The organism is Microbacterium sp., assembly GCF_048259935.1.
In the GTDB taxonomy this organism is placed as follows: domain Bacteria; phylum Actinomycetota; class Actinomycetes; order Actinomycetales; family Microbacteriaceae; genus Microbacterium.
The window spans coordinates 1-113,206 of record NZ_JBLXHF010000008.1; the positions used below are offsets into that span (position 1 = coordinate 1).

Genomic DNA, 113,206 nt, shown 5'->3' on the forward strand with positions numbered 1-113,206 from the left:
CATCCAGCATCCCCGACTCGATCAGACGCTGCGCGCCCTCCGCCTGAGACTTCCGCCGCACTTCACGCGACGCCTTGTCGATAGCCACCAGTGTGTTTCCTTTCGTAAGGAGACCTCACCCCTTACACACACCATTTGACACGCTCCGGTATCGGACTCGCATGGTGGGCGCTCAAGACCTCCGAGAGGCTTGCCCGGCGTCAGGAGAAGCTGGAAAAGAAGCTCGCGCAACGACAAGAAGAACTGGCACGGCAACAGACAGCACTCGATGAGGAGTCATATCTCAACTCACGAATGCAGGAACTGATCCAGCACGCCCGCACGACGTTAGCGGAGGCACAGAACGTCCAAACCTTGACAAGCCCGCGAATTTACGAGCTCCTCTCCATCGATCCTGGCACGCAGGTTCAGGTCGCCGAGCGTCAGCAAGCCTCACTTGAGTCCCTCTCCCGCCTCCGAGTCGAAGTTGACCTTCTCCGCGTTTACGCGGTCACGATGCCAATGGCTGGAAGCACCGACCGAACTCGCAGCAAGTCGCTCATGCGATTGATGGACGAAGGGGCATGGCTCTACAGCGAGGCGCTGCACTGCGCGATCATTGCGTTTGATCAGGACAACAACCAGGATGTCGTTCTGACAGATGATCAAAATGTTGTCGATGCCCTGATGAATGGTGCCTTCGTGAATCTCAACACCAGGCTCTTGTCCGATTGCATTGGTCTCGACGCCGACAAGATTCCCTACTATTCCGAGCCCGGATCACCGTGGCCAGAGGTGTACCGACGCCGCGAGCAGATGCTCCTCGAGTCGATCCTGGCCCGCAAATCTTGGACTCCCGACTCTCTCGCCGAAGCCGCGACCTGGGCGCTTGCCCATACCGTCGACCGCTTCCAAGATGCACTGATGGCTGTTCTGACGGACTGGAACGCGAGCCGTCAGTACTCGGGCACTTCAACAGATCGCTGAGCGCACTCTGCTCGCAGGATGAGCGGTCGGGCTATCCTTTGCGCTGGCACCGCGGGCAGAAGTGCGACGAGCGGTTCATGAAGGCGTCCCGGCGGATCTCGCTCCCGCAGCGCGGACAGGCTTGTCCGCCTCGTCCATAAGCGTTCAGTGAGTGCGCGAAGTACCCCGCCTCGCCGTTGACGTTCACGTACTGGGCATCGAAGCTCGTTCCGCCCTCGGCGAGAGCCTTCTCAAGCACCAGCCGTACTTCAGCAAGAAGGCGGCCGACTGCAGCACCCGTCAATGTGCGCCCGTGTGACTCAGGGTGGATCCGCGCAGCCCAGAGCGATTCGTCAGCGTAGATGTTTCCGATTCCGCTGACGACGGTCTGGTCCAGCAGAATCCTCTTGATCGCACTCGCGCGACGCCGCACGGCGCCGCTGAAGACGGCGTCGTCGAACGCGGAATCCAGTGGATCACGAGCGATATGCCGCACTTGCGTCGGGATCAGGTCACCGCCGTCGGCGGTGAGCTCGTCGACAGCCAGCGAACCGAACGTGCGCTGGTCTGCGAAAACAACGGCGAGGTCGCCATGCTGTGGATGCTGGATGCCGATGCGAATGCGTTCATGGCGCTCAGCGGGAGCGTCGGGAGCGCGCAGCAGCATCTGCCCGCTCATCCCCAGATGGGCAGTGAGCGCGTGAGTCTCCCCTGCCATTTGAAGCCACAAGAATTTGCCACGTCTGGATGCGCCGACAATCGATGCGCCCTCCAGACGAGCGGCGAAGTCCGCCGCTCCTGCCGGATGCCGCGTGAGCGCTCGCTCATCGAACACCGAGACGCTCGTGATCGTCGCGCCGATGACTGCGGGGGCGAGGCCTGTGCGCACGACCTCGACTTCGGGAAGTTCAGGCACGCTCGCTGAGTGCGCGCCATACGTTGAGGGCGCCTGCCATCTCGGCGGTCTTCTTACTCGTGCCCTCACCGCTCATGCTGACGTCGCCGACTGTGACGATCGCCGTGAAATGGCGATCGTGGTCTGGGCCGGTAGCCGACACGGAGTAGGTGGGAGGTGCGGCGCCGATACGGGCAGCGAGCTCCTGCAGGCTCGTCTTCGGGTCCATCGCGGCACCATAGCGCTCTGGATCATCGAGCAGAGGCTCAGTCAATCGCAGCACGAGTTCGGTCGCAGCATCCTGACCTGCGGAGAGGTAGGTGGCGCCGAACACCGCTTCCATAGTGTCGGCAAGAATCGAGTCCTTGTCGCGCCCACCGGTGCGCTCTTCACCACGGCCCAGCAGAAGATGCTCACCGAGCCCGATGGCTCGCGCAACCTCGGCGAGGGCAACAGTCGAAACGACGCTCGCGCGCCGTTTGGCAAGCTGCCCCTCATCGATGTCGGGATGAGTGGTGAACAGCATGACAGTGACGGCTTGGCCGAGCACAGAGTCGCCGAGGAACTCCAAGCGCTCGTTGTGCGGGATGCCGCCGTGCTCGTATGCGTACGAACGGTGGGTCAACGCTAACGCAAGCAGCTCAGGGTCGATATCGACCCTGAGCTTCGCTGCGAGACTCGCCGTCCCTTGCGGGACCTCTGTCACGATCGTGAGACCGTGATCAGACGTCTGCGACCTTGCGGCCCTTGTACTCGAGGAACAGCTCGGTGCCCTGCGAATCGGTGACGACCTTCGCCTGGTGGGGGCGGCTGTAAACGGTCTTGCCGTTCTCAACGGTCTTGACGAGAGCAATCGGCTCCGCCTTCCACTGCGCGCGACGCGAGCGGGTGTTGGAACGGGAAACCTTGCGCTTCGGGGGGTTACCAGCCATGGCTAACTCTCTTCTGTGTTCTCGGGACCGCGGCTCTCTGCCGCACTCCCCTGGTCTGCGATCTGTCGGAGCGCACTCCATCGAGGATCGATGGGAGCGTCATCCTCTACCCTGGTGCTTTCGGTCAGCCGCTCACCCGTGTTCGGGTCAAGCCCGGGGCAGTCCGGCTGACACACCGGCTGAAATGGAAGCGCCAAAACTGCCGCTTCCCTGACAAGAGTTTCAAGATCCACGTGGTCGTCTTGAACCTCGAAGTCAGTTTCTTCCTCACCAGGATACGCGAAAAGCTCCTGGAACTCGACTTCGACAGGCTGGGCGATGTCTTTGAGGCATCTTCCGCAGACGCCCTTGTACTCAGCCTCCACTGTTCCGGAGACGAGAATGCCCTCGTGGACGGACTCGACCCGGACTTCCAGGTCAAGAGCGGTGCCCTCCTCGTAGGAGACAATTCCCTCTCCCCACTGCTCTGGGAGGGTAGCGGAGAACTGATGCTCACGCATCTCACCGGGTCGTCGGACGATATCGCGCACGGGCACCACGAAGGGGCCGTTAAGTCGAGTCTTCACGCTTCAATGCTACCGGCGCGACCTTCTCCAGGCTCAGTATCCGCTGACCGTGCGCTCAGAGTCCGCGCGCACCAGTGTCGAGGAAGGCTGCGACGGCGCGGGGAACGAAGGGCGCGATGTCTCCGCCGAGAGATGCGACCTGGCGGACGAGTGAGCTGGACACCATCGCGTGCGAGGGATCCGGCAGCAGAAACACCGTCTCGATATCAGCGAGGTGCCGGTTGACGATCGCCATCGGCGATTCGTAGGCGACGTCGATCTGAGAGCGGATGCCCTTGACCAGTACCCCCGCGTTGACGTCGCGAGCGTAGTCGACGAGGAGGCCCATGCTCCACGAGCCGATGACGATGTTCCCCGGCATCCCATCTTCAGCAATGGACTGCTCGAGCAGCGAGAGACGCTGAGCGATCGGCAGCATCGCTTCTTTGCCAGGGTTGTGCACCACCAGCACGTGCAGTTCGTCGTAGAGCTTCGCCGCTCGCCGGATCACATCGAGGTGACCGAGGGTCGGCGGATCGAAGGAACCAGGGACGACGGCGATCCGACTGCTCATGGCTTCACCCTATTGCACGTCGAGTGACTAGTTCTTGGCAAGAGCCGCACGGTCCTCTTCGGTGACCCGACGTGCGATCACGTCGCGGAGCCCAGGGTGCTCAGTGAGACTCGGATCGGCCTCGAGAATCTTCTCGGCAAGCTCACGTGCACGGGCGATGAGTTTGGAGTCCTTCACCACGCGCAGCAGCCGCAGCGAGGAGCGCACGCCCGATTGCGTCGAACCGAGCACGTCACCCTCGCCGCGCAGCTCGAGATCGACCTCGGCGAGAGCGAATCCGTCGAGCGTCGCAGCGACGGCCTCGACACGTTCACGCGCGAGTGAGCCTTCTTCGGCTTCGGTGACGAGCAGGCACAGGCCCGGCACGGCGCCTCGACCGACACGTCCACGCAACTGGTGGAGCTGCGAGACACCGAAGCGATCCGCATCGAGGATAATCATCGTTGACGCGTTGGGAACATCGACTCCGACCTCGATGACAGTGGTCGCGATCAGCACATCGATCTCGCCGCGCGCGAATGCCTGCATGACGGCATCCTTCTGATCCGATGGCATCTTGCCGTGCAGCACTGCACGTCGCAGCTTTCCGACTGTCGGATGCGTCTGGAGTGCCTCATCGAGCTGGACAACGCCCCACCGTGGACCTGTCGCGCCCTCTTCAGTCGGAAGCAGTGCCGCGCCTTCTTCGCCGGCAGCATCCGTCTTCTTGGTCGTATCGATCGCCGCGCAGACCGCGAAAACCTGGTGTCCCTGCGCGACTTCCTCTGCCGCACGATCCCACACCCGCTGGAACCACGCCGGATGCTCGGCCAGCGGCGCCACGAAGGATTGGATGCCCGCTCGCCCCGCCGGCATCGTGCGGATCACTGAAGTGTCAAGGTCGCCGAAGACTGTCATCGCCACGGTGCGTGGGATGGGTGTCGCTGTCATCACGAGTGCGTGTGGACTGGTGCCCTTCGCACGCAGCGCTTCGCGCTGTTCGACGCCGAACCTGTGCTGCTCATCAACGACCACGAGCCCGAGTTCGGCGAACGTCGTCTTCTCTCCCAGCAGCGCATGCGTACCGACCACGATCAGCGCTTGACCGGAAGCGACGCGCAACGCGGCCTTGCGGCGCTCAGCAGCCGGCATCTGACCGGTGAGCAGAGTCGGCATGACCTCTGGTGCCAGCTTCGGCCCCAGCAGCTTGGTGATCGAGCGCAGGTGCTGAGCGGCGAGGACCTCGGTAGGTGCGATCAGCGCTGACTGCCCACCGGACTCGGCGACCTGCAGCATTCCGCGCAGGGCGACGAGGGTTTTTCCTGATCCGACCTCGCCTTGAACGAGCCTGTTCATCGGCCGTTCGCCGGCCAGATCCGAGGCGACCTGCGCTCCCACCGACTGCTGGTCCGGGGTGAGCGTGTACGGCAGTGTCGCGTCGAAGCGCTCCAGCAACCCTCCCGCGGCAGCTGGGCGCGACACCGCCGTCAACGCGCGCACGGCGTCGCGTTGCTGGAACAGCGCTGTCTGCAGCACGAGAGCCTCATGCATCCGCAGCGTGCGCACGGCGGGGTCGATGTCATTCTTCGTCTGCGGCCGATGCACCTGGATCAGCGCGGTACGCGCATCCAGCAGCTTCTCCTTCGCCCTGATCTCCTGCGGCACGGGGTCTGGCACGTCGCTCAGCTTCGGCAACAGACTTTCGACGAGCTCACGGAACTGCTGGCTCGAGACCGCCGAGGTCGCGGGATAGATCGGCAGCGGGCGGCTGGCCTGGTCTTCTGCTTTGGCCTGCGCGCTCTCTGCATCGTCGAAGAGCTCGTACTGCGGGTGGGCGAACTGGATCACGTCACGGTATTCACCGACTTTGCCGGAGAACATTCCTCGGCGGCCGCGGTAGAGCTCGCCCGCGCGCCACTCCGCCTGGCGCAGGTTCTTCGCGAAGAACGTCAATGACACTCGTCCTTGACCATCGCTGATGATGACATCCGTCATCGCTCCCGAGCGGTTGCGCATCCCCCGAGCCGACGACGACAGCACCTCGGCGACGATCGTCACCGTCTCGCCGACCGGCAGATTGCTGATCGGCGTCAGCTCGGCAGGATCCGCATAGCGGCGCGGATAGTGCGCGAGCATCTCGCCGACCGTCTGCATGCCGAAAGCCCGATCGAGCTTCTTCGCCGCTGTCGCCCCGACAGCATCAGTCAGCGGCGAGTCGAGCGAGAAGGTCATGCCTGAAGTCTAGGTAATGCTCCGGACAGTCCTAGGCTGATGGAGTGACGAGGATCATCGCAGGCGACGCGCGCGGACTCCGACTGGATGTTCCCGGCAGCGGTACGCGCCCCACCAGCGACCGTGTGCGAGAATCGCTCTTCGGAGCCCTCGAGTCCGCCGATGCCATCGAAGGCTCACGAGTGCTGGACCTCTACGCTGGTTCTGGCGCGCTGGGTCTCGAAGCCCTCAGCCGGGGCGCCGCAGCTGTCGATCTCGTCGAGAAGTCTCGACCGGCAGCGGCGATCGTCAGGCGAAACGTGGCGACCGTGGCCAAGGCTCTTGGCTCCTCGGCGTCCGAAGCGCCCCCCGCACGCGTGCATGAAAGCGCTGTCCAGACCTTCCTCAAGCGTGCGACGGGCCAGTGGGACCTCGTCTTCACCGATCCGCCGTACGACCTCAATGACGATGCGATGACCGCGGACCTCGCGGCACTGGCGCCGCTGCTGTCTGAGGACGCTGTCGTCGTCATCGAGCGAGCCCGCCGCTCGACGCCGCCAGATGCAGTGGCTGCTGGTCTGGAGATCTTCCGCGAGAAGACCTATGGCGATACTGCCGTCTGGTGGGCTCAGCCGGCCGCAGCATCCCAATCGCGGTAGGGGTCCCAGCCCGCGGCATCCACGGCCTCGCCGTCGCAGAGCACGCCCTCCGCGCCGGGCTCGCGAACGGTACCGATGGCGCGGAATCCCGACGGCAGCACGCCCGGGGGGAACGTCGCAAGCAGCGCGTGGTCTTCTCCACCGGCCAGCGCACGATCGAGATCGTCACCGAGGGCGTCGCGATCGAAATCGATCGTGACGTCGGATGCTGATGCCATCCGCCCTGCGTCAAGAGCAAGTCCGTCCGAGACATCCATCATCGCCGTCGCTCCAGCAACTGCCGCAGCGACTCCGAGACCGATCGGAGGCGAAGGACGCAGCTGCGCCGTGACCGCTGCACGCTCACCTGGCAGAAGCTGCTCATGATCGACGGGCACCGGAGTCTCACCGTCGCGGAAGCGGCCGAACAGCACGCCGAGTCCGCGGGCGGAGAGCCCGACTTCACCGGCGATCGCCACCGTATCTCCTGCCCGGGCCCCCGAACGGGTCACTGCCGCGCGACCTTCGAGATCGCCGAGAGCGGTGACGGCGATCATGAGAACTTCCGAGACGGTCAGGTCTCCGCCGATGACGGAGCATCCGGGTGCGAGCGCCTCGCACGCTGCGCGGAAACCGTCCGAGAGCTGTTCCACGAACGACAGTCTGAGATCCTTCGGCACCGCGAGTGCTACGAGGAGCCCTGTCGGTCTCGCGCCCATCGCCGCGACATCTGCCAGGTTCACCGCAGCCGATTTCCAACCGAGGTCGTATGGGCTCGACCACGCCAGCCGAAAGTCCGGACCATGCACGAGCGTGTCCGTGGTGGCCACGACCGAGCCGGACGGCGTCGCCAGAACCGCGGCATCATCCCCCGGACCGAGGATCGTGTGCGAGGCGGGTGCGGTGCGGGCGAGGATGGCACGAAGAACGGTGCCTTCCGAGACGTCGCCCAGGCGCGGATCATCGTCTGCTGAACGGGAGGCCATGCTCTCAAAGGTAGCCTGGAATCATGTCCCCCCGTCTTGCCTCAGCCGCGATCCTCCTGCTCGGAACGGCGCTCCTCGGCGGCTGCTCGAGCACGGTGCATCTGGAGCCGGCAGACGACGCGAACAACCCGCTGTGCGCCGAGGTGCTGGTGGGGCTCAAGAACGCCAACAGCATCGCCGACATGGACCGTCGTTGGACGGATGCGCAGTCGACAGCGGCCTGGATCGCGCCGGACGGCGCCTCTGCGATCCTCCTGCGGTGCGGGGTCACGGTTCCTGGACCTACCGCAGACCTGCAGTGCGTCAGCCTGGAGGGCATCGACTGGCTCGTCGATGATTCGGAGAGCCCGAAGCTACGACTGACCACGTACGGTCGCAACCCCGCCGTGCAGCTCTACATCGACACCGAGGTCGTCAGTTCCAACGACGTGATCAGCAGCCGCGCACTGGTCGGTCCGCTGACCGCGATCCACGCGGATCGTCAGTGCACCACCCCCGACGAGCTCGACGAAGACGCGCAGGAACTGCTGGGCTGACGCGACGTGGCCGCTAGCGCTGCAGTCCGCTCTCGATCAGTTCGCTGATGAGGTCGCCGTAGCTCAGCCCTGATGCCACCCAGCACTTGGGGAACATCGAGATCGGTGTGAACCCCGGCATGGTGTTCAGCTCATTCACGACGAGCTGACCATCCGACGTCACGAAGAAGTCGACACGGGCGAGTCCCTTGCCGTCAACCGCTTCGAATGCGCGCACCGCGGTCTCGCGCAACGAGGCGATCAACGTCTCGTCGAGGTCGGCCGGGCAGACGATCTCGACACCGTCACCACCGAGGTACTTGCCCTCGAAGTCGTAGAAGCTGCGCGTGGTCAGGACCACTTCGCCAGGCAGTGATGCTCGTGCGCGGCCGCCCTGGCGTCCGGCAAGCACTCCCACCTCGATCTCACGTCCGGTGATCTTGGTCTCGACCAGCACCTTGTCGTCCTCGTCGAACGCGATGCGAAGCGCCTCATCGAGGCCCTCGCCATTCTCGACGCGCGAGACGCCGACGCTGGACCCGGCGCTCGCAGGCTTGACGAAGACAACGTCACCGAGCTCCGCGATCGAGCGTCGGATCGCCTCCGGGTCGATCGCCCACTGCGCCTGTCGAACCGTGACCCCAGGAGCGACGGCGATGCCCGCAGCACTCAGCGCCAGCTTGGTGAAGTGCTTGTCGAGGCACACCGCCGAGTCGAGGATCCCGCCGCCCGCATACGGCACGTCGAGCACATCGAAGAAGCCCTGAATCGCGCCGTCCTCGCCGTGGAGGCCATGCAGGAGCGGCAGCACCACGTCGATCTCACCGAGATCGGTCACAGCCCCATCGGCTGCGACGACGCGGAGTGTGCGCGTACCACTGGGCTCAGGCCAGATCACGCGCGAGCCGTTGTCGACGACCTCAGGGAGGTTCGCAGCATCCAGAGCGAATTTCGAAGAATCATCCTCTTCGAGCACGAAGGCGCCTGCGCGTGTGATCCCGACCGGGATCACCTCGTAGCGATCACGGTCAATCGCCTGCAGAACTCCGCCGGCCGTCGCGGAACTGATGGAATGCTCGCTGGAACGCCCGCCGAAGAGCACCACCACCGTCTGCTTGTCCATGATTGGTTCTCTCCTCCTGGGGAGTGTCGTCATCTGTCGTGAGATGGGGCGCGATATCGCGGGGGTTCATTCTGCCGTCGAGCACCATCTTCACCTGCTCGACGATCGGCATATGCACATCTGATTCGTGCGCGAGCTTCAGGATCGGTGCAACAGACGCCAACCCTTCGGCCGTCTGGTTCATCTGCTTCACGACGTCTTGGAAGCCGTAGCCCTGGCCCAGGAGCCTGCCTGCGGTGTTGTTGCGACTCAACGGCGACTGGCAGGTGGCGATGAGATCGCCGAGCCCTGCGAGCCCCTGCAAGGTCTCGCGCTGCGCGCCGTTGGCGACCGCGAAATCAGTCATCTCGACCAGACCGCGCGTGATGATCGATGCCTTGGTGTTCTCGCCGTAGCCAACACCGTCGACGATGCCGATCGCGACAGCGATGAGGTTCTTCAGAACGCCACCGAACTCGGTGCCGATCACATCCGTGTTCACGAACGTGCGGAAGTAGGAGTTGCGTGCAGCTCGGGCGATCGTCTCCGCGGTCTCCTGACTGCGGGAGGCGATGACGGCGGCCGTGGGCTGCTCTCTCGCGATCTCGAGCGCAAGGTTCGGCCCGGAAGCGACAGCGATGCGGTTCGGATCGCAGGCGATCTCCTGCTCGATGACCTGACTCATCCGAAGACCGCTCGTGCGCTCGACCCCCTTCATCAAGCTGACGATCGGCACGTCAGTGTGCTCGAGCAGGGGACGCAGCGCCTTGAGGTTCTCGCGAAGCGATTGGCTCGGCACCGAGAGATACACCTGATCGGCGCCCTCGACGGCGGTCGACAGCTCGTGAGTGGCCGTCATCGACCGTGGCAGGTTGATGCCGGGGAGGTACTTGGAGTTGCGCTTGGCCTCGGCGATCTCGAGCGCCTGTTCGGGGCGCCTTGCCCACATGGTGACGTGCGCACCGCCGTCAGCGAGGATCTTGCCGAACGTGGTCCCCCAGCTGCCCGCGCCGATGATCGCTACGCGCGGATGGGCATCGCGGTTCTTCTCAGGAGTCAAGGCGCCCAGTCTCCTTCTGCCCGTGATCGGTCGGGTTCCATCGCTTCGCGGGTGCCTTCTCTGAGCGCAGCCGCTCGAGCAGCTCGGTGATGGCGTTCATCAGGCGCTCTGTGGCGAGGGTGACAGCGGCCTGATCGTGCTCCTTACCGACGAGGTCGCTGATGTCGACGGGGTCGCCGATGATCACGTCGACCGGCTTCCGGAGCGGCCAGAGGCTCAAACCCTTCTGGTAACGACCCATGATCTCCTGGGTGCCCCACTGCGCCATCGGGATCAGCGGAATGTTTCCCGCCATGGCCAGACGGACCGCGCCGGACTTGCCGCGCATCGGCCACAGATCTGGATCACGCGTCAGGGTGCCCTCTGGATACACGATCACACCGCGGCCAGCCGCAACCAACGCACGCGACTGCGCGATCGTGTCCGCCGCCGATGTGCGTGAGGAGGACCGTGCTACCGGAACCATGCCGGTCTTGCGAAGCACCCAGCCCAGTACCGGAACTTTGAAGAGACTCTCTTTGGCCATGAAGCGCGGCAGTCGCCCCAGCTTCCACACTGCGAGTGCAACGACCAGCGGATCGAACTCAGAGTAGTGGTTGGGAGCGAGCACGAACGGCCCCTCTTCAGGGAGCTTCTCGCGGTCGGTGAAGCGCAGCTTCGCCAGCAGCGAGATCAGCGGTACCGCGACAGCCGCCAGCGGCCAGAACATGGTGGGCCGAGACTTCTCCGATGATCCGGAAGCCATGCGCGTCAGCCGATGACGTCGAAGTCGGCGCCGAGCGCTTCGAGCTTGGCTAGGAAGTTCTCATAACCGCGGCTGAGAATGTCTACGCCGGATACCTTCGACTCTCCCGTTGCTGTGAGAGCGGCGATGATGTGGCTGTACCCACCGCGCAGGTCGGGAACGACGATCTCTGCGCCGCGCAGCGGCGTGGGTCCGGTGATCACCGCTGCCTGCTCGAGCTCACGGCGCGGAACCCGACGGGGTCCGTCCTGCAGACCGTGGGGGTGGACGACGATGTCGGCGCCCATCTTCACAAGTGCGTCGGTGAAGCCCATCCGGTTCTCGTACACCGTCTCGTGCACGACCGAACGCCCGCTCGCCTGGGTGAGCGCGACGACGAGCGGCTGCTGCCAGTCGGTCATGAATCCGGGGTGCACATCGGTCTCTACGACGACGGGCTTCACATCACCGTCGCGACGGAACAGGATGCCGTCCTCCTGAATATCGAACCAGCCGCCTGCCTTGCGGAACACGTTCAGGAACGTCAGCATCTCCTGCTGCTTCGCACCGCCGACGAAGATCTCGCCATCGGTCGCGAGCGCCGCAGAGGCCCACGACGCAGCCTCGTTGCGATCGAAGATCGACCGGTGGTCGTAACCGCGCAGAGTCTCGACACCTTCGATCAGGATCACTCGGTTCGGCTCGTAGGAGATGATCGCGCCCATTTTCTGCAGAACGGCGATCAGATCCATGATCTCGGGCTCGATGGCGGCGTTGCGCAGCTCGGTCGTGCCCTCTGCGCGCACCGCGGTGAGCAGCACCTGCTCGGTGGCCCCGACGCTCGGGTACGGCAGGTGGATGTTCGCACCGTGCAGGCGCCCGTTGGGTGTCGACAGACGGATGCCGCTGGGAAGCTTCTCGACCGTCGCACCGAACTTGCGCAGTGCATCGAGGTGGAAATCGATCGGCCGGTCGCCGATGCGGCAGCCGCCGAGATCGGGGATGAAGGCCTGCCCGAGGCGGTGCAGGAGCGGTCCGCAGAACAGGATCGGAATGCGCGAAGCACCTGCGTGCGCGTCGATCTCTTCCATATGAGCGGATTCGACATCGCTCGGGTCGAGGTGAAGAACGCCGGGCTCATCGCCCTCGGTGACACGCACGCCGTGGACCTCGAGCAGCGAACGGACGACAGCGACGTCACTGAGAGCCGGAACATCGCGCAGGATGCTCGCATCCTCGCCGAGGAGAGCGGCGACCATCGCCTTGGTCGCGAGGTTCTTCGCACCCTTGACATCGACTCGGCCGCGCAGCGGCCGACCACCGCGAATCGCCAGTACATCTCCGGTCAAGGCTGGTGCTCCATCCTGAAGTTCAGCATGCATAGTTCTCGTCATTCGATGAGCCTCACTTCATGTTCACGAATCGCGGCCGCAGCCGACGGGCGCTGTCGCCCCGACCCACGGTGCTCGTCCCGCGGACCTGCGTCAGCGGACGGGGAGCGTACGTGGCCGCCACGACTCGCGGCGGGCCTCGAACTGCGCGATCTTGTCTTCGTTGCGCAGTGTGAGCCCGATGTCATCGAGCCCTTCGAGGAGCCGCCATCTAGTGTAATCGTCGACGTCGATAGTGGCCTGAAAATCACCGATCGTGGCGGTGCGCGCCTCGAGATCGACGGTGATCGACACACCAGGATTCGCGTCGATCTCAGCCCAGATCCGCTCCACGTCGGCTTCCGAGATCGTGGCGGCGAGCAGACCCTGCTTGCCCGCATTACCACGGAAGATGTCCGCGAAGCGCGGGCTGAGGACGACGTTGAATCCGAAGTCGCGCAGGGCCCAGACCGCGTGCTCGCGGCTTGATCCGGTGCCGAAGTCGGGTCCTGCAATCAGCACGGAGGCACCCTGGAAGGGCTCCTGGTTCAGGACGAACTCGGGGTCCTGCCGCCAGGCGTGGAAGAGAGCATCTTCGAACCCCGTCTTGGTGACGCGCTTGAGGAACACCGCCGGAATGATCTGGTCGGTGTCGACATTCGAGCGCTTCAAGGGAGCGGCAATACCGGTGTGCGTGGTGAACTTCTCCATGATCAGGCTCCTACCAGCTCTTCCGTCGTCGACAGATCACTCGGGCTCGACAGCGTGCCGCGCACAGCCGTCGCGGCTGCGACCAACGGAGAGACGAGGTGCGTGCGCCCGCCCTTGCCCTGACGGCCTTCGAAGTTGCGGTTCGACGTGGAAGCGCAGCGCTCCCCCGGTGCCAGCTGATCGGGATTCATTCCCAGGCACATCGAACAGCCGGCGAAGCGCCACTCTGCACCGAAGTCCTTGACGATCTTGTCGATTCCCTCGGCCTCGGCCTCCAGCCGCACCCGGGCAGAACCGGGAACGACCATTACGCGCACACCCTCGGCCTTTGTGCGGCCCTGGATGATCGAGGCGAACGCTCTGAGGTCCTCGATGCGGCTGTTCGTGCAGGATCCCATGAACACGGCGTCGACCGGAACGTCTTTCAACGGGGTCCCGGGAGTCAGGTCCATGTATTCCAGCGCGCGCTCAGCGGCCGCGCGCTCATTCGGATCCGCGATCTCCGCAGGGTTCGGGACTGCCGCCGACAGCGAGCTGCCCTGGCCAGGGTTGGTGCCCCAGGTGACGAACGGCTCGAGCTCGTTCGCATCGATGAACACCTCAGCGTCGAACGTGGCGCCCTCGTCTGTGGGGAGCGTGCGCCAGTAGGCGACAGCATCCTCCCAGTCCTGGCCCTGCGGCGCGTGCGGCCGGCCCTTCACGTATGCGAAAGTCGTCTCGTCGGGCGCGACCATTCCTGCGCGCGCACCCGCTTCGATCGACATGTTGCAGATCGTCATGCGCCCCTCCATGGAGAGGGCGCGGATGGCACTGCCGCGGAACTCGAGCACGTAGCCCTGACCACCGCCAGTACCGATCTTCGCGATGATCGCGAGAATGATGTCCTTCGCGGTGACGCCGGGCTTGAGTTCGCCGTCCACCGTGATCGCCATGGTTTTGAACGGTTTCAGAGGGAGCGTCTGCGTCGCCATGACGTGCTCGACTTCGCTGGTACCGATGCCGAATGCCATCGATCCGAAGGCACCGTGAGTTGACGTGTGCGAGTCACCGCAGACCACGGTGATTCCCGGCATCGTGAGCCCGAGCTGCGGGCCGACGACGTGCACGATTCCCTGTTCTGCGTCGCCGAGCGAATGCAGGCGCGCGCCGAATTCTTCGGCATTGCGGCGCAGCGTCTCGATCTGCGTGCGGCTGGTCAGATCGGCGATCGGCTTATCGATCTCGAGGGTTGGGGTGTTGTGGTCTTCGGTGGCGATCGTCAGATCGAGCCGACGCAGCGGACGCTGCTCAGCGCGCAGACCGTCGAAGGCCTGCGGACTGGTCACCTCGTGGACGAGGTGAAGGTCGATGTAGATGAGGTCCGGCTCACCGTTCTCGCCCTTGACGACGAGGTGGTCGTCCCAGACCTTCTCGGCGAGGGTTCGCGGACGGCTCGAAGAAACAGGGCTTTCAGCTGAGGTCATGTCGATATCTCCAGTATTCGGCGGTTCGGCCACGCTGGACGCCGCGACGAGGAGGGCCTAATTCGAGGTCTCGTCGCGGCCGCTAAGGAGGAGAACCACACGCCGCATGTCGGTCAGTTTACACGGCACCACAGCACGGGAGGCCATGCGTCACCGGCCCAGCGCAGCCCGCTTCTCGCGCGAAGACGCGATCAGGCTCGCGATGGTGGCGACAGCCATCGACGCGAAGATGACGCCGAGCGAGACCCAGTTGTTGATGTCGGGCGCCCATGCGATCGGCTCACCGCCGTTGATGAACGGCAACTCGTTCTCGTGCATGGCGTGCAGCACGAGCTTGACGCCGATGAATCCGAGGATGAATGCGACACCGTAGTGCAGGTACTTGAGCTTCTCCAGCAGGCCGCCGAGCAGGAAGTAGAGCTGGCGCAGCCCCATCAGAGCGAACAGGTTCGCGGTGAAGACGATGAACGGATCCTGGGTGACCCCGAAGATGGCTGGAATCGAGTCGACCGCGAACATCAGATCTGTCACGCCGAGCGAGACGAACACGATGAGCATCGGCGTCCATATCTTCTTACCGTTGACAACCGTGCGGATCTTCGGACCGTCGTACTCGTCGCTGATGTCGATGCCGCGACGCAGCAGACGGACGATGAAGCCCTCTGTCTTCTCGTCGTCCTCATGTTTCTCCGGCATGGCCTGACGGATCGCGGTGTACACCAGGAAAGCACCGAAGATGTAGAAGATCGGGCTGAGGTGCTCAACCGCGGCCCCCACGATCACGATGAACACCGCGCGCAGGACCAGCGCAATGATGATGCCCACCATCAGAGCTTCCTGCTGATAGCGCCGTGGTACCGAGAACTGCGTCATGATCAGCACGAACACGAACAGGTTGTCGATGGAGAGGCTGTACTCCATCGCCCAGCCGGTGAGGAAATCAAGCGAAGTCTTCGCGTCACCGATGAAGAACAGCACGCCGGCGAAGATCAGCGCCAGCGTCACGTAGAAGGCAACCCAGAGGCTCGATTCCTTCGTCGAGGGAATGTGCGGACGCTTCAGGATGAGAAGCAGATCAGCAATCAGGATGACGGTCAGGACCACGAGGGACGTGATCTCGAACCACACGGGGATGTTCAAGGGTGCTCAGCACCTTTCGAAGGGTCAGTGGGATCCGAAAGTCTCTCCCCCGCACTGAGTGCGTCGCGCGCCCGGAGCAGCTTTGATGGTGCTCGTGATGACGATACGCGCGGATTGGGATACTCCCTCTCGCTCGGTCGATATTACCGGAGAAACTTCTGAGACGATGATGCGACTTCCGACACTCTCAGGTGAGAGACCTCCGAAGGGAACCGAATGTCACAGCGTTCTGAAGACCAGGAGCTCGCGGCACGTGCCGCGAACGGCGATCAGAGTGCGTTCCGAGCGCTGTACCGCACCCATGTGCGGCCGGTGTACTGGATCGCGCACGGCATCCTCGGTACCGCGACGGATGCCGAGGACGTGACGCAGGAGACATTCATCGTCGCGTGGCGCAAACTGCCCTCGCTCGATCTGGTCAGCGATTCGCTCCTGCCGTGGCTGGCGACGATCTGTCGCTTCCAGGCGGCAAATCGCGTTCGTCAGCAGCGACGCGAGCGAGCGCACACAGCGGATGCTGTCGATGATGCGCTCCCCAGCGCAGTGAACCTGGAGGAACAGGTGATCACTGCCGCCCTCGCCGAGCGGATCACCACGGCGATCGGGACGTTGAGCATGCTGGATCAGGAGATCTTCCGGCTGTGCGCGACAGAGGGCTACGCCTACCAAGCGGCAGCCACCGAACTCGGAGTCAGCCACGCGGTCGTCCGAAACCGTCTCTCGCGAGTGCGCACGCAGTTGCGCGACACCGTCAACGAATCGAGAGACGCATGAACGATCACACCCCCATGACGGGTCTTCCGGAGCTATCGCAGGAGAGGATCGCCAAGATCGAGGATGCCGTGTTCGCTGAGATATCCGAGCACGGAGCATCCGCTCGCCTACGGCCGGCCTCCGCCGGGATCAGGCGACGCCGCTGGTTCATCGGGCTGGGTGTTGCCGCCGCCTTCGCCGCAGGCATCCTCATCGCTCCGCCGATTCTGGATGTGGTCGACACCTCTGGCGGGTCGATGAGCGCGGTCGACAGCGCACGCGTGACCGCGGTGACGGAGGCTGCTCCAGATATGGGCACTGCCGATTCCGCGGCGATGGACGTCACCTCTGCTCGCGAGATCATCCGAACCGCGCAGGCGACCCTCAGAGTGAAGAGCATCGAAGGCGCCGCTGACGCCATCGCGACCCTCGCCAACGAACACGGTGGCTATGTGGAAAGCACGGAGCTGCGCGCCGCACCGATGCTCGATGGTGCCACAGCTGACGCGTCGGAGGCCGAAGGCTACGGGTGGATCAGCATCCGGGTTCCTTCGGCAGACCTGACCGTGATCATCGACGAGCTCGGGTCCACCGGGACTGTCCTCGCTTCCTCCATCTCGCAGCAGGACGTGACCTCTACTGCAATCGACCTGCGCGCCCGCGTCGAGACCACCCGGGCATCAGTCCAGCGACTCACCGAGCTGATGGCGAACACCACGAGCGTAGGTGAACTCATCGAGGCCGAGTCCGCGCTGGCCGAGCGTCAGGCGCAGCTCGAGTCCTATGAGCAGCAGCTCGCCGCACTCGATGACCAGGTCGCGATGTCGACTCTGCAGGTCGAGCTGACTCCCTCTGCCGGTGCGACCGCGGCGGATCCTGCTGGTTTCGGGGATGGTCTGCTCGCCGGATGGAACGGTCTGATCGTCTCGCTGAACGCGCTGGTGATCGCGTTCGGCTTCCTGCTCCCCTGGCTCGCGGTCGCCGGCGTCGTCGTCCTCATCGTCTGGGTGATCCGTCGCCGTCGCCGTCGAGACCGCGGAGATGTCTCCGATATTCGTTGATTGGAGCACCAGCCATCGTCTGCAGATGTGGACGGATATGGTGAAAGATGTGATCAGCGCGGTCGAACACGAACAGCACCGCCAGGGCCCGGCGGAACTCACCCCCGGATACTTCGCGGGCGTGATGGGCACCGGCATCGTGTCGATCGGCGCGGCATTGATCGGGCTCGAGGTCATCTCCACAGTGCTGTTCTGGTGCACCGTCGTGTTCTATGTCGTCCTCGTGATCCTCAACGTATGGCGCCTCGCGGCCTACCGCGATCGCGTCGTGGCAGATGTGAACAATCCCACGCGCGCGTTCGGCTTCTTCACGTTCATCGCCGCCACGAACGTCTTGTCCGCCGTCCTGCTCAACACGCATTTCGCCACCCTCGCGATGATCCTGCTGGCTGTCTCGATCGTGGCATGGCTCGTCCTCGGCTACGTCATCCCATGGTTGGCGATGCTCGGAAGCGGCCGTCACGCGACACTTCAGGACGCGAACGGCACCTGGTTCATCTGGGTGGTCGCAAGTCAGTCGATCGCAGTCGTCGCTTCTGGACTGGGGTCTGCCGAGCCTGAGCTGCAAGGTGCTCTGGCGATCATCTCCGTGATGACGTGGGCCGTCGGCATCGCGCTCTACATCGCCTGTGCGATCTTCGTCACCCTGCGCATCATGCTCTACGGCGTCCGGCCCGTGGATTTGGCGCCGTCGTATTGGGTGACCATGGGTGCGCTCGCGATCACCGTCGTCGCGGGCGCCCGCATCGTCGAAATGCAGGATGCTCCGATGATCAATGTCACCCGGGCCCTCGTGGCGGGGCTCTCTGTCATCTTCTGGTCATTTGCGACCTGGCTCATCCCCGTGCTCGTCGGAGCAGGTATCTGGCGCCACTGGCATCATCGTGTGCCGCTGCGCTACGAACCGGGACTGTGGAGTTTCGTCTTCCCGATGGGGATGTACGCAGTCGCCAGCATCTCGCTCGGACGCGCCGACTCGCTGCCGATCGTCGAAGCGATCGGCCACGGCTGGTTCTGGCTTTCACTCGCGGTGTGGGCGATCGTCCTCGTCTCGATGATCGTTCAGATCACGAAGCGATTCACGCGGTGCTGAGATCGCGTCGTCGCGCCACGGAAGAGCGCGCAGCCGGGTAGCTCGGAAAGCAGAGAACCCCCGGCATCTGCCGGGGGTTCTCTGTGTTGTGTGACCCCAGCGGGATTCGAACCCGCGTTACCGCCGTGAGAGGGCGGCGTACTAGGCCGCTATACGATGGGGCCAGGTCTTGCGGAGCGTTTCCGTCCCGCGACAACCGTTCAAGTATGCCATGGGGTTTTCTACTCCGCAAAATCGGGCGGGCACCATTCGGATTCCCGGGCGCGTCTTCGTGTCACGGCGCGTTTGCCGCACGGGCCGCAAAGGAGTTGAATCTCGGTATGCGCCTGACGAAGCTCGAACACGCCACCCTCCGCCTCGACGAGAGCGGCGACACACTCCTCATCGATCCCGGCTCATTCACGACCCCGCTCGATGACCTCTCGAACGTCGTCGGCATCGTGCTCACTCACGAGCATCCAGACCACTGGACCCCGGAACATCTCGATCGGATCCTCCGCGCAGTGCCCGGCACTCCGATCTTCGCTCCCGCGGGCGTGGCTGCCGCCGCGAGCGACTACGAGATCACGGTCGTCTCCCCCGGTGAAAGCGTCACCGTCGGACGCTTCTCGCTGCGCTTCTTCGGCGGCGAGCACGCCGTCATCCACTCATCTCTCCCGGTCGTGCAGAACGTCGGCGTTCTCGTGAACGACGAGCTCTACTACCCGGGTGACTCCTACGTCGTGCCAGAGGGCGTCGCAGTAGACGTTCTCGCAGCGCCCGTAGGCGCGCCGTGGCTGAAGCTCGGCGACGCCATGGACTTCGTGCTCGCGGTGAAGCCGAGACGTGCATTCGGCACGCACGATATGACACTGTCTGTGATCGGTCGCAACATGCACCGTCAGCGGCTGCAGTGGGCGACCGAGCAGAACGGTGGCGAGTTCTTCGAGCTGGATCCCGGCGACACTCTGGACCTGTGATTCGCCTCCTGCCGGCGCCCACAGAGCGCCTGCGATTTCGTGAGATGGTCGCCGATGATCTCGAGATCATGGCGGCGATGCTCGGAGACGCTGATGTCATGGCGTTCTACCCGGCACCCAAGTCCCGGGACGAGAGTGCCGGGTGGATCGCCCGGATGCAGCCCACGCGTGCGTCGAGGTCGTCCGTCGTCAGTTCGCGCCGACCCTTCTCACCGCGATCATCCACCCTGACAACATCGCCTCGCGGCGGGTCGCGGAGCACCTCGGAATGACGCATATCGCCGACGACCGCGCCCATCCGTGGATCGTGCGCACGGTCATGGGCATGATCGTCGAGCGGACCGCTCAGCCCACTCCGCCGGCGAGCTGAGACCGCGCGGCACGCACCCGCAGGTCGCGGGCGAGATTGTCGCGCTGCTCGATGACCAGCCGCCGAAGCGCGCCAGGTGCGTCCTCGTTCGCGGCAAGCCAGGCGTCGACGTCGTCGAGCGACTCCGACGCGGGGAACAGCCCGAGGACGAGGCGCCTGGCCAGCTCGATGCTGCGGGTCTGCCACGCCCCCAGGATTCGTTCGAAGTAGCCGTCATCGAGCGATGCGATGAGGTCTCGTCGCCCGCCGGCGCGCACGCCGTCGATCGTCGCGCTCAGGTGATCATTGCTCAGCGTGTGGTCCTCCCATGCCGCGTGCCATGCCACGATGCGCGACTCGGCAAGGGGCTTGGACCACAGCGCGCGGATCGATGCAGTACGGCCGCTGGCAGTGTCATCGCGCGCCAGCTCGGCAGAGATGTCTTCGCCGGTCGCGTGGCCGGTGGTGCGCAGTGCGGTCAGCAGCGCCCAGCGCAGATCAGGATCCACCCGCAACCCCTCTGGGGCGTCGCCGTCGAGCATCGCACGAGCCTGCGTCGCGTAGCCGTCATCGTATGCGGATGCCGCCGCGAAAGCGCGCGCCCACGACAGCTGAGCGTCACTGCCTGCATCGGCTCCAGCCAGCGCCTTCCACGTCGTCTCCAGCCACGCCTTCCGGTGCGCCGCACGGATGTCCTGCGGCAGATAGTGCCCGATCGAATAGGCGGCGTTCGCAACCACACCGCTGAGCAACCCGATATTCGCTTCGGATGCCGCGTGCGCACCGACGATCCGCAGATACCGCTCCGCGGGCAGTTCGCCGTCTCTCGTGGCGTTCCACAGCGACGACCACACGAGCGCGCGCGGCAGCGGCTCAAGTGTGGACAGCGCCTGCTCGACGGCCGCCAGTGAACGTTCGTCCAGACGAGCCTTCGCGTACGTGAGGTCATCGTCGTTGATGAGCACGAGGTCGGCGTCCCCGAAGGTCACAGGCGTGCGGTCCTCGGCGATGTCGAGCTCTACCAGATCGCGGCGGGCGAGGCGGCCGTCGACGAGCTCGTACAGGCCCACGCGCAGCCGGTGCGGGCGCGGGTCGCTCTGCACCAGCATCCGCGCACCCTCATCACCTTCGAGCGAGAGAGTCGACATCCCGCTCGTTTCGAGCCACTTGCGCGACCAGGCGCGCACATCGCGCCCTGAGACATCTTCGAGCTGCACGAGGAGATCTTCCAGCGTCGTGTTCCCATAGGCGTGTGCGGCGAAGTACCGGTGGGCACCCTCGAAGAAGTGCTCCTCGCCGACGAAGGCGACGAGCTGCTTGAGAACAGCAGCACCCTTCGCGTACGTGATGCCATCGAAGTTGAGCTTGGCGGCCTCGAGGTCTGTGATGTCGGCGACGATCGGATGCGTCGTGGGGAGCTGGTCCTGTTGATAGGCCCATGCCTTGCGGTTCGCGGCGAACCGCTCCCAGGCATCGGTGTAGCGGGTGGCTGCCGCCGAAGCGTGCGAGCCCATGTAGTCGGCGAACGACTCCTTCAACCAGAGATCATCCCACCAGCGCATCGTGACGAGGTCACCGAACCACATGTGCGCCATCTCGTGCAGGATCGTGTTCGCCCTGGCGCCGCGCTGCGCATCCGTGGCTGCACCCCGCGAGAGATAAGCCTCGGTGAAAGTCACAAGTCCTGGGTTCTCCATCGCGCCGAGGTTGTACTCGGGCACGAAGATCTGATCGTACTTTCCCCATGGATATGCGAACGCGAAAGCATCCGTGAAGAAATCAAGCCCCTGCTTGGTGACCTCGATGATCTCGTCGGCCTCGAGGAACTCCGCAAGCGAAGGTCGGCAGAACACACCGAGCGAGACGGTCTGCTCGCCCCGGGTCCACTCCGCATCTACCCGGTGGTACGGGCCGGCTGCGACAGCAGATATGTAGCTGGAGAGCGGGAGCGTCGGGGTGAACTCGACTGTCTGCACACCGGCGTGTTCGGAAGCCGTGGACACCGACTGGTTGGAGAGCACGTGCCAGCCCGCGGGTGCATGCACGATGAAAGTGTAGGAGGCCTTCATATCCGGCTGCTCGAAGCACGCCATCACGCGTCGAGAGTCAGCGGGCTCGTACTGCGTGTACAAGTACGTCTCACCGTCGACCGGATCGACGAAGCGGTGCAGCCCCTCGCCCGACCGCGAGTAAGCGCCGATCGCCTCGACGATGACGACATTGGATGCCGCGAGACCAGCGACCTGGATGCGAGAGCCGTCGTAGTCCACGGGATACTCCGCACCGTTGACCGTGACGCGGCGCACCTCTTGACCTATGAAGTCGATCCAGGTCTCAGAAGTCGAAGCGTCGAACTCCAACGTCGTCGTGGTCCCGAAGCCGCTCTGCGCCGCATCGGGAGCATCACGCAGATCGAGTTCGACCCGGATCGAGTGAACGGTGATGACCGCGGATCGGGCGGCTGTCTCTTCTCTGGTCAGGTTCGCTGAGCTCATGACTCCATCGTTTCATGTCACGAATAGGTAGCGAGATGCAAAGAATGCGGCTGTATCCGTTAGGGTGGTTATGTATTCGCAATGGCACCCGGGATCTCCGCGTGTTCATCGGTCCGATTGCTCCACAGGGCAAGGTGGCCACTCGTTCTCCCGCCCTCATCTATCTCACCCTCTCCGGGCACGTTACGCCGCTTCATCGCCGCTCCCCGGATAGCCTCAGACCTGCCGCACCGATTCATGGTCGCGGCATGACGGGTCGATAGTCGACCCACGAACATCAAAGGAAAACAGCATGGCCACTGGCACTGTCAAATGGTTCAACTCCGACAAGGGCTTCGGCTTCATTGCTCCCGATGACGGATCCGCAGACGTCTTCGCGCACTTCAGCGCGATCCAGTCGAGCGGTTACCGCAACCTCGAGGAAGCACAGAAGGTCGAGTTCGACACGGAGCAGGGACCCAAGGGCCCTCAGGCGACGAACATCCGTCCGCTCTGATCTGAGCTTCGAAAGGCTCGATCCCGCTATGCGGGGTCGGGCCTTTTCTCATGTTCGGTGTGCAACGATAGTTAATCGATTTGACGTGGTCCGTCAGGATAACGTACATTACAGAACGGTAACGGTCCCACCCGAAGGGATTGTTCAGAGCATCACTGCTCCACCGGAAGGAATCCGCCACGAACTCCCTGCCCCCCGAGCGCGCCCCTGAACCCGTCTCGGCACCCCCCGAGGACAGCTCAGCCGCACTCCGGCCGCAGTCGCGTCGCGATCGACGCCTCGCGGCTGAAGCCGCAGCTGCAGCCGCTCGGAGCACGGCAGAAGCAGAGCAGCTTGCCGCACCGGCAATGGTCGCCCCGGAGCCTGCAGAGCCCCCAGCTCCGAGGGAAGAGAGCAGTCCCGTCGCCCCCGCTGCAGCAGCGCGCCGGCCCCCTCGTCGCACACGTCGACGCTGGGCGAAGGCTAAAGCACTGGGCGCCACTCTCGCGGTCGGCGGGATGATCGCCGGCGTCGCACTCCCCGCACTGAACCCGAGCACAGACTCTGTCGCCGCCGTCACGGTCACCGCAGGCGCTGACGAGGGCAATACACAGACATACAGCTCGACCGACGAGATCCGCGCGGAGATCGCGCCTCGCGGCAGCTTCTCCGCAACAACGCCCGAAGAGATCCAGCAGACGCGCTCACGGGCGATCTCCGCTGCTGTCTCCGCGGGGATGCCGCTCGCCAGCGCCGTAGACATTCCCATCGCCGATCGCATCGTCATGCCGATGGTCGATGGAAGCTACTCCTTCACTGATGGGTTCGGTGCCTCGCGTCCCGGCCGGTCACACCTCGGCCAGGATTTCGCGGCCTCTGTCGGCTCGCCGATCAATGCCGCCATGAAGGGCTGTGTCTCGCGCTCCTCCGAGAGCTACCAGGGGTACGGCGTCACGATCCAGATCGAGAGCATCGTCGACGGGCAGTCCGTGAGCACGGTTTACTCGCACCTGAACTACGGCACACGCGCGGTCGAGGTCGGCGACTGCGTCGAGGCGGGCCAGTACATCGGCGATGTCGGATCGACCGGCTACGTGTTCGGATCGTGCCTGCACTTCGAAGTGCACATCAACAACTCCCCCATCGACCCGATGCCCTGGATGAAGAATCACCTGAGCTGACCGAAACGATCACGTCGACGATCGCCCTGTCCGCTCAAGAATCCTCAGCACGCACTGCTCTTCGACCGTGAGGTAGGCCCGTGGGCGCATCCGGCTCATCGCCCGTCTCACCTCGTGGAGCGTAACGCGATCTTCGAAAGCTCCGAACACGCGTGGATCGATGTAAGAATCCTTCGTCACTGCAGGAGTGTTCCCGAGCCGTTCGGCCACGTCCTCAACGACACGGCGGATCACCTCAGCGTCATCGGCGGCTGATTCGTCGTCGGAGGTGCGCTCGAGCGCAAGCAGCGCAGACGTCGCCAGCAGCGTTCCTCCCCACGTGCGGAAATCCTTCGCTGAGAACTCCTCCCCCATGTGCTTCTTCACATAGGCGTTGACCCGCTTGCTATCAACGTTGTGGATGATGCCATCCTCGTCGAAGAAGCGAAAGATCTCGTAGCCTGGCATCTCTTCGAGTTGAGTCAGCACCCGCACCAGTTGGCGATCGCGCACAGTCGTGACGTGTCGCTTTCCGCTTTTTCCTATGTAGTCGAAAGTGACCCTGCTGCCAGACACATCCGTGTGCTTCCGGCGCAATGTGGTGACGCCGTAATGAGCATGCTGGCGCGCGTACTCCGGGTTTCCGACCCGGAAGAACTCCTGGTCGATGAGTTTGACGACGCACGCGACGACCGTGTCCTCATCGAGCCGGCGATGCCTGCGCCTCAGATCCTTGTCGACGTGCTTCCGCAGGGCGGGTAGACGCTGAGCGAATCGGAGGATGCGAGCGTACTTCTTCTTCTCCTGCCTGCGGCGATGTGCGGGACTGTAGATAGCCTGAGTGCGACCAGCGTTGTCTACGCCGCGCGCGAGTATTTTGGACGACGAGGATCGAGAGATCTCGACGTTCTTCCACGCAGGCGGTATCGCGAGCGCGTCGATCCTGGCGCGCTCGCGTGCGTTCGTGATGCGGCGGCGCCCGTCACGATAAACGGGCTCGCCGTCGACGTATTCACGCCGGATCGGAAGGCGGGAAGAGCGGCTCATGATGACCGAATTCTACGGCGCAAGGTCAACACGTCAATCGGAAAGGCCCGACTTCGCGAGGAGCGGGTCGGGCCTCTCTCCTGGTATTGATCCGGACGGAGGTTACTTATCGACGAGTCCGTAGTGCTCTAGGAGCTGACCGACCACGTTATTCTCGATGTGGTGATGCGCGAACTTCCGCGCCAACGGTCCACCCGGGATCTTGTACGGTTCTCCGTCACGCATGCGGTTCACCGCGTGGAAGAGTGCGCGTACGTCATAGGTTGAATTGAATACCTCCGGCACTCCGCGTTCGATGTCCAGCAACGTGTAGACCGCTTCCATCGGCGTGCGCACCGAGTATTCGGTCGTGAAGATTCAGTCACGTTCCTGGGACTGAGCGAACTGACCGATGAACGCGAAGTTCGTCGCCCCTTCGGGGACCACTGCGGGGCGGTCACTGTGCTTGCGCGGCATGAAGAACGCCGTGATGTAGGGCATCATGACCGGAACCGTCCGTGCGCCGGTGGCAGCGAGTTCTGCGATCTGGTCCTCAGGGACGCCGAGGTGATAGAGCCATTCCTGCGTGATCTCCTCGCCGGTGCAGTCCTGCATCGCCTTCTTCACGTAGTTTCCCTGTGCTTCAGGGAACAGCCCGTATACCCACACGACGATCTGGTCCTTGGGCTGCTTCTTGAAGTGCGGCTGGCGGTTGACAGTCCACGACATCAGCCAGTTCGAGTCCATGACGGTCACGATGCCGCCTGTGACGACCTTGCCGCTGAATGGATCGCGTTTGGAGATCTTCTGAATGTACTCAGGAATTCGTGCATCCAGGGTGGTGACCGTCGCCGACTCCCACTTCGTCTGAGGGATGTGCGATCCGAAGACATCAGGGTTGCCGAAAGACTCGTCCTGCGCGGCGATACGGCGCCAGAGGTCCCAGGCAGGCGCGGGCCCCGTGTTCAGCTTCGCCGGGGTCTTGTGGTCACCGTCATCGGAGTTCTCGGTGAGCGAGCCGATCGTCATGAACAACAGATCGTCGTCGGTGAGGTCGATCTGCTTCGCCTCGCCGCGCTCAATGATATGAACCCGGCTCGCCTGCTTTCGCTTCTCACCCGTGTCGATCTCGAAGTCGATGTCAGTGACGACGGTGCCGTACTGGAATCTGACGCCATGATCGGTGAGCCACTTCACCAACGGCATGACCAGCGACTCGAACTGGTTGAAGCGTGTGAACTTCAGGGTGGTGAAATCGGGGAGACCCTGAATCTGGTGGATGAAGCGGTGCAGATACAGCTTCAGCTCGAGCGCGGAGTGCCACTCCTCGAAGGCGAACATCGTGCGCCAGTAAAGCCAGAAATTGCTGTCGAGGAACGCGCTCGTGAAGACCTCGTCGATGCGCTTGTCCTCCATCTCCTCCGGCAAAGCGGTGAAGATGTTCGAGATCTCCTGCTGCGCCTTCGCATTCAGGTCGAACTTGAAGTCCGTGCCGCCGTCCTCGCCCTGGTTCTTGGTCGTGCGGCGCAATGTGGAGTTGGGGTCGTCGCGGTTGAGCCAGAAGAACTCGTCGAGAACGCTCACGTTCTCTTCTTCGAGCGAGGGGATCGAGCGGAACAGATCCCAGAGACACTCGAAGTTGCTCTCCATCTCGCGACCGCCGCGGATGACGAAGCCCTTCTCCGGTACGTCGAGACCGTCCAGGGCGCCACCTGGGAGGTCCTGCTGCTCGAAGATCGTGATCCGCGAGCCGTCCATCTGGCCATCGCGAATGAGGAACGCGGCACCGGCGAGAGCCGCAAGCCCCGATCCCACGAACCATGCCCGTTTGGAATCAACGCCTTCAGGCTTCCTCGGTCGGGCGAATGCCTCGTAGTTGCCACTTGTGTAACGCACATGCACTCCTTCGGTGACTCGTCGGCTGGTAGACCGACGCTCGACAGCTCAGACGCTCTCAGAGTAGAGCGGCGTAGATGCGACATGCGCCCTAAGGTCGAATATTCACCCACTGCGGCACCATCACGACACCCGAGGAATCACCCGCCGTGCACTTGCGCACTCACCCGCAGCCCGATACTGCCCCGCTCGGGCCTAACCAGTAACGGGGCTGGTGCAAGCACCACCCGACTCACCCGCTTCTCTGTCAGCCGAGGCGAGCACCCGCCCGGCTGGGTCGAGCACTTGCACGTACACGACCGAGCCCTCGGCCTCGTACTCGGTGAGCGCCTGTGTGCAGAGCTCGAGAGCGATGCCTGCACTGTTGATGCCGAGCACCGACACGAACACTTCACCCGAGTCTTCGCCGACCACCGTCTCGAAGTCGGCGAGGTGAGCATCGGCCGGCGCAAGGCCAGCATCGGGTGGCGCGCCAATCGTGACGTAGCTTCCGCAGGCAGCCATCACCCAGGTCTGCACGTCGAGGAGTGCCTGCAGCCGTTCCTGGGTGTGGGCGTCGACCGCGCCCACATCGACCGAGACCGCGTCCGTCCTGTCGGACGCAAGCGACAGTGTGGGAGGCTCACTGAGCAGCAGCGCGGCGGGCTGCAGTTCCTCAGGCAGCTCAGAAGCCAACGCGATGGTGGCTTCGGTAAGCGCTTCCGGGTCGTCGGCAGGAGTGAGCGAGAGTGTATCGGCGGCTCGGCACGCATCCATCGAGGAGAGCCCCGCGTGTATCTCACTCGTGCAGCCCGCTGACATGAGCAGCAGCGGCACGAGAAGTAATGGGGCGAGGATCGCGGTTGCCCTCGAACGCTGTCTGTTCATAGCCCGTAGTCCTCGTCGAAGCGTTCGAAATCTGTATTCGAGATGGGGACTGCGTCTCTCAGGAAATCTGGGGTGGCAGCTGCCATGCAGCCGGCAATGTGGTCGCCCATGTCTGAGTCCCACGCATCCGAGGCCGAACCGTCCCAACCGACGCCTTGCGGACCGTTGACGATGTTGTAGACCTCGAGGCCGGTATCGACCGCGGACATTGCTTTGTCGACGCCTGCGCCTACGCCCGTGAGCTGCCCTAACTTGCCAGTGATTTTACCCGCGAGATAGAGGTCGGAGAGCGCTTGGGAGAGTGCTGCGCTGTTGTCGCCCGTGTCAATGCCGATCGCTTTGAACCCCGAGCCGACCGTGTCGTATGCGGACTTCTCTGCAGAAGAAGTGTCTTGTGAGACGTCGCGAGATGCCCCGCCGCCCTGGGAAGAGAGCGACGCTGAGGCCACACAGGTGAAGCCTGAGTACATCCAATCGAGTGCTTGCGAGGGGTAGCTGAAGTACTTGGTCACGCTTGTCGGAACGCCGATCCTGTTGAGGAGGTCGCCGACGAGTGAGAGCATTTCGAAGGATTCGCCGAGCAGCGACGCTGGGGGCACTTCTTGCATGAACGTGCCTGCGACGTACGCGACCCCGCCGAGCGCTTTCTTCGCGGCGACAGCGAGCTGGTTGCCCGCCTCGGTGAAGAAGTCTGCGGCCTTTTCATCCCAGCTCTTTCCGCGGTAGCGGTGTTCTGCAGCCTTGTCGGCGTCCATGATCGCGACGGCGACTTTCACCTTGCCGGTTTCTTCGAGGTCCCCGCTCCAGCCCTGCCAGATGTTACCGCCCGGCACTTCGCCGAAAAGGGCGACAGCGGTGCCGCCAATGTAGTGACCCGTGTAGACGTTGTTCTCGTCGAGGCCGCCAGCCGGGGCACCCGGGCAGTTTGGCTGGGGCACCTGGGTGACACGGTGGGCTTTGCCTGAGACGGTGAGCGTGTGGCAGAGCACTGCGTAGGCGGCAGTGACGGCGACGGTCGGCGCGGTGGCATCGACGGTGTAGCTTGCGGTGCGCGGATCGTCGGTGCTCACCTCGGCGACTCCACCCCAGACGCCGAACTCGTAGCCCCGTTCGTCGGCTCCCGCGGTGAAAGTGAGGTCGGTGCCGATGAGCCAGGCATTCGAGTTGAACGGACAGTTAGGAGCGGGAGAGATCTCGATGAAGGTGCCGGTGCGCTGCAGCGCGATGCGTGGTTCGCCGGTGACGTCGGTGATGCCGACATACGGCGACACCTCCTGGCACGCATACGCGGTGAGGGTGCGGTTGCCGCTCTCGGTGAGATGGACAGTGGATCCCCGGGTTCCGGTGCCAACGCTTGGCACCGGGCTCGTGCCGCTGCCACCGACGACCCAGCCGAGCTGTGGGTTGCCCGTTGTGGACCGTGCGGCGATGGTGATCTGGTCTTTGGTGGTCTCGCCCGCGAGACGCGCGGTGGTCCAGCCCGTGAGCAGGTCACCCTTGTCGCACTTCGAGACTCCTCTTGCGCTGTCTGGATCGACCTGCACTTCGATGCCCGGGGCTCCTGGGCCTACGGTGAGCGGCGTGCATTCGTCTCGGAACATGTATGCCGGGCGAAGGGTGAGTGACGAATCGATGGTGAAACTCGCCGAGGCTCGAGAGAACTCGTCTGCGATTGCCGGGTTGCTCGCGGCGTCAGGATGATTCCATGAGATGAACCGCAGCTGGAAGTCTTGGTCGCGTAGGCGAGTCGTCCACACATCTACGGCACTCCCACTGCGGTAGCGCCATGTGCCCTCTGCCGGTGGCGCACCAACCGGGCAGTTTGAGGCGCTCGCCGCGACCGAATTGCGGTCAGGGGTGAGGTTGTCGACAGTGAGCGTGTGGCATTCACTGAAGCGGATCATGGCCGTGTTGCCGCCTGGCAATGCCCGCATCGTGAAGGAACCGACACCAAGCAGGTGGTCGGCTGGATCATCCGAGAGCGAGAACGACCCCGCGGAAGCCGCATCTGCCACGAAGCCGAAGACCGTTGGGTCGGGTACCACATCCCACACAACCTCTGTGCCCTGCCGGTACTCGTCAGGGCGGAAGGCATCGGCACAGTTCGGTGCGGAAGTCGCTGAGACCCGTCCGGCACCTTCAGCGGTGAGCGAGACCGGCAGACACGGATCACCGAACTGAGCCTGGATACTGACGGCTTCGTGCACGGTGAAAGCACCTGGCATGCGCTGCTGCCAGAGGGTGGCGTTCAAGGCTGCATTCACTGCCGGTTCGCTGCTGCCTGCCATGCGGGCCGCATAGAACTCTTCACCCTGCGTGGTGTTCGCAGCTGGGGCGAGTACCGTTCCCCCCACAAACCATCCGACGACAGCCGTGCTACGCAGGCCGTCAACATTCGCGCCAGGCGAAGACTCAAGTTCCGGTACGCCCGGGCAGTTTGGCTGTTGCCCGAACGTCAGGTGACTCGAAAGCGGGCCGCCGGTGGCGCTGATCTGCTGCAGCGTGACCGGGTAACAGGCGGTGACCTTGGCAAAGTCTGCGTAGATATCGGTGGTCTGACCTGGAGCCTTTCCGACTGTGAACCAGAAGAGACCTCCCACTGCGGTGTCGGCCTTGCGGTTACTGACCGTCATCAATTCGTAGCGCCAGCCCGGGCTGTCGGAGGCGGCGGGGGTCGCGCGCACCGCGACCTTGGTGCCCGCGCGGAAGTCTCCGTTTGTGCACTTCGGGCCGTCGACGGTGGCCAGCGACAGCGTTCCCATCGCGCTGGAGTTGGTGCGAATGATGAGCGGGTAACAAGCTAGCGGGGTGAGGCTCTGCTGCCAGGTCGTGGCTGCATTCCAGAGCTCGTTGCCCGGGTACTCGGCGCGAATCTTCTGGACAGCTCCGGCCGCGGCGAGACCGTAGCTGAACTCGCAGTAACCGGTCGCGTCTCCCCGGCAGATGGCTCCCTGCGGGATTCCGCTGAGGGTTGGCCTGACGCCCGGCCCATCGAGGTGCCAGTCCACGCGAACGGGGGTGCCGGTCTCGAGCTCAGCGGTGTTCACACCCGGGTAGGTCACATTGACCGTCAGCGCCGGCGTGCGCTTCGAGGCGGTTCCGAGCGCGACCGACGTTTCTCGGGCAACGTAGTTGGTATCAGCCGCGATGCTCGCCTCCACCGTCACGAGCCCTGGCCGCTCGGGCGTGCATCGGTAGTCGATGCCGTCGAGCGCACACGGGGTTCGGTCTGAAAGTGTGACGGTGAGGGCACCGCTCGGCAGCGGGAGTGATGATGCACCCGGAGCCGAGGACGGGAAGGCATTGACCTGCACCCGCAGTTCGTCTCCCCACTGGATTTCAGAGGGGATGTTTTGAGGCGTAACTCTGAGCACAGGAGTGAGCTTCTCGACCGGCACGGTGACAGACGTCTCGGCGAAGGAATGAATGCCGTCGTACGAGCGATACATGACAGTGAACTTCTGAACGCCGCCGAGCAGTTTCATGAACGGGATGGTGACCGTTGCTTGAGACGTGAGTGAGCCGCTGGCGCCGGGAACAACCCAGCCGGTCCCCACCGCTGATCCACCGAGCAAAATGTCGACGTCGCCCTCGGGGGCGCTGCCGCCCGTGGCGTTCAGGTCGCGAACATCGACGATGACGGTGGCGTCCTGGCCGACCGAAAGTGCTCCGAAGACGGGGGCAAGGCTTACTGTGCGGCCAGTGACCTCATGCTGCGCGAGCGCCGAGGTGGAGTTCGCGTTCATGCCGTCATTGGCGACATACTCTGCCCGCAGATCGTAGGCACCGATGGGCAGATCGTCGATGGCGAAGGCTGCCACTCCGCGATCGCCGTCGAAGTCGCTGATGAAGGTTTGCCGCACGACGGTGTCGCCGTTGTAGAGCCAGATACGGCCCGCAGGCCGATCGCTTGTCCAGAGCACGTCGACTCGCACTGTCGCGGTGAAGGTGGTGCCGCGCGGGGTGCTTCCGCTCGGGCTCACCAGCAACAGGGTTTCGGTCTCGCGACCGAGCACAGTGAATGACTTTTCGGGGGAGGTGGCCTCGAGGTATCCGTACGCGCCGCTGAATCTTGCAGTGAGCAGGTGATCGCCGATGGCGAGGGACCCGGGGGCAGAGAGAGTGAAATTGACGGTGGATCCGCTGCCCTGCGACAGCGTCTTCGAACTGATCAGTGTGTCGCCTGCGAAGAGGTCGATGGCCCCGCTTGTTGGCACCGGGATGCTGCCCGGGATGCTGAGGTCGACGGCGATGTTGGCCTGCTCGCCGACGGTGATGCGGTCTACGCCGCCGATACCGAGCTCGACCGGTGCCGCATTGACGCGAACCGAGGTCGACGCAGAGGCAGCGGCAAGCTCGGCGGTGCCAGAGTAGCGTGCACTCACGTCGAAGAGCTCACCTGCACCGTACGGGGCGACGACGGTGAAGGTGGTTGTGCCGTCAGCGCCGACGATCTGTGTCGGCTGGCTGCCGAGCAGCGAGCCGGTGAGCGTGACCGTGCCTCCCGAAGCGGTGGCGGGGCTGCGCGGATCCACGCTCACGCGAACGGTGACCTGGGCAATTTCGCGGGAGATGAGCGCATCTGGGGAGACGCTCACCTCGAGGCTCGTAGTTGCAGTCGATACTTCAAGAGTCGACTGCATGCTGCTCTCGCCTACGATGCCTGTGACTCCGATGAACCTGGCCTTCACGGTGTGCGAGCCGGTAGTCATGGGAGAAACGATCGCAAGCTTGGCGGTGCCGTCTGCGCCGATGACGGCGGTGCCGACTGCCTGGTCGTCGACCGAGAACTCGACCTCGCCACCAGTCAATGCGGTGAGTGCCGCCGGCACCTGGCTGGTGACCGTTGCGGTGAGTTCGGTTGCTTCGCCGACGGTCGTTGACGCAGGGTTCGCGACGAGGGAAGTGGTCGAACTCCAGGCTCGCACGAGCACGCTGAGGCTGGTGCTCGACGAGCCGTGGATCCTAGACCCTGGGTAGCTGATCAAAAGCTCGTCATCGCCCAGCCCGGCACCGGGAATGGTGATCGTGACGGTGCCTGCGGAGATGGTTCCGCTTGCCACACGCGTGCCCTCCGTGCGCTCGACGATAATGTCGCCGGCGGGTCCCCCGGTCGGGGCGTGCACGAACTCCGCCACGTCGACGACGATCTGGTACTCCTCGCCGACCCGCGGGTGTGTGGTGGGCCCGTGCGCGGTCAGCTGAGTGGCAACGTGTCGCACCATGAAGGTTGTCTCGGTGATGTCGGTGTCAGCGAACTCACCCGGGCGGTCACTCAGGTAGCGTGCCTGGATGACGTGCTCACCCAGCCCGAGCGACATGCTGAACGGCACAGGGTTATCGGTGCCGACAGTGAGCGTTTGCCAGGTTGTGGTGCCCTTGAGTCGCACTTGGAGACGACCATCGGTGGGGCGCACTGCGGTTTCCCCGGCGATGTAGGCCTCGAAACCCTGCGCGGTCCCAGGGGCTCCGGGTGTGACGAGGAGGAGCTGGATGCTGGGGACCGCGGCGCGCATCGAGATCTCGGCGGTTTCTTGAGTGGCTGTGTGCGTAGTGGATCCAGAGAGAGTCGCCGTGATCTCGACTTTGCCGCCGGAGTTCCCGCGAACGTCTTCAAGGTACAGAGATACCTCGCGTTCGCTGCCCTGCAATACGAAGTCGCGAACGTCGGCACCTACGGTGACCGTGAGCGTGGTGCCTGTGGGGATACGGTCTGAGCCCGGGGCAACTTCCACCCCCACAGTGAGCGTGGTGGATGAACCGCGAGGCATCTCCCATCCGTTGCTCGAATCGATGCTGAGCATGACGTTTACGGCGTCGACGCTGTGCGTCACAGGTAGTGACGTCGCGTCTTCGTGTTGCCCATCGCTGCTGATGAACTGCGCGCTCAGCGTGTGCGTGCCGACGAGGATCTGGTCAGTAGAGAGCGAGCCCTGGAACTCCGTGCCGACAAGGCCCTGAGGGATGGTGACCTGGCCCAGCACTTCAGCGCCCGCGACCAGTTCGATGGTGCCTGCGGGATGCGGCCCACCGCGTAGATCGCGCAGGGTGAACGGGAATTCGGCACTTTGACCGTGCTCGCTGTCGTGCGCAGCGGCGCCGAGCGTGAGGGTGACCGGATAGCGCAGTACGGTGGCCGTAACGTCAGCAGGCTGCGTGATCACCCCTGCATTGGGATAGCGGTACACCGCTTCGAAGCGGTGCGCGCCAACGCCGAGACCCGAGAACGTGGCTTCGGCTGCACCGTTGCCATCAACCTCGACGGTCACAGGGGCAACCGAGGAGTCGCTGGCGTCTTGGAACGTGACGTTACCGAAGATCGCCGGCCCCGTGTCGCCGGTGACCGTAGCACTGAGGAGCACTGACTCGTCGCCGTAGATTTCCGTCGCCGAAGCGCTGAGCGCGACCCGGGTGGAACTATCTATGACGCCAACGTGGTGCGTGATAGTCAGTGCGGGGCCGTTGATTTCATCAACTTCACGATTGGCCTTATAGCTCGTCTCGACCAGAATGCGGTGTTCGCCTACTTCGAGACCGAGGTGATCGAGTGAGTACTCTGCTTCCCGCCCGCCGCCTGCAGCTTGGCTGCGACCCACGAAAATCTGATCGTCATTCTCGTCGAGCAGGTATACGACGATGAAAAAGGTGTACGGAATCTGCCCGTCGTCGACGGTAGTCGCCTGGATGTCGAGCGTGATCGGTGCGCCCGGGGCTGTGAGCTCGCCCTCGAGAACCGTGAGCACAGGCCGAAAGTTAAAGAGTTGCCCGGTGTCTGTGCCCGGTGGCTCCTCTGCCGGTGGCTCCTCTGCTGGTGGCTCCTCAGCCGGTGGCTCCTCAGCCGGTGGCTCCTCTGCCGGTGGCTCCTCAGCCGGTGGCTGCTCAGTTGGTGGCTCCTCGGCGCCCTCCTCGCCCTCTGCACTGTATGCCTGCTCGGTACTTGCCTGGGCAGCCGGTGCCAGTGGCACCACCTGAATGAACCCCACCAGTAGTGCCGCGCTGACTGTCACCGCGGTGACGGGAAAACGGAGCGAGCGGCGCAGCCGCGGCAGGGGAACGATCTGGTGTCTGCTGTCGCGCAGGGTGCGGGTGAGCTCGACAATCACTGCGAGGGGGAACCCGAACGTGCACACCTGAGCGAGCAGACTCACGCTGCTCATGAGTGCGGAGGGAATGCCGGCGAGTGCGAGCAGGCCAATGGCAAATTGCAGCAGGAAGTATGCGGTGAATGACACGAAGAGTGCGGCGGCCACGACGAACTCGAAAGGGCGAGTGAGTGCTGCCGAGCGCCTCAGCGCTGCGAACGGGCCGTGCCCCTCGAGCGCGATCACGGCGACCGCCGTCGACCAACGCACGGCGACGACGGCTGCGAGGCCGAACGGAATGAGGGCGGCGACAAACCACCACGTCGAAATGGGGAGTTGTCGCCTTGCGAGCTTTGCGATGAGTGCCGCGAGCAGCCCAATGGCACCGAGCGCCGTAAGCAGTGGTGTCGCAACTGCGAGAAGTGCGACGGTCAGGAAGATAGTGAGGAGGGCGACGGCCGCTGGAAGGGAGTATCGAGCACCATGCACGAGTGCTGCGCCCATCCGCATGGCGTGCTTCGACCGTGCATCGTCGAGCACACGGACGAGCGCAACCTGGCCCATGCCGGCGAGCAGCGCGACGACAAGTGCGCCGGGAATTGCCACCTCCACGAACAACAGGGTGAAGCCCGTCGGGGTCACGCCGATGCCAGCCGCATCGAGCATGAAGGGAAGTTGAAGTCTGGCCAGGGGCACCATAAATGAGAACGCCGCCACCGTAACGATGGCGGCGATGAGCGAGATGAGGAGCAGTATGAGTGCGCTGCGCAGGAAGGCACGTCGGTAAGCGATCGACGCCCGACCGAACACGCGGCCCAACGGCGCGAATCGGCTGTTATCGGTCATGACGACCTTCCACTTCATCGTTGATACAGAGCCCCTCCAGCGGAGCTTAAACGAATGAGTGTGGCCTAATTGGGCCAAAGGTCACTAATGGCCAACAGCTATTGTTTCGGCAGCTGTGCTGCCTGCCAGGCCGCGCCGAGCGAAAAGTGGCCTGTCGCCCCAAAATGTGCCATCGCGTCGGCGACCCGGCGGCGGCCGGTGCCCTACGTGTCAGGGTTGAGTGAGTCCACCGGTTTATAGCAAGTCCGCCTCGTGGGGCGAGTTGAAGGATCACCAATCTGATGAGTTTGAGTTCCCCGGTCGCGGTCGTCGCGGCCGATGATGGAGTCGTGAGCGCACCCTCGATCCCGGACGGGCCGACGCGTCGGCGTTCGTTCTCGCCGGGCCAGAAGTTGCAGTACCTGTCCGAGTACGAGGTCGCGTGCGAGACGGGTGAGGGCGCGGGATACCTGCGCCGACATGGCCTGTACTCGTCGCTGATCTCGGAGTGGCGCAAGCAGCGCGACGCGGGTCTGCTGGAGGGCAAGAACCCCGGCGAAGCGGTCGGTCGTCCCAGCGCCGCGCAGGCCGAGAACGCCCGGTTGAAGGCGCAACTGCGGAAGGCCGAGGTGGAGTTGTCGATGACGCGGACGGCGTTGGAGATCATGGGAAAAGCGCACGCGCTCTTGGGGCAGATCTCCGAGAGCGCGGACACCGACCCGCGGCGCGGGAAGCGCTCATGAACACCTACGTCGAACTGGCCGCCGCGGACGTGCCGACCCGGCAGGCGGCAGCCCTGACCGGCGTGGCGCGTGCGACCGCGACCCGCGCCGCCTCCCGCGCACGCCGACCGGACCCCGAGCCGCCGTCGGCTCGTCCTGCCCCAGCGAACAAGCTCTCGAGCGTCGAGCGGTCGCTGGTGCTGTCCACGCTCAACAGTGACGAGTTCGTCGACAAGCCGCCGTTGCAGATCTATCCCATCCTGCTCGAGCGCGGCGAATACGTGGGCTCGGTCTCGACCATGTATCGGGTGCTGCGCGAGCACACGCAGGTACGGGAGCGGCGCCGGCTCGCGACCCATCCGCCGCGGAAGGTGCCGGAGCTGATCGCGACCGCCGTCGGGCAGGTCTATACCTGGGACATCACGAAACTCGCCGGCCCTGTCAAAGGCACGTACTACGACGCGTACGTGATGATCGACATCTTCTCCCGCTACATCGTCGGCGCCATCGTGCACGCCTGCGAGGACGGCCTACTCGCCAAGGAGATGATGACCGACGCGTTCGGGATCCACGGCACCCCCGAGGTCGTGCACTCCGACGGCGGCCCCTCGATGACGTCGAAGACCGTCCGCACACTGCTCGCCGATCTCGGCGTGACCGCGTCCCGCTCCCGACCGCACGTGTCCAATGACAACCCCTACTCCGAAGCGCTGTTCAAGACGATGAAGTACCTGCCCGTCTTCCCCGACCGGTTCGTCTCCCTCGCCCACGCACGGCAGTTCCTGGACGAATTCGTGCACGCCTACAACCACCACCACCGGCACACCGGCATCGGCATGCACACGCCCGCCGACGTGCACTACGGGCACGCCGACGCCATCGACCGCGACCGAGACGCCACACTCGAGGCCGCCCGCCGCGCCCACCCCGAACGGTTCACGACGCGACAGACGCGACCGAAGATCCTCGACCGAGACCCGGCCGCGTGGATCAACCAGCCACCAACCGACGAGATCCAACTCGCCGCCTAACACCCACCGGCCTCACTCGCCTTGACAAATTCCGGTGCGGGAAGCAACCCCGAGTGCCGACGAGGCCGCATCCATCGTCATACCCTGGTTCATGAGCCGCATCATGCCATCCCACGCATGGCCCTCATCGCCCAAATGCATGCGCATCAGCGACTCCACTGAGACCGACTCTGCCCAGACGCGATCGTAGACCCAGGTGAGCACCGCGGCGAGTGCGGGGGACTGAATCGCGATGACGCTCGATGGCCACGCTTCACCCCACTTCAGCGGTAGGCCGACCGTTTCGTGGTCGGCAACCCAGAAGAAGCTCGGCGGGTTCGGGTGCATCCTGATCTGCACCCCCGAGTCGAGTTCACCCTGTACCCGGTCGTAGCCAGCCGGGTTGGTGGCATCGGACAGGCTCATGAGCAGGCGCACATCGACCTTGTGGCCCGAGCGTGCCGCCCAGAATGAGGCCTGGTATTCGCTTTGCGGCGAAAAGAGCGCACTCGTGTCGGGCATGCACACGTCTGTGATCTTGGGCACTCGGCGAGTGAACTGCAGCCGCCACATGTCGGCCGGCGCCCACGGGCCGTGCGTGATCTCAACCTGCAGGTTCGGTGCGGCGGAGGTGCCCTCTGACCAGGCCTGCACGAGGCCGGGCACCGTGCCGAGCACACGCTGGGCGTCACCGAGCGCGTCCTCAAGCTGCAGCCGAACCTGGCTGAGTAAAGTTTCGGTGAGGCCAGCAGCTGCAGCCTCGGGCCTGCGGTAGGTGATGACATCGTTCGTGATGCTGACAAAGCCAAGGTGCTCAAGCGCGTCGAGTGATGCGCGAATATTGGTTTCGCTCTCGCCGGTGAGCTCGGCGAGAGCTCCGGGTGACTCGGGTCGGCTGCGCAGCGCCGTGTCAAGTAGGGGTGTCAACTGTGGCAGTTGCTGCAGACGATCCAAGTGTGCCTCCGTGACCCAAGTTCTACGGTGCACTTCGGTGTGCGTCGTGCGCCAATCGTACATCGGTGCTGTTGGCCGATTTGCTGGCAGCTGTGAGGACCCGGCTCAGGACGCCCTAAACGGTAAAAGCGAAAGCCCCTCGTATTGCTACGAAGGGCTCCCTAAACCGAAACGAGCTTGTCTCGCCATTTGATCATGGTTCGACAAACTCGTATGTGGCTGGGGTACCTGGACTCGAACCAAGAATGGCGGTACCAGAAACCGCTGTGTTGCCAATTACACCATACCCCAAGGGCGAAACCTGAGCTTCGCACAAGAGATAACTTTACCCGATCTTGGCGCTCCCACCAAAACGCGCCCGGAGGCAGAGTTCCCCCGGGCGCGTCGTGATGAGTCAGTTGTTCAGATGCTCCGCGAGAGCGCGCAGACGCTTGAGCGACTCCTCTTTGCCGAGCAGCTCCATCGACTCGAACAGCGGCGGCGACACACGGCGACCGGTGATCGCCACGCGCGGAGGACCGTAGGCGATTCGCGGCTTGAGTTCGAGCTTCTCGACGAGTGCTGTGGCGAGGGCGTCCTGGATCTTCTCCGGGGTGAACTCGGTCACCGGCTCAAGAGCCGCGACACAGGCGTCGAGAACCTCGACGGCGTTCGCTGGCAGCCCCTTGAGAGCATCCGCATCGTAGGAGATCTCATCTGTGAAGAGGAAGCCGACCATTCCCGGTACGTCACCCAGCAGCTGTACGCGCTCCTGCACGAGAGGTGCGACACGGAACGCGAGTACGAGCTGCTCGTGGGTCGGCTCGTCGAAGAGACCGGCTGCGGCGAGGTACGGGATCGTGCGCTCTGCGAAGTCCTTCTCGCCCAGCATCCGGATGTGGTCGCCGTTGATCGATTCGGCCTTCTTCTGGTCGAAGCGGGCCGGGTTCGGGTTGACGTTCTCGATATCGAACGCGGCAGTGAACTCCTCGAGGGAGAACACGTCGCGATCAGGGCCGATCGACCAGCCGAGCAGCGCGAGATAGTTCAGCAGTCCCTCGTGGATGAATCCACGCTGACGATGCAGGAACAGGTCAGCCTGCGGGTCACGCTTGGAGAGCTTCTTGTTGCCGGTCTCACCCAGCACGAGCGGCATATGCGCGAAGCGCGGCACGAACGTCGTGACACCCGCGTCGATGAGAGCCGCATACAGCGCGAGCTGCCGAGCGGTGGACGGCATGAGGTCCTCGCCGCGCAGCACATGTGTGACGCCCATCAGCGCATCGTCGACAGGGTTGACGAAGGTGTACAGCGGAATGCCGTTGGGGCGCACGACCACGAAGTCAGGGAAGGACCCCGCGGGGAAAGTCACCTCGCCGCGGATCAGATCGACGTACGTGAGGTCCTCGTCCGGTACGCGCAGTCGCAGTGCGGGCTGACGGCCCTCAGCACGGAAAGCGGCCTTCTGCTCATCGGTGAGCTCGCGATCGTAGTTGTCGTAGCCGAGCTGCTTCGCACGGCCATTCGCCTCGTTGCGGGCGTCGATCTCTTCTGCGTTCGAGAAGCTCTCGTAGATCGCGCCTGCCGCGAGCAGCTTGTCGATGACACCACGGTAGATGTCATGACGCTCGGACTGACGGTAGGGCCCGTGCGGTCCGCCGACCTCGACGCCCTCGTCCCAATCGATCTCCATCCAGCGCAGCGCATCGAGCAGCTGCTGGTAGCTCTCCTCACTGTCGCGCGCCGCATCGGTGTCTTCGATGCGGAAGACGAGCTTGCCGCCGTTGTGCCGCGCATACGCCCAGTTGAACAGAGCTGTCCGGATCAAGCCGACGTGCGGAAGACCAGTCGGAGACGGGCAGAAGCGCACGCGCACATCGGAGCCGGTTGCGGTCGTGGTGAGGGGGTGAGGAGTAGCCATATCACTTCAATCCTACGCGGGGGCGTGCACTCACGCGGTGCGCGTCCGGCCGAGAGGAGATGCGATGACGATCGCGACGACCACAACCGCAGCGATGACCGCGAGCCCGGAGTACTGGAAGTTCGACATGATGACCCCTGCGAGCACAGCGCCACCTGCCCCGCAGAAGCTCATGAGCGAGTCGCTGCGACCCTGGCGTCTCGTGCGCAGGGCTGGTGTCGTCGCTTCGGTCAGCAGGGCAGCGCCGGAGACCGTCGAGGCGCTCCATCCGAGTCCCAGCAGAACCAGCGCGATCATGACACCGCCGGCCTGATCGTTCATGAAGAACGCGAAGGCGAGGGATGCGCCGAGCAGCGCCTGTCCTAGTAGAACGACTCGCAGCCGGCCCCAGCGATCGGCGAGAATGCCGAACACCGGCGAGAGCGCGTACATGCCGGCCACGTGAGCGGCGATCGTGACCCCGACGAGTGTGGTGACATCTGTCGAGGTCGCATGCCCGCCGTGCGCATCCTGCGCCATGTGCGAGAGATGGATCGGGGTCATCGCCATCACGGACACCATCACGATGTGCGCACCGGCGATGGCGAACATCGCATACCGGGCAACAGTCGGGTGATCGCGACGCTGTTCACTCTGAGCCTGATTCGCCGATGATGCGAGGATTCGCTGCGAGAGAAGCAGCGGATCAGGCCTCAGCGCCACGATGTACAGGATGAATGCCGCTACCTGAGCGACGAGCGAGAACAGGTAGGAACCGGTCTGCGGCGGCATCCCTATCGCTTGACCGACGATCTCCCCCGGCCCGAGCAGCAACGGTCCCGTCACTCCCCCGATCGTCGTCGCCCAGACGACGATCGACAGGTCGCGCCCTCGATGACGAGGAGAGGCGAGATCGGTCGCCGCGAAGCGCGACTGAAGGTTGCCCGCGTTGCCTGCACCGATCATCACGATGCCGACCAGCAGGAGCGGGAAGATGCGCAGAGCTGCGGCCAGGATGACGACGGCGATCCCGACGAGCGCAAAGAGATTGCCCAGAGTGAGGGCCCAACGCCTGCCGAGTTTCATCGCCAGACGCGCCAGTGGTATCGCACACAGCGCAGCGCCGAGCGTGACCGATGCCGTCGCGAGCCCCGATAGGGCGTCGTCTCCCGAGACGTCTGCGGCGAGCAGCGCGCCGAGCGATACCGTCGCACCGAACGCGATGCCACCGAGCACCTGCCCCGACGACAGGACGATCACCGTGCGGCGCTGGATCGCCTGCTGTCGATCGAGAGTGGGCAGGGTCATGCCGGAGGAAGCGCGTCGCGCACGGAATTGCGCAGGATGCCGATGCCTGAGACCTCGACCTCGACGGTGTCGCCAGCGACGAAGGGCCCGACACCCGCCGGGGTGCCGGTGAGAATGACGTCTCCAGGCAGCAGGGTGAAGACCGCAGAGGCGTACTCGATGATCTCGTCGACGGAGTGGATCAGGTCGCTGAGCGGCGCGCTCTGGCGCACTTCGCCATTCACACGGGTCTCGAGCGTGGCATCCGTCGGGTCGAACTCCGTCTCGATGACCGGCCCCAGCGGGCAGAAGGTGTCAAAGCCCTTGCCACGCGTCCACTGCCCGTCCTTCTGCTGCAGGTCACGCGCAGTGACGTCGTTGCCCACCGTGTAGCCGAACACGTAGTCCTGGGCGTTCTCCGCCTTCACGTTCTTGGCAATACGGCCGATCACGACGGCGAGCTCACCTTCGTAATCGGTGCGCTCGGACAGCGACGGACGCACGATCGTGTCGCCGGGACCGATCACCGACGTGTTGGGCTTGAGGAAGAGCAGCGGCTCTTCAGGAGCTGCTCCCCCCATCTCGGCGGCGTGATCGTGGTAGTTCTTACCGACGCAGACAACCTTCGAGCGCGGAATCACCGGTGCGAGCAGAGCTGCATCCGCAAGCGGAACACGCTCGCCCGTCGTGTCGAACCCGGCGAACATCGGGTCACCGGCGAGCACGACGAGCTCGTTCTCCTCCTCGTCGAGGATGCCGTACTGGATAGCGTCATTGTGGCTGAATCGCGCGATCTTCACTCGCTCAGCCTATTCCCCTCTGCCGACGTTCTCACCTCCCCCACCTCACCCCCTACTTCGCCGAGACCCCAGCTTGCAGCCGAGACCCCCGCGTATCAGCGGCGCGAACGAGGGGTCTCGGCGAGAGCCAGGGGTCTCAGTGGCTTAATCCGGCGAGCTCAACCCGGCGGAGCGAGCCCGAACGCTGCGAGGCGGGCACCAAGAGCGTCAGCGGACGCAATATGAGCACCGCCCCATCGACGGACGCCCCATCCCGTGACACCACGGATGTCGTCCTCGCGCCATTTCTCGGCCAGGACGGCCTCAGCGGGGGTGGGCGCAGTGCGCAGGTCGGACTCGAGGTACTTGCCCTCACCATCGAACTCGCCGAAGTTTCGGGAGCGCGGAAACCCGAAATCCAAGAAGTACCGATCCCCCTCTGAGCCTGTCACAGGCACTTGCAGCATCAGGTCGCGGAACCCGAGTCGCCACAGCTGAAGTCGACTGACACTCTCACCCGGCAGTTGCGCGCGTCCGTCGGCGAAATCCGCCGTCCAGCGCACTCGCCGGACACCTCGCAGTCCCGGTTTCGCCAGCCGCAGCAGCTGTTCTTTCCATCCGGCTGCGGCGTCAGCATCCTGCCGATGGTTTGACACCGCCACCGATCTGACTGCCGCATCCGCTGCAGATACCGCGGCTTCCATCGACATGGTCCGCGCCAGATCGAACACGGTTCGCGCCAGAGACGTGCAGCGAAACCCGTGGCGTACGACGATATCCTCCTCGGCCACCTCGATGTCATGTCGAGCAATCCCCGATACGGAGCGCGTGTGGCGTGTCCCTGTGATGAGGGTGTGGACGACGGCATCCTCAGCGCGGTAGATCGGCAAGCCCCAGAGCACCGCCGCGGACAGCTGCATGAACACGGGTCCCGGTCGAGGACTTGAACGTGCGTGCGCGATCACCCGCAGCAGGTGTTGCCCCTCACTCCACAGATCCCTCCAGGTCGCGCCATCGACGTAGTAGCCACGATGAACGCGCACGAACGTGCCCACGGAAAGGAGCTCCCGCAGCTGTCGCTCGGTGATCCCAGTGCTCAAAACGTCAGCGCGCGTTCTCAGCAGCGCATCGGCTTGATCGAAGGTGAGTCGTCTCGGCATCCCGCGAGTATGCACCCCGCGTCACCGCCCCACTCGCTCCTCCACAGCCCGCGTCTGTTCATTTGCGATGTGCAGAACCAGTCGCGCTGGCGGCGAGACCCCTGATAGACGTCGAGACCCCGTCGTATGGGTGTCCATACGACGGGGTCTCGGCAGGAACTGGGGGTCTCGGCGAAGGGGGCGGAGGTGGGCGAAGGGGGCGAGAACTCAGGCGTCGAGCCTGTAGAGCCAGCCGTGCTTGTCGGTCGCGCGCCCGTACTGGATGTCGGTGAGCTCTTCGCGCAGCGAGAGAGCGAGGTCACCGGTCGGCTGCTCCTCTTCGAAGTCAGCCGTGACAAGAGCACCGATCGGTGTGACGACTGCGGCAGTGCCACACGCGAACACCTCGATGATGTCGCCCGATGCCACCCCGTCTCGCCATTCCTGCAGCGAGACAGCCCGGCGCTCGACGGTGTGCCCGCGGTCCTCTGCGAGTTGCAGCAGCGAGTCACGAGTGATGCCCTCGAGGATGCTGTCGGACTGGGGGGTGACGATGCGTCCGTCCTTGTACACGAATACGACGTTCATGCCGCCGAGCTCTTCGACGTTGCCGTCCTGGTCGAGGAACACGACCTGGTCACAGCCCTTGTCGTAGGCCTCAGCCTGCGGCAAAAGGCTCGACGCGTAGTTGCCGCCCGTCTTCGCCGCCCCCGTGCCGCCCTTGCCCGCGCGGGTGTAAGTCTCGGACAGCCAGATGCGCACCGGCTTCACTCCGCCCTTGAAGTAAGAGCCGGCAGGGCTGGCGATCAGGTAATACGCGACTTTCTGCGCCGGGCGAACGCCGAGGAACGCCTCTTTCGCGAACAGGAACGGCCGCAGGTACAGGCTCTGGTCTGCTCCCGACGGCGTCCAGGCACCGTCGACGGCGATGAGTTCGCGCAGCGACTGCAGGAAGTACTCGGTCGGAAGCTCTGGGAGTGCCATCCGGCGGGCGCTGCGCTGCATGCGCTCTGCGTTCGCCTGAGGGCGGAAGGTATAGATCGAACCATCGGCGTGACGATACGCCTTGATCCCTTCGAACACTTCCTGACCGTAGTGCAGCACTGCCGCAGCCGGGTCGAGCGCGATCGGTCCGTAAGGCTGCACCCGGGGACGGTGCCAGCCCCCACGCGTCGACCAACAGATATCGACCATGTGGTCGGTGAAGACCGTGCCGAATCCGGGGTTCTTGAGAGCCTCTTCGCGCTCAGCGGGAGCCTTGGCGGCGAGGTTCTTGGTCACAGCGAACTCGAGCGGGGCGAGTTCGGTTTCGATCGGTGTCATTGTCACATCCTGCGTTCGTTGCGGCGGCGCTCGCGTGCGTCCAGATTACGCCTGAAGCTTTGCGATGATGGCGTCGCCGACCTGTGTGGTTGTCCTCGAGCCGTCCCGTTCGGAGATGTCGGCTTCCACCGCGCTGGCGATTCGAGCGGCTTCCTCGGTGAGCCCGAGATGATCGAGCAGCAGTGATGCCGACAGGATCGCCGCAGTGGGGTCAGCCTTCTGCTGCCCTGCGATGTCAGGGGCCGAACCGTGAACGGGTTCGAAGATCGAGGGGAATTCGCCTGAGGGGTTGATGTTGCCCGATGCGGCGAGGCCGATGCCACCGGTGACGGCACCTGCCAGATCCGTGAGGATGTCACCGAAGAGGTTGTCGGTGACGATCACATCGAAGCGGGACGGGTTCGTGACCAAGAAGATCGTCGCCGCGTCGACGTGCAGATAGTCTACGGCCACGCCAGGATGCTCCGCAGCCACTTCGTTCACAATGCGCTGCCACATCCCTCCAGCGTTCACGAGCACGTTCGTCTTGTGCACGAGGGTCAGCGTGCGCCGCCGGCGTTCTGCGAGCTCGAACGCGTGGCGAACCAAGCGCTCGACGCCGTAGGCGGTGTTGACGCTGGTCTCGATGGCGACCTCGTGCACGGTACCGCTGCGGATCACACCGCCGTTGCCCGTGTAGGGCCCTTCAGTACCTTCACGAACGACGACGAAGTCGATCTCTCCCGGGTTGGAGAGCGGCCCGGGAGCACCGGCGTACAGCTTCGACGGCCGCAGGTTCACGTAGTGGTCGAGAGAGAACCGCAGCTTCAGGAGCAGATCGCGTTCGATGCTGACGTTCTTCAGTCGCGGGTCACCGGGCTGTCCGCCGACAGCACCGAGCAGCACGGCATCCTGTGCCTTGATCGATGCGAGGTCCTCGTCGGTGAGGATGTCGCCGGTCTCGAGGTAGCGCGCTGCTCCCAGCACGAAGCGAGTCTTCTCGAAGGTCACATCGCTGTGTGCGGTGACTGTGTCGAGAACGCGTTCGGCCTCAGCAATAACCTCTGGACCGATTCCATCGCCAGGGATGATTGCCAGCTTCACAACACGCGACATGCGTACTCCTTGCATCGGGTTTCCCGCGCACAACGACGGGCAGATCATCCCAGCGTACTGTCAGCGCGGACGTGCCACACGCAATGTGGCAGCGGCGATCACTGCGGCGATGACGACCAGTGCGGCACCGATCAGAGCGGTGATGGTCACCCCGGAATCGAAGGCGGCTGCTGCCGCGGTCCACAGTGAACTGCGAAGCGGTTCATCAAGCTGCTGCGCGGCCGTATAGGCACCTGCGAGAGTCTCGCGCGCTGTCGCCGCCGCATCCGCGGGGATGGCTTCTGGAATGACGAGAGCGCCCCGGTAGAACGCCGTGATGATTCCCCCGAGCACCGCGGTCCCGAGTACGGCGCCGAGTTCGTACGCCGTCTCGGAGACTGCACTGGCGGCACCCGCTTTCGAGGCGGGGGCACTCGAGAGAATCAGCTCGTTGGAGATCGTCTCGGCCGCGCCGATTCCGATCCCCAGCACCACGAATGCCAGCACGAGCGGCATCACGCCATGACCTTCGGTCGTGAACGCCACCAGGATGTAGCCGATCACGGAGAACGCGAGGGCTGCGGGCACGACGATGTGCGGAGGCACCCGGCGCGAGATCGGGACCACCGTCAGCCCGGCCACGATGACCGCGATCATGCCGGGAACGAGAGCGAGTCCTGCCAGCATCGGCGACATCCCCAGCACGAGCTGAAGATGTTGCGGCACGAAGTACAGGAATCCGACCAGCGCCACCACGCTCAACAGGTTCACCAGGATCGCACCGGAGAACGTCCCCCGACGGAACAGGGCCATGTCGAGCATCGGGATCGGTGCGCGAAGCTGGCGGCGCACGAACAGCACGCCCATGACGATGCCCCCCAGCGCCCACGCGGCGCCGATCAGCGTCGGGCCGTCCACAGCGAAGGACTTGATGGCGTAGACGACCGGAATCATCGCGGCCATCGAGAGCAGGATGCTGATCGGGTCGATCCGCCCCGGATTCGGGTCGCGGCTCTCTGGCACGAGCAGCGGCGCGGCGATCAGAAGCGGAATAAGCACCGGCACGGCGATGAGGAACACAGATCCCCACCCGAAGTGCTCCAGCAGAAAACCGCCGACGATCGGACCGAGCGCTGACCCCGCAGAGAATGCGGATGCCCAGACAGCGATGGCCATGCGGCGCTGGTCTCGGTTCTGGAAGATCGAGCGCAGCAGCGACAGAGTCGACGGCATGAGCATCGCCCCGAAGAATCCGAGCATCACACGCGCCGCGATCAGGAGCCCAGCGGTCGGGGCGAACGCGGCGAGCACCGAGACTGCCGCGAATCCGGTCGCGCCGACCAGAAGCATCCGTCGGCGTCCGAACCGGTCGCCGAGCGTTCCCATCGTCACCAGGAGCCCCGCCAGCACGAGCGGGTAGGCGTCGATGATCCACAGCTGCTGCGCACCGGAAGGCGCAAGAGCCAGCGAGATCTCGGGCAGCGCGAAGCTCAGGACGGTGTTGTCGACAGAGACGAGCAGCACAGGGAGCATGAGGACGACGAGCGCCAGCCATCCGCGCGCGCCTGCGCGCGGTGCGTTGAAGCCAGCGGTGTCCGTCGACGGAGAGTTGGTCATGAGTTCCTCATCAGAGATGACGATCCTGTTACTAAACCGTCCGGCTGGTATAGTAACAGATATGTCCCGCCCTCCCCTGGCACGCGAACGCGTCCTCGACGCCTTCGAAGCGATCCTCGTCGAGGGCGGCGAACGAACGGCCACTCTGGAGGCCACCGCGAAATCGGCGGGAGTGTCCAAGGGCGGGCTGCTTTACCACTTCGCTTCGAAGGACGACCTCGCTGCGGGCATGATCACACGCCTTGAGCGTCTCGTCGAAGCAGACCTCGAAGAGATGGCTGCGGCATCCGAGGGCCCTGTCGCGTACTACATCCGCACATCCGTCATGGAGAACGAGCCGCTCGACCGTGCGCTCATCGCCGTCTCTCGCCTCGCTCAGGGCGGATCACCCAGCGCTGTGCGCGCACTGCGCGACACCCGGCGCAGCTGGGGCGAAGCGATCAGGCCGCATGTGCGCGACGAGACCGCACTCGACCTCGTACTCCTCGTCAGCGACGGGCTGTACTTCAACAATTCACTCGACGCGCAGGGCCTTGAACCGCTGGTCCCCCGCGATGCCGAGCTGCGCGCGCTCGTCGATCTGGTGACGCGCGCAGCCACCTGAGTCGGCTCAGACCTCGGCGATCTCGATCTGCTTCATGACCTTGGCCTCGATAGCCTCGCCGACCTCGTCGAGCAGCTCATCCGGAACCCGGGAGTCGACGGTGAGAACGGTGAGCGCCTCGCCACCGGCGGCACGGCGCGCGACCTGCATGCCTGCGATGTTGATGCCTGCGTCACCGAATTTCTGGCCGTAGATCGCGACGATGCCGGGACGATCGATGTACTGCATGACGATGTGGTTCGTCTCGATCGGAACCTCGATGTCGTGACCGTTGATGCCGACGATCTTCTCCACCATTCGGGTGCCTGCGAGGGTCCCCGCGACAGAGAGAACAGTGCCGTCGGCGAGGGCGCCGCGAAGCGTGGTGAGGTTGCGGTACTCGGGGCTTTCCTTCTCGACGATCAGACGCGTTTCGATGCCGCGCTGTTCGGCGAACAGCGGTGCGTTGACGTAGGAGACGTTCTCGCTGACCACGTTGGAGAGAATGCCCTTGAGGGCTGCGAGCTTGTACACGCTCACGTCGTACTCTGCGAGCTCGCCGCGAACCTCGATGTCGAGCGTCGTGACCGCCGAACCTGCCAGTCCGCTGAAGACCTGACCGAGCTTCTCGACCAGCGCGATTCCAGGACGCACGAACGGGTCGATCACGCCACCGGCGACGTTCACCGCATCCGGTACGAGGTCTCCCTCGAGCGCGAGCCTGACCGAGCGGGCCACCGAAACGCCGGCCTTCTCCTGCGCGTCGTCCGTCGAGGCTCCCAGGTGGGGTGTGACGACGACGTTCGGCAGCGCGAGCAGGTCGTGTGCAGAACCGCCCTCTGCAGGAGGCTCCGAGGTGAACACGTCGAGGCCGGCTCCGGCGATCTCGCCGTTCTGCAGAGCAGTGCGCAGTGCGACCTCGTCGATCAGGCCGCCACGGGCGACGTTGATGACGTACGCCGTGTTCTTCATCGCAGTGAACTGCTCTGCACCGATCATGCCCGCCGTCTCGGGGGTCTTCGGCATGTGAATGGTGAGGAAGTCGACCTCGGCGACGAGCTCATCAAGGGTGCGCAGCTCGACACCGAGCTGCTGGGCGCGAGCGCTTGTCACGTAGGGGTCGTACGCCACGATCTTCATGCCGAACGACTGCATGCGCGCAGCGACCAGCGCACCGATTCGACCGAGACCGACGATACCGAGCGTCTTCTCGAACAGCTCGGTTCCGGTGTACGAGCTGCGCTTCCACGCTCCGCCTGCGAGCGATGCATTAGCAGCCGGTACGTGGCGGGCCAGGCTCAGGATGTGAGCGCAGGTGAGCTCCGCGGCAGAGATGATGTTCGAGGTCGGGGCGTTGACCACCATGACCCCAGCCTTGGTCGACGCCGGGATATCGACGTTGTCGAGGCCGACACCGGCACGGGCGATCACCTTGAGCTTGGGAGCGTGGCCGAGAGCCTCCGCATCCATCTTCGTCGCCGAGCGCACCAGAACCGCGTCTGCATCTGCCAGCGCTGAGAACAGCGCTTCCCGATCCGTGCCGTCCACCTGCCGGACGTCGAAATCGGGGCCGAGCGCCTCGATCGTTGCGGGTGAGAGGACTTCGGCAATGAGCACGACGGGCTTTGGCACAGGCGGATCCTTCGAGTTGGCGGCACAGCGCGGATGGGATCGATGCGCCGCACACCGTCGGGGGCGCGATCGTGTCCAGACTACCGGAGGCTTGCGTGTGCTCCGTTCATGTGACGCGCGCAGGTCACGACGTCAACGACAGCGGGTTGACCGCGCTGAGGGCGACGACGTTGATCCAGAACACCGCGACCAGCCCGAGCCCCGCGAGCATCACTGCGCTGAGTTCCAACGCACTACGGCGCCTGCCGAGAGCAAATGCCCCGGCGAACACGAGGACCGGGAACAGCACCGAGAAGATCAGCACGAACCAGCCATAGGCGTTCAGCCCGAGCTGCGCGAATGTCACGAGATAGGCGATCGCATTCCACACGCCGTACGCGTAGAAGAGCCCCGCGGCACCGATGATGATCGTCTTCAGAATACCCAGCGAAGACCGGCTCTGCACCGTCTGCTCGCTCATGCTCCCACCGCCCCTGTCATCACGAATGGCCATGGCACGAGCAGCGCAACACCCACGAGGAGCCAAAGGATGCGCTGCCAGGATGGCGAGCGACGAGTGAGCAGCCACACCGCGGTGAACCACAGCGCCGGCGCCAGCACCGCAGCCCAGACCCCGACCTGGTACATCACGTTCGGGATGAGGAAGAGCGCGCCCACCTGCAGTCGGAAACCGCCGATGACCCATCCGATCGTGTAGAGCAGATAGATCCCGCCGACGATCCCCACCAGCAGCAGCATCGGAGTACTCAGCGCGGGCTGTTCCTCCGAGTCAGCGAAGGCGCCGTCGGAATCGGAATGCTCGACCGTCGTGCTGTCTCTGCCGACGGCCTTCCACCCCTTCGGAAGCTGCGGCTCGCGCTCGGGCTCGGCCGCGCTCTTCCGATCTGGGTGATCGTTATCGCCATCCCAGGAGAGAGCGTCGTCCGCATCCGATGTCATGGCTCCAGCGTAGCCACCCGCAGGTGCTGCCGATATGCTCAGGGAGTTCACAGCATCACAAGGGAGATCCACCGTGGCCGAGCGCAAGAAAAAACCGACCGCATCCGAAGTCACATCGACAGCGGAACGCACGTGGACCCCGACTGCGGAGGCCAAGCAGAAGGCCACGATGTTCCGCTGGATCGCCATGGTGCTCTGGATCGTCGCGATCGCAGCCGAGGCCGTAGCCATCTTCTGGTTGCTTCGTCAGCGCGAATACGTAGGCGAGGACGGCGTCCTCGTCCGCAACGCCGAAACGGGCCTGCTCGAGGAACAGGGCGTTTCCGCTCAATTCCCGCAGTGGGCGTTCATCACCCTGATCGTGATGCTGGTCGTGATCGCTGCGCTGTCGATCACCGGTTCTTTCCTCTGGAAGAAGGCGAACAAGCTCGACCCGGCGAAGAAGTCAGACACGGTGAGGTTTTTCGTCCAGAATCAGCTGGGTGCGATCATCGCCGTGATCGCTTTCCTGCCGCTGGTCATCCTGATCTTCCTCAACAAGGACATGGACAAGGGTCAGAAGACGACGGCCGGCATCGTGGGTGTCGTTCTCGCCGTCGCTGCTGTCGCACTCGGCATCGACTACAACCCGTCATCCGTCGAGCAGTACACCGCCGACCAGTCGACGGTCATCCAGCTACTTGGACAGGACGAGGTCGTCTGGGTGGATGGCGGATCCGTGTACCACGTGTGCGACGAGGTCTCAGATATCCAGACCGGCAGCGAGAAGCGCACCGGCACGACGGCCCAGGCCGTCGAAGCCGGAAAGATCCGTCTGACACTGAAGTTCGCCTCCGAGCTGCGCACGTGCGGCCTCGCGGTGCCGGAGAATGCTGACGAGATCGCTGACGCACTCCGCGCGATCCAGGGTGGAGCGGTAGACACCATGCTCCCCGCTCCGGTCTGGGCGGACCCTGCGGATGCCCCGATCGAGATTCAGGATGCGTCGGCCAGCGAGAGCGAATAGCTCGTCTCCACAACCCGCGGTGCTCCCTCAGTCGAGCGGCATCCTGCCGAACAACGAGTAAGGGCGCCCCGCGAGGGGCGCCCTTACTCGTGAAGCGGTGGATCAGCGCGCGGCAGAGCCGTCGACGTAGTCCTCGTCCTGCTGCTTCCAAGCGAAGAGTGAACGCAACTCCTTGCCGGTCACCTCGATCGGGTGCTTCTCTTCCTTGGCACGCAGCTCCTGGAACTCCTTCGCACCGTTGTCCTGGTCTTCGATGAAGCGCTTGGCGAAGGCACCGGACTGGATGTCGGCGAGAACGCCCTGCATGTTCTCCTTGACGCGAGCGTCGATCACGCGGGGACCGGAGACGTAGTCGCCGTACTCAGCGGTGTCGGAGATCGACCAGCGCTGCTTGGCGATGCCACCCTCCCACATGAGGTCGACGATGAGCTTGAGCTCGTGCAGCACCTCGAAGTACGCGATCTGCGGCTGGTAGCCCGCTTCGGTCAGGGTCTCGAAGCCCGCCTGTACGAGGTGGCTGACACCACCGCAGAGCACAGCCTGTTCACCGAACAGGTCGGTCTCGGTCTCTTCGGTGAAGGTCGTCTTGATGACGCCCGCACGGGTGCCACCGATGGCCTTCGCGTAGGACAGCGCAAGCGCCCAGGCCTGACCCGAAGCGTCCTTCTCGACGGCGATGATGTCCGGGATGCCACGGCCGGCGACGAACTCGCGGCGGACGGTGTGTCCAGGAGCCTTCGGGGCGACGAGGATGACATCGACACCCTCAGGCGCGTCGATGTAGCCGAAGCGGATGTTGAAGCCGTGGGCGAATGCCAGCGTCTTGCCTGCGGAGAGGTTCGGGGCGATCGACTCCGAGTAGATGGTGCGCTGGTGCTGGTCCGGAGCCAGGATCATGATGACGTCGGCCCAAGCGGTAGCATCCGCGACGTTCTTGACCGGGAAGCCGGCCTCTTCAGCCTTGGCGATCGACTTCGAGCCGTCCTTCAGCGCGATGGCGACCTCGACGCCCGAGTCGCGCAGGTTCATCGCGTGGGCGTGGCCCTGCGAGCCGTAGCCGACGATCGCGACCTTCTTGCCCTGGATAAGGGACAGATCGGCGTCGTCGTCGTAGAAGATCTCAGTACTCACGTTGTGTTTCTCCTTGATTGTGGTTGTTTCAGGACCAGCCGGTCCCTGAGCTTGTCGAAGGGTCAGCCGCGCAGCACGCGCTCAGTGATGCTCTTGCCACCGCGGCCGATGGCGAGAAGACCGGACTGCGCGATCTCCTTGATGCCGAACGGCTCGAGCGCGCGCAGCAGCGCATCGACCTTGCCGCGATCTCCGGTGACCTCGATCACCAGTGCATCAGAGGCGTAGTCGACGACCGACGCACGGAACAGGTTGACGACCTCGATCACGTTCGAGCGCGTCGCGTTGTCGGTGCGCACCTTCACCAGCACGTGCTGGCGCTGCACCGAACTCGCCGGCTCGAGCTCGACGATCTTGATGACGTTTATCAGCTTGTTCAGCTGCTTGGTCACCTGCTCGAGCGGCAGCTCTTCCACGTCGACGACCGCCGTGATGCGCGAGATCCCCGGCACCTCGGTGATACCGACCGCGAGCGATTCAATATTGAATCCGCGTCGTGCGAAGAGTCCTGCGACGCGCGTCAGCAGGCCTGGCGTGTCCTCGACGAGGAGGCTCAGCACGTGCTTCGACATGGTTCAGATCTCCTCATCGAACGCGGGGGCATGATCGCGTGCGTACTGAATGTAGTTGTTACTCAGACCCTGCTGGACCATCGGCCACACCATCGCATCGGCCGAGACGACGAAGTCGATCACGACAGGGCGATCATTGGTCTCAAGGGCCAATTTGATCGCGGCGTCGACGTCTTCTTCCTTCTCGACTCGGATCGCAAGGCAGCCGTATGCGTCGGCGAGCTTGACGAAGTCCGGGATCCGAACGGAGTTGTGTCCGGTGTTCAGGTCGGTGTTGGAGTACCGACTTCCATAGATGAGGGTCTGCCACTGGCGGACCATCCCCAGGGAGGAGTTGTTGATGATCGCAACTTTGATCGGGATGTTGTTGATCGCGCAGGTGGCGAGCTCCTGATTGGTCATCTGGAAGCAGCCGTCACCATCGATAGACCACACGACGCGATCGGGCTCTGCGACCTTGGCGCCCATGGCTGCAGGCACCGAATAGCCCATCGTCCCGGCGCCACCGGAGTTCAACCAGGCGTTGGGGCGCTCGTACTTGATGAACTGTGCGGCCCACATCTGGTGCTGTCCGACTCCGGCGGCGTAGATGCCCTCCGGTCCGGTCAGCTCTCCGATGCGCTGGATCACGTACTGCGGCGCGAGCAGACCGTCGCTGGGTTCCGAGTACCCGAGTGGGAACTCGTCGCGAAGTCCGTCGAGGTAGGACCACCAGTCCGAGATGTCGGGCTTGGTGGTGCCGACGGTTCCGCGGAACGCGGCATCCAGATCGGTGAGGACGTCGCGGACGTCGCCCACGATCGGCACATCGGCGTTGCGGATCTTGGAGATCTCGGCCGGGTCGATGTCGACGTGCACGACCTTGGCGTGCGGCGCGAACAGAGCGACCTTTCCGGTCACTCGGTCGTCGAAGCGCGCACCGAGCGAGACGATGAGGTCGGATTCCTGAAGCGCGAGCACCGCGGGAACCGTGCCGTGCATGCCGGGCATACCGAGGTGCTGCTCGTGGGAGTCGGGGAATGCACCCCGCGCCATCAGCGTGGTCACGACGGGAGCGCCTGTGGACTCGGCGAGTTCCTTCAGCTCAGCTGCCGCCCGCCCGCGAATGACGCCACCACCGACGTAGAGCACCGGCTTCTTCGCCTCGGCGAGAAGTGTGGCAGCGGCCTGGATCTGCTTGCCGTGCGCCTTCGTCACCGGACGGTAGCCCGGCAGATCAACCTTCGGCGGCCAGATGAACGGAGCGGTCTCCTGCTGTGCGTCCTTCGTGATGTCTACGAGCACGGGCCCAGGACGCCCAGTCGAGGCGATCTCGTACGCCGCAGCGATCGCACCGGGGATATCCGCTGCGTCCTTGACGAGGAACGAGTGCTTTGTGATGGGCATCGTGATACCGACGATGTCCGCCTCCTGGAAGGCGTCCGTGCCCATCAGACTCGAGAAAACCTGTCCGGTGATCGCAAGCAGCGGCACGGAGTCCATGTATGCGTCGGCGATCGCGGTGACCAGGTTGGTCGCGCCAGGCCCTGAGGTCGCAATGCACACACCCACCTTGCCCGATGCCGAGGCGTAGCCTTCTGCCGCGTGTCCTGCGCCCTGCTCATGACGCACGAGGATGTGACGCAGGTCTTTGGCGTCCATCAGCGGGTCGTAGACCGGGAGAATCGCACCTCCAGGGAGGCCGAACACGTCGGTCACTCCAAGGAGTTCCAGCGAACGGACGACAGCTTCTGCGCCGGTGAGCTCTGGGGCGGATGCCTTCGGGGACGGTGGCCGTGGAACGGCCGAAACAGAGTCAGCAGTCATGTCTTTCCTTGGTGATCTCAGATGTCGTCAGCGCTCGAGCCTGCAAGCAGTCGCGAGTCTGTCTCAGTGTCAGCCGGTCGTCGCGCCCTGCGCAGCCGAGCGCACGAGCTTCGAGTACTTGGCCAGAACGCCACGGGTATAGCGCGGGGGAAGCGGCTCCCAGCCAGAGCGGCGGGATGCGAGCTCTGCCTCATCGACGAGTAAGTCAAGAGTGCGAGCTGCGATATCGACCCGTATCAGATCACCATCGCGCACGAAGGCGATGGGACCTGCGTCCACCGCTTCGGGTGCTATGTGGCCGATGCACAGGCCGGTTGTGCCGCCTGAGAATCGTCCGTCAGTCAAGAGTAGTACATCTTTTCCGAGGCCCGCGCCCTTGATGGCCGCGGTGATCGCGAGCATCTCGCGCATGCCGGGTCCGCCCTTCGGACCCTCATAGCGGATGACGATGACCTCTCCGGCGTTGATCTCGCCGTTCGCGACGGCATCCATCGCGGCCCGCTCGCGTTCGAAGACGCGCGCCGGGCCCTCGAACACAGTGGCGTCGAAGCCGGCCGTCTTCACGACCGCGCCTTCCGGTGCGAGAGATCCGTGCAGGATCGTCAGGCCGCCAGTGGCGTGGATCGGGTTATCGAAGGTGTGGATGACCTCGCCGTCGATCGGCTGCGGGTCGAGGTCTGCGAGGTTCTCGGCCAGCGTCTTGCCGGTCACGGTGAGTGCGTCACCGTGCAGGAAGCCCTCGTCGAGCATGGCCTTCATGATGACGGGGATGCCGCCGTGACGGTCGACGTCATTCATGACGTACTGACCGAACGGTTTCATGTCGGCGACGTGCGGAACCTTGTCACCGATGCGGTTGAAGTCGTGCAGGTTCAGCTCGACGTCCGCCTCGCGGGCGATCGCGAGCAGGTGCAGCACGACGTTGGTCGATCCCCCGAGCGCCATCGCAAGGGCGATCGCGTTCTCGAACGCCTCCTTGGTCAGGATGTCGCGGGTGGTGATCCCCTGGCGAAGCAGGTTCACGACCGCCTCACCGGACCGGTGCGCGAAGTAGTCGCGACGGCGGTCGGCGGCGGGCGGTGCGGCAGAGCCGGGCAGGCTGAGGCCGAGTGCTTCCGCGACCGACGCCATGGTGTTGGCGGTGTACATGCCACCGCAAGCGCCCTCACCGGGGGCAATCGCGCACTCGATGCGCTTGAGGTCTTCTTCGCTCATGAGACCCGCACGGCACGCGCCAACGGCCTCGAAGGAGTCGATGATCGTGACGTCCTTCTCGGTGCCGTCCGAGAGCTTCACCCATCCGGGAGCGATGGAACCGGCGTACAGGAACACGCTGGAGAGGTCGAGGCGAGCACTGGCCATCAGCATGCCGGGGATCGACTTGTCGCAGCCGGCCAGCAGCACGCTGCCATCGAGGCGCTCAGCCATCATGACGGTCTCGACGGAGTCGGCGATGACCTCGCGCGACACCAGCGAGAAGTGCATGCCCTCATGGCCCATCGAGATGCCGTCAGACACCGAGATCGTGCCGAACTGCAACGGGTATCCGCCACCGGAGTGCACGCCTTCCTTGGCACCCTGCGCAAGGCGATCAAGGCTCAGGTTGCACGGCGTGATCTCGTTCCAGCTCGACGCGATACCGATCTGGGGCTTGTCCCAGTCCGCGTCGCCCATGCCGACGGCACGGAGCATTCCTCGCGAGGTCGTCGCCTCGATGCCGTCGGTGACGACTCGGCTTCGGGGCTTGATGTCTGGGGACGCGTGTGAAGAAGGATCTTGCGAGGCCATGACGGCAGTCTATTCCCGTACGGAGGAGCGTTCGGACGCGAGCACCTCCAGAAGAGCCGCGATGTCTTGTGGAGTGTCCACACGCAGCACAGCGGATGACTCGCCAGCTCCGACACGGACACCGAGATCCTTGGCGCCGAGCACCTGCATGGCATCTTCGTCGGTGACATCGTCGCCGGCGAACAGGATGCCGGTGGCATCGAAGTGTTCACGAAGGACAGTCATCGCCGCATCCTTGCCCTCCACGCGCGATGAGAACTCGAGAACGCGATGCCCCGCCCTACGACGCCAGTGCGGGAACCGCTCGGCCACGAGCGCATCGACTTCGGCGAAAGCCGCAGCCTCCGCTTCGGGCGTCGCACGGCGGGTATGGATCCCCATGCCGAACGTCTTCGGCTCCAGCTGCGCGCCCTCGTGGCGATCGACGATGGGCTGAGCCGCTGCCCACAGGCTTTCGCGGGCGCCGTCCTCCACCAGTGCGTCCGCGATGTCGGCCTCTCCGCGGCCAGGGAACCAGTACTGCGCGCCGTGCGATCCCGCCAGAGCGATAGCGGAGTCATCGGTGTGCTCGGCGATCACTCGCAGATCATTCATGCTGCGCCCTGAGACGTAGGCGACGAAGGTGTCTGGCAGCGCCGCCAACCGCTCGACCTGGATCTTCACCTCGGGCAGTGCGCGTGCCGCCATCGGGTCGAGCACGAGCGGAGATGCCGTGCCGTCGAAATCCAAAGCGACGACCAGTCGTTCTGTGCGTGCGATCGCGGTCAGAGCCTCGTCAGCAGTTTCACGGTTCCAGGAGCGTGTCATTTCATCTCTTCTCTCACGCGTGCCGCGCGTGCACTTCGGCGAGGGCCTTGATGAATGAGGACGACCACGCATTCACATCGTGCTCGAGCACGCGCTTGCGAAGCGGACGCATACGTCGGCCCTGCTCCCCCGGTGTCATCTCGACGGCCGCCATGATCGCATCCTTCAGCCCCTCGATGTCATGCGGGTTCACTCGGACTGCCCGGCGCAGCTCGTCTGCTGCCCCCGTGAACTCACTGAGCACCAGAACTCCGCGGTTATCGGCTCTCGTGGCGATGTACTCCTTGGCGACGAGGTTCATCCCGTCACGCAGCGCCGTGACGAGCATCACATCGGCTGCGAGATAGAGGGCCACCATCTCTTCGCGGGGGAATCCCTGATGCAGGTACCTGATCGCGCTGTGCCCCATCGTGTCGGTGTCGCCATTGATCCGGCTCACCGCGAGCTCGATCTCGTCGCGCAGGTGCACGTAGGCGTCGACGCGCTCACGGCTCGGGCTGGCCACCTGGATGAGCGTCACGTCCTCGACGTGGAGGCGCCCCTCGGCGAGGAGCTCGCCGTACGCCTTGATGCGATGGCGGATGCCCTTGGTGTAATCGAGCCGGTCGACGCCGAGCAGGATGCGCTTCGGGTTGCCCAGGCTCTCGCGGATCTCGGCTGCGCGAGCGCGCACTTCGGGCTTCTCGATGAGCTCGAGATACGGCGAGGTGTCGATCGAGATCGGGAAGGCCTTGGCGAGCACGGGCCGCGAGCGGCTCTCGCCGGGGACGGTGACGATGGATCCTTTGACCTCGTGCTGCAGCCGCCGCCGCACAGCAGTGAGGAAGTTGACCGCGTCCTGAGCCCGCTGGAAGCCGATCACGTCGGCGCCGAGCAGGCCGCGCAGCACCTGGTCGCGCCACGGCAGCTGGGCGTACAGGCCGTGTGCGGGGAAGGGGATGTGGTGGAAGTAGCCGATCGTCACATCGGGTCGCAGTGCGCGCACCATCTCAGGCACGAGCTGGAGCTGATAGTCGTGCACCCAGACCGTGCCGTGCTCTGCCACGACTGCCGCTGCGGCTTCGGCGAAGCGGCGGTTCACTGTGACGTAGGCATCCCACCACTCGCGGTGGTACTGGGGAGGGGCGATCACATCGTGGTACAGCGGCCAGATCGTGTCGTTCGCGAAGCCCTCGTAGTACTCGGCGACTTCCTCTTCGCTGAGCACGATCGGAATGAGCCGGATGCCGTCCTCGACGAACGGCTCGAGCTCGAGGTCGGCCTGCCCGGCCCACCCCACCCACGCGCCGTCCACGTTCTGCATCACTGGTTCAAGAGCTGCGACCAGGCCTCCCGGGGACGTGCGCCAGATCTCTTCGCCGTGCTCCCCGACCACTCTGTCGACCGGAAGCCTGTTTGCGACGACGACGAATTCTGCGGTGTCCATGGGAGCTCCTCGCTGCCGGTGATGAACCCCCAGGCTATCGACTGCGGGCGCGAGTGCGACTAGCGAACCAGTTCAGGACGCCAGCAAGGAGCACGATCGCCGCCGAAGCGATGGGCAGAAGCAGCGACGCCTGCGTACCGAGGCTCTGCGCGATCTCACCGGTGACAGCGGATCCGATCGACTGCCCGACGATGACGCCTGAGCCGAGCATCGTCATCACTGTCGCCGATCGACCGAGCGGACTGCGCGCGGCCCCGAAGCTGTACTGCGTCACGAGGGTGGGTCCGATCCCGATGCCCATCGCGGCCAGAGCCCATGCCATCGTGACCGGTGAGTCGGCGAACGGAAGCAGGAACGACGCTGCCAGAAGGATGCCGGAGAACACCAGCCAACGCGCGCGCAGTGAGAACCGCGGCGGAAGCCAGGCGACACCGAGCGCGAGGAGTGCCGATCCGACACCCATGACCCCATAGAGGAGGCCTGCTTCTTCCGGCGCACCACGATCAGCCATGAACGCCGTCAACGACGTGAGCATCGCGCCGAAGAAGAGACCGACACCGAGGATTCCGATCACAACGATGAGCAGACTCGGCCGAAGCAGTTCTGAGGCCGCGGAGGGCGCACGACCGTCGTCGTCGCGGTCGGATGAGACATGGCGGCCGCTCGGATGCAGGGCGAAGGCCCCCACGAAGATGAGCGTGAGCGCTGCAGCACCGATCAGCGGAGCCCAGGGGGCAATCAGAGAGCCGATGATTCCCACGAGGAACGGACCGAAGACGAATACGGTCTCATCCGCGGCGGACTCGTACGACATCGTGCCGGAGAGAACGCGACTGCGGCTGTCCTCCGGTATCTGCTCGTTGATGATCGCCACGAGCCGAGAACGCGACATCGGCGCCACCTGAGGGGCGGATGCTCCGATTCCCACCGCTGTCACCAGCACGAGAGCGTCTGCCGACGGGCTGTAGACCACCAGCGCGAAGACGACCAGCATCACGCTGTTGACGATCGCGAGGATGACGAGCACAGGACGTTGACCGAACCGATCTGCGGCAGCCCCGAGGAGCGGACCGAAGCACGCTGTGCCGAGCCCGACGGCAGCGGAGGTCAGTCCGCCGAGCGATAACGATCCGCGTGCGGAGACGACGACAGTAAGAACACCGACGACCATCATCGCGAAGGGGAGTCGCGCAACGAAGGCGATCAGAAAGTAAGGGAGGCCGGCTCGCCGAAGGAGACTCGCCGAAACGGGTGCGTGTGTCTGGATCATGACTCTCGCGCGTTCGAAGACGCGGGATCAGGTGTCGCCGCTCTCCGTCAGGATGCCGACGGCCGGTAGATACACAGCTTCAAGCGCTCACGCGCCGGAGTCATTCTACCCGGGACACCCGAGCGCGGGTAGGTTGGTGCCATGCGCTACCTCTTCAGCACCGGACTCGTCGCAGCGATCTCCGCAGGAGTTTCACTGCTGCGCGGCACGCGCGATGAACCGATCACCTGGCGCGCTGCGCTCTCATGGGTGAGCTGGGGCATCACTCTCTCCCTCGCGATCGGCGCTGTCGTCGACATGCGGCGCGAGCGGACCGGGCAGCTCGTCGATGCCGACTCGCCGCAATCGGTCAAGAAGGCGAAGAAGGCTCAGCGACTTCAGTTCCGGTCGCAGAAGGCGCTCGCCGATGCCCAAGGGCACGCCAAGAGCCGCCGCTGACCGCAAGCTCAGCGGGTGAGGATGAGCGCCTCGCCCTGACCGCCGCCTCCGCAGAGCCCGACGGCCACGGTTCCGCTCCCCCGCCGTGCGAGTTCGTGCGCCATGTGCACAACGAGCCGGTTTCCGGAGACCCCGATCGGGTGCCCCATCGCGATGCCGCCACCGTGGATATTCACGATGTCGCTGCAAACACCGAGCTCAGTCTGCGAGCGTGCGACGACCGCACCGAAGGCTTCGTTGATCTCGACCAGGTCGAGATCGGCCGCAGTGAGACCCTGCTTGTCGAGTGCTCGTGCAATGGCCTGAGCAGGCTGGGCCTGCAACGAGTTGTCAGGTCCGGCGGTCTGACCGCTCGCGCCGATCGTGACGAGAACCGGCCACCCCTGCGCCTCGGCGTTCTCTCGGGTCGTGACGACGACAGCGGATGCGCCGTCAGAGATTTGTGAAGAGTTGCCCGCAGTGATCGATCCGCCGTCGGCGAAAGCTGCGCGCAGCCTGCTGAGCGTGTCGACAGTCGTCTCAGGGCGCACGCCCTCGTCTCGGGTGACCACGATCGGCTCACCGCGCCGCTGCGGCACCTCGACGGTGACGATCTCGTCATCGAACACGCCGGCATCCATCGCTGCGGCCGCACGCTGGTGAGAGAGTGCGGCGACCTCGTCCTGCGCCTCGCGCGTGAGCTCGAAGCGCTCGTTGTGGCGCTCGGTGGAGGCGCCCATGCTCTCGTTGTCATAGGCGTCGGTGAGGCCGTCGAAGGCCATGTGGTCAAGCACCTCTACGCTTCCGTAGGTCCAGCCATCGCGCGAGCCCATCAGCAGGTGCGGGGCACGGGTCATGGATTCCATGCCTGCCGCGACCACCGTCGTGGCATCCCCTGTTCGGATCATGCGTGCCGCATCGATGATTGCGGTGAGGCCTGACAGGCAGACCTTGTTCACTGAGTGAGCGGGTACGTCCCAGCCAATACCGGCGCCGATCGATGCCTGACGAGCGGCGTTCTGGCCGGAACCGGCCGCGAGCACCTGCCCGACGATCACCGCATCGATCGCGGATGGGTCGATGGAAGCCTGCGCCAAAGCGCCCTTGATAGCGAAGGACCCGAGCTGCGGAGCGGTGAACGAGGCGAGCTGACCTTTCAAGCGGCCCTGCGGTGTGCGCGCGGCCGCAACGATGACGATGTCACTCATGAGAGCTCCTTCAGTTCTTCAGACACGGTGAGCGGCGGCTCTGTCGCGTCGATGACGTCCTGCACGCTCACGCCCGGCGCGGTCTCGACCAGCACCAGGCCGGAATCGGTCACATCGATGACGGCGAGATCAGTGATGATGCGGTGCGCGACTCCCCTGCCGGTGAGAGGAAGGGAGCACTCGTTCACGATCTTCGGCGAACCGTCCTTCGCGACGTGCTCCATGAGGATGATGAGGCGCCCGGCACCGTGGACGAGGTCCATGGCGCCGCCCGGGCCCTTGACCATCTTTCCCGGGATCATCCAGTTCGCGAGGTCGCCGGTGGCAGATACCTGCATGGCTCCGAGGATCGCCGCGTCGATCTTGCCGCCGCGGATCATGCCGAAGCTCGTGGCCGAGTCGAAGAACGCCGTACCAGGAAGCGTCGTGACGGTCTCCTTGCCGGCGTTGATCAGGTCGGGATCAACCGCGTCTTCGGTCGGATAGGGTCCGACGCCGAGGATGCCGTTCTCAGACTGCAGAACCACGGTGACGCCCTCGGGGACGTAATTGGGAACGAGCGTCGGAAGACCGATGCCGAGGTTGACGTAGGAGCCGTCGGTGAGCTCCGCGGCCGCCCGTGCGGCCATCTGCTGGCGGGTGAGTGCCATGATCAGGCTCCTTCGCTCTCGGTGACGGTGCGACGCTCGATGCGCTTCTCGATGTCGGTTCCCACTTCGATGATGCGGTGCACGAACACGCCGGGCAGGTGCACGCTGTCCGGATCGATCTCGCCGGGTTCGACGAGCTTCTCGACTTGGGCGATGCAGACCCGCCCCGCCATAGCGGCAAGCGGGTTGAAGTTGCGCGCGGCCTTGTTGAAGACAAGGTTGCCGTGTCGGTCTCCGACCGCGGCGTGCACGAGCGAGTAGTCGGTCGCGATCGCCTCTTCGAGGACGAAGTCCTTCTCCACGCCGTCGATCTCGAACGACCGCACGTCTTTCACAGGCGATGCCACAGCGATCGAGCCATCCGCGTTGTAGCGGCGCGGCAGACCGCCCTCGGCGACCTGCGTGCCGACACCCGTCTGGGTGAAGAACGCGGCGATTCCAGAACCGCCGGCACGCAGCTTCTCGGCGAGAGTGCCCTGAGGCGTCAGCTCCAGCTCGAGTTCGCCCGAGAGGAACTGCCGTTCGAACTCCTTGTTCTCGCCGACGTACGACGAGGTCATCTTGCGGATGCGCTGCGCGTTGAGCAGGATCCCGAGGCCCCAGTCGTCCACGCCGCAGTTGTTGCTGACGACGCTGAGGTTCGTGGTCCCCTGAGCGAGAAGCGCTTCGATGAGCGCGATCGGGTTGCCGGAGAGACCGAACCCTCCGACTGCCAGGGACGCGCCGTCCGGGATATCTGCGACGGCTTCGGCAGCCGAGGCCCATTGCTTGTCGATCACGCAGCACTCCTTCGTGTGAGGTCTTCTTCCAGCATCCGCCTTCGCGTGTTTCGGGTCGAACCCGGTCTTGCGATATGGGCGAATCGCCGACTAGTGTCCACATTATGGACACCCCCGATCGTACGGTGCCCGGCGCGCAGGCCGTGGCGCGTGCCGCCCGCCTGCTGCGACTGGTGACCTCCAGCGGCGAGGAGGGCGCAACAGTGCAGTCCCTTGCGCGGTCCGCCGATCTCTCCCGATCGACCGCGCATCGACTGCTGAGCGCGCTGCGCGCCGAAGGACTCGTCGATCGCGACGAGGAAACTGCCCGATGGATGCCGGGACCGGAGCTGTTCCTCATGGGATCAGTGGCCGCAGCCCGTTACGACGTCACTGCACTCGCACGCGATATCGTCCGTTCGCTGGCTGTGAAGACCGAGGAGAGCGCATTCCTCTCGGTGCGCCGCGCCGACGAGACGGTCTGCCTGCTGCGCGAGGAAGGATCGTTCCCGATCCGCTCCTTCGTGCTGAGCGAAGGAGTGCGCTTCCCCCTCGGTGTTGCAAGCGCAGGGCTCGCCATCCTGTCTTTCCTCCCTGACCACGATGTGGATGCATACCTGGAACGCCACCCAGAGCTCAGCGAACGCTGGGGACGCACGCACGGGCTCTCTCCGCTGCGCCGACGACTGGCCGAGACGAAGGAACGCGGCTACGCCGTGAATCCCGGTCTCATTGTGAACGGCAGCTGGGGCATGGGGGCCGCGGTGTTCGACCGTGCGGGACGGCCGGAATGGGCGTTGAGCCTGACGGGGGTTGAGTTCCGATTCGGCCCTGATCGCCTGGCGGACCTAGGACGCACCCTCCTGGCGCACGCCCATCAGCTGTCCTCTCGCATCAGCAGCCGCACCGCCCACTGAGCACGGCTCAGATCACCTGGTGATGACGCGACCCGTTCCACGGGATTGCTACCGTGAGCAGATGAGCGAGAGCATCCCCCTCCCCGAACGCAGTCGCATCGTCAAACAGCACCTGGAGTCCGCTGGCATCGAGCCGAAGATCCGCGTACTTCCTGATTCCGCACGCACCGCCGCGGAAGCCGCTTCTGCCATCGGCTGCGATGTGGCAGCAATCGCCAACAGCCTGGTGCTTCTCGCTGACGGGGATCCGGTTGTCGTGATGACTAGCGGAGGACACCGAGCAGACTTCGCCGTGGTCGCGGCATCCATCGGAGCAGACCACGTGGAGATGGCACCAGCATCCGTCGTGCGGCAGGCGACGGGGCAGGCGATCGGCGGCGTCGCACCAGTGGGTCACCCCGCGCCTCTGCGGGCATTCGTCGATGAGCAGCTGCGCGCTTTCGATGAGATCTGGGCAGCGGCGGGCCACCCGCACACGGTGATGCCGCTGACCTTCGAGACGCTGCAGAAGATCACCGGCGGCCAGGTCATCGCCGTCGCTTGAGCGGTCGCCCGCGCGGTCTCACCTCAGAAGCAGAAAAGCCTCAGAACACTGGCGAGAGTGTTCTGAGGCTGATCCGTGCGCCCCCCCGGGCTCGAACCGGGAACCCATTGATTAAGAGTCAATTGCTCTGCCATTGAGCTAGAGGCGCTTGGCCCGGGAGAACCCCGGCCGAGGAATTACATTACCAGCTTCTCCAGCGCATGCGAAATCGAGGCCGCATCCGCGTCGGCATCCCCCCGACTATCCTGAGAACGTGACCGAAACACCCGCCGACACCGATTTCTCTGCCGATCTCGCGCTCGCACTCCGGCTTGCGGATGCCGCCGATTCCGAGTCGCTTCCGCGCTTCGACGCGAGCGACCTGCAGATCTCGACGAAGGCCGACCGCTCGCACGTGACAGATGCGGATCTCGCGACCGAACGCGCCCTGCGGTCCGTTCTTGCGGAGGAGCGACCCTCCGACGGCATCTTCGGCGAAGAGTTCGGCCTCGAGGGCGATGCGCGACGCCAATGGATCATCGATCCGATCGACGGCACCGCGAACTTCATGCGTGGCGTACCTCTCTGGGGCACGATGATCTCGCTCGCCGTCGACGGCGTGCCACAGGTCGGCGTGGTCAGCATGCCGGCTCTCGGACGCCGCTGGTGGGCGTCCACGGGAGCCGGTGCGTGGACTGCCGCGCACTCTGGCCCTCGTCGCCTCGAGACGTCCGCCGTCGCATCGCTGGACGATGCCGCGGTCAGTTTTCAGAGCATCACGCAGTGGGCGGATGCCGGGCATCTCCCCGATCTCCTCCGTGTCGCCGATCGCGTGTGGCGCGACCGCGCCTACGGCGACGTGTACAGCTACATGCTGCTCGCTGAAGGACGACTCGAGATGGTCGCGGAGTTCGACGTCAAGGAGTACGACATCGCAGCTGCCGTACCGATCGTGCGCGAAGCCGGCGGCATGTTCACCTCGTTCGACGGGGCCGACAGCATCTCAGAACGATCGGCACTGGCGACCAACGGCATCCTGCACGGCGAGTTCCTCACCCTCACACACGCAAACGACTGATCCGGAGATCCGATGAACAGCCGCATCCCGACCGCTCTCAGTGCTCTCGCACTCGGTCTCGCGCTCACCGCGTGCGCCGCGGAGGCCGCACCTGCTCCCGAGACACCGGCACCGAGTGCCTCAACCCCCGCTCCGACGGCATCCCCCGCCCCCGTCAAAACCGAGGCTGTGAACGAGCCGGCCGCCGAGGCGACCTGCGAGACTCTCATCGCACCGAGCACCATCGAGATCTTCGACACGCACGGATGGACGTTCAAGGAGCGCGAATTCCGAATCGGCGGCGAGGTGGTCGAGGGCGGACTGGAGTGCGTCTGGGGCGACTACACCGTCGCATCCGATCATGTTCAGGTCTTCGGCTGGGCACCATTGGCAGCATCCGAATCCGCGGCGATGCAGCAGAAGCTGCTGACAGAAGGATGGACCCGCGTCGACGAGGGCGATCACCACTACATCACCGAGGATCCGGCATACTCGATCGCGGTCGATGAGGCAGGCTTCGGTATGACCTACGAGTTCGGGGACGGCTGGGTGACGCTCGCCGATACGAAACAGGGGCTGATCCTGATCACCCATCCGTGAGGTGACGAAGACCCTCGCGTTCAGGGGAGCTCCGAACGCGAGGGTCTGTTCACTCGAGCGTCAACTCAACCGCCAGACGGGTTCTCCAAAGGCTTACCCTCATCGTCGGTGGTCTCCCGCTCGAGAACCTCATCCGCATCTTCAGGCGCTCCTCCGGAAGCATTGTCCGCTTCTTCGTTGGGACCCGGGGTGCCGTGAGTGTTCTGTGGATCGCTCATCACATCTCCTCTGCTCGTTCGGGCGAGCGTATGCCCACCGCCCATCGGCCTGTGAGGGGGTTGACGCGCAATCCCCGGGCGGGGACACTGTCCGCGCTACGGAGCAGAGCACGGGAGTCGAGCCCAAGAAGAAACCCCCGCGATCCTTACTCTCGTAAGGGATCGCGGGGGTTATCCACAGTGACAGCGGGTGGTGGAGCTGGGGGGAATCGAACTATGCCAGGCGCCCGCACAATTCCGGCCCCATTGCGCAACATTCACGGAATGATCAGCTTCTCAGCTGAATTCACAACTGTTCCAGCCTACTGAGTCGAGTTCGTACGGACTGGTTCCGCTCAGATGTGGGCAAAATGTGGGCAAATAAAGCGCTATCGCCACGACGCCAGGTTCACCCGCGTCACGAGCAGCGAGACACCAAGTCAGCCGGGTGCGTCTCGTAGTGTGGTGTCACTTCCTGCGGGGTTCTCGTCGGCGTAGATGATGAGGGGCCATCGTGGGATGACCAGTTGTTTCCGGCAAGAAGCAAAGAAGAGATCCCACGATGACCCACAACCAGTCTGCCTTGACGACCCTGATCGGTGAAGTCCTCGCTGATCCCGACCTCGCCCACTCCGACGTGTTCCGTCGGATGCTGCAGGCCGGGCTGCAGGATCTGATCAACGCGGAAGCGACCGTGAAGATCGGCGCGGCACCGCACGAGCGCACCCCGGAGCGGACCACCCGTCGCAACGGCACCCGCCCGAAGACGCTCGCGACCCCGGCCGGGGAGGTCGACCTGGCCATCCCGAAGCTGCGGGAGGGATCATTCTTCCCCTCGCTGCTGCACCCGCGGAGGCGGGTCGACAAGGCCCTCTACACGGTGATCTGCCAAGCCTGGATCGACGGGGTCTCCACCCGCAAGGTCGACCAGCTCGTCCGCGCGTTGGGCAACGACACCGGCATCTCGAGGTCCACGGTGTCGAGGATCTGCGGCGAGATCGACGAGGCCGTGCACGAGTTCCTTTCCCGCCGGATCGATCACACCTGGTTCCCGTATCTGTTTCTGGACGCTACCTACCTCGACGTCCGGGTTCGCGGTCGGGTGGTCTCCCAAGCCCTCGTCGTCGCCACCGGCGTGAGCGGGGAAGGGCGGCGGGAGATCCTCGGGATGGCGCTGGGCGACGCGGAGACCACCGACTTCTGGACCGAGTTCCTCCGCGGGCTCCGTGACCGCGGGCTGAAGATCGCGACCGACACTGATCCGCTGGGCGTGACCCTGGCCACCAGCGACGCGCACGCCGGCATCAAAGCCGCCGTCAAAGCGATCCTGCCCGGATCCGGCTGGCAGCGCTGCCGAGTGCACTTCGCTCGCAACGTCACCCAGCGGCTCGGCTCCGCCCGTTCCAAGCCCGTCAACGCGCTGATCTCCACGATCTTCGCGCAAACCACCCCGGAAGCTGTGATCGGCCAGTATCACCAAGTCGCCGACAGCCTCAGGGGCTCGTTCCCCGAGATCGCCGCCATGCTCGAGGCCGCCGAACCCGACCTCACCGGCTTCGCCACGCTGCCCCGCGAGCACTGGCAGAAGGTCTGGTCTAACAACCCCATCGAACGGTTGAACCGGGAGATCAAACGCCGCGCGGACGTCGTCCAGATCTTCCCCGACCGTGACTCCGTGACACGTCTGATCGGCGCCGTCTTGCAAGAGCAGCACGAGGAATGGACCTACGGCGAACGCCGCTACTTCTCCGACGTCTCCATGCGCAAACTCGTCCACAGCCTCCACGACCACACCGAGCCCGCCCGCCCCGAGCTTCTCCTGACCGCCTGACCATCACCCATCAACGGAACAACCGGAGTGACACCACTCAACGGGACTTGACCAGTCAGCCGGCCTTTGCTACATCGCAACGGCCGTATACGGTTCCTACGACGCGGCAGAGGTTCTCGTCCTTCGCAAGTTTAGGGATGAACGTCTGAACTCGACTGCTCCCGGCAGGCTACTTGTCCGCATCTATTATTCGCTCAGCCCTCGCATCGCAGGCGCGTTCCGAGAACGACGCGTCGTAAATAGAACCGCGAAGCACATACTCGATCGGATCGTCGGAGGGCTACGGGTTCGTCATCAAGCACAGGAGCACGAGCGGCGATCACGCACCTGAGCCATCGCTAACGATCGAGTCTCCCCGCGACACTCGGCGTGTGTCCGCCGCTCATGAGCATCCAGCGCCCCGACATGGACACCGAAATCCTTCGCTATCTGCGCGAGAGTGACCTCCGGATCACGCTGCTGCGCGACACGGACCACGTCATCGTGAAACTCCCTGGGAAACGACCTTGGCATGATGACATCCTTCCAGGCCAGCCCTCCGGGCTAGCCAACTCAGCTGTCACCTATCCGTGCAGCAGTCCCGTGATCGGCGGTGGGTTCCACGTCATGCGGCTCAGTGTACCGACGCCCCAGCACGTCCACATAGACCCGGCACGGCTGGCAGTACCACCACGCGGCGCGGGGCTGCATAGGCCCAAGGCAGTCGGGGCAGTTCGGGGTATCTAGCTCATCCATCGGTAGTACCTTTTCGCAATTGTGTGCGGGAAGTACAGCTAGATCTCCCCGATCTCCTGCCCCAGCCGCAGATAGATCTCCGTGACCGCCTCATCGTTGATGCGATACACGACCCACTCTCCGCGCTTGCGCTCACCACGGGGAGGATCGGCAAGAAGTAGGCCTGCCGCTTCAAGCTCGCCGAGGTAGGGAACCAGCGTCGAGTGCGGCACCTGTAGCGCATCAGCGACGGCTTTACGCCCAACGTTGGGTGTCTTGCGGAGTTGGCGAATGACGCCAGCCATCACACGGTTGCCCAGAATCGCGAGGGGGCCTTCGGCTCCGTCGCCGTCAACAGGTCGCGCGTACTTTGGCATCTTCCCATTCTGCTCGTCAGCGCACAGCGCGTCCAGGAAACCGCACCGATTAACCATTTACTTGTGAAGTGAACGGGTGTACCGTTCAGATCATGATCAGGGCAACGAAGCCGAATCCGCTCCATTCCACGGGGCGTTCTGCGAGCTTGTCCCCCAAATGGCCTACAGACGTCGCGAACCGGATTGCGATATCGTCCACTTCGTCACTGCGGCGCATGCCGGGGCAGTGCAGACCGCGCATCACCGCCATCCTGACGGCTCGGGAGGGCTGACCATCGTGGCCAGGGAACGGAAGCACGGACGTGGTCCACTGTGGGCGTGGACGGGCGGCGGCGTGCTGGTCGCCGGAGTCGTGGCGATCATCATCAGTTCGTTTGTGAACTCTCAAGGCCCAACATCCACGCCACCTGAGACAGTAAAGCGACCTGCGTCTGCATCCGCTCCACCCGCTGAGGCAACCTCGGAGGTCGTCGATCCGTCGGTCGCCGATCGCGGATGGGTTCCGGAACCCATCACCACCGATGCCGACGCGTACATCCGCGATGCCCTCGAAGCAGCAGCAACATTCGACCCGCAGCTCAGCGATCGCGACGCATGGCTGACGTACCTGGACACTTGGTTCACTCCCGATACCCGATACACGTCGGAGTCCGACCAACGAGATGCGATGGCAACGGCCCAGCTGGAATTGCGCCAGTCGATCGTGCTTCCGGAGAACGATTGGACATCGCTCGGGAGCGAGAAGGGACGCGTCATTGCCACAGTGAACGGCGAGATCGACTACGTCCCGGTGTTGGAGGACCCGGCCGGGCAAATGAAGATCGGCACAGCCGACGTCGTCCTCACTTTCACTCGCGTCGATGGCGACGGCACCGAGCACTCGTACGACGAACAGGTGCGGGTGAGCGTTCAAGTGCTGTGTGGTGGCGAGTCGGTCCCCACTCCGAACAGCGATCAACAGCCCGGAGATTGCAAGGTCGTCCGTTACTTCCCGGAGCCGATGGAGCCCTGACGTGGGCGCACCGGTACTGGCTATTCCGGCCCTCGCGACGTCGAGGACCGGCCGCCGGATCGTGGTCGCCTTCTTCAGCACCGTCGCGCTCGTCGCATTGGTGGCGTTCGCGCCACTGATCGCCATTCCCCTGGCGCTGGCGGGCTACTCGCTGCCGACAGTGCAGACCACTCTTCCCGGTCCCGCACCTGTGGCGAGCGGCGACTGGGGATACCCCCTCGCCGGCGAATATTCCAAGGGCCGGGGTTTCGGCTACAACCCCATCGACGGCTGCAGCTACTGCTCGAGCGACCACGAAGGCTACGACATGGCACAGGGGTGCGGAAGCACCATCTATGCCGCTGGCGGTGGCGTGGTGATCGTGTCTGGAGAGCATTACGGCTACGGCAATACCGTCCGGATCGACCACGGATCCGGCGTTGAAACCCTCTACGGGCACATGCAATGGGGCTCACTCCGCGTCGCCGTCGGTGAACACATCGCCGCGGGAACGCCGCTCGGCGCGGAAGGCAACACTGGCAACTCGTTCGGATGCCATCTGCATTACGAGGTCCGCAGGGACGGTGTCGCCATCGACGCAGAACCATTCATGGCCGCTCTCGGCCTACCACTGAAGTGATCCAGAAGGAGAAGACCATGAAACTGCCAGCCGACGTCACCATCCCGGACATCAGTCCGGACTTCTCAGCTCCGTTCTTCCAAGGCTTCCAAGTCCTCGCGTCCTACATTCTCGCCGGCGCCATGATCGTGGTATTCATCATGTTGATCATCGCTGGTGCGGCACTCGCGTTTCGCGGCTTGGCGTCAGATCGTGTACGAACGTGGGCCGGAGAGAACATCCTCTGGATCTTCATCGCCGCCGCGGTGCTGGGCGCAGCGAGCGGCCTGTTCGCCTGGTTTGTGAACTTCGACTTCGGCTTCTGATGCACATTGTTCGTACTGTCCTGGCCGGAGTCCTCCTCGGACTCCTCGCTGCACTGTGCGTGATGACGCCTGCGGGTGCCACATCCGGACAAGTGGCCGCCGCTGTGCAGCCGCGTACTCAGCTGGACCCCGTGAACAATGAGCCATGGTCAGCTCCAGCATTCCCAGTGCGCTGCAATCAATCCGCAGGGCAGGTAGCGTGCACTCCGACTAACGCCCAGGACGTCAAGCCGCAGGTGTGCTTTATCCAAGTGCTCATGGATGGCGCCGACGCCACTGTCTGCACAACATACGAAGGTCACGCGTCCGCGATCCAAGCGGCGGGTGGCAAGAAACTCACCGTCGAATACGGTTGCAGCGTCGGCGACGTCGTGTGCATCACATTCGAGAACGCTGGGCGCGGGATGGCTTTCACCGCAACAGCCGTCATGATGCTCGTGGCGTCGAGTATGAGATTCGATACGAGCACCGTGTTGTGGACGGCTGCTGTTGGCGAGTGGTCGTTTTGGCATTGGGCAGTGCTGGTGGTCTTGTTCGCCGCCATGGTCTGGGCAATCGCCTCCGCCATCGTCTCCGGCGACCGCGATGAGCTTATCGGAGCGATCATCCGTAGCTTCCTGGCGATTCCTGCCGTTCCCCTCACGTTGTGGATGCTCGGACACCTACTCAACGCGATCGACGACCTCACCTGGTATGTCCTGAACCGTGACGGTCCGATCACGCTGTTCGCCACACTCCAAAAAGTCATGTGGGCGGGAGGCAACGCGAACTATTTCTTCGCATTCCTCATCCATGGCCTGCTGCAACTGTCCATGCTGCTCCTGATGCTTGTCTTCACTTTCCGGAACATCGCCCTAGCCGCGTTGATCGCCGTAGGACCTCTCGCTTGGATGCTATTTCCCCTCAAGAGTGTCGGGCCACAGTGGGTCATACGCTACGTGTCCGCCACGGTTGCTCTACTGCTGGCGGGGCCCTTAACGATCGGGTTCGTGACGTTGATCATCAACGGACTAGCCGAAGTCGACACGATCTGGGATCCACAGTCGTGGCCGCTGATGATCGGTCTCGCCCTCGCCGCCTTCGCGCCCTTCGCCGTTTTCGGGCTTTTCAGCTTCGTCGGCGCATCGGCCTCTGATGCTCTCGGGTCGCGGCTGGGTGCCGGTGCGGGGCGCATCGCCTCCAGCGCCGCCCGCTCTGCGGCGCGGCTGCCGTCCCGACTCGGAGCACTGCCCTCCGGAATCACGAAGACCGCAGCCCCATCCCGCATCGCCACACAGTCCGCGACCGGCTCGATCCGCCGAGGATCTACCCGACCCGCAACGGTGCGGACACCGAGTTCACGTCCAACGGCTTCAACGACATCCCCCACTCCGCCCCCAAACCGCCCCACGGCACAACCGGCGTCCGCACCAGCACCCACACCTGAAGGGAAGCCGTCATGACATCGCCGTCCGACACCTCACGCCCCGTCCGACTCCCGGGGCGCTCCCGGCAGGGCATCGTCTTGGGCATGGACGGCTGGCAACTCGCATTCGTCGCCGCTGCAGCCGTCGTCGTTCTCGTCTTCGTGAATCAGTTCGGCCCGGTCGGCCTCCTCTACGCATCACCGATCTATCTCGCCTTGGGGATCTCGGCGGTCGTCACGATCCGCGGAATGTCCGCTCCGAAGATGGCGGGCCTGTGGTTGATGAAGCAACTCCGCCATGCCGCGGGAGCAACCACGCGAACGTATCGTCCCGAACGGCCGCAGATCGTCGGGACTCTGAACCTACCGGGCATCCGCGCATCCGTTCAGATCTGGGATGTCGATGGGATCGCATGCATCTACGACCCTCGTAATCGCACGGTGTCCGTTACCGCCGAGCTCGAGGTTCAGGGCTTCCTCATGCACACCGAGTCAGAGCGGCTCGATCTGGCTCAGCAGTGGTCACGCGTATTGGCTTCGTTCACGCAGCGCCCCGGAATCAAGCGGGTCACCCTGCAGGAACGCACCCTCCCCACCACGATCCGCAGTGCTCGCGATCACTACGACACAATCACCCAGCAGCGCGAGTTTGACCGCGAGTCCACTCTCGCCAAGAACTACGAGCGCGTGATGGACGACTCCGAAAGGTTCGCAGTCGCCCACCGCAACTACCTCACGTTCACCTTGGACCTCGTCGCTTTGGGAGCGCAGGTCAAAGCTCTCGGCGGAGGGAAAGGCGGCGCCCGGGCGTTGGCACTCATCGAGACCCGCACGCTGTCGGACGCTCTGATTGCCGCGCAGGTCAACGTACGAAGTTGGCTGTCTCCGCGTGAGATCGCCGCGCTCACCAGAACGACGTTCGACCCAGAGTTCGCGTCAACCGTTCAGAACCGCGCTGAGGCCAACGTCGGCGTCGACCTCGCAGCGATCGGGCCGATGTATCTGGACGAGCCCCGCCACGCGAACCACCTCGTGCGCACCGACTCGGGCGTGCACACGACGATGTGGATTCACGAATGGCCACGCTCAGACGCGCACGTCGGATTCGTATCGCCAATCGTGTTCGCCCGTCAGCCTCACACCGGAGAGGCCGTCACCCACATCTTCTCCCTGGTTCTCACACCTGTCCCCCTCAAGAAGGCGCTGAAGCGCGTCCGTGACGAGAAGAAAGTGTGGCGCGGCAACGAAAGACTGCGCGCGAAGCGCGGCGTGGATGGGTCGGCTGCGGATGCGGCGGACTGGACGGCCCTGGAGAAGGAAGAACAGGAGCTGGTCGCCGGTCACGGAGAGTTTCGGTACGGCGGCTACCTCACGGTGACCGCGCCGGACGAAGAACAGCTCGATCAGGCCATCGCCGGTATGCGGAACGCACTTGCTCAGGCGGAGATGGAAGCTCAGGTTCTGTATTGCCAGCAGGCTGAAGCGCTCATGGTGAACGCGCTCCCCCTGGGCCTGGGGATGAAGTGATGACCCGCCAACGAATCGACTTCGAACCCGGCGGGCTCTCCCGCAAGGAACGCCGACAAAGCCGCCTGGCCCGCACAAACGACCAGAGAAATCAGCAACCTGCCCGCACTCGCCGTCGCGAGAACGCACTCCCCGAGCCCGCAGTACCCGGCCCCTTCGGGCCCGGCCTCACCGAAGGCGGGTACTGGAATCTCGCCCCGATGAACGTGCCCCCACACCAAGCGACGTCGCAACACATCGCCGGTATCTACCCGTTCGTCGCGGATGCCGGGCTCGGACATCGCGGACCGATCCTCGGTGTCGATCTCAACGCTGATGCCCTCTGGCATTTCTCCCCATGGGAGACCTACGCCGACAGCACCGATCGCGGATCGTTCTCCACGAACGTGCTCGTGCTCGGTGCATACCGGGCAGGTAAGAGCGCCGTGATCAAGACCCTCGTCACGAGGTCCATGGCGTTCGGGCATCAGGCGGTCGTCCCTTCAGACCCCAAGGGAGAATGGCGCACCGTGGCCGAGGCGATCCCGGGCGGAAACGTCATCCGGCTTGGCGGCGCGTTCGACACGCGCCTCAACCCGCTCGATCGCGGACCGCGGCGAACGGGGGTGACCGACGAACAGCACGAGCAGATGGTGAAACAGCGGCGCATCACCGTCCTCACCTCCCTCGTCCAGGCCGCGCTCCCCGGCGCACACCTCACCGCCGTGGAACACGCCGCGCTCCTCGAGGCCCTCGAGCGCTGCATCGCCCGCACCGGAGATCAACCCACCCTCCGCGGCGTGTATACAGAGCTCACGCAGATCACCTCGGAGACCAATCGTGATCGGCACCTGGCGCACGGGGCTATCCAGCCGAGCTTCGTTCTTCGACGATTCGTCAACGGCGATCTCTCGGGGCTCTTCGAAGACCCATCCACAGTGAGCTTCGACGACGACGCGCCCATCGTCGTCGTCGACACCTCCGAGCTGTTTGCCCGCGGCGACCTCGTCGCTCAGCTTTCGCAGATCTGCACGACGGCATGGAACCAGGCGGTGATCTCCGACCGCGGTGCGCACAAGACCCGGTACGTCATCCGCGAAGAGGGATGGCGGGACATGACCTCGCTCGCGTCGTTGCAGATGTATCAGCAATGGTTGAAGTTGTCCCGCCACTACGGGATCAGCAACATCGTCATCCTGCACAAGATGGGCGATCTGGATGCCGTGGGCGAAGCGGATTCGCAGGAGCGCAACCTTGCGTATTCGATCGCGGGAGACATCGAGAACAAGTTCATCTTCCGTATCAATCAACAAGAAAGTGCCAGCATCAGTCAGCGGCTCAACGTGCCCCCCGCGCACGCTGAGATGGCCCGCCAGCTGCGGAAGGGCGAGTTCCTTGCCTACGTCGGCCAATACTCGTACCTGGTCGACGCATTCGCCACGTCCACGGAATGGGAGTACGAACTCTTCAAGACGGACGACGCCATGGAACTCGGCACCAGCGCTGTCGGCGAACTGCGGGGCTTTGAGATGCCCGAACTCGATTCGGCCTGGCCGACCGACACCGGAGTGGACGGCTGGCTGACGTCAAGCAAGGAGTTGAAATGACCATCGACGCACTCCCCCGCGCCTATGCGACCGTCAGAGGCACCGACGCCACATTCATCACCCTTGACGGGCGACAGGAACCGATCTCTGCCTCCCCCGATGAGGACATCCGACGCATGGTCGTCCAGCGAGCCGCCGACGAGGCTCGACGCGTCGGGGCTCCGCTCGAACTCGTCACCTCCGGCGACCGCGGAGAGCATCGCCTTGTTGTCAGCCACACCGGAGCACTCACAAGTGCGCCCGAGACGCCAGCACCAGTGCGGCGACGTGACCCCGCGATCTCGTCGACAAGCACGGACGAACCGGACATTGACAAACTGCCTGACCGTGAGAACACAGAGGCGGTCATAGGTATAGAGGCTCCAGACGTTGGGGAGACGTCAGAAGAGTCCGAACGGGCCTCGTTCATCACCTCAAACTCCACCCTGCCGGGCCCAGCCGGATGGCGGTCGACCGTCTCCAGACTCGGCATCCGCGTTCCTGAATCTCGCCATGCGCGCGAGCTTCGCGCAGCACGAGCAATCATCTCACGTCACTGGGCGGGCTATCGGGCGCTCGCGGTTGTGAACGGCAAGGGCGGCGTCGGGAAGACGATGACAACGGCCATGCTCGCAGCGGTATTCGCGCGGCTCGGCGGCGGTAACGTCCTCGCCTGGGACAACAACGACACACGCGGTACCCTCGGGTGGCGAACAGAACAGGGCACGTACGACACGACCGTCCGAGACCTCATGCCTGCGACAGCCGACCTCCTCGAACCGACCGCCACCGTCTCAGACATCTCTCGCTTCGTGCATCATCAGTCCGCAGACCGCTACGACGTGCTTCGCTCGAACCCAGAACTGCTCGCCACTGATCAGCGCATCGAGTCCGCGCAGTTCGATGTACTCATGCGAGTCGCGACGCGCTATTACCGACTTGTCGTCTTTGATTCGGGCAACGACGAGTCGGCCGACCGTTGGCTGCGCATGATCGACGGCTCGCATCAGCTGATCATCCCGACCCTCCCCTCCCCCGAATCCGCCGAGTCCGCCGCGCTGCTCCTCGACGCATTGCGCAAACGAGACGAACTCTCGGCTCGTCTCGCTGAGAATGCTGTCGTGGTTGTGACGCAACCGGAACCTGGCGTGCGTCACTCATCTCAGCAAATCGCCAAAAGCTTCGCCGGGCAGGTAAGGGCCGTGGAGACCGTCCCGTTTGATCCGGCGCTCAAGAGCGGCCCGTTGCGGTTCGACGCGCTTCGCCAGCGCACACGAAACGCATGGCTCCGCGTCGCAACGGCCGTCAGCTCCGGAATGGACTGAGGCGACGTCTCATGAACACCAACTGGGCAGGGAAGACGGTAGCGGTCCTGATCGCCGCTGCCTTCGTGCTGAGCCTCGCCACCGCGTTCGTCGCAGAGGCGGTCACGGCGCTGACATGCGGTCAACGGCCCGTCCCCGTCAGCCTTTTCGCAGGCATCGTGCTTGCTGTCACCGGCGACGCAACTCAGTACACGTCGACGTGTCCGATGCCCGTGTGGCAGATCCGCGTCCTCGACCTCCTCCTTCTATTCCTCCTGGCGGCTGCGATGATCCTGCTGCTGGTGTTCTACCGGCGCTACAAGGCTTCGGATCGGGCGTTCATCGCAGATTTGCGTCGCCGTCCAGGCTTTGCGACGAGCGCCGAGGTCCGTCAGCATCTGTCCGGCCGAGCGGTGCTTCGCCGCGCCCGGCAATTACGTCCAGACATCCAAAAGCCGCAGCCCACTGACGTCGGATGGCGCGTGGGACGCGCCCGAGGTCGCGACGTCTACGTATCGATCGAGGACTCCGTCGCACTGGAAGGCCCACCGCGTTCCGGTAAGGGATACCGCGTCCTCATCTCCGCAATCCTCGACTGGTCGGGACCGCTCATCACCACATCCACGACCAACGACAACCTGACGGCAACGATGCGGCGCCGGCAGGAACGTGGCAACGTGCACGTCTTCGACCCGCAGGGGCTCTCCGGCATTCGGCATCCGTTGCGAGTCAGTCCCCTCACCGGATGCGAGGATCCGCTGGTCGCGATGCAACGCGGCAACGCGATCATCACAGGCACTGCTCTCGGCTCCTCGACCACCAACGGCGAGTGGGCGCAAGCGTCCGGCGTCGTATTGGGCCGCCTTCTGCATGCAGCTGCTGTCGGCGACCGCACGATCGAGGACGTATATGACTGGGGCTCCAGCCCCGTCTTCGCCCGCGCCGCTGTGGACGTTCTGCGATCGGATGGAGCCCCCGGTTGGGGAGACAATCTGGAGGCGACGATCAGCGGGGACGAGAAGCTCGTCTCCTCCATCTGGTTCGGCGTGCAAGGGGCGGTCGCTCCGCTCGCTGTCCCTCAAATTCGCGACGCACTGATGCCACGCGCCGGTGACACGGTGTTCGATCCGCGCGAGTTCCTGGATGGGGCAAACTCGCTGTACTTGATCGGGTCCTCGTCCGGAGCATCCGCCATGGGCGGGTTCCTCGGTGCGCTTCTCGACGACATCGTCGAAATCGCAAGAGCTCGTGCCCTTGCCTCGCCCGGCTCGAGACTCGCGCATCCACTGGGACTGATCCTGGATGAGATCGCCAACATCTTCCGATGGGACGCGCTGCCGCGCACTATGGCCGACGGCGGCGGACGCGGCATCTGCACCTTCGTCGTCCTGCAGGCATTGTCGCAAGCGGAGACGGCGTGGTCCCGCGCCGAAGCCGACACCATCTGGGCCGCAGCAACTGCGAAGGTGCTGCTCGGCGGAGCATCCCACGTGGCCCACCTCCGCGACGTCGAAGCCCTGCTCGGAATGCGAGAGGCACGCCGCACCGAGCTGTCTTGGGACTCCGGGCAGCACGGCCACCACACCAGCGAACGCCAAGATCGATTACCGCTCATGTCCGTCGACGAGATCCGCCGCATGCCCGAGACGCTGGGACTCCTGGCCTATCGCAACCGCCGCGGTGTGCTCCTCGATCTCGCCGGCTGGGACTCGCGACACGACGCCAAAGCGATCCAGAGCGGCAAGATCAGCACCGAAGCCGAGCAGCGCATCGTGTTCGGTGCGGCGAATCGACGCACTCCGCCCGCACCTCACCTCGAGGTCGCAGACGCCGAACTTCCTACTGAGGCGGTGAACGACGAATGACCAACCAACGCCGCACAGGGCTGAAGAATCTATACCGGGACGAGTTCCTCCGATCTCCAGCGTGGTTCGCACGACGCGATCGCTGGTTCCGAGCCCACATCGCTGATGGTGTCGTCTCCTGCGCCGCCTGCGGCGTCGCAGCCATCAAGGGGAAGCTCGAGCTTCATCATCGTGACTACGCCGGTGTTCGTATTGTCCAGGGCGCATGGCAGGCGTGGGAAGACGACGAGGACCTCATTGCCCTGCATCCGAACTGCCATGAATTGTTACATCGCCTGATCGACCGCGACGTCGTGCTCGCGCGGCACCGCAGCCGCCGCGACGCATCCGACCACGCCCTGCGGATGCTGCAGCTGAAGCTCCAGGAAGGAGAAGCCGCATCGTGAGCAGCTTCGATCCGGACGACGTTGACGCGTTGCTCGCCCAGGAACTCAGCGGGTTCGATCCGAGTTCCCGCGCGGGAGGCTCCGGCATTATCGGCGGTCTCGTCACCAATTGGCGCGAACTCTCCGACGCCGAGGTTGCAGAGCGCTGGCAGGCTCTGCGGACCTGGGTCGAATGGTTCACCGTCCGGTACAACGTTCCGGTCAGCGTCGTGCCCGACTGCTGGTGGCGGCACAGCGCGATCGTCGAAGAGCTCTCCGCCCTGCACACCGCCCACCTCGCTGCGTTCGATCCCAGCGACAGCGGATTCGGACCAATCGGCTGGCACGAGCGCCTCTCCATCACGATCCCCCGGCTGAACCGCGCCTACGGAGGCGGATGCAACAACGGACACAAACCCACCCGACCCCGCTCATGGGCCCACACGACCGATGAGAAGGAATGGGCGGCGTGGACCACCACGGCCCACGCTCAGTGAGGGCGCACCCCGCGTCCGCGACGAAAGGAAGAATAATGACCACCAAGATTCCGGTAACGCTGGAGGGAAACCTCACAGCCGATCCCGAACACGGCGCCGGCGAATCGGGCAACGAGTACGCCCGATTCACACTGGCCGTCAACGACCGCAAACTCAACGAGAGCACCGGGCGCTGGGAGGATGCCGGCACCGTGTTCCACCGCGTCGTCGTGTTCAACCAGCAATCCCGCCACGTCACCGAGTCGCTCCACAAGGGAGACTCCGCCATCGTGGTCGGCGACCTCCGATTCGGCAGCTATACCGACAAAGAGTCCGGGCAGACCCGCGAGACCCGCGATGTCATCGCCGACAACGTCGGCGCCTCACTGAAGTTCGCAGGTGCCACCATGAACCGCGCCCCAAAAGCTAGCGGCCCCGCAGCAGACGCTTCGGGGCCGGTAGCAGCGCCGGCCTCGTACGCCGGTGCAGGTGTCGCGCGCTGAGAATCCACACAGGAGCGGACGGGAGTGATGCTACTCCCGTCCGCTCCTTCGCGCGAGAGACCCTTTTGCGTCAGCGAATCCTGTTACGTGCGCCATGTCAGGCCGTGCAGAAACATCGCCTGCGCCAGTTCCGGGTGCTCGAGGTCGACCAGACCGACGGTGACACCCGAGAGCCGCCGGCTCGACGGGTCGTCGCCGGGGCGTTCAAAGACCGCCCACATTCGCAAGTCGTCGCCATGGCGTGACCCGAACCGCACACCATCCGCGACCGGATTCCCGTCCGGATCGATTTGGCTGTAGAGCACGGACGCGACGCGTTGGTGAGGTCGCGCGGGTAGGCGGTCTTAAGCGCCGCAGCATCGAAGTCATCGAACCCGAGCGACACCGCGAACCGCAGAAAATTCGACCGGAGCGAAGCGATGGTGTTCGACGCGCTGACGTCGACGTACCGACCGTCGAGCGTTGCCGAAGCGACCATCTTCCCGGATAGCCAGGTGTGGTCAACTGTTCCGGCCGCAGGCACCGGGAACTCAGTCGCATCCTCGGGATCTTCGATGATGTCGCTCAGAAGTGGGCTGCCGTCGTCGTTCAGGTCGGGCCGCAGGTGGGCGAGGATCTCGATGAAGCACGCGTACCTCTAATAACACCCAATTCGACAGGACAGATGATCGGGACTGGCGTGGTCATTGAAGCCCCCGGCCGGCGTTCGGTCCTGCGCCGGGAGTGCGGTGCGGTGCCGCGGAGTCGGGGTCGATCTCGCGACGCCGGACGATCGCTTCGGCGCGCTGGATCGTGTGATTACGAATTGTCGCCAGTCGCCGGTTGACGATCTCAGTGACCTCATCGGTCAGGCGGGACTGCGTCTCCTGCTCCATCTCGTATGGCGGCATCCCCCGTGCTGTTCGTGCGATCGAATCCATTCGGATCTCTTCGCGTAGTCGCGCCTCACGCCATTCGCGGTGATGCGCGTAGATCTGGGGTCGCTCCGCTCGGATCTTCTCCACGAGGTGCTCGTGCGACTCCTTCAGCGCTTGCAGATCTCGCGCACGACGCCACTGGAGCACCTCCGGCGGAAGGCCGCCGTCCCGGCCGTTCACAATCGGCTCACCTTCAGGGGTCTTGAGCGGCGCCGACTGCGCTCTGAGTACGACGCGCCGGCGCACAGCGACTACTTTCGGGAGATCGAGCGGCAGCTCCTCCGTCGCTTCTGCGGCGATAGCGCCACGCTCTGCGACCGTGCGGCGACGCGCAAAGTACTCGTTCGCTGCGGCATCGTGCGCGCGGCGTTCGTCCGCGTACACGGAATGGATGCGTCGCGGTGGCAGCCCGAGCTTCTTGAGCCGGCTCCGCCGTCTCGATGCTTCGCGCCCGCGGGCGCGTTGCGCTTCAATGTTCTTCTGGTACCACTGCTTGAACGCGTCCGGGTTCTGCTCACGACGGGCCGCAGCCAGAGACCGCCCTCGTGCTCGGATCTCGTCCGCGTTCGCGTCTCGGTAACGCTGCGCGGACCGACGACCGCTTTCGAGCTTTCGCTCGGGGTGACGTTCCTTGTATCGGCGCCGGTACTCACGAACCTTCTCCGGGTGCTCGGCTCGGAAACGACGAGAACGCGCAAGCGCGATATCCCTATTCTCCGCATACCACTCCCGTCCGCGGGCGTTGTGCTTCAGCCGCTGCCGGCGCCGATGAGCCTGTCGTTTCGCGGACTCACGGTTCAGTTCCCGGGACCGCTCGAGGTTCCGTTCCCGCCACGCCCGATCCAGTGCCACCATCTTCTCCGGATGCGCCTCACGATAGCGTCGCCGGTACTCCGCTGCGGCTTCCGGGTGTGTCTGGCTCCAGCTGGGCCGACCGCGTGACCTCTTCTGATCACCCGCGCCCTCTGTCGGGCACATGCGATCACTCCGCTGGTGAGGCACCCGCCACGGTGCCGTAGACGAACGCCGTCAGGGCCTCCCGGTGGCCGGTAGGATCGACCACCGTCCGACCGATCAGCTCTCGCAGTTCGGCGCTCACGTTCTCTGCGTCGAGGTCGTCCAGACACCAGTCGATATCGTCATTGAGCTGATAACCCGGGGAGTCCGCAGGCAATGTCCGGTAGTACATGATCGCGATCGTTCCGACCCGCTGCAGCAGCGCATCAGCGTCATCAAGCTTCATTGGATTCCTCCTTGGTGGGATGCTGGCGCCTGTGCGACCAGCTCGCGGTAACGGATTTGTTCAGTGTCCTGTTCGAGATGCCGCGGCCGGTCATCTTCGAGGTAGCGGGCCAGGCTACGTGCCTCGATCTGCTGAGCCTCTTTCATCCGCTGCTCCAAGCGGGCCCGTGTGCCGTCGTCGAATCCAGTGCGTAGGCGGTCACGACGTACGGCTCGACCATGACCTTGGGCCTCGCGGTCGGCAGCATCCGCATCCAACGTGAGCCGCGCAGTTCGAGCAGACCGCAGCCATCGGGCCAGCTTCGACGACGGGTCCGGCTCGGTCGTGTCGTGTGGCGGGCATGCAAGCCCCGCAGCTTCCGGAGCGGCGTCGCGCGCCGACCTGTTCAGGTCTCGATGAGCCGCACGAACGGCATCTGCGACATCGGGCTCAGGGAGCCCGCGCATCATCGAACTGGCGAGCGCTTCCCGAGCAGCGGCATCCGAGCGGGCCACGACGACTGCTTCGTTGTGCTGCCTCCCACGAGTCAGCCCGACGTACAGGCCGGACGCGTCGACATCAGGGCCGACCAGGGACACGTCTGTGGTTTCGCCTTGGATGCCGTGCACCGTCGTGGCATAGGCCAGGTGGACATGGTCGGCCGCGTACTCGCGCGAGACGGTCCGGCTGTCTGCCGCGTCGTCGAGACGCTGGAGTTCCAAAGCGGTCGGTCCGATTCGACTGACACGCCACATTGCGCGGTTCTCGACTCCCGTGTCGCGGTCGTTTCGGCGAGTCTGGACGATGTCGCCCTCCAGGATGCGGTTCTCTTCACCGCCTATTGCGATTCGATGGATGCCGAGTTCTCCGCGCTGGACGCGTTCTTGTTGGATGGCATCGTTGATGTAGGCCGCTTCCTCGTTCGTCGCAGTGACAATCGCGACCGACTGACCGCGGTTGTGGTGATCGAAGTAGCCGCGAACAAGGGCGATTCGTGCGGCATCCAGATCATCCACACGGCACACGTGCTGCTGCTCCTGAAGCGCTGCGGCCGTGTCCATCGCCTCGAAAATGGTGTCGGGCGCTCGAAGCCTCAGAGTCAGCGCGGCGTACTCCGGGTCATCAAACCGGTGCACCCCGTTGAGTTCCACAGCCTTCCCGGCGCGCCGCTCGGCCATCGCCATCGCCCCGGCGTGCCCGACCGGGCTCGCCTGGAGTGGGTCACCGACCAACGCGATTCCGGCTCCCGTCTCGATTGCCAGCTGGGTCAGGGCATCGGCGGCATTGAGGTCCAGCATCCCAGCCTCGTCGACCACGATCCGGACTCCCGCGTCGAGGTGGTGGTGCCGAGGGCCTCGGTAGATGGCACCCGTCGATGGGTCACGTTGCCCGAGCTGCAGTCGCCACCACAGAGCAGCGCCGGCATCGTCTGTCCCCCACCGCCAACCGTGGTCGGCAAGAAGAGCATGGATGCTCGTACCCGCGGTCCCGATCTCGCGACCGGCGACGGCGGCTGCCTTTCTTGTCGGGGCGACGATCAGCAGACGTCGTCCCTGGACCTCGAGCGCCGAGCGCGCGAGGCGCAGCATCGTAGTCTTGCCGGTCCCAGCCGGCCCGGTGACAGTGACGAGCCGGTCGAAGCCGGTGACGGCATCCGCAGCGATGCGCTGTGAGGCATCGAGGCCACTGCCGACCAGGAGCTGTCGTGCAGCATCCATGCCTGATGTCGGTGGCGACTGCCACGGTGCGTCACTCAGGCGGACAAGACGTATTCCCAGATCGGACTTGAGTCGAGCGAATGCGTGCGTGACGAGCGCCTTCACATGTTGTGGCTTGTCCGGATCATCCGGTATCAGGTCTCGCGTATGCGCAAGGGCGCGCGCGGTCACATCGTCGATGAGTTGCTGCAATCCGTCCCGCTCGCCGACGATCCCGGAGGAAGCCACCGCCCGGCTGGCGCCCGCCCGGATGTCCAGCACGCTGAATCTCCCATTGCTCGCTCGGGAGCGATCGTCAGCATCCGCAACCGCACGGCGTGCGAGCAGGTCATGGTCCACCCCGGTAGGCCCCGACTGCGGAGCTTCCAGCGGTCGCAACGGGGTGAGTACGTCGGGGTCGAGCCGAAGAAACTCCTGCTTCGTGAGCTCAAACCATTCATCCTCGTTCACATCGCTCGGCTTGCCCGGGCGATTGACCGCCCAGGCATGTCGGTCGATCATCTGCAGAACGTCAGGGCCGGGCGTCTCGTCGGGATGGCTGGATCTCCACTGTTCAAGCAGCACAGCCCGGTTTGCCTCGATCTGATTCGATCGTCGAGAAACCGCGCGAACGAGATGCGCGAGCTGGGCGATCTCCCCTTCGGTGTTCAAGCTATAGCCGTGGGCGGCGAGCGCCGCCATCCACTCAGGATCCGTTCGAGCCGCCAGCTCGCCCTCGGCGTTGACGATGTTCTGCACGCGCATCGCCACGCGCGAGTCGACGTTGGACCATTTGCCGTCCGCTCCCCGCACTCGCACGTTCAGCCACAGGTGCCGGTGGACGTGCGGGTCCAGCGCGCGCGAGCGTCGATGCTGAAGCTCGACTACTTCCAACCGCGCGATGCTCTCGCGAACCCGCCCTCCGGCACCGCGCCGCGCATTCAGCTCTCGCTCCCAGGTCGTGACGATGCGATCCCGGAGACGATCCTGCAGTGCCTCGTACGCGCGCTCAAGGCCCGGATGAAGAAGGGCAGCAATGCTGAACGACTTCGAGGCGTTGATCGTGCTGTCAAGAATCAAATCGGATGCGGGCGACGCAAGGTCACGTCCCCGGAGCTCACCCGTCTCGGGGTCACGCCCATCGACCCAGGTTGTCAGCTGTCGCGCGTCAAGCTCATCGAGAACAATCGTGCCCGACTCGACGCTGAATCGAGTGACGGTCGCGCCGTGGACGCCGCTGTACGCACCGAGAGCATCCACGCCGACTGTCCGCAGGTGCGAGTCGCAGGAACCACGAAACGCGTAGGCCATCGCCTGGCGGACTCCCTGGGAGCCCAGACCCCGTTTCCAGCGTTCGAGTCCTCCTCGCACGCCATCAGAGTACGCCCGATTTGCCTATCACGCCAGAGTATTCACAGAAAGTGCCTGCGTGCATTGCGTTTGGTCGTTCGCGCGATTGTCATGGGTTCGCCACGCCGCACCAGCTCCGTTCTCGTCGTCAGCCGAATACGTACCACATGCGTTTCGGCGCGAATTGGTTTCGGCAGGGGGTTTCGGCAGGGGGTTTCGGCGCATCGCTCCTCGGCGTGTCGCGCACTTTTGTGAAGCGCGACAGTAGATGTCGCACTTGTCGCTTCGCTAAACGTCCGGATTTCCCCGCGAGCATGTCCTGATCGAACCATCGCAGGGTGCGGGCGGATGTGTCCGCCCCTCGGCGGACGCGCTACCGAGCCTCGCAGCGTTGGTCGAAGAGAGACCAGCCGCGCTTCAGGAGGCGGTATGAGCCGAGGAATGGTTCTGCAACGAGCTCTGGCGCGCCGCCGGCCTTGCCCTCGCCGATGCCTGTGCGTCGATCTGCGGGACCGAAGGCCGCTCTCTGGAAGAGTGACCAGCCGAGCACATGGGCATCCGCGCTCATCTCTCGCCACAGTCCACGAAGAGCCTCACGGGAACTTCTATCCGGAAAGGTGGTGTCGACGGCGGTACCGATTACCTCGGTGAGGTTCAGCGTTGCCGCGGTGGTCTTGCGTGCTGCCACCTGGGCGCGGCGTTCGGCCAACCAGAGCTGTTGGTCGGCTAGTCGAGCGCGGTCCTCGACCTCGAGATCTGTGGTCTCGAGGAAGTTGTAGTACTTGCCCATCTGGGCGTACATCTCTGCTGTCACCGTGAGGCCCCGCTCGCGGCGCGCGACCCGTTCGTCGGGTGCCAGTATCCAAACGGCTTGCGACGCCCCGACAAGTGCGCCACGGAGCACGGTGAAGTGTGAGGACGGGTACAACTGTTTCGCTTTGACGGCGTCGAGTGCGAGGCGAAGGTGCTCGCCCGACGCGACGAGGGAGAGTCGCGCAACCTCGCTGATTGGCATCCGCTGAAAGATCCCGTCGTCTTTCGCGAGATCACTACCTCGCTCCGGTTCTTCGATGCGGTGAGCTCGAAGCCGCCACCGGTCGAGATCCTCTGCTGTGTCGAGCATCTGCGTGATCGCCTCGCGCCGTGAGCTGCTCATTCCCATGGGAGGAATCTACCGCGACTCATGCACCCATCTTCCGTGGAGCAGATCGGCGCGAAACCGATCGTTCACAGGAACGGGCAGGGACTCGGGGGCAGTGCCTACTGGAACTCGGCGACGTTTCCAGGCGCAGTGGATCATCTGCCGTTGATGGGAGTAGCGCTCCGGTTCGGCTTCCGAGTCGACGACGTTACTACTTCTTCGACGGGCGGGATACGCCGGAGCCGCCGGCGGGCGGCTTGCTGCTAGCAGGTCGTGCCGGACCGGACCCGCTACCTGTTACGGAACGGGGACGTGCCCCTTCCGATGAACGGTTCGGGCGTGCACCCCTGGACTCGCTTGGCTCGCCGCTCTTATCGCTGGGAGACATTGGTTTCCTTTTCCTCCATGGGGTCGTGGATCCATTCAACAAGGTAGTCGTCGCGCACGGCCACCCACACGCCACCCGACAAGGGAAGAGGTTCCCCGAAGTCGCCGTCCTCGGACATGACAAACTGCTCTTGGATGAAGAGATCACGAGGCTCGGGGTACGTGCTGAAGTAGGAGCTATTACCGAACCGGCCTCCCACCCATACTCCGTCGGCGAGGCGAACACGCACCCATCCCGCCTCCGTTGTGGTGGTGACAAGGTCCCATGCCGTTGGTGTGCCCTCGTATCGCGAATCAGTGATCTTCCTTCGTAGCTTCCCGGCGATCTCGTGGAGTGGGCGGAGAAGCGGGCCGCCGCCGTATACGATCCACGAGACCAGTGCGGGGACGAGTATGGCCAGCAGAACGAACAGCCAACCCAAGGTCCCCACTTCGCCTGCGGTGAGTTCCGCACCGCGTGTCGCCACGAGCGGTCCGATCGAGGCAACGTACACAGCATCGAACACGGCGCTTACGACGAAAGCGAGCAGAATGCGTGCTCCAACGCTCCGATCAACGTCCCTGAACCCGCGGAATTGCGCGCGGACGGAGATGAAAACGACGCCAGGTACGATCAGCGCGAGGTAGAACAGAACGCCCAGCCCATCGGATGGAAGGCTCAAGTCTCGTTACCGCCAACCTGTGTCATGGCGCCACGCTATTTGGGTGGCTACGGGCCTTCGATCAGCGATCACCCTGTTCCCTCGGGTTTCTCATCAAGCTTCAGCTTCGTGAGAACCGAGTCCTGGGCGATGGATCTCCGCCCAAACGGACCGCGCACGGGGCCTGCTCGACCTAAGCGGAGTCCGATGAAAGGCGTCTGCGGTGGCTTCATCGGTCGACGCCGGCGGGCCAGATGACAAGCACACGGATGTGCTGCGCGCGTGCATAGGCAACGGCGTCGGCCGTGCCACCCCTGCCGCGAGCGGGCTTCCCATCCCAGACAGCTAGGAGGATGTCACTGTTCTCGACAACACGGCGGCCGGCAGCGTCATATGCGGCTTCGTCAGGTTCTTCGAACGGCAACTGCTCGATGCCGCTGGCTTCCTCCCGCAGCTTGCGATATTGGGCGAGGGAGGAGTCATCGAAGGTCGACTCGTAATTCTCAGAAGGGATTACGGCGTGCAGCCGACCGCCCAGTTCGAGAAGGATGCGGGCGAAAAGCTGATCTGCGCCGTCGGCGAGACTGCTAAATCCCTCTACAGGCGGGCGTAGTTCCGCCAAGGTGATCCGAATCTGCTGGCGGATGTATGGAATTGCGTCGGCCGGTATTTGCTGGTGGCCGGTGATTCCAACCCGGGTCATATTCGTCCCGATCGCGCGAGTTGCCAGTAATGGCGTCCAAGCGGCGTGAGGCGGCATCCCGTGGAGTTCATTGCGGCGTAGTACAGGTGTTCTTCGTCGATCGGTTCGACCAGCCGACAGGCTCGCAGACGCTGGAATGCTTTCAGAATGGCTTCGTGTTCTGGGTGTCGCGGTTCGGCGGTGTCTTCATATGAAGGATCAAGTGGGTAGTCGTGGCCGGCTTCGGCGAACCAGATGGGGAGGTTGTGGAGATCTTCGAGGGGAACGCGGGGGTCGCACACTCTGATGTCGTGCAGCCGGTCGATGTTGGCTTTGAAGGTCGGGCGTTGCTCCCACGCTCCGAAAGACTCGGACAGGTAGGCGTAGAGCCCGGAGACGTTGACATGTCCGAGGACATCCGCGGCACCACCATCGAGAGCGCCTTCGAGGTAGGTGGAGAAGAGCCCTCTCCCTACCGGTGTTTCGGCGGAGGTCTGATCATTACGGCTGGCGGTCAGGACGGACAATCCCGGACGGAGATTGGCCAACGCGGTCCCGAGAGCGCCGACGGTGGTCGCTCCGCCGGAGAAGCAGCAATCAAGGATGACGACGATCTCTTGGACGGGTGATTCTGTGATGCGCTCGAGGACTTCGCTGAACTGCACGCCAGGGGTGTGTTCGGTGCCATCGCTGGTGACCAGCGCTACGTCACCGCGCACGGGAGCTCCGTGACCGGCGAAGTAGAAGAGCGCGAACTCCGCGCCTGGCGCTAGGGTCGCGTCAATCATGGGCAGCAACTCGTCACGGGTCACCCGGGTTGAGGGGTCACTTGCGGTAACGATCCGACAGTCCAAGTTGACGGTGACGTCCTCGTTACGCGCCAGGAGCGGGTGCAGTGCGCGAGCATCGTTCGCACACCCTGCGAGGGCGTTGTACTGGTCGTAGTAGTCGATGCCGACTACCAACGCCCGTTTCACCTCAGAGACCGTCGATGAAGTTGGCGACGCTGTCCCACGTCCACGCCACGCACGGCGCGGATCCCATTTCAGTCGGTTTGCTGCGGTAACCGTCTTCGATCCAGATGCCGATCACCGGTACACCCTCCTCAACCGCGCAGCTGATCTCCCACAGCTGCCCTGTGGCTTCGGGGGTGTTGCTACTGATCAGCGCGACGACTCCGTCGGAGCGGCGAATACGCGCACGCACCTTTGCCTTCCACTCGGAGGAGTACGGCTCCTTAACGGACATGTCGGTGAACTCGAACGGGGTGTCCGGGTGCACCCGTTGCCCGGTGAACAGGTTGCGGGTGGACTCATCTTCTTTGGCGAACGCGATGAACACTGTCTTGGATGCCATGAGTGTGATTCTCCTTTGAACCGATACGTAATCATCAGGTTAGCGCGGGTTCCGACATCGTTCTCGGTTGCTGTGCCGAGGGTTATGTGCACGGTGCATTCTCGGTGTGCATTGCTACCCGGGATGATCAGCTGTGCTGCCCTGCCGCCTGCGGCGTCAAAGCGCCGCCACTCTGGCGGAACTCGCATCTGAGAGTACGACGAAGTTGTCCATCAACGACCGTTCATGAGTCAGCCGACACTCTCATCGCTCAGTCCAGCGAGTCGTGTCTCATGACTCGTGTCGGCGATCTATGTAAAGCAGGCGGCGTTCGCGATACGCTGAGGCATGGCCACGATCGGTTACGCCCGCGTCTCGACCCGAGACCAGAATCCGGACGGCCAGACCGATGCGCTCGAAGCTGCGGGCTGCGACAAGATCTTCGTCGAACACGCCTCCGGCACCCTGGCGAAAAGGCCGGCGCTGACGGAAGCCCTCGGGTATCTGCGAGAGGGTGACTCGCTCGTGGTGACGAAGCTTGACCGGCTCGGCCGGTCGGTACGGAACCTCAAACAAGTCGCGGACGAGCTCCAGCAGCGCGGTGTCGGGTTGAAAGCCCTGTCGCAGGGCATCGACACCACCACTCCGGGTGGCCGGTTGTTCTTCCACATGCTCGCTGCGATCGCGGAGTTCGAGCACGACCTCATCGTGGAGCGCACACACGACGGCCTCGCGGCCGCCCGCGCACGAGGACGGAAGGGTGGCCCGAAGTTCAAGATGACGCCGACGAAGATCCGGCAGGCCCGGGCGATGTATGACGAGGGTGGCCACACCGTCCAAGAGATCGCAGACACGTTCGGGGTGTCCCGGCCAACGATCTACCGGCACTTGGCCGAGCACGTCGAGCGGGCCTGACGAGGGATCATGGCGCACCTCAGCGACCGGCAGAAGGCCGAGCTTGTGCGCCAACACCAGGACGGGGTGCCGTGGACGCGGCTTGCGGAGCACTCCGGAGTCGCGGTGCGGACCTTGCAACGCTGGGCAGCTCGGATAGAGACGGGACAGCTCGCGAGAGCACCTCGCCGCGATAAAGGATCGACGCGCACCGCCGTAGAACTGGTCACCGCAATCGAGGCGCTTGCTGTGCGCCGGCCCGCTCCGACGATCGCGTATATCCACCGCCGCATCGGCGACATTGCCCGGGACCGCGGATTGTCAGCCCCGGGATACACCACGGTCCGCGAGATCGTGCGCGCGCTCAACCCAGGCCTGACGATTCTCGCTGACGGCGGGGACGCGGCGTACCGCGACAGGTTCGAACTGGTCTACCGCCGTACCACGTCTGCGCCGAATGAGCAGTGGCAGATGGATCACACCCTGCTCGATGTGATGATCCTCAACGACCGACAGCAACCCGTCCGTCCATGGCTGACGATCGTGCTCGACGACTACTCGCGAGCGATCGCCGGCTACACGATGGGCGTTTCAGCACCAACGGCTGAAAACTCCGCGCTGGCGTTTCATCAGGCCGTTTCTCGGAAACGAAACCCGGCGTGGGTGGTGTCCGGGCTCCCGGACATCCTCTACAGCGATCACGGGTCCGACTTCACCTCGACCAGGATCGAACACGTCTGCCTCGACCTCCACGTGCGCCTGATCCACTCCCGGGTCGGCGTTCCGCAGGGTCGCGGCAAGATCGAACGGTTCTACCGAACGATCACGACCGAGCTGCTACCGCACCTGCCCGGATTCATCCCGCACGGCACCGGCGGGTCACCCGTCAGCGAACCCACGCTGACCTTGCACCAACTCGATGACGTGCTCGAGCGATTCATCGTCGACGAGTACAACGAACGAGCGCATTCAGCGACTGGCGAGGCCCCGCACGCACGATGGCGGAGCGACAGCTTCATCCCTCGAATGCCCGCACACCCTGAAGACCTCGATTCGCTCCTGCTGACTGCCGCGGCAACGCGACGTGTGCAACGCGACGGCATCCGCTTCGCATCGACCCGATACATCTCACCTGTCCTCGCCGCGTACGTCGGCGAAGACGTCACGGTGCGGTATGACCCCCGCGACCTCGGCGAGGTGCGAGTGTTCCACGACAACACGTTCTTGTGTCGCGCGATCGCGCCCGAACGCTCCTCCGAGACCGTGTCCTTCACCGATCTGCAGGCGGCGAGGAACCAGCAACGCCGCGCCCTGAAACAGCAGCTCCGGGAGCTCACCGCTCACGCCAGCGCGCTGCCCGAAGACGCTCGCCACCGACCCGAGATCCCGCGCGCACCGGAGAGCGCACCCGACTCAACAACACCGGCGCCGACACGACATGGATTGAGAACCTATGCCAACGACTGAGCCAGACGACAGCAAACCCATCTCCGTCCTCTTCGAACCAGGTGACGACGGGCGCCGGTTCCTCAGCGGCCACTTCGACGAATTCAAAGAAGCACCACCACCCCACGCAGACATGCGGCCCGCGTTCGTGACAACGCGGGAGCACCGCCGGTTCACGGAGTTCGCAGACACCGTCCGCTCGCACCGCTACATCGGCCTCTGCTACGGGCCACCTGGGATCGGCAAGACACTCTCCGCCCGCCACTACGCCGGCACCGACGAATGGGAACAATGGCACCCACTTTCCCGCAGCGGCGGTGCCCTGCCGCCCGTGCCTGAGGCGGTCCAACGAAGCAGAACCGCGTTCTTCACGCCTACCGTCGCCGCGACCATCAAGCAGATCGATCAGGGCCTGCCTCGCGCTTGCCAACACATCTCCTGGGCAATCGACTACGCCCAGCACGGCCACGTCGACCCATACGTTCACGCCGAATCCCAACACAGCGGGAACACCGAACTCCTCATCATCGACGAAGCCGACCGACTCAAAACCGCCGGACTCGAACAAGTCCGCGACTTCTACGACCGCCACCGAATGGGCGTCATCCTCATCGGCATGCCCGGCATCGAGAAACGCCTCTCCCGCTACCCCCAGCTCTACAGCCGCATCGGGTTCGCCCACGAATACCGGCCCCTCCGCAGCGACGAACTCACCGCCGTCGTCGCACAGCGCCTCCCGGACCCCGACCCGGATGACTCCGGTCTGGCGCATACAGCGGCTCTGGCCGCGATCGTCCGAGCGACCAACGGAAACTTCCGGCTGGCCGACCGGCTCGTCACCCAGGTCAACCGCATCCTCGATATCAACAACCACACCCGCCTCACACCCGAGGCTGTCGACGCCGCCCAGGAAGCCCTGCTCATCGGACGCTAAACGGCGCCGAAACCACGACACCTACCGCCGCGATTCACACGCACCTGGTCATCGACGTCAGCCGGGTCGCCGAAAACGATCGTTTTCGGCAGACCGATCGACTATGGGCCGAGGCCTCCAACGCGGTGCATCCGTCTCTCTTTAGAGCTGACCGAGCAGTTGCACGAACTCGTCGGCCATGGCGAGCTGCTCCGTGAGTTTCTGGCGACGCTGGTCGGCGCCGTCGCGGATGTCATCGATCCGGGCGCGCAACGCCACGTCGCTCGGGTCGACGGTGAGGGCGTCGACGACGTCGAGGAGTTCGCGCATCTCGTCGAGGGTGTATCCCAACGGTTTCATTCTGCGGATGATGAGGATGCGATCGACATCTTTCTCGGTGTAAAGCCGGAACCCGCCCTCCGTGCGCGCGGACGGCTGCACGAGCCCCACGTCGTCCCAGTGTCGAAGCGAGCGGAACGAGAGCGCCGTGCGCTCGGCCACTTCGCCGATCCGCATCGTCTCGACGGTCCTGTGTTCGTCTTCCACTGATTTCCCCACAACACTCACGTTACGTTAGAGTCTAGATCGGCGCGGCTCTCGCGCCCGCTCCCCTTATCTTTCCGTGTCGGCCTGACCGACGCCTGCGCACCGCTGCGCTCCCATTCGTTTCCCGCGCTCTCACGAGAGAGCCCAGCACCCGGAGGGCACATGACTGCCGTCACCCCCACCCGCGACTCCGCGTCGCGTTACCGCATCGAACCCACCGTCATGCAGGCGCTGCGCAGCCCGCGCCTTTTGACCCGTGAAGTCCTCGCGGGCCTCGTCGTCGCCCTTGCCCTGATCCCGGAGGCGATCGCGTTCTCGATCATCGCGGGCGTCGACCCCCGAGTCGGCCTGTTCTCGTCCTTCATCATGGCCGTCGCGATCGCGTTCCTCGGCGGACGCCCTGCCATGATCACCGCGGCCACCGGAGCAATCGCGCTCGTCATCGCGCCCGTCGCTCGTGAGTACGGCATGGACTACTTCATCGCCACGGTCCTGCTCGGTGGACTCATCCAGATCGTCCTCGCGTTGCTCGGGGTCGCCAAGCTGATGCGGTTCATCCCGCGCTCGGTGATGGTCGGGTTCGTGAACGCTCTGGCGATCTTGATCTTCACTTCGCAGTTTCCGCAGCTCATCGGCGTTCCCTGGCTGGTCTACCCGCTCGTCGCGGTCGGCCTGCTGGTGATGTATCTCATGCCGCGGATCACGAAGGTGATCCCGGCGCCACTCGTCGCGATCGTGCTGCTCACCGCGGCAGTCGTGGTCTTCGCGTGGAACGTGCCGAACGTGGGCGATCAGGGAGAACTTCCCGAGAGCTTGCCGGCGCTGTTCATTCCGAATGTGCCGCTCACCTTCGAGACGCTGCAGATCATCGCTCCCTACGCGCTGGCTATGGCCGTGGTCGGCCTGCTCGAGTCGCTCATGACCGCGAAGCTCGTTGACGACATCACCGACACCCACTCCCGCAAGACCCGCGAGGCACTTGGACAGGGCGCCGCGAACGTTCTCTCCGGCGCGTTCGGCGGCATGGGTGGCTGCGCGATGATCGGCCAGACCATGATCAACGTCAAAGCCTCCGGCGCACGCACCCGGATCTCGACCTTCCTCGCCGGCGTCTTCCTGCTGGTCCTCGTGCTCGCGCTCGGCGACGTGGTGGCGATCATTCCCATGGCAGCGCTCGTCGCCGTCATGATCCTCGTCTCGATTGCGACTTTCGACTGGCACAGCATCCGCCTGAGCACGCTCAAGCGCATGCCGAAGAGCGAGACCGCCGTCATGCTCATCACCGTCATCGCCACCGTCTGGACCCACAACCTCGCCGTTGGCGTCATCCTCGGAGTCGTGGCCGCGATGATCATGTTCGCCCGACGCGTCGCACACTTCGTCAGCGTCACCCGCACCCTCAGTGACGACGGCGACACAGCGCATTACGCCGTCGATGGAGAACTCTTCTTCGCCTCCAGCAACGACCTCACCACCCAGTTCGAGTACGGCGACGACCCCGACACGGTAGTCATCGACATGAGTCACTCCCACGTCTGGGACGCTTCCACCGTGGCCGCCCTCGACGCCATCGTCACCAAGTACGAAAACCACGGGAAGACCGTCACCATCCAAGGCCTGAACGACACCGCAGCAGCGTTCCACGGCCGCCTCACCGGAAACCTCGGCGCCGGGCACTGAGTCACGATTCACGCAAGAAGAAGGGGCGGCCTCGGGTCGCCCCTTCTTCGTCATCCACCGACGCCGCCGCTCCTCGACCCTCAAGCTCGGCATCGAGCGCGAGGCTCGGCCCTCCAGCGCGCCGAAACAGTCTGCCGAAACCGGCTTCCGGTGCACGTTTGCGGCACCCCTCGCAGAGCAGAATACGAAATCACGCCGTAAACGATCGTTTTCGGTGGGCTAAGGCGAGCAGGTTTGAACAGTCGGGGCGGGCATCTGGCGACCCCGCCCCGACTGTGCATCGCGAGGCAGTGCTCGAGCGATGCGGTGGCGTGCTGTGCACGCAGGTACGTGCTCGTGGGGGCGAGCACGTACGTCTCAGGGCTGCACGACGGGGAGGCCTGTCGTGGCGGCGGCGTCTTCCAGGGAGCCGAGGTTGAGGAGGTCGGTGAAGCCGGCCTGCTTCATCAGGTCGATGGCGACTCCTGCCCGGTTACCTGAACGGCAGTAGACGAGGTAGGTGGCTTCGGGGTCAAGGTCCGGCAGCGCAGCTTGGAGGTCGCCGCCCGTGACGTCGAGCAGGAGGGCGCCGTCGAGGTGGCCGGTGGCGCGCTCGGCGGGGGTGCGCACGTCGATGATGACCGCGTCGGGGCCGAGGTCAGCCTGTGGTGTGGGTGTGCTGGCGCAGGAGGTGAGCGTGAGTGCGGTGATGACGGCGAGGGTGGTGAGGGTTAGGCGGCCCATGTGCGTCCTTTCGTTGTGAGGGAGCGAGAGTGTCAGCGGTCGCAGGCGCCGTTGGCGCAGTGGCGGGTGGGCTGCCTACTGAAGCGTTGGTGCAGGGCACATCCCGCGCACCACCCGAGGGTGGCTTCTAGGAGCAGGACTGTGAAGCAGACTCCGCAGAGCCCGAGAGTCACGGGTAGCGGGACCATTCCAGCGCTCATCGTCACGCACGAGATAGCAGCGAGACCGAGGGCGAGCCACCAGGCGAAGACCTTCTGCGGCGCGCCCACCCAGTGCCGACGGCGGCGGCGTGTCAGAGCACGGCCGAGGGCGAGAGTGAGGGACAGCCGGTCGCTGATGAGTACGCGCGTCGTCATGTCGAGGAGGAAGAACATGCCGAACATCTGCAGCGGCCTGATGCTGTCGGAGGCGAGCGTGATGGTAAGGGCGGTGATGCCTATGGCGAGGAGGATGCCGGCGGCGATGCGGACGGCGTGCTCGTCGAGGACGGGCACCTCGTATCCGTCGACGTGTTCCCCGGTGCGGGGCGCGGTGTCGGTCGCGTGAGGCATGGGCTTCTTTCTGGTGGTGGTCAGGCGGAGAGCGTCTGAATGATGAGGGTGGCGAGCATGGTCAGCCCCACGGCCAGCACCAGAACCCCGAACCCGGTCCGGATGCCGGCAGCCGGGAGGCGATGCGACAGTGCCAGACCGATGAAGGATCCAGCGACGGCGAGCGCGGTGAAGGTGAGGACGATGGGCCAGTGGATGGCCACGGTCGTGATCTGGGTGAGGAAGCCGGCGGACGAGTTCACGGCGACGACTAGCAGCGATGTCCCCACTGCAGCGGCGATGGGCTGGCCGAGGAAGGTGAGGGCGGGGACGATGAGGAACCCGCCGCCTGCTCCCAGTGCCCCTGTGAGGACTCCCACGCCGAGTCCCGTAGCTGTCGTTCGGATTCCACGGACGACCGGCCGCGTCGGAGGGCGCGCCGCGCGTCCTCGTCGCGGCCGCATCATGGCGATCGCTGTGACGATCATGATCGCCGCGAACAGAACGGTGAGCACGGTTTCTGGTAGCAGCTGACCAACCATCCCGCCACCGATTCCCCCGATCAAGCCGGTCGCCGCGAAGACGCCGGCGACTTTCCAGCGCACCTCGCGTCGGCGCACACGGAAGGCGGCGGAGACGGCGCTGGTGATAGCGACGACGAAGAGAGAGGAGACGATCGTCTCCCTCGTTCCGATGCCCAGGACGAGGGAGAAGATGGGGAAAGTGAGGATGGAGCCCCCGCCGCCGAGGAGCCCGAGTGCGACACCGACAAGGGCCGCGAGAGTCATCGCGAGGATGATGGAGGTGTCCACTCGAGCTCCTCGGCCGCTCAGGCGGCCGTCGGCCGAGACGGCGTCGCGGCGAGCCAGGCGTTGTAGCTGCCTTCGATCTCGATGACGTCGAGGCCGGCCCGGCGCAGGGCGCTGGCGGCGACGCTGTTGCGGACGCCGCTCTGGCAGTAGGTGAGGATCTTGCCGGCGGGCAGTTCGTCGGTGTGCCAGAGGGCCCGACCACCGGAGAGCTGCGCGGCGCCGGGGATGTGCCCGGCGTTGTACTCGGTACGGTTTCGCACGTCGAGGAGGAGCGCCGCGTCGACCTGGTCCAGGTCGGTGGGGGCGATCGTCTTGGGCTGCACCGTGGGGAGGCCATCGAGTGTGGTGATGAACCCGTCGACCTGATCGATGCCGACCCGCAGCAGATGATCCCGGAACCGGGCCGCGGCGTCCCCCGAGTCGATGATGAGGACGAGCGGCCGCGTCTCGGTGTCGGGGTCGTAGACCCAGGCGCCGTAGCTGGCTGCTTTCGCGACTCCGGGCACGTTCAGCGCGCCCTGAACAGTGCCCTCGTGCACGAGGGAGTGGTGGCGGGTGTCGACCATGATGACCCGGTCGGCGTCGATGTCGGCGTCAAGATCGAAGACGCTGCGCTCGAGGAGCGGAGGAAGTTCGCCCAGCACGGCCGGTCCGACGCGGTTCTGCCGCTTCATTCGTGCGAAGTAGGCGTGTGCGTCGGGCTGATCGTTCAACAGCGTGTCGATGAATCCCTGCTCATCGCCGGCCTCGAGGTAGGGAGCCCACCAGGCGAAACGCCGCTCGTATCCGACTGTCGAGCTTGGGACGGCGCCGAGCGCCTTGCCGCAGGCGGACCCCGACCCGTGCGCGGGGAGCACCTGCACGTAGTCGGGCAGGGTGAGGAAGTGGTCGCGGAGGCTCGCGAATAGATCCCGTGCGCCGTCGAAGCGGGTGTCGATGCCGCCTGCGGCCTCGTCCAGCAGGTCCGGGCGTCCGACGTCCCCGACGAACACGAAGTCACCGGTGAGGACATAGCCCGGCTCGGAGGTCGTGGCGCCGTCGATGACGAGGAAGGACAGGTGCTCGGGGGTGTGCCCGGGAGTGTGGACCGCCTCGACCGTGATGTTGCCGACCGTGATGCGGTGACCGTGCATTATCCGGGTGGCGTCTTGGAACCCGACACCGTACTGCCAGTCCGGGCCGCCCTCGCCGGAGACATACATCGTCGCCCCGGTACGGGCTGCGAGCTCGCGGGTGCCGGAGAGGTAGTCGGCGTGGATGTGGGTCTCGGTGACCGCGGTGATGGTCATGCTGTTCTTCGCGGCGAGGTCGAGGTAGACCTGGATGTCGCGGCGCGGGTCGACGACGATCGCTTCACCGGTGCGCTGGCAGCCGATGATGTAGCTGGCGTGGGCGAGGTCGTCGTCGTAGAGGCGTTCGAGGAGCATAAGGGTCTCCGTCGCTTTCTTCTGGGTCAGTGCGTGCAAGTGCAGCGCTGGGATACGGGGACGCCCGCGAGGGCTTGTTCGATGTGCTGGCCGCAGCCGTCCCAGGTGGGCTTGCCGCAGGAGGAGCAGGTGATTCGTGCGCACATGGTGCCAGGTCCTTTCAGGGGGTAGCGGTGTTGGCGAGCTGGCGGCGGACGTCGTCCATGTCCAGTTCGCGGGCCTTCTCGATGAGCAGCTCGAGCTGCGGTTCGGCAAGAGCTCCCGGCTGCCGGTAGACCAGGACGCCGTCGCGGACGACCATCAGGGTCGGAATCGAGGTGATGCGGTGGGCGGAGGCCAGAGCGGTCTCGGCCTCGGTGTCGACCTTCCCGAAGAGGATGTCGGGGTGCCTGTCGGATGCTGCATCGAATACCGGGGCGAAGGCCCGGCAGGGTCCACACCACTCAGCCCAGAAGTCGATCAGCGCGATGCCCTCGGCGTGGGTGAGCTGTTCGAAGTTCCCGGTGGTCAGTTCAACAGTTGCCATCGCCGATCACCGTCCGAACAGGCGGGCGAAGAAGCCACCCCGCTGAGACTGGGCGGCCTGGACTTCGGCACGGGTATGGCTGCCATTGCACCAGTCGGATGCGGGCACGGATTTCCGCACGGATGCGACGTGCTGACCGCACCCGGTCCAGGTCGTCTTTCCACAGGTGTGGCACTTCGTTGCTCTGCACATACGCTGATCTCCTTGCTCGGCGATACCCCGGGGAGTATCAGTTCATGTGAATACGATACCCCAGGGGGTATAGTGGTTGTCAACTCGACGGAAGGACCACCCATGACCGACACCCTCGTCACCGGCGACCCGCTCGTCCACGACCCCGAAGCCAAGCGCAAAGTCGTCAACCGCCTCAAGCGAGCTCAGGGCCAGCTGGCGGCGGTCATTACGGCCGTCGAGGACGACGCGCACTGCCGCGACGTCGTGCAGCAGCTCTCCGCCGTCTCGAAGGCCCTCGACCGGGCCGGATTCCTCGTGATCTCGACCGCGCTGCGGGAATGCCTCACCGATCCGGACGCCGACGACGTCACCTCCCCCGCCGAGTTGGAGAAGCTCTTCCTCTCCCTGGCCTGAACCGGTCCGGCCCGCTCCTCGGGGCCCTCGCCTGGTGACCTGGGAGGAGTTCGACGATTCCCGTGTCGAACACCGTTAGTCTTCCCAGGGCGCTGTTCGCATGGGACCGGCGCTGAACAATGATGTGTTGAAGCATTCACAGTGATGCCAGATGAGGAGCGGTGCTTCGTGCTTTTGACGAGTCTTCCCAGCCCCCCACCGTCGTGGGCACAGTTCACCCTCGGGCCGCTCACAATCCACACCTACGCGCTGTGCATCATCGCCGGGATCATCGCCGCCGTGATCATCACCCAACGACGCCTGTCGGCACGAGGCGCGGAGGACGGCGTGGTTGTCGACATCGTCATCTGGGCTGTCCCGATCGGCATCATCGGAGCCCGGTTCTATCACGTGTTCACCCACGTCGGGGACTACTTCTATCCGGGCGCGAACCTCGGGAACATCTTCGCCATCTGGGACGGCGGCAACGCCCTCTACGGGTCCCTCCTGGGCGGCGCTGTCGGTGCGTACATCGGCTGCCGACGAACCGGTATCCGGCTGTGGTCCTTCGCCGACGCTCTCGCGCCCGCGATGCTCATCGCGCAGTCCATGGGTCGGATCGGCAACTACTTCAACCACGAACTCTTCGGGCTGCCCACCACGCTGCCGTGGGGGCTCGAGATCCTGCCGACGGACACCATGTTCCCGGACGGCCTCCCGGCCGGAACGCTGTTCCACCCGCTGTTCCTGTACGAGATCATCTGGAACCTGATCGGCGTGGCGATCATCCTCCTCCTCGAGCGCAGATACCGGTTCCGGTGGGGACGAACCTTCGCCCTCTATATGATCTGGTACGGCCTCGGACGCAGCTGGCTCGAGGCCATCAGGATCGACCCCACCAGCGACGCCCTGTTCGGCATCCCCGCGAACGTCTGGGCATCCGTCGTCGTCGTCGCCCTCGGCATCGCGCTATTCGTCGTCCAGGGGCGACGACACCCCGAACCCGAACCCTCCGTGTACCAAGAAGGACGCGCGCCAGCGGTGGAACATCAGCCCAGCAGCGCAGACGAGAGCTGAACGCCACCCACACCTCCAGCTGTCAGCTAGTTCTGTCTAAGCGATCACGGACACAACGCCTCTTGACGTGGTGCGCCGAAAATCCCTGCCGAGAGGGGTTTCCGAAGATCGTTTGTGGCGCCTCATAAGGAGCCACCGGGCCAGTGACGCCAAAACGATCGTTTCTGGTGTGACGGACGACGGCATGCGGAAGATCATCCGGGTTACCCGACCCGGTTTGCGCCGGGCGTACGCTGATGGTCTCGATCGCGGAAGACGGGACGACGACCATGGGCGACTCGGCACAGGGGCCACGCGGTTCGCTGCTCTATGTTGAAGATGATGCGGAGATCGCTGCGCTGACCGTCGAAGTGCTGGAAGAGGTGTACGACGTCGAGCATGCCGCGGACGGCGAGACCGCGCTCCGGCTCGCGCTGAGCAGGCGATACGACGCCATGGTGGTCGATCGACGCCTCCCCGGCATGGACGGCGTCGATTTCATCTGTGCCGTGCGTACCGCGCACATCACGACGCCGGTCCTGATGCTGACCGCGCTCGGCACCGTGGACGATCGTGTCACCGGTCTCGACGGCGGAGCGAACGACTACCTGGTGAAGCCGTTCGATTACGACGAGCTGCTGGCGCGCCTTCGGGCGCTGCGACGCGCGTTCAGGGCTGATGGGGTACGTCGACGCCTCGGCGAGTGGGTGTTCACGCCGGACGCCCAGGCCGCGTACGATCCATCTGGAATCCGAGTGGCGCTGACGGCGACGGAGAGCGCGCTCCTGGAGCTGTTGAGCACCAGCCCCGAGCACGTGTTCAGTCGGGACGAAATCCTCCGCGCCGTGTTCCATGAAGGAGATACGACGAGTTCGGTGGACACGTACGTGCACTATGTGCGGCGCAAGACGTCCCCCGACATGATCGAGACCGTCCGCGCACGCGGCTACCGCGCGGGAACACCGTCATGAGCGACGCCGATAATCGACGCGTGCGTCGCGCAGCGCTATCCATCGGACTCTGGGTCGGAGTCTCGTCGGGTGTGATCGTCGCGATCGGCATCGGCGTGCTGATCGCGGTGGTGCTCTCAACGTCGCGCCGCGAAGGCGAGGAGCACGGCGGCGGCTGGTTCGGCGGTCCCGCCGGAACGCGGGACGACTTCATCGTCGACATCGACGTGATCGTTCCGGCCGTGATCATCATCGGAGTGATCGGCGTGGTGCTGCTCGGGGTTGTCGCCGCGGTCGCCGCTCGACGATCGGTCCGCCCGCTCGGGGAGGCGCTGCGTCGGCAGCGAAACTTCGTGGCCGACGCGAGCCACGAACTGCGTACGCCGCTGACGGCGCTGACGAGCCGTATCCAGGTGTTGCAACGCCGTCATGACCGAGGCGAGGACCTCGGAGCGGGTCTCACCAACCTCCGGCGCGATGCGGACATGATGGCCGACGTGCTCAACGACCTGCTCATCGCCGCGGAAGGAGAATCGTTCGCCGACGGGAACGCGGACGTCGCGACAGCGGCGGCGACAGCGGTCGCAGCGATGACGACGAGCGAGAAGCGCTCCGAGGTCTCGCTCGCGATCACCGTGGATCAGGAGGTGAAGGCGCAGCTGCCGGAAGTCACGCTCGTCCGCATCCTGGTCGCGCTGCTCGACAACGCCGTGCAGCACTCCCCGGCGCGAGGTACCGTCTCGATCCGCATCGCGCGGGACGCCCGCAACGTGACGGTGCGCGTCATCGACGAGGGCTCCGGGATCGAAGGCATCTCGCCCGAGCAGGTCTTCGAGCGCTTCGCGCGTCCGCGCGAGAGTGGGCGCCCTCGCAGCTTCGGTCTCGGACTCTCACTCGTGCGAGATGTCGCTCGCCGTGCCGGAGGGTCCATCGAGGTCGAACGGTCGACAGCATCCGGCACGACTTTCCTGCTCACACTGCCGGCTCATCCCTGAACGAGTGCGTCTCCTCCGATCGGATGCGAACCGACCGTCGTCGTCTGCACGTCCACCATCGTCGTGCCGAGCCAGCGGGTCACGCGACGATCAGCATCGACGACGATGCCGGTGCGCGACCCCGCAGCCGCGATCCACGAGCGGTTCGCCGGGCCGGCCACCACGGCAGCGGTCGCCCAGACGTCCGCTTGCGTGAGACCGTCGGTCACGATCGTGGCCGACGCGGTGCCTGTCGCGGGCCTACCGGTGCGCGGATCGAGGATATGATGCCCGCGCTCCGCCGTCCCTGAGGTCGCCACCGCACCGTTCACCACGTCGACCACCGCGATCAACTGACCGCGGTCGTGCGGGTCGGCGATTCCCACCGGCCATCGCCAGTCGGCTCCCTCGGCTGTGAACAGCTGCAGGTCTCCTCCGGCGTTGATGCCGACCGCGGTCGCGGCAGCCAGCAGCGGCTCGAGGTGCCGACGGCCCGCAGCTTCCACCGCCCAGCCCTTGACGTATCCCGTCGGGTCGAACCTTCCCCGCCACCGGGCGGAGACCAGGCCGCCAGTCTCCTCTTCGGCGCGTTCGCAGGCATCCGCGACCAGCGCCACCCTGCTGTCAGCGTCGGCGATGGAGAGTTCACCGCGACGGATGCGGCTGATGTCGGAATCAGTGCGATATGTCGAGAAGACCCGGTCGATGTCACGCAGTTCGTCGAAGCATGCTCGCACTGCCCGGTCGGCGCCCTCGTCGGTCATTTCCCCCGGAGCAATCAGATGGATGCTCATCGGGATGCCCATGATCTCCTCGACCCAGACCCGCGTCACCTCATTCGCGGTACGCATCAGCTCTGCGCCTGGTCGATCGCGCTCTGCAGCGACGAGAGGTAGCCACCGCTCGTGTATGTGGCACCGGACACCATCTGGATCTTCGAGCTCTGCGCCTGGATCGTCTCCGAGACGAGCCTCGGGATCGCGGTGCCGTTGATCTGCCGGTCCCGACCGTTGCTGTTCGGGTAATCGACCGCCTGTGCGTCCGTGATCTGTCCACCGGAGACGGTTATCTGCACCTGCACCGGCCCGTAGCGGGTCTGCGATGATGCGCCGGTGTAGGTTCCGTCGGCGAGGCCGGTGCCAGACATGGTTCCCGAGTTCGTCGATGTGGTTCCCGAGCCGCTCGCGCCGGTCTCGGCGGTCGTCAATGAACTGCCCGCTGTCGCCGCACTGGCGTCGGTCGGGGTGACCGCCTCCAGAGACGTTCGGTAGCTGAACAGCAGCACGAGTCCGCTGACGGTCGCGAGCAGCGTGTAGAGGATCTTCTTCATGGCCGTCTCCCTGCTCAGATCGTGAACGATTCGGAATGGATGCGATGGGCGGGGAACCCGGCGCCAACCAGGTCGCGCCTGAGGTCTTTCATCCAGGCCTCACCGCCACAGATGAACACGTCGTGGTCCTTCGGCTCCGGCACGAGATGGCGGAGGAGATCTGCGCCCGACCACGCCTCGTGCGTGGCAGGGATCCAGCTCGACGCGCCGGAAGATCGCGGGCCGATGAACGGCAGGTAGCTCAGGCCACGGGTACTGATGAGGTGAGCGATGGCCTCCTGCCGAAGAGCGTCCTCGGCCGCGGACTCCCGGGTGATAAGCATCGCTTCTCCCGGTCCGTAGCCTTCCGTCTCGAGCAGCGAGACGAGCGGTGCGACCCCGGCGCCTGCGCCGATCATAAGCAGCTTCGTCCCGGTCCTGCGCTCACCGGTCATCTCCCCGTATGGTCCTTCCACGATGACCCTGGTGCCAGGGAGCAGCGCGGTGAGGCGTCGCGTGCCGTCGCCCAGCACACGGGCAGTCAACGTCAGCTCGCTTCCCGGCGCAGCGGAGAGCGAGAACGGGTGCGCGCGAGTCCAGCCTGGTCCATCGAGGAACCGCCAGACGAAGAACTGACCAGCCCTGGCACCGAGCGTCGCGAGGTCGCGACCGGTGACCCGGATGGTGACGCCCCGAGCACCGTCCGCCTCGACCCCCGCCACCCGCAGGGCCCGACGAGTGGACCGCAGCAGCGGCATCCCGATGCGGAAGAGCAGTACCGATCCTGCGGAGAGCGCCCAGATCGACCACCAGTAGACGGTCGCGATCGGTGAGGACAGGAAGTCGGCGCCCGTCCACAGCTGGTGCGGCAGCGCGAGCCCGACGCCCAGGTACGCGTACAGGTGCAGGAGGTGCCAGGACTCGTACCGCAGGTGCCGACGAGCACGCCGGATCGAGGTGACGACCACGAGCAGGATCAGCAGAGTGCCGGCAGTCGCCAGGAGCATGCCGGGGTATTCCCAGATGAAGCTCCACAGCTGGACGAGCGGGTTGATGCCGGCAGCCATCGCGTAGCCCACCGCGAGCAGTGCGATGTGCGCGCCCATCAACCAGAACGACCAGAATCCGACGAAGCGATGCAGCCGCGTGATCCCGTCGCGACCGAATCCGCGCTCGAACAGCGGGACGCGCGCCATCAGCAGCACCTGATAGAGCAGCAGATTCGCCGCGACCAACCCGGTGAGGCGTCCGAGCGTCGTGACGGTCTCGGCGTTGACTCCCAGGACTGCGGTCACTCCACCACAGGCGATCCACAAAGCGACGACGAACAGGCTGGTCGCCCAGATCACCGTGATCGCCGCTGCACGCCAGACCCGCGCGCGGCCATGGGCTGCCCGCCGTGGCTCAGGGGAAGCGGCGGGGACGGAAGCACGCGGTCTCGTCGTCAGAGTGGTCATAGGGGAATCGTGCTGCGCCGACTCTGAGACAGGTCTAAGGAACGGCTCCCGATAGGCAACTCATATCTGTCTCTCAGGCAACGCCACTCGTCCCGAGCAGCGTACCGATCGCGAACGTGACCACCAGCGCGATCGCCCCACCGAGCACCACCCTGATCGTGGGCCTCAGCGCGGGGTTCCCGCCGATCCTCGCGCTCAGGAATCCGGTCAGCGCGAGCGCCAGCAGCACCACCGCGAAAGCGACCGGCACCCGGATCTCGGGAGGCGGGAGCAGTATCGCCAAGAGCGGAAGCAGCGCTCCGAGTGCGAAGGCAAGTGCGGAGGCCCCCGCCGCCGCCCACGGACTGACCACCTGATTCTCCGTGATGCCTAGTTCCGCTTCGAGGTGCGCGGTCAGCGGGTCGTGCGCGGTGAGCTCCTCCGCAACGAGGCGTGCGGTCGCCGGGCTAAGACCTTTCGCCTGATAGATGCCCGCCAGCTCCTCGAGCTCGGTCGCAGGATTATCGGCCAGCTCTCCTCGTTCCTTCTCGATCAGAGCCCGTTGGCTGTCTCGCTGGCTGCTCACCGACACGTACTCCCCGAGCGCCATCGAGATCGCACCGCCGACGAGACCGGCGACACCCGCGGCGAGCAGCGTCGCGGAATCGGTCGTCGCCCCCGCGACACCGACGACGAGCGACGCGACCGACACGATGCCGTCGTTCGCGCCGAGCACTCCGGCTCTGAGCCAGTTGAGCCGCCCAGCGAGATCGCCGCGGTGGGGTTCACCCAGATGCGTCGCCAACATCATCGCCCCGTTCTTTCTCCCGGCGCGGCTATGGAAGGCACATCCCGACGTAGGTCGAGCTCTGCGTGCGCGGAATGCCACTTCGTGAGAGGTCGAGTCATCGGACAAGAGTACGCCCGCCACAAACGCGCCCTCCGCAGCTCGACCGCTAGCAAGTCCGGTCGCGGCACCAACCGAAGGCCCATGCCAGAACGGGGTTCCGGCTCCCGTTAGCGGCGACCGCCCCGGCAACCAAGTGATACCGCGCCGGAAACGATCGTTTTCGGTGGCAGGTCAATGACAAGCCAAAGGGCGCGCGCGGACGTCAGCGTCCCCGCTCGACCTCTTCCTCTAACTCGTGCCGGTTTAGTCGGGTCGGAGCGAACTGGCGGATGTCGACGAGCGCGGGGCGTCGACCGGGGTTCATATCGTCACGTATCCACGAGACGATATCTGCGGTCGTCTCATCGTCGTTGGCACCGCCGATCCAGACGGGTTCGTTCGTCCGATCTCCTGGGATAAGGACCACGACGTTCGAGTGCTCGCACGCGTCAAGGCATCGTGAAACCACTACTCGAGTTCCATGGCCGGCCTCGTTGCGGAGCGTGCTTAGCTGCTTCAGGTGGTCGAAGTCTGGATGCTTCTGTCGGCTCCCGCAGTCACCCCCACGGCACACGACCACGACGCTGCCGCCGTCGTCACTTGCCGGTTTCGCACTAGGTCGACGGTTACGAGCCACCGCACACCGCCCCTTCTCCAAACGCTCTATGCGATAATCTGCGTATGAATGCAGATATGTCAAGATGCGGCCGGCTTCCCGAGAGCGACTACGTCGAGTTGGCCGTGGAAGTGTTCTCGATGCTGGCTGATGCGACCCGCGTCCGCATCATCATGGCCCTGCGTGACGCTTCCGAGCTGTCCGTGAATCACCTGGCTGACATTGTCGACAAATCGCCTGCGGCGGTGTCTCAGCACCTGGCGAAGCTCCGCTTGGCGCGCATCGTCGCCACCCGGCAAGACGGAACTCGGATCTTCTATCGACTTGAGAATGAGCACGCTCAGCAGCTCGTCGCGGACGCGATCTTCCAGGCAGAACACTCCTTGGGCGGCATTCCTCACCACCACGCGGATCGGACACGCGAATGACCATCGATCACGGGCACGACCACGGCCATACCCACCCAACGGGGATTAAGGGCTTCATCTTCGGCCTCTTCGTCCCCCACTCTCATGACGCTGCCGACTCGATCGACGACGCGATGGAAGCGAACCGGTCCGGCATCCGAGCGCTGAAGATCAGCCTCTTGATTCTTCTCGTCACAACGATCCTGCAAGCAGCGGTCGTACTGTTCAGCGGCTCGGTCGCACTCTTGGCCGATACCGTGCACAACTTCTCCGATGCCCTCACGGCTGTGCCCTTGTGGGTCGCCTTCGTCCTCGGGCGTCGGGCCGCATCGCGACGCTACACGTACGGGCTTGGGCGGGCGGAGGACCTCGCTGGACTCTTCATCGTCTTCGTAGTCGCACTCTCGGCAATCGTCGCCGCGTGGCAATCGATCGATCGCATCCTGAACCCGCAGCCCCTCACCAATATTGGGTGGGTGATCGCCGCGGGAATCATCGGCTTCCTCGGCAACGAAATCGTCGCCGTCTATCGCATCCGAGTAGGTCGTCGCATTGGCTCAGCCGCACTCGTCGCCGACGGCATCCACGCCCGCACGGACGGCTTCACCTCACTCGCCGTCGTAGCCGGAGGCGTAGGAGTCCTCCTAGGCTTCCCGCTCGCAGACCCAATCGTCGGTCTCATCATCTCGGCTGCGATCTTCGTGCTACTCATCGGAACGATCCGCAGCGTCGGACGTCGCCTCCTGGACGGGGTAGAACCCGAACTCGTCGACCGGGTCGCTCATGCCCTCGAACATGTCGACGGTATCGAGAGCGTCGACCGCATCCGCCTCCGCTGGAACGGACACCGTCTAGAAGGCGACGCGATCCTCTCCGTTGGCGATCACGCAACCCGGGACCGACTAGATGAGATCAGCGAGAGGGCGCACGAAAGCGTCCGCTCCCACCTTCCGAACCTCGACGAGTTCCTGATCAGCACCCGCGCGCCGGAACGGGATTTCGGCAAAAAGTAGCGGCAATCTCCCGAGCACTCACGAACTACACGGCCAGAAACGATCGTTTCCGGCAGGCTCTCGGAGCACAAGCCATGATCGGCCGATTATCGCTACCAATCGTCATCCGTCGTCCGAGCACTGGCGGTCGGCTGCCCGTTCGAAGTCTGGAACGGGTCGGTCTTGCGCGTCCTCGGCCGTCAGCGCGAGTCCGTTGCTTTCGATGTCGGCGATGAGCCAGTCCATTTCGAGGATCTCCCGGCGCTGCGCTTCACTGATTTCAACCGCAAGTTCGCAGACGCGGACATCCTGCAGCTGTGCTCGCTCGGATCGGGTGATCGCGAGCGAGTGATGCGGAATCATTGCGCGCATGTACGCGGTGTCGTCGACGGTGATCTGGCTGCGGTCGAGGGCGATGCCTCCTCCGAGGAGGAGAACGCTGACGATGATGACCGCAATGTTCGCTTTCCTGTGCTTGTACATGTTGAGCATCCAGGCCAGCATGACCAGCCCCATGGCGCCGCCCATAGTGAGCGCCATGAAGACGCGGCTTTCGCTGAAGCGTATGTGCCCCCATTCCCACACTCCAGCGAACATCGTCCAATACATCACGACCATGCCGGTGAGAATCATCGCCGCGAATCGCAAGTACATCGTCAGCGATCCGTGCTTTTTCGTCCCCGCTTGTCGTCCACTTGTTTCGTGCGTGTCCTTCGACATATGCCTCACCTGTTCGTCTCAGCTCGTTGCGCGGTAGCGCGATTGATGACGACGTGTGGCGCAAGAGCGCTCGCTAGTCTGCTTCGGCTCGGTCAACGGGCATCACTGGATTGATGCGGGTAGCGAAGAACTGCACGACGCCGTCGAGGTGGCTATTCAGAGCGTTGCGAGGAGCGCGGCGCAGGCGTCTTCGCATCGCCGGCAGGCCGCAGCACACACCGTGCAGTGTTCGTGCATCGTGTGCTTCTCGCACTCGTCGGCGCAGCTCGCGCATGCCGTGCGGCACGCTTCGAGGGTCGCGCGGGTGAGGTTGGCGTCGTACCCGGTGTGCCTGGACAGGATGCGTCCGGTGGTTTCGCAGAGGTCGGCGCAGTCCAGGTTCGTGCGGATGCACTTCGTCAGCTCGGCAACCATTTCCTCGCTCAGGCACGCGTCGGCGCATGCGGTGCATGATTGCGCGCACTCAACGCACGCCTCGATACACTCCACCAGCACCTTCCGGTCAGCCTGACCAAGGTCCTTCGGGTAGGTGCGGAGCATTTCCGCCGCGACAGTCATAGTGGCTCCTCTCGTCATTGTGGAGTCTTCAAACTACGACCGCACCTCGCTCCCGAGGACCCCGTTGAATACCCCGGGAGGGCATGGTAGTTCAGCGGCAGATCATCGTCGCAGCGATTGCTGTGCGGTGACGATTATTCCGTTTCTGCAGCGTGACTGGGTGGAGTTCGAAGGATCAGAGCCAGGGCGGCAATGACCATGATTACGGCGATGTCAAAGCTGGCGATCGTGTACGTCCACCAAGCGACGTCGGTCGATTGGGCATCATTGATCAGATGCGCGAGCGCGAGGGCTGGACCGCAGATCAAGAGCATATATCCAAGACGCACGAGCCTTCGATGCGTCCGCTCCGCGGGACTGCGAGGCGAAGGCGCGCCGGGTGAGGACGAGTGCACGGCCGTCAGATGGTGTAGCGGGTCGAAGGGTGATCTGGAGCCGGTGGGGGTCATCAGAAGATCGCTCCAATCGCGAGAAAACTAGCAGCGGCGAGGAGGACAACGGCGATCGTCGCCACGATGACGAACAACACGAGGTTCCGAAAGGGGTTCTTGGGCGCTTTCACGAGGAATCCTTGGGCACGGGCCGCGTTATTGGGCGGGACTCAGCACAGTGGTGCTGTCCGGTGAGACTTCAACGATGCCCCGGTCATCGACGAGGATGACGCGGTCGTCGATGACAGTGAGGGCTTGAACGGCGCCTTGGAGCGATTCGAGCTGATGCCAGGTTCCATTTTCATCCTCTGTCCACAGGACGCCATCGGTGCCTGCGCCGAGAAGAGTGCCGTCAGTGCGAGCCTCCAGCGCGTAGAGCACAGGTGTTCCGTCGACTGGAGTGAATGTGTTACCGCCGTCGCTGCTGAAGAGAACGCCTTCTTCGGCTGCAGCGTATAAACCGGATTCGGTGACCGCGAGATCAGCGGCGCCGAGGGACGCACGCTCCGTCCAGTTGTTGCCCTCGTCTGTGCTGGTGAGCAGGTTCACTTGGCTAGAGGGGACGCCGTAGAGGGTGCCGTCCGGGGCCGCGGTGAGGATGTGGAAGTCGGTGGTTCCGTTGAGAGCAATAGGCGACCACGTGTTCCCGTAGTCGTCGCTGCGGATGATGCCGAGGTTGGGCGATCCGAGTTCGGCCGGGGTCTTTTCGCCGGGATGCCCGGAGGCGAACAGCGCGTCTCCCGAGACCGTGAATCCCATGGCGTCGAAGGCGTGACCGCCGATCGGGCCGGAGATATCCCCATCGGGTGTGAGAGTGAAGATTCCGTTGTGCGTGGCCACCAGCAGATCATCGCCCCGGGGATCTTCAGCGATGCCGTGGATGTGGTCGATGCGGGGAGCTGAGTCCGGGTTGCCGAGCGGTGTCGCGGTGCATCCGGTGGCGACAGTCGCCAGGACGGTCACAGTGACGGTTGCGAGAAGGAGTGAGCGTTTCATGATGGTTTCCGTTAGTGGCCTCAAGCGGGCCTGGCTTCACGACGCGCAGCAAGAGCACGCCGACGTCTGACTGCTGCCGCAATGGGGCAGCACGGATGACACAGATCCGGGCGGGACGATCGGATACCGGCCCGCCCGGAGGATTCCTACAGCTGGCCGAGGAGTTCCTGCATCGTGGCGATCTCCGCCGTCTGGTCGTCGATCACCTGTTGCGCGAGCTCGAGGACGTCCGGGTTCTGCGCATCATCAAGCGCCGTCTGCGCCATGTCGACGGCACCTTCGTGGTGCACGATCATCTGCTCCAGGAACAGGCTGTTCGCCTCGACAGCATCCGCGCTCTCCAACATGGTCATGTCCTCTTCGGACATCATGCTGTCGTCACCGCCCATCGAACCGTGATCCATGCCTCCCATGGAGTTGGGGTCATACTCCACACCCCAGTCTTCGAGCCATCCGAGCATCTTGTCGATCTCGGGGCCCTGCGCCGCCTTGATCTCCTCGGCAAGTTCCACCACTCGTGCGTCGGCACCGTCTTTAGCGAGCAGCATGTCGGCCATCTCGATCGCCTGCTCGTGATGAGGGATCATCATCGTGACGAACATCTCGTCAGCCTCGTTCGCTGCCGAAGTCGACGACGACTGAGACGGGGAGGTGGATTCGCTGGACGGTGCCGTGGTGTTGTCAGCGCAGCCGGTGAGAACCAGTGCAAGGGTCAGTACACCCGTACTGACAGCAACGGGAATCTTCTTATTCATGGTTGTTCCTTCGATACGTCGTGTGAGGGTTCGCAAATGATGGCGCCAGACGGCGCCAGGAAACCGACCTATCAGGGTCGGCGGCGACAACTCAGGTGCGACTTATCGAAAGGATCGTCAGCGAGGGTGCCCGGGGAGGGATCCCGATCGCTTCCCACCTCACCAGGCTTACACCACGGTGAGGGGGCAGCCCGTGACGATGAATCAATATCGGAGGGAGGAGGAGAAGCAGACCGGCAAGCAACGCCAGCACGCACGCAGTCAGCATCTCGTTGTGACCCTGCCCATGTCCGGTGCTCACATGACACGCACCCTCACACGCGGTGGACTCGCTCGCGACGGTTGACGCCGCTGCGGTGGCGTGCTCCTCCCCAGCTGCGGAGTGGGTGAGTCCGACGGATCCGTGTCCCGCAGGTTCGGAGGTGAAGGTATGCATCGCCAGCAAGCCGACGATAACCATCAGCGTGGCCCCGCCGAGCATCAACAACGCGCGCAACGACAGCTGCGGACGTGCGCCACGAACTGCGACGTGCATGCTCGGCCTCCTCCATTCCGTCCAGGATGCTAACACCACGATCTATGCGGCCACCCGCCCTGATCCTTCAGCGCCGCCATGTACATCCTAGTGCGGAATACCCCTAGGGGGTATATCGTTAGGCATACCGCCGCCGGACTCCGGTGTTTGAGAGAAAGAGGAACAAAACATGTCCGACTCCACTGGATCCTGCTGCAGCCGCAACAGCCACGGTTCCGTCGACGCCGAAGGACGCAAGGATCTCCTCACCCCGCCCGCGGAGGATCTCGCCGAATGTCCTGTGATGGTAGGCAGCACCGTCATCAAGGCGGATGCAGAAGTTGCCGGCCTGTACCGAGATTACGACGGCACCCGGTACTACTTCTGCTGCGCCGGA

At 64.5% G+C, this 113,206-nt stretch carries 109 protein-coding genes, 3 tRNA genes and 1 pseudogene (1 of these 113 cut by a window edge); 42 read left to right on the top strand and 71 right to left on the bottom strand.

The window, feature by feature from the left end:
• The first annotated feature begins 135 nt into the window (after positions 1-135).
• A complete protein-coding gene (locus ACN0RC_RS13185; RefSeq protein WP_417512388.1) occupies positions 136-966 on the top strand; it encodes a hypothetical protein in 831 nt (276 codons plus the stop codon).
• Between the two features lie 31 nt (positions 967-997).
• On the opposite strand, the gene mutM is transcribed toward ACN0RC_RS13185, so the two are convergent.
• The 6 genes from mutM to ACN0RC_RS13215 all read right to left on the bottom strand — a co-directional run bounded on the left by mutM (position 998) and on the right by ACN0RC_RS13215 (position 6,102).
• The gene (gene mutM, locus ACN0RC_RS13190) at positions 998-1,861 is read right to left on the bottom strand and encodes a bifunctional DNA-formamidopyrimidine glycosylase/DNA-(apurinic or apyrimidinic site) lyase (RefSeq protein ID WP_417512389.1); all 864 of its coding nucleotides are present in this window, start codon (positions 1,859-1,861) and stop codon (positions 998-1,000) included.
• A complete protein-coding gene (rnc, locus tag ACN0RC_RS13195; protein ID WP_417512390.1) occupies positions 1,854-2,546 on the bottom strand; it encodes a ribonuclease III in 693 nt (230 codons plus the stop codon). Before rnc ends, mutM begins: the two co-directional genes overlap by 8 nt.
• Before the next feature lie 16 nt (positions 2,547-2,562).
• Positions 2,563-2,772, bottom strand: a complete 210-nt coding sequence (gene rpmF / locus ACN0RC_RS13200; protein ID WP_076680491.1) for a 50S ribosomal protein L32 — start codon at positions 2,770-2,772, stop codon at positions 2,563-2,565.
• Between the two features lie 2 nt (positions 2,773-2,774).
• On the bottom strand, positions 2,775-3,272 hold the full coding sequence (locus tag ACN0RC_RS13205) for a YceD family protein (protein ID WP_417512484.1): 498 nt from the start codon (positions 3,270-3,272) through the stop codon (positions 2,775-2,777).
• A gap of 121 nt (positions 3,273-3,393) precedes the next feature.
• Positions 3,394-3,891 (bottom strand): pantetheine-phosphate adenylyltransferase, encoded by a 498-nt coding sequence (coaD, locus tag ACN0RC_RS13210; RefSeq protein WP_417512391.1) that lies wholly within the window; start codon positions 3,889-3,891, stop codon positions 3,394-3,396.
• Positions 3,892-3,918: 27 nt separating this feature from the next.
• Positions 3,919-6,102 (bottom strand): ATP-dependent DNA helicase RecG, encoded by a 2,184-nt coding sequence (locus ACN0RC_RS13215; protein WP_417512392.1) that lies wholly within the window; start codon positions 6,100-6,102, stop codon positions 3,919-3,921.
• Between the two features lie 44 nt (positions 6,103-6,146).
• Here ACN0RC_RS13215 and rsmD point away from each other — a divergent pair, with 44 nt between their 5' ends.
• On the top strand, positions 6,147-6,740 hold the full coding sequence (rsmD, locus tag ACN0RC_RS13220) for a 16S rRNA (guanine(966)-N(2))-methyltransferase RsmD (RefSeq protein WP_417512393.1): 594 nt from the start codon (positions 6,147-6,149) through the stop codon (positions 6,738-6,740).
• Here rsmD and thiL read toward each other — a convergent pair.
• Positions 6,710-7,705 (bottom strand): thiamine-phosphate kinase, encoded by a 996-nt coding sequence (gene thiL, locus ACN0RC_RS13225; protein ID WP_417512394.1) that lies wholly within the window; start codon positions 7,703-7,705, stop codon positions 6,710-6,712. The genes rsmD and thiL overlap by 31 nt on opposite strands.
• Positions 7,706-7,728: 23 nt before the next feature.
• Between thiL and ACN0RC_RS13230 the strand changes: the two genes are divergently transcribed.
• A complete protein-coding gene (locus tag ACN0RC_RS13230) occupies positions 7,729-8,241 on the top strand; it encodes a DUF3515 family protein (protein WP_417512395.1) in 513 nt (170 codons plus the stop codon).
• A 13-nt stretch (positions 8,242-8,254) separates the two neighbouring features.
• Here ACN0RC_RS13230 and ACN0RC_RS13235 read toward each other — a convergent pair whose 3' ends face one another.
• The 7 genes from ACN0RC_RS13235 to ACN0RC_RS13265 form a co-directional block, all read right to left on the bottom strand.
• Entirely contained in the window at positions 8,255-9,343 is a 1,089-nt protein-coding gene (locus ACN0RC_RS13235; RefSeq protein ID WP_417512396.1) for a D-alanine--D-alanine ligase family protein, read from the bottom strand.
• The gene (locus ACN0RC_RS13240; protein WP_417512397.1) at positions 9,249-10,382 is read right to left on the bottom strand and encodes an NAD(P)H-dependent glycerol-3-phosphate dehydrogenase; all 1,134 of its coding nucleotides are present in this window, start codon (positions 10,380-10,382) and stop codon (positions 9,249-9,251) included. Before ACN0RC_RS13240 ends, ACN0RC_RS13235 begins: the two co-directional genes overlap by 95 nt.
• Positions 10,372-11,127: a lysophospholipid acyltransferase family protein gene (locus ACN0RC_RS13245; protein ID WP_417512398.1), complete on the bottom strand. Its 756-nt coding sequence runs from the start codon at positions 11,125-11,127 to the stop codon at positions 10,372-10,374. Before ACN0RC_RS13245 ends, ACN0RC_RS13240 begins: the two co-directional genes overlap by 11 nt.
• A gap of 5 nt (positions 11,128-11,132) precedes the next feature.
• Complete coding sequence (gene murA, locus ACN0RC_RS13250) at positions 11,133-12,488, bottom strand: UDP-N-acetylglucosamine 1-carboxyvinyltransferase (RefSeq protein WP_417512485.1); 1,356 nt, start codon at positions 12,486-12,488, stop codon at positions 11,133-11,135.
• 102 nt (positions 12,489-12,590) lie between these two features.
• Positions 12,591-13,187, bottom strand: coding sequence for a 3-isopropylmalate dehydratase small subunit (gene leuD, locus ACN0RC_RS13255; protein ID WP_417512399.1), 597 nt, complete (start codon positions 13,185-13,187; stop codon positions 12,591-12,593).
• Between the two features lie 2 nt (positions 13,188-13,189).
• On the bottom strand, positions 13,190-14,650 hold the full coding sequence (gene leuC, locus ACN0RC_RS13260) for a 3-isopropylmalate dehydratase large subunit (protein ID WP_417512400.1): 1,461 nt from the start codon (positions 14,648-14,650) through the stop codon (positions 13,190-13,192).
• Between the two features lie 150 nt (positions 14,651-14,800).
• A complete protein-coding gene (locus tag ACN0RC_RS13265; RefSeq protein WP_417512401.1) occupies positions 14,801-15,790 on the bottom strand; it encodes a TerC/Alx family metal homeostasis membrane protein in 990 nt (329 codons plus the stop codon).
• Between the two features lie 216 nt (positions 15,791-16,006).
• Between ACN0RC_RS13265 and ACN0RC_RS13270 the strand changes: the two genes are divergently transcribed.
• Genes ACN0RC_RS13270 through ACN0RC_RS13280 form a run of 3 tightly spaced genes read left to right on the top strand, consistent with a single transcriptional unit; the run spans position 16,007 to position 18,697 of the window.
• Entirely contained in the window at positions 16,007-16,564 is a 558-nt protein-coding gene (locus tag ACN0RC_RS13270; RefSeq protein WP_417512402.1) for an RNA polymerase sigma factor, read from the top strand.
• Positions 16,561-17,604 carry a DUF4349 domain-containing protein gene (locus ACN0RC_RS13275; RefSeq protein ID WP_417512403.1) on the top strand — a complete coding sequence of 348 codons (1,044 nt, stop codon included), beginning with the start codon at positions 16,561-16,563 and terminating at the stop codon, positions 17,602-17,604. Before ACN0RC_RS13270 ends, ACN0RC_RS13275 begins: the two co-directional genes overlap by 4 nt.
• A gap of 49 nt (positions 17,605-17,653) precedes the next feature.
• The gene (locus ACN0RC_RS13280) at positions 17,654-18,697 is read left to right on the top strand and encodes a tellurite resistance/C4-dicarboxylate transporter family protein (protein ID WP_417512404.1); all 1,044 of its coding nucleotides are present in this window, start codon (positions 17,654-17,656) and stop codon (positions 18,695-18,697) included.
• Between the two features lie 91 nt (positions 18,698-18,788).
• Here ACN0RC_RS13280 and ACN0RC_RS13285 read toward each other — a convergent pair.
• A tRNA-Glu gene (locus tag ACN0RC_RS13285) sits at positions 18,789-18,861 on the bottom strand.
• Between the two features lie 156 nt (positions 18,862-19,017).
• Here ACN0RC_RS13285 and ACN0RC_RS13290 point away from each other — a divergent pair.
• Positions 19,018-19,656 carry an MBL fold metallo-hydrolase gene (locus ACN0RC_RS13290; RefSeq protein WP_417512405.1) on the top strand — a complete coding sequence of 213 codons (639 nt, stop codon included), beginning with the start codon at positions 19,018-19,020 and terminating at the stop codon, positions 19,654-19,656.
• A 142-nt stretch (positions 19,657-19,798) separates the two neighbouring features.
• Entirely contained in the window at positions 19,799-20,026 is a 228-nt protein-coding gene (locus ACN0RC_RS13295) for a GNAT family N-acetyltransferase (RefSeq protein WP_417512406.1), read from the top strand.
• Here the strand turns inward: ACN0RC_RS13295 and pepN are convergent.
• Entirely contained in the window at positions 20,002-22,500 is a 2,499-nt protein-coding gene (gene pepN / locus ACN0RC_RS13300) for an aminopeptidase N (RefSeq protein WP_417512407.1), read from the bottom strand. The two genes, ACN0RC_RS13295 and pepN, sit on opposite strands and share 25 nt — an antisense overlap.
• 292 nt (positions 22,501-22,792) lie before the next feature.
• Here pepN and ACN0RC_RS13305 point away from each other — a divergent pair, with 292 nt between their 5' ends.
• Positions 22,793-22,996, top strand: a complete 204-nt coding sequence (locus tag ACN0RC_RS13305; protein ID WP_147037883.1) for a cold-shock protein — start codon at positions 22,793-22,795, stop codon at positions 22,994-22,996.
• 497 nt (positions 22,997-23,493) lie between these two features.
• A complete protein-coding gene (locus ACN0RC_RS13310; protein ID WP_417512408.1) occupies positions 23,494-24,156 on the top strand; it encodes a M23 family metallopeptidase in 663 nt (220 codons plus the stop codon).
• A 9-nt stretch (positions 24,157-24,165) separates the two neighbouring features.
• On the opposite strand, the gene ACN0RC_RS13315 is transcribed toward ACN0RC_RS13310, so the two are convergent.
• The 4 genes and pseudogenes from ACN0RC_RS13315 to ACN0RC_RS13330 form a co-directional block, all read right to left on the bottom strand.
• On the bottom strand, positions 24,166-25,182 hold the full coding sequence (locus tag ACN0RC_RS13315; RefSeq protein ID WP_417512409.1) for a DNA topoisomerase IB: 1,017 nt from the start codon (positions 25,180-25,182) through the stop codon (positions 24,166-24,168).
• A 102-nt stretch (positions 25,183-25,284) separates the two neighbouring features.
• A pseudogene (locus ACN0RC_RS13320) lies at positions 25,285-27,057 on the bottom strand (oleate hydratase).
• A gap of 195 nt (positions 27,058-27,252) precedes the next feature.
• Positions 27,253-27,924, bottom strand: a complete 672-nt coding sequence (locus ACN0RC_RS13325) for a hypothetical protein (RefSeq protein ID WP_417512410.1) — start codon at positions 27,922-27,924, stop codon at positions 27,253-27,255.
• Positions 27,921-35,852, bottom strand: coding sequence for an Ig-like domain repeat protein (locus tag ACN0RC_RS13330; RefSeq protein WP_417512411.1), 7,932 nt, complete (start codon positions 35,850-35,852; stop codon positions 27,921-27,923). Before ACN0RC_RS13330 ends, ACN0RC_RS13325 begins: the two co-directional genes overlap by 4 nt.
• Before the next feature lie 281 nt (positions 35,853-36,133).
• Here ACN0RC_RS13330 and ACN0RC_RS13335 point away from each other — a divergent pair.
• A protein-coding gene (locus ACN0RC_RS13335) for an IS3 family transposase (protein ID WP_223309011.1) occupies positions 36,134-37,584 on the top strand; the annotation gives its coding sequence in 2 pieces (ribosomal slippage) (positions 36,134-36,509 and positions 36,509-37,584; 1,452 coding nt in all).
• Between the two features lie 12 nt (positions 37,585-37,596).
• Here the strand turns inward: ACN0RC_RS13335 and ACN0RC_RS13340 are convergent.
• From ACN0RC_RS13340 to ACN0RC_RS13380, 9 genes are all read right to left on the bottom strand, one after another.
• Complete coding sequence (locus ACN0RC_RS13340; RefSeq protein ID WP_417512412.1) at positions 37,597-38,517, bottom strand: hypothetical protein; 921 nt, start codon at positions 38,515-38,517, stop codon at positions 37,597-37,599.
• Between the two features lie 216 nt (positions 38,518-38,733).
• Positions 38,734-38,808: transfer RNA gene (locus ACN0RC_RS13345), tRNA-Gln, on the bottom strand.
• A gap of 103 nt (positions 38,809-38,911) precedes the next feature.
• Positions 38,912-40,417, bottom strand: a complete 1,506-nt coding sequence (gene gltX / locus ACN0RC_RS13350) for a glutamate--tRNA ligase (protein WP_417512413.1) — start codon at positions 40,415-40,417, stop codon at positions 38,912-38,914.
• A 30-nt stretch (positions 40,418-40,447) separates the two neighbouring features.
• Positions 40,448-41,704: an MFS transporter gene (locus tag ACN0RC_RS13355; protein WP_417512414.1), complete on the bottom strand. Its 1,257-nt coding sequence runs from the start codon at positions 41,702-41,704 to the stop codon at positions 40,448-40,450.
• Complete coding sequence (locus ACN0RC_RS13360; RefSeq protein WP_417512415.1) at positions 41,701-42,483, bottom strand: fumarylacetoacetate hydrolase family protein; 783 nt, start codon at positions 42,481-42,483, stop codon at positions 41,701-41,703. Before ACN0RC_RS13360 ends, ACN0RC_RS13355 begins: the two co-directional genes overlap by 4 nt.
• 158 nt (positions 42,484-42,641) lie before the next feature.
• On the bottom strand, positions 42,642-43,622 hold the full coding sequence (locus tag ACN0RC_RS13365; RefSeq protein ID WP_417512416.1) for a hypothetical protein: 981 nt from the start codon (positions 43,620-43,622) through the stop codon (positions 42,642-42,644).
• A 207-nt stretch (positions 43,623-43,829) separates the two neighbouring features.
• Entirely contained in the window at positions 43,830-44,924 is a 1,095-nt protein-coding gene (locus ACN0RC_RS13370) for a branched-chain amino acid aminotransferase (RefSeq protein ID WP_417512417.1), read from the bottom strand.
• A 45-nt stretch (positions 44,925-44,969) separates the two neighbouring features.
• A complete protein-coding gene (locus ACN0RC_RS13375; RefSeq protein ID WP_417512418.1) occupies positions 44,970-46,019 on the bottom strand; it encodes a 3-isopropylmalate dehydrogenase in 1,050 nt (349 codons plus the stop codon).
• Between the two features lie 60 nt (positions 46,020-46,079).
• Positions 46,080-47,615, bottom strand: coding sequence for an MFS transporter (locus ACN0RC_RS13380; protein WP_417512419.1), 1,536 nt, complete (start codon positions 47,613-47,615; stop codon positions 46,080-46,082).
• A 61-nt stretch (positions 47,616-47,676) separates the two neighbouring features.
• Between ACN0RC_RS13380 and ACN0RC_RS13385 the strand changes: the two genes are divergently transcribed.
• On the top strand, positions 47,677-48,219 hold the full coding sequence (locus tag ACN0RC_RS13385; protein ID WP_417512420.1) for a TetR/AcrR family transcriptional regulator: 543 nt from the start codon (positions 47,677-47,679) through the stop codon (positions 48,217-48,219).
• Positions 48,220-48,225: 6 nt separating this feature from the next.
• On the opposite strand, the gene serA is transcribed toward ACN0RC_RS13385, so the two are convergent.
• The 3 genes from serA to ACN0RC_RS13400 form a co-directional block, all read right to left on the bottom strand.
• Positions 48,226-49,830: a phosphoglycerate dehydrogenase gene (gene serA, locus ACN0RC_RS13390; RefSeq protein WP_417512421.1), complete on the bottom strand. Its 1,605-nt coding sequence runs from the start codon at positions 49,828-49,830 to the stop codon at positions 48,226-48,228.
• A 124-nt stretch (positions 49,831-49,954) separates the two neighbouring features.
• On the bottom strand, positions 49,955-50,290 hold the full coding sequence (locus ACN0RC_RS13395; RefSeq protein WP_417512422.1) for a hypothetical protein: 336 nt from the start codon (positions 50,288-50,290) through the stop codon (positions 49,955-49,957).
• Positions 50,287-50,769, bottom strand: a complete 483-nt coding sequence (locus tag ACN0RC_RS13400; protein ID WP_417512423.1) for a hypothetical protein — start codon at positions 50,767-50,769, stop codon at positions 50,287-50,289. The genes ACN0RC_RS13395 and ACN0RC_RS13400 overlap by 4 nt, the downstream gene beginning before the upstream one ends.
• A 73-nt stretch (positions 50,770-50,842) precedes the next feature.
• On the opposite strand from ACN0RC_RS13400, the gene ACN0RC_RS13405 reads away from it, so the two are divergent.
• Positions 50,843-51,775 (top strand): hypothetical protein, encoded by a 933-nt coding sequence (locus tag ACN0RC_RS13405; protein ID WP_417512424.1) that lies wholly within the window; start codon positions 50,843-50,845, stop codon positions 51,773-51,775.
• Between the two features lie 102 nt (positions 51,776-51,877).
• Here ACN0RC_RS13405 and ilvC read toward each other — a convergent pair whose 3' ends face one another.
• The 7 genes from ilvC to ACN0RC_RS13440 all read right to left on the bottom strand — a co-directional run bounded on the left by ilvC (position 51,878) and on the right by ACN0RC_RS13440 (position 60,575).
• The gene (ilvC, locus tag ACN0RC_RS13410; protein WP_417512425.1) at positions 51,878-52,906 is read right to left on the bottom strand and encodes a ketol-acid reductoisomerase; all 1,029 of its coding nucleotides are present in this window, start codon (positions 52,904-52,906) and stop codon (positions 51,878-51,880) included.
• A 62-nt stretch (positions 52,907-52,968) separates the two neighbouring features.
• Positions 52,969-53,478 (bottom strand): acetolactate synthase small subunit, encoded by a 510-nt coding sequence (gene ilvN / locus ACN0RC_RS13415; protein WP_417512426.1) that lies wholly within the window; start codon positions 53,476-53,478, stop codon positions 52,969-52,971.
• 3 nt (positions 53,479-53,481) lie between these two features.
• Positions 53,482-55,284 (bottom strand): acetolactate synthase large subunit, encoded by a 1,803-nt coding sequence (locus ACN0RC_RS13420; protein WP_417512427.1) that lies wholly within the window; start codon positions 55,282-55,284, stop codon positions 53,482-53,484.
• Positions 55,285-55,353: 69 nt separating this feature from the next.
• Positions 55,354-57,072, bottom strand: coding sequence for a dihydroxy-acid dehydratase (gene ilvD, locus ACN0RC_RS13425; protein ID WP_417512428.1), 1,719 nt, complete (start codon positions 57,070-57,072; stop codon positions 55,354-55,356).
• A 9-nt stretch (positions 57,073-57,081) separates the two neighbouring features.
• Positions 57,082-57,879 carry a trehalose-phosphatase gene (gene otsB, locus ACN0RC_RS13430; RefSeq protein ID WP_417512429.1) on the bottom strand — a complete coding sequence of 266 codons (798 nt, stop codon included), beginning with the start codon at positions 57,877-57,879 and terminating at the stop codon, positions 57,082-57,084.
• A 13-nt stretch (positions 57,880-57,892) separates the two neighbouring features.
• Positions 57,893-59,305 (bottom strand): alpha,alpha-trehalose-phosphate synthase (UDP-forming), encoded by a 1,413-nt coding sequence (locus ACN0RC_RS13435; protein WP_417512430.1) that lies wholly within the window; start codon positions 59,303-59,305, stop codon positions 57,893-57,895.
• Between the two features lie 34 nt (positions 59,306-59,339).
• A complete protein-coding gene (locus tag ACN0RC_RS13440; protein WP_417512431.1) occupies positions 59,340-60,575 on the bottom strand; it encodes an MFS transporter in 1,236 nt (411 codons plus the stop codon).
• A gap of 141 nt (positions 60,576-60,716) precedes the next feature.
• Here ACN0RC_RS13440 and ACN0RC_RS13445 point away from each other — a divergent pair, with 141 nt between their 5' ends.
• Positions 60,717-61,013, top strand: coding sequence for a hypothetical protein (locus tag ACN0RC_RS13445; protein WP_417512432.1), 297 nt, complete (start codon positions 60,717-60,719; stop codon positions 61,011-61,013).
• A gap of 8 nt (positions 61,014-61,021) precedes the next feature.
• On the opposite strand, the gene ACN0RC_RS13450 is transcribed toward ACN0RC_RS13445, so the two are convergent.
• Genes ACN0RC_RS13450 through ACN0RC_RS13460 form a run of 3 tightly spaced genes read right to left on the bottom strand, consistent with a single transcriptional unit; the run spans position 61,022 to position 63,629 of the window.
• Positions 61,022-62,200 (bottom strand): acetyl-CoA C-acetyltransferase, encoded by a 1,179-nt coding sequence (locus tag ACN0RC_RS13450; RefSeq protein WP_417512433.1) that lies wholly within the window; start codon positions 62,198-62,200, stop codon positions 61,022-61,024.
• Complete coding sequence (locus ACN0RC_RS13455; RefSeq protein WP_417512434.1) at positions 62,197-62,850, bottom strand: 3-oxoacid CoA-transferase subunit B; 654 nt, start codon at positions 62,848-62,850, stop codon at positions 62,197-62,199. Before ACN0RC_RS13455 ends, ACN0RC_RS13450 begins: the two co-directional genes overlap by 4 nt.
• A gap of 2 nt (positions 62,851-62,852) precedes the next feature.
• Positions 62,853-63,629, bottom strand: a complete 777-nt coding sequence (locus ACN0RC_RS13460) for a CoA transferase subunit A (RefSeq protein WP_417512435.1) — start codon at positions 63,627-63,629, stop codon at positions 62,853-62,855.
• Between the two features lie 104 nt (positions 63,630-63,733).
• Between ACN0RC_RS13460 and ACN0RC_RS13465 the strand changes: the two genes are divergently transcribed.
• Positions 63,734-64,525, top strand: coding sequence for an IclR family transcriptional regulator (locus ACN0RC_RS13465; protein WP_417512436.1), 792 nt, complete (start codon positions 63,734-63,736; stop codon positions 64,523-64,525).
• 61 nt (positions 64,526-64,586) lie between these two features.
• Entirely contained in the window at positions 64,587-65,069 is a 483-nt protein-coding gene (locus ACN0RC_RS13470) for a YbaK/EbsC family protein (protein WP_417512437.1), read from the top strand.
• A gap of 76 nt (positions 65,070-65,145) precedes the next feature.
• On the opposite strand, the gene ACN0RC_RS13475 is transcribed toward ACN0RC_RS13470, so the two are convergent.
• Positions 65,146-65,217: transfer RNA gene (locus ACN0RC_RS13475), tRNA-Lys, on the bottom strand.
• Between the two features lie 105 nt (positions 65,218-65,322).
• On the opposite strand from ACN0RC_RS13475, the gene ACN0RC_RS13480 reads away from it, so the two are divergent.
• Both ACN0RC_RS13480 and ACN0RC_RS13485 read left to right on the top strand, forming a co-directional pair.
• A complete protein-coding gene (locus ACN0RC_RS13480; RefSeq protein ID WP_417512438.1) occupies positions 65,323-66,126 on the top strand; it encodes an inositol monophosphatase family protein in 804 nt (267 codons plus the stop codon).
• 12 nt (positions 66,127-66,138) lie between these two features.
• Positions 66,139-66,705, top strand: coding sequence for a hypothetical protein (locus ACN0RC_RS13485; RefSeq protein WP_417512439.1), 567 nt, complete (start codon positions 66,139-66,141; stop codon positions 66,703-66,705).
• A gap of 65 nt (positions 66,706-66,770) precedes the next feature.
• On the opposite strand, the gene ACN0RC_RS13490 is transcribed toward ACN0RC_RS13485, so the two are convergent.
• The gene (locus tag ACN0RC_RS13490) at positions 66,771-66,923 is read right to left on the bottom strand and encodes a hypothetical protein (protein WP_417512440.1); all 153 of its coding nucleotides are present in this window, start codon (positions 66,921-66,923) and stop codon (positions 66,771-66,773) included.
• Between the two features lie 541 nt (positions 66,924-67,464).
• Between ACN0RC_RS13490 and ACN0RC_RS13495 the strand changes: the two genes are divergently transcribed.
• Positions 67,465-68,733 carry an IS256 family transposase gene (locus ACN0RC_RS13495; protein ID WP_417512441.1) on the top strand — a complete coding sequence of 423 codons (1,269 nt, stop codon included), beginning with the start codon at positions 67,465-67,467 and terminating at the stop codon, positions 68,731-68,733.
• A gap of 73 nt (positions 68,734-68,806) precedes the next feature.
• Positions 68,807-69,064, top strand: coding sequence for a CFI-box-CTERM domain-containing protein (locus ACN0RC_RS13500; protein WP_417512486.1), 258 nt, complete (start codon positions 68,807-68,809; stop codon positions 69,062-69,064).
• 442 nt (positions 69,065-69,506) lie between these two features.
• Here the strand turns inward: ACN0RC_RS13500 and ACN0RC_RS13505 are convergent, their stop codons facing one another.
• Both ACN0RC_RS13505 and ACN0RC_RS13510 read right to left on the bottom strand, forming a co-directional pair.
• Positions 69,507-69,824: a hypothetical protein gene (locus ACN0RC_RS13505; protein ID WP_417512442.1), complete on the bottom strand. Its 318-nt coding sequence runs from the start codon at positions 69,822-69,824 to the stop codon at positions 69,507-69,509.
• 85 nt (positions 69,825-69,909) lie between these two features.
• Positions 69,910-70,065, bottom strand: coding sequence for a hypothetical protein (locus ACN0RC_RS13510; protein WP_417512443.1), 156 nt, complete (start codon positions 70,063-70,065; stop codon positions 69,910-69,912).
• Between the two features lie 36 nt (positions 70,066-70,101).
• Here ACN0RC_RS13510 and ACN0RC_RS13515 point away from each other — a divergent pair, with 36 nt between their 5' ends.
• From ACN0RC_RS13515 to ACN0RC_RS13565, 11 genes are all read left to right on the top strand, one after another.
• Positions 70,102-70,836, top strand: coding sequence for a hypothetical protein (locus tag ACN0RC_RS13515; RefSeq protein ID WP_417512444.1), 735 nt, complete (start codon positions 70,102-70,104; stop codon positions 70,834-70,836).
• Between the two features lies 1 nt (position 70,837).
• A complete protein-coding gene (locus ACN0RC_RS13520) occupies positions 70,838-71,455 on the top strand; it encodes a M23 family metallopeptidase (protein ID WP_417512445.1) in 618 nt (205 codons plus the stop codon).
• A gap of 17 nt (positions 71,456-71,472) precedes the next feature.
• Entirely contained in the window at positions 71,473-71,760 is a 288-nt protein-coding gene (locus ACN0RC_RS13525) for a hypothetical protein (protein WP_417512446.1), read from the top strand.
• A 257-nt stretch (positions 71,761-72,017) separates the two neighbouring features.
• The gene (locus tag ACN0RC_RS13530; RefSeq protein ID WP_417512447.1) at positions 72,018-73,202 is read left to right on the top strand and encodes a hypothetical protein; all 1,185 of its coding nucleotides are present in this window, start codon (positions 72,018-72,020) and stop codon (positions 73,200-73,202) included.
• Entirely contained in the window at positions 73,199-74,692 is a 1,494-nt protein-coding gene (locus tag ACN0RC_RS13535; RefSeq protein WP_417512448.1) for an SCO6880 family protein, read from the top strand. Before ACN0RC_RS13530 ends, ACN0RC_RS13535 begins: the two co-directional genes overlap by 4 nt.
• Positions 74,692-76,278: a hypothetical protein gene (locus ACN0RC_RS13540; RefSeq protein ID WP_417512449.1), complete on the top strand. Its 1,587-nt coding sequence runs from the start codon at positions 74,692-74,694 to the stop codon at positions 76,276-76,278. The genes ACN0RC_RS13535 and ACN0RC_RS13540 overlap by 1 nt, the downstream gene beginning before the upstream one ends.
• A complete protein-coding gene (locus ACN0RC_RS13545; protein ID WP_417512450.1) occupies positions 76,275-77,582 on the top strand; it encodes an AAA family ATPase in 1,308 nt (435 codons plus the stop codon). Before ACN0RC_RS13540 ends, ACN0RC_RS13545 begins: the two co-directional genes overlap by 4 nt.
• Before the next feature lie 11 nt (positions 77,583-77,593).
• A complete protein-coding gene (locus ACN0RC_RS13550; RefSeq protein ID WP_417512451.1) occupies positions 77,594-79,426 on the top strand; it encodes a type IV secretory system conjugative DNA transfer family protein in 1,833 nt (610 codons plus the stop codon).
• Positions 79,423-79,812: a hypothetical protein gene (locus ACN0RC_RS13555; RefSeq protein WP_417512452.1), complete on the top strand. Its 390-nt coding sequence runs from the start codon at positions 79,423-79,425 to the stop codon at positions 79,810-79,812. The genes ACN0RC_RS13550 and ACN0RC_RS13555 overlap by 4 nt, the downstream gene beginning before the upstream one ends.
• A complete protein-coding gene (locus tag ACN0RC_RS13560; RefSeq protein ID WP_417512453.1) occupies positions 79,809-80,288 on the top strand; it encodes a hypothetical protein in 480 nt (159 codons plus the stop codon). Before ACN0RC_RS13555 ends, ACN0RC_RS13560 begins: the two co-directional genes overlap by 4 nt.
• Before the next feature lie 35 nt (positions 80,289-80,323).
• Positions 80,324-80,770 carry a single-stranded DNA-binding protein gene (locus ACN0RC_RS13565; protein ID WP_417512454.1) on the top strand — a complete coding sequence of 149 codons (447 nt, stop codon included), beginning with the start codon at positions 80,324-80,326 and terminating at the stop codon, positions 80,768-80,770.
• A gap of 83 nt (positions 80,771-80,853) precedes the next feature.
• On the opposite strand, the gene ACN0RC_RS13570 is transcribed toward ACN0RC_RS13565, so the two are convergent.
• The 9 genes from ACN0RC_RS13570 to ACN0RC_RS13610 all read right to left on the bottom strand — a co-directional run bounded on the left by ACN0RC_RS13570 (position 80,854) and on the right by ACN0RC_RS13610 (position 90,163).
• Complete coding sequence (locus tag ACN0RC_RS13570; RefSeq protein ID WP_417512455.1) at positions 80,854-81,075, bottom strand: hypothetical protein; 222 nt, start codon at positions 81,073-81,075, stop codon at positions 80,854-80,856.
• 378 nt (positions 81,076-81,453) lie between these two features.
• Positions 81,454-82,071, bottom strand: a complete 618-nt coding sequence (locus ACN0RC_RS13575) for a hypothetical protein (RefSeq protein ID WP_417512456.1) — start codon at positions 82,069-82,071, stop codon at positions 81,454-81,456.
• Positions 82,072-82,669: 598 nt separating this feature from the next.
• A complete protein-coding gene (locus ACN0RC_RS13580; protein ID WP_417512457.1) occupies positions 82,670-82,930 on the bottom strand; it encodes a hypothetical protein in 261 nt (86 codons plus the stop codon).
• Positions 82,927-85,917, bottom strand: a complete 2,991-nt coding sequence (locus ACN0RC_RS13585; protein WP_417512458.1) for an AAA family ATPase — start codon at positions 85,915-85,917, stop codon at positions 82,927-82,929. Before ACN0RC_RS13585 ends, ACN0RC_RS13580 begins: the two co-directional genes overlap by 4 nt.
• Before the next feature lie 412 nt (positions 85,918-86,329).
• Positions 86,330-87,118, bottom strand: coding sequence for a hypothetical protein (locus ACN0RC_RS13590; protein WP_417512459.1), 789 nt, complete (start codon positions 87,116-87,118; stop codon positions 86,330-86,332).
• A 350-nt stretch (positions 87,119-87,468) separates the two neighbouring features.
• Positions 87,469-88,146, bottom strand: a complete 678-nt coding sequence (locus ACN0RC_RS13595; protein ID WP_417512460.1) for a DUF6338 family protein — start codon at positions 88,144-88,146, stop codon at positions 87,469-87,471.
• 208 nt (positions 88,147-88,354) lie between these two features.
• A complete protein-coding gene (locus tag ACN0RC_RS13600; RefSeq protein ID WP_417512461.1) occupies positions 88,355-88,828 on the bottom strand; it encodes a hypothetical protein in 474 nt (157 codons plus the stop codon).
• Entirely contained in the window at positions 88,825-89,784 is a 960-nt protein-coding gene (locus tag ACN0RC_RS13605) for a caspase family protein (RefSeq protein WP_417512462.1), read from the bottom strand. The genes ACN0RC_RS13600 and ACN0RC_RS13605 overlap by 4 nt, the downstream gene beginning before the upstream one ends.
• 1 nt (position 89,785) lies before the next feature.
• On the bottom strand, positions 89,786-90,163 hold the full coding sequence (locus ACN0RC_RS13610; protein WP_417512463.1) for a TIR domain-containing protein: 378 nt from the start codon (positions 90,161-90,163) through the stop codon (positions 89,786-89,788).
• Positions 90,164-90,490: 327 nt separating this feature from the next.
• On the opposite strand from ACN0RC_RS13610, the gene ACN0RC_RS13615 reads away from it, so the two are divergent.
• From ACN0RC_RS13615 to ACN0RC_RS13625, 3 genes are read left to right on the top strand one after another with little or no spacing between them, the layout of a single operon-like run.
• On the top strand, positions 90,491-91,057 hold the full coding sequence (locus ACN0RC_RS13615; protein ID WP_030537383.1) for a recombinase family protein: 567 nt from the start codon (positions 90,491-90,493) through the stop codon (positions 91,055-91,057).
• A 9-nt stretch (positions 91,058-91,066) separates the two neighbouring features.
• Positions 91,067-92,503 carry a Mu transposase C-terminal domain-containing protein gene (locus ACN0RC_RS13620; RefSeq protein WP_417512464.1) on the top strand — a complete coding sequence of 479 codons (1,437 nt, stop codon included), beginning with the start codon at positions 91,067-91,069 and terminating at the stop codon, positions 92,501-92,503.
• Positions 92,490-93,416, top strand: a complete 927-nt coding sequence (locus tag ACN0RC_RS13625) for an AAA family ATPase (RefSeq protein WP_417512465.1) — start codon at positions 92,490-92,492, stop codon at positions 93,414-93,416. Before ACN0RC_RS13620 ends, ACN0RC_RS13625 begins: the two co-directional genes overlap by 14 nt.
• Positions 93,417-93,557: 141 nt before the next feature.
• Here ACN0RC_RS13625 and ACN0RC_RS13630 read toward each other — a convergent pair whose 3' ends face one another.
• Positions 93,558-93,911 (bottom strand): MerR family transcriptional regulator, encoded by a 354-nt coding sequence (locus ACN0RC_RS13630; protein ID WP_042538356.1) that lies wholly within the window; start codon positions 93,909-93,911, stop codon positions 93,558-93,560.
• A 192-nt stretch (positions 93,912-94,103) separates the two neighbouring features.
• Between ACN0RC_RS13630 and ACN0RC_RS13635 the strand changes: the two genes are divergently transcribed.
• Positions 94,104-95,621 (top strand): SulP family inorganic anion transporter, encoded by a 1,518-nt coding sequence (locus ACN0RC_RS13635; protein ID WP_042538242.1) that lies wholly within the window; start codon positions 94,104-94,106, stop codon positions 95,619-95,621.
• A gap of 357 nt (positions 95,622-95,978) precedes the next feature.
• Here the strand turns inward: ACN0RC_RS13635 and ACN0RC_RS13640 are convergent, their stop codons facing one another.
• From ACN0RC_RS13640 to ACN0RC_RS13660, 5 genes are all read right to left on the bottom strand, one after another.
• Positions 95,979-96,344, bottom strand: coding sequence for a rhodanese-like domain-containing protein (locus ACN0RC_RS13640; RefSeq protein ID WP_042538246.1), 366 nt, complete (start codon positions 96,342-96,344; stop codon positions 95,979-95,981).
• A gap of 32 nt (positions 96,345-96,376) precedes the next feature.
• Complete coding sequence (locus ACN0RC_RS13645) at positions 96,377-96,895, bottom strand: DUF4395 domain-containing protein (RefSeq protein ID WP_042538248.1); 519 nt, start codon at positions 96,893-96,895, stop codon at positions 96,377-96,379.
• 20 nt (positions 96,896-96,915) lie between these two features.
• Entirely contained in the window at positions 96,916-97,686 is a 771-nt protein-coding gene (locus ACN0RC_RS13650) for a sulfite exporter TauE/SafE family protein (RefSeq protein ID WP_136057005.1), read from the bottom strand.
• A gap of 17 nt (positions 97,687-97,703) precedes the next feature.
• Positions 97,704-99,113 (bottom strand): MBL fold metallo-hydrolase, encoded by a 1,410-nt coding sequence (locus ACN0RC_RS13655; RefSeq protein WP_042538252.1) that lies wholly within the window; start codon positions 99,111-99,113, stop codon positions 97,704-97,706.
• Between the two features lie 160 nt (positions 99,114-99,273).
• Entirely contained in the window at positions 99,274-99,639 is a 366-nt protein-coding gene (locus ACN0RC_RS13660; RefSeq protein ID WP_042538256.1) for a thioredoxin family protein, read from the bottom strand.
• Positions 99,640-99,933: 294 nt separating this feature from the next.
• Between ACN0RC_RS13660 and ACN0RC_RS13665 the strand changes: the two genes are divergently transcribed.
• The 4 genes from ACN0RC_RS13665 to ACN0RC_RS13680 all read left to right on the top strand — a co-directional run bounded on the left by ACN0RC_RS13665 (position 99,934) and on the right by ACN0RC_RS13680 (position 103,207).
• Positions 99,934-100,227 carry a metal-sensitive transcriptional regulator gene (locus ACN0RC_RS13665; RefSeq protein WP_042538258.1) on the top strand — a complete coding sequence of 98 codons (294 nt, stop codon included), beginning with the start codon at positions 99,934-99,936 and terminating at the stop codon, positions 100,225-100,227.
• Positions 100,228-100,371: 144 nt separating this feature from the next.
• Complete coding sequence (lgt, locus tag ACN0RC_RS13670; RefSeq protein ID WP_042538259.1) at positions 100,372-101,283, top strand: prolipoprotein diacylglyceryl transferase; 912 nt, start codon at positions 100,372-100,374, stop codon at positions 101,281-101,283.
• 236 nt (positions 101,284-101,519) lie between these two features.
• Positions 101,520-102,233, top strand: coding sequence for a response regulator transcription factor (locus ACN0RC_RS13675; RefSeq protein WP_228385636.1), 714 nt, complete (start codon positions 101,520-101,522; stop codon positions 102,231-102,233).
• Positions 102,230-103,207: a sensor histidine kinase gene (locus ACN0RC_RS13680; RefSeq protein WP_042538261.1), complete on the top strand. Its 978-nt coding sequence runs from the start codon at positions 102,230-102,232 to the stop codon at positions 103,205-103,207. Before ACN0RC_RS13675 ends, ACN0RC_RS13680 begins: the two co-directional genes overlap by 4 nt.
• Here the strand turns inward: ACN0RC_RS13680 and ACN0RC_RS13685 are convergent.
• From ACN0RC_RS13685 to ACN0RC_RS13705, 5 genes are all read right to left on the bottom strand, one after another.
• Entirely contained in the window at positions 103,198-104,037 is an 840-nt protein-coding gene (locus ACN0RC_RS13685) for an FAD:protein FMN transferase (protein ID WP_052492863.1), read from the bottom strand. The genes ACN0RC_RS13680 and ACN0RC_RS13685 overlap by 10 nt on opposite strands.
• Positions 104,037-104,516, bottom strand: coding sequence for an FMN-binding protein (locus tag ACN0RC_RS13690; RefSeq protein ID WP_042538263.1), 480 nt, complete (start codon positions 104,514-104,516; stop codon positions 104,037-104,039). The genes ACN0RC_RS13685 and ACN0RC_RS13690 overlap by 1 nt, the downstream gene beginning before the upstream one ends.
• A 14-nt stretch (positions 104,517-104,530) precedes the next feature.
• Positions 104,531-105,952 carry a ferric reductase-like transmembrane domain-containing protein gene (locus ACN0RC_RS13695; protein ID WP_042538265.1) on the bottom strand — a complete coding sequence of 474 codons (1,422 nt, stop codon included), beginning with the start codon at positions 105,950-105,952 and terminating at the stop codon, positions 104,531-104,533.
• A 73-nt stretch (positions 105,953-106,025) separates the two neighbouring features.
• Positions 106,026-106,742 carry a VIT1/CCC1 transporter family protein gene (locus ACN0RC_RS13700; RefSeq protein ID WP_417512466.1) on the bottom strand — a complete coding sequence of 239 codons (717 nt, stop codon included), beginning with the start codon at positions 106,740-106,742 and terminating at the stop codon, positions 106,026-106,028.
• A gap of 301 nt (positions 106,743-107,043) precedes the next feature.
• Positions 107,044-107,247 (bottom strand): hypothetical protein, encoded by a 204-nt coding sequence (locus tag ACN0RC_RS13705; protein ID WP_417512467.1) that lies wholly within the window; start codon positions 107,245-107,247, stop codon positions 107,044-107,046.
• Positions 107,248-107,501: 254 nt separating this feature from the next.
• Here ACN0RC_RS13705 and ACN0RC_RS13710 point away from each other — a divergent pair, with 254 nt between their 5' ends.
• Together ACN0RC_RS13710 and ACN0RC_RS13715 are read left to right on the top strand one after the other, a co-directional pair.
• Positions 107,502-107,864, top strand: a complete 363-nt coding sequence (locus ACN0RC_RS13710) for an ArsR/SmtB family transcription factor (protein ID WP_071644261.1) — start codon at positions 107,502-107,504, stop codon at positions 107,862-107,864.
• The gene (locus ACN0RC_RS13715; RefSeq protein ID WP_071644259.1) at positions 107,861-108,856 is read left to right on the top strand and encodes a cation diffusion facilitator family transporter; all 996 of its coding nucleotides are present in this window, start codon (positions 107,861-107,863) and stop codon (positions 108,854-108,856) included. The genes ACN0RC_RS13710 and ACN0RC_RS13715 overlap by 4 nt, the downstream gene beginning before the upstream one ends.
• A 102-nt stretch (positions 108,857-108,958) precedes the next feature.
• Here the strand turns inward: ACN0RC_RS13715 and ACN0RC_RS13720 are convergent, their stop codons facing one another.
• The 5 genes from ACN0RC_RS13720 to ACN0RC_RS13740 form a co-directional block, all read right to left on the bottom strand.
• Positions 108,959-109,489, bottom strand: a complete 531-nt coding sequence (locus ACN0RC_RS13720) for a DUF305 domain-containing protein (RefSeq protein WP_036276247.1) — start codon at positions 109,487-109,489, stop codon at positions 108,959-108,961.
• Between the two features lie 222 nt (positions 109,490-109,711).
• Complete coding sequence (locus tag ACN0RC_RS13725) at positions 109,712-110,113, bottom strand: four-helix bundle copper-binding protein (RefSeq protein ID WP_247963183.1); 402 nt, start codon at positions 110,111-110,113, stop codon at positions 109,712-109,714.
• Positions 110,114-110,700: 587 nt separating this feature from the next.
• A complete protein-coding gene (locus ACN0RC_RS13730; RefSeq protein ID WP_417512468.1) occupies positions 110,701-111,540 on the bottom strand; it encodes a F510_1955 family glycosylhydrolase in 840 nt (279 codons plus the stop codon).
• 146 nt (positions 111,541-111,686) lie between these two features.
• Positions 111,687-112,295 carry a DUF305 domain-containing protein gene (locus ACN0RC_RS13735; protein ID WP_417512469.1) on the bottom strand — a complete coding sequence of 203 codons (609 nt, stop codon included), beginning with the start codon at positions 112,293-112,295 and terminating at the stop codon, positions 111,687-111,689.
• Between the two features lie 91 nt (positions 112,296-112,386).
• On the bottom strand, positions 112,387-112,830 hold the full coding sequence (locus ACN0RC_RS13740) for a DUF6153 family protein (protein ID WP_417512470.1): 444 nt from the start codon (positions 112,828-112,830) through the stop codon (positions 112,387-112,389).
• Positions 112,831-112,999: 169 nt separating this feature from the next.
• On the opposite strand from ACN0RC_RS13740, the gene ACN0RC_RS13745 reads away from it, so the two are divergent.
• Positions 113,000-113,206 carry the 5' portion of a YHS domain-containing protein gene (locus ACN0RC_RS13745; RefSeq protein ID WP_344820467.1) on the top strand. 54 nt of this gene lie beyond the right edge of the window, so the window shows 207 of its 261 coding nt (coding positions 1-207); it begins with the start codon at positions 113,000-113,002; its stop codon lies beyond the right edge, outside the window.

What these genes read in the sequence shown, in the direction of transcription:
- ACN0RC_RS13660 (WP_042538256.1), bottom strand. Translation starts at nt 99,639, where the DNA reads ATGGCAACTGTTGAACTGACCACCGGGAACTTCGAACAGCTCACCCAC.
- ACN0RC_RS13715 (WP_071644259.1), top strand. Translation starts at nt 107,861, where the DNA reads ATGACCATCGATCACGGGCACGACCACGGCCATACCCACCCAACGGGG.
- ACN0RC_RS13610 (WP_417512463.1), bottom strand. Translation starts at nt 90,163, where the DNA reads ATGGCATCCAAGACAGTGTTCATCGCGTTCGCCAAAGAAGATGAGTCC.
- ACN0RC_RS13330 (WP_417512411.1), bottom strand. Translation starts at nt 35,852, where the DNA reads ATGACCGATAACAGCCGATTCGCGCCGTTGGGCCGCGTGTTCGGTCGG.
- ACN0RC_RS13630 (WP_042538356.1), bottom strand. Translation starts at nt 93,911, where the DNA reads ATGCGGATCGGCGAAGTGGCCGAGCGCACGGCGCTCTCGTTCCGCTCG.
- ACN0RC_RS13690 (WP_042538263.1), bottom strand. Translation starts at nt 104,516, where the DNA reads ATGAAGAAGATCCTCTACACGCTGCTCGCGACCGTCAGCGGACTCGTG.
- ACN0RC_RS13580 (WP_417512457.1), bottom strand. Translation starts at nt 82,930, where the DNA reads ATGAAGCTTGATGACGCTGATGCGCTGCTGCAGCGGGTCGGAACGATC.
- rpmF (WP_076680491.1), bottom strand. Translation starts at nt 2,772, where the DNA reads ATGGCTGGTAACCCCCCGAAGCGCAAGGTTTCCCGTTCCAACACCCGC.
- ACN0RC_RS13685 (WP_052492863.1), bottom strand. Translation starts at nt 104,037, where the DNA reads ATGCGTACCGCGAATGAGGTGACGCGGGTCTGGGTCGAGGAGATCATG.
- ACN0RC_RS13680 (WP_042538261.1), top strand. Translation starts at nt 102,230, where the DNA reads ATGAGCGACGCCGATAATCGACGCGTGCGTCGCGCAGCGCTATCCATC.
- ACN0RC_RS13735 (WP_417512469.1), bottom strand. Translation starts at nt 112,295, where the DNA reads ATGAATAAGAAGATTCCCGTTGCTGTCAGTACGGGTGTACTGACCCTT.
- leuC (WP_417512400.1), bottom strand. Translation starts at nt 14,650, where the DNA reads ATGACCTCAGCTGAAAGCCCTGTTTCTTCGAGCCGTCCGCGAACCCTC.
- ilvN (WP_417512426.1), bottom strand. Translation starts at nt 53,478, where the DNA reads ATGTCGAAGCACGTGCTGAGCCTCCTCGTCGAGGACACGCCAGGCCTG.
- ACN0RC_RS13290 (WP_417512405.1), top strand. Translation starts at nt 19,018, where the DNA reads ATGCGCCTGACGAAGCTCGAACACGCCACCCTCCGCCTCGACGAGAGC.
- ilvD (WP_417512428.1), bottom strand. Translation starts at nt 57,072, where the DNA reads ATGGCCTCGCAAGATCCTTCTTCACACGCGTCCCCAGACATCAAGCCC.
- ACN0RC_RS13245 (WP_417512398.1), bottom strand. Translation starts at nt 11,127, where the DNA reads ATGGCTTCCGGATCATCGGAGAAGTCTCGGCCCACCATGTTCTGGCCG.
- ACN0RC_RS13635 (WP_042538242.1), top strand. Translation starts at nt 94,104, where the DNA reads ATGACTGCCGTCACCCCCACCCGCGACTCCGCGTCGCGTTACCGCATC.
- lgt (WP_042538259.1), top strand. Translation starts at nt 100,372, where the DNA reads ATGCCAGATGAGGAGCGGTGCTTCGTGCTTTTGACGAGTCTTCCCAGC.
- ACN0RC_RS13400 (WP_417512423.1), bottom strand. Translation starts at nt 50,769, where the DNA reads ATGACATCGGATGCGGACGACGCTCTCTCCTGGGATGGCGATAACGAT.
- ACN0RC_RS13675 (WP_228385636.1), top strand. Translation starts at nt 101,520, where the DNA reads ATGGTCTCGATCGCGGAAGACGGGACGACGACCATGGGCGACTCGGCA.
- ACN0RC_RS13310 (WP_417512408.1), top strand. Translation starts at nt 23,494, where the DNA reads ATGATCGCCGGCGTCGCACTCCCCGCACTGAACCCGAGCACAGACTCT.
- ACN0RC_RS13540 (WP_417512449.1), top strand. Translation starts at nt 74,692, where the DNA reads ATGACCCGCCAACGAATCGACTTCGAACCCGGCGGGCTCTCCCGCAAG.
- ACN0RC_RS13375 (WP_417512418.1), bottom strand. Translation starts at nt 46,019, where the DNA reads ATGTCGCGTGTTGTGAAGCTGGCAATCATCCCTGGCGATGGAATCGGT.
- murA (WP_417512485.1), bottom strand. Translation starts at nt 12,488, where the DNA reads ATGCATGCTGAACTTCAGGATGGAGCACCAGCCTTGACCGGAGATGTA.
- thiL (WP_417512394.1), bottom strand. Translation starts at nt 7,705, where the DNA reads ATGGCCTCCCGTTCAGCAGACGATGATCCGCGCCTGGGCGACGTCTCG.
- ACN0RC_RS13600 (WP_417512461.1), bottom strand. Translation starts at nt 88,828, where the DNA reads ATGACCCGGGTTGGAATCACCGGCCACCAGCAAATACCGGCCGACGCA.
- otsB (WP_417512429.1), bottom strand. Translation starts at nt 57,879, where the DNA reads ATGACACGCTCCTGGAACCGTGAAACTGCTGACGAGGCTCTGACCGCG.
- ACN0RC_RS13270 (WP_417512402.1), top strand. Translation starts at nt 16,007, where the DNA reads ATGTCACAGCGTTCTGAAGACCAGGAGCTCGCGGCACGTGCCGCGAAC.
- ACN0RC_RS13695 (WP_042538265.1), bottom strand. Translation starts at nt 105,952, where the DNA reads ATGACCACTCTGACGACGAGACCGCGTGCTTCCGTCCCCGCCGCTTCC.
- ACN0RC_RS13230 (WP_417512395.1), top strand. Translation starts at nt 7,729, where the DNA reads ATGTCCCCCCGTCTTGCCTCAGCCGCGATCCTCCTGCTCGGAACGGCG.
- ACN0RC_RS13215 (WP_417512392.1), bottom strand. Translation starts at nt 6,102, where the DNA reads ATGACCTTCTCGCTCGACTCGCCGCTGACTGATGCTGTCGGGGCGACA.
- ACN0RC_RS13730 (WP_417512468.1), bottom strand. Translation starts at nt 111,540, where the DNA reads ATGAAACGCTCACTCCTTCTCGCAACCGTCACTGTGACCGTCCTGGCG.
- ACN0RC_RS13275 (WP_417512403.1), top strand. Translation starts at nt 16,561, where the DNA reads ATGAACGATCACACCCCCATGACGGGTCTTCCGGAGCTATCGCAGGAG.
- ACN0RC_RS13700 (WP_417512466.1), bottom strand. Translation starts at nt 106,742, where the DNA reads ATGATGTTGGCGACGCATCTGGGTGAACCCCACCGCGGCGATCTCGCT.
- ACN0RC_RS13380 (WP_417512419.1), bottom strand. Translation starts at nt 47,615, where the DNA reads ATGACCAACTCTCCGTCGACGGACACCGCTGGCTTCAACGCACCGCGC.
- ACN0RC_RS13510 (WP_417512443.1), bottom strand. Translation starts at nt 70,065, where the DNA reads ATGCGCGGTCTGCACTGCCCCGGCATGCGCCGCAGTGACGAAGTGGAC.
- ACN0RC_RS13395 (WP_417512422.1), bottom strand. Translation starts at nt 50,290, where the DNA reads ATGAGCGAGCAGACGGTGCAGAGCCGGTCTTCGCTGGGTATTCTGAAG.
- ACN0RC_RS13235 (WP_417512396.1), bottom strand. Translation starts at nt 9,343, where the DNA reads ATGGACAAGCAGACGGTGGTGGTGCTCTTCGGCGGGCGTTCCAGCGAG.
- ACN0RC_RS13465 (WP_417512436.1), top strand. Translation starts at nt 63,734, where the DNA reads ATGGACACCCCCGATCGTACGGTGCCCGGCGCGCAGGCCGTGGCGCGT.
- ACN0RC_RS13740 (WP_417512470.1), bottom strand. Translation starts at nt 112,830, where the DNA reads ATGCACGTCGCAGTTCGTGGCGCACGTCCGCAGCTGTCGTTGCGCGCG.
- ACN0RC_RS13355 (WP_417512414.1), bottom strand. Translation starts at nt 41,704, where the DNA reads ATGACCCTGCCCACTCTCGATCGACAGCAGGCGATCCAGCGCCGCACG.
- ACN0RC_RS13505 (WP_417512442.1), bottom strand. Translation starts at nt 69,824, where the DNA reads ATGCCAAAGTACGCGCGACCTGTTGACGGCGACGGAGCCGAAGGCCCC.
- ACN0RC_RS13445 (WP_417512432.1), top strand. Translation starts at nt 60,717, where the DNA reads ATGCGCTACCTCTTCAGCACCGGACTCGTCGCAGCGATCTCCGCAGGA.
- ACN0RC_RS13470 (WP_417512437.1), top strand. Translation starts at nt 64,587, where the DNA reads ATGAGCGAGAGCATCCCCCTCCCCGAACGCAGTCGCATCGTCAAACAG.
- ACN0RC_RS13325 (WP_417512410.1), bottom strand. Translation starts at nt 27,924, where the DNA reads ATGAACAGACAGCGTTCGAGGGCAACCGCGATCCTCGCCCCATTACTT.
- leuD (WP_417512399.1), bottom strand. Translation starts at nt 13,187, where the DNA reads ATGGAGAAGTTCACCACGCACACCGGTATTGCCGCTCCCTTGAAGCGC.
- ACN0RC_RS13530 (WP_417512447.1), top strand. Translation starts at nt 72,018, where the DNA reads ATGGATGGCGCCGACGCCACTGTCTGCACAACATACGAAGGTCACGCG.
- ACN0RC_RS13655 (WP_042538252.1), bottom strand. Translation starts at nt 99,113, where the DNA reads ATGCTCCTCGAACGCCTCTACGACGACGACCTCGCCCACGCCAGCTAC.
- ACN0RC_RS13565 (WP_417512454.1), top strand. Translation starts at nt 80,324, where the DNA reads ATGACCACCAAGATTCCGGTAACGCTGGAGGGAAACCTCACAGCCGAT.
- ACN0RC_RS13645 (WP_042538248.1), bottom strand. Translation starts at nt 96,895, where the DNA reads ATGCCTCACGCGACCGACACCGCGCCCCGCACCGGGGAACACGTCGAC.
- ACN0RC_RS13535 (WP_417512448.1), top strand. Translation starts at nt 73,199, where the DNA reads ATGACATCGCCGTCCGACACCTCACGCCCCGTCCGACTCCCGGGGCGC.
- ACN0RC_RS13550 (WP_417512451.1), top strand. Translation starts at nt 77,594, where the DNA reads ATGAACACCAACTGGGCAGGGAAGACGGTAGCGGTCCTGATCGCCGCT.
- ACN0RC_RS13370 (WP_417512417.1), bottom strand. Translation starts at nt 44,924, where the DNA reads ATGACACCGATCGAAACCGAACTCGCCCCGCTCGAGTTCGCTGTGACC.
- ACN0RC_RS13205 (WP_417512484.1), bottom strand. Translation starts at nt 3,272, where the DNA reads ATGCGTGAGCATCAGTTCTCCGCTACCCTCCCAGAGCAGTGGGGAGAG.
- ACN0RC_RS13455 (WP_417512434.1), bottom strand. Translation starts at nt 62,850, where the DNA reads ATGGCACTCACCCGCCAGCAGATGGCCGCACGGGCGGCCGCGGAGCTC.
- ACN0RC_RS13620 (WP_417512464.1), top strand. Translation starts at nt 91,067, where the DNA reads ATGGCGCACCTCAGCGACCGGCAGAAGGCCGAGCTTGTGCGCCAACAC.
- ACN0RC_RS13490 (WP_417512440.1), bottom strand. Translation starts at nt 66,923, where the DNA reads ATGAGCGATCCACAGAACACTCACGGCACCCCGGGTCCCAACGAAGAA.
- ACN0RC_RS13615 (WP_030537383.1), top strand. Translation starts at nt 90,491, where the DNA reads ATGGCCACGATCGGTTACGCCCGCGTCTCGACCCGAGACCAGAATCCG.
- ACN0RC_RS13365 (WP_417512416.1), bottom strand. Translation starts at nt 43,622, where the DNA reads ATGCCGAGACGACTCACCTTCGATCAAGCCGATGCGCTGCTGAGAACG.
- ACN0RC_RS13665 (WP_042538258.1), top strand. Translation starts at nt 99,934, where the DNA reads ATGACCGACACCCTCGTCACCGGCGACCCGCTCGTCCACGACCCCGAA.
- ACN0RC_RS13305 (WP_147037883.1), top strand. Translation starts at nt 22,793, where the DNA reads ATGGCCACTGGCACTGTCAAATGGTTCAACTCCGACAAGGGCTTCGGC.
- ACN0RC_RS13420 (WP_417512427.1), bottom strand. Translation starts at nt 55,284, where the DNA reads ATGACTGCTGACTCTGTTTCGGCCGTTCCACGGCCACCGTCCCCGAAG.
- ACN0RC_RS13450 (WP_417512433.1), bottom strand. Translation starts at nt 62,200, where the DNA reads ATGAGTGACATCGTCATCGTTGCGGCCGCGCGCACACCGCAGGGCCGC.
- ACN0RC_RS13545 (WP_417512450.1), top strand. Translation starts at nt 76,275, where the DNA reads ATGACCATCGACGCACTCCCCCGCGCCTATGCGACCGTCAGAGGCACC.
- ACN0RC_RS13315 (WP_417512409.1), bottom strand. Translation starts at nt 25,182, where the DNA reads ATGAGCCGCTCTTCCCGCCTTCCGATCCGGCGTGAATACGTCGACGGC.
- ACN0RC_RS13640 (WP_042538246.1), bottom strand. Translation starts at nt 96,344, where the DNA reads ATGGGCCGCCTAACCCTCACCACCCTCGCCGTCATCACCGCACTCACG.
- gltX (WP_417512413.1), bottom strand. Translation starts at nt 40,417, where the DNA reads ATGGCTACTCCTCACCCCCTCACCACGACCGCAACCGGCTCCGATGTG.
- ACN0RC_RS13590 (WP_417512459.1), bottom strand. Translation starts at nt 87,118, where the DNA reads ATGGGAATGAGCAGCTCACGGCGCGAGGCGATCACGCAGATGCTCGAC.
- ACN0RC_RS13555 (WP_417512452.1), top strand. Translation starts at nt 79,423, where the DNA reads ATGACCAACCAACGCCGCACAGGGCTGAAGAATCTATACCGGGACGAG.
- ACN0RC_RS13435 (WP_417512430.1), bottom strand. Translation starts at nt 59,305, where the DNA reads ATGGACACCGCAGAATTCGTCGTCGTCGCAAACAGGCTTCCGGTCGAC.
- ACN0RC_RS13585 (WP_417512458.1), bottom strand. Translation starts at nt 85,917, where the DNA reads ATGGCCTACGCGTTTCGTGGTTCCTGCGACTCGCACCTGCGGACAGTC.
- ACN0RC_RS13725 (WP_247963183.1), bottom strand. Translation starts at nt 110,113, where the DNA reads ATGACTGTCGCGGCGGAAATGCTCCGCACCTACCCGAAGGACCTTGGT.
- ACN0RC_RS13485 (WP_417512439.1), top strand. Translation starts at nt 66,139, where the DNA reads ATGAACAGCCGCATCCCGACCGCTCTCAGTGCTCTCGCACTCGGTCTC.
- ACN0RC_RS13525 (WP_417512446.1), top strand. Translation starts at nt 71,473, where the DNA reads ATGAAACTGCCAGCCGACGTCACCATCCCGGACATCAGTCCGGACTTC.
- ACN0RC_RS13625 (WP_417512465.1), top strand. Translation starts at nt 92,490, where the DNA reads ATGCCAACGACTGAGCCAGACGACAGCAAACCCATCTCCGTCCTCTTC.
- ACN0RC_RS13440 (WP_417512431.1), bottom strand. Translation starts at nt 60,575, where the DNA reads ATGATCCAGACACACGCACCCGTTTCGGCGAGTCTCCTTCGGCGAGCC.
- ACN0RC_RS13495 (WP_417512441.1), top strand. Translation starts at nt 67,465, where the DNA reads ATGACCCACAACCAGTCTGCCTTGACGACCCTGATCGGTGAAGTCCTC.
- coaD (WP_417512391.1), bottom strand. Translation starts at nt 3,891, where the DNA reads ATGAGCAGTCGGATCGCCGTCGTCCCTGGTTCCTTCGATCCGCCGACC.
- ACN0RC_RS13385 (WP_417512420.1), top strand. Translation starts at nt 47,677, where the DNA reads ATGTCCCGCCCTCCCCTGGCACGCGAACGCGTCCTCGACGCCTTCGAA.
- ACN0RC_RS13720 (WP_036276247.1), bottom strand. Translation starts at nt 109,489, where the DNA reads ATGTACTTGCGATTCGCGGCGATGATTCTCACCGGCATGGTCGTGATG.
- pepN (WP_417512407.1), bottom strand. Translation starts at nt 22,500, where the DNA reads ATGAGCTCAGCGAACCTGACCAGAGAAGAGACAGCCGCCCGATCCGCG.
- ACN0RC_RS13710 (WP_071644261.1), top strand. Translation starts at nt 107,502, where the DNA reads ATGAATGCAGATATGTCAAGATGCGGCCGGCTTCCCGAGAGCGACTAC.